Annotated in this window: 92 protein-coding genes, 1 other RNA gene and 3 pseudogenes (2 of these 96 running past the window's edge); 48 read left to right on the plus strand and 48 right to left on the minus strand. The window is 60.0% G+C overall.

What is annotated here, in order from left to right:
- The 5 genes in view from B723_RS30710 to B723_RS30730 are tightly spaced (at most 44 nt apart) and all read left to right on the plus strand, a layout consistent with a single transcriptional unit that may run on beyond the window.
- A protein-coding gene (locus B723_RS30710; RefSeq protein WP_031319099.1) for an EAL domain-containing protein crosses the window boundary here: on the plus strand, positions 1-1,376 show its 3' portion. The gene continues 889 nt to the left of window position 1, outside the view; only the last 1,376 of its 2,265 coding nucleotides appear in the window; its start codon lies off the left edge, out of view; its stop codon occupies positions 1,374-1,376.
- A complete protein-coding gene (locus tag B723_RS30715) occupies positions 1,373-3,247 on the plus strand; it encodes a putative bifunctional diguanylate cyclase/phosphodiesterase (RefSeq protein ID WP_017340598.1) in 1,875 nt (624 codons plus the stop codon). Before B723_RS30710 ends, B723_RS30715 begins: the two co-directional genes overlap by 4 nt.
- Before the next feature lie 44 nt (positions 3,248-3,291).
- Complete coding sequence (locus tag B723_RS30720) at positions 3,292-4,251, plus strand: cytochrome-c peroxidase (RefSeq protein ID WP_017340599.1); 960 nt, start codon at positions 3,292-3,294, stop codon at positions 4,249-4,251.
- Complete coding sequence (locus tag B723_RS30725; RefSeq protein WP_017340600.1) at positions 4,248-6,059, plus strand: DAHL domain-containing protein; 1,812 nt, start codon at positions 4,248-4,250, stop codon at positions 6,057-6,059. Before B723_RS30720 ends, B723_RS30725 begins: the two co-directional genes overlap by 4 nt.
- A complete protein-coding gene (locus tag B723_RS30730) occupies positions 6,056-7,462 on the plus strand; it encodes an ATP-binding protein (protein WP_017340601.1) in 1,407 nt (468 codons plus the stop codon). Before B723_RS30725 ends, B723_RS30730 begins: the two co-directional genes overlap by 4 nt.
- Before the next feature lie 175 nt (positions 7,463-7,637).
- Here B723_RS30730 and B723_RS30735 read toward each other — a convergent pair whose 3' ends face one another.
- Positions 7,638-8,963, minus strand: a complete 1,326-nt coding sequence (locus tag B723_RS30735) for an APC family permease (RefSeq protein ID WP_008032234.1) — start codon at positions 8,961-8,963, stop codon at positions 7,638-7,640.
- Between the two features lie 118 nt (positions 8,964-9,081).
- Positions 9,082-9,903, minus strand: a complete 822-nt coding sequence (locus tag B723_RS30740; protein WP_017340602.1) for a carbon-nitrogen hydrolase family protein — start codon at positions 9,901-9,903, stop codon at positions 9,082-9,084.
- A gap of 126 nt (positions 9,904-10,029) precedes the next feature.
- Between B723_RS30740 and B723_RS30745 the strand changes: the two genes are divergently transcribed.
- Positions 10,030-10,830 (plus strand): helix-turn-helix transcriptional regulator, encoded by an 801-nt coding sequence (locus B723_RS30745; protein WP_017340603.1) that lies wholly within the window; start codon positions 10,030-10,032, stop codon positions 10,828-10,830.
- A 210-nt stretch (positions 10,831-11,040) separates the two neighbouring features.
- The gene (locus B723_RS30750; protein ID WP_017340604.1) at positions 11,041-12,660 is read left to right on the plus strand and encodes an FMN-binding glutamate synthase family protein; all 1,620 of its coding nucleotides are present in this window, start codon (positions 11,041-11,043) and stop codon (positions 12,658-12,660) included.
- A 15-nt stretch (positions 12,661-12,675) separates the two neighbouring features.
- Here B723_RS30750 and B723_RS30755 read toward each other — a convergent pair whose 3' ends face one another.
- A complete protein-coding gene (locus B723_RS30755; protein ID WP_017340605.1) occupies positions 12,676-14,184 on the minus strand; it encodes a glucosyltransferase domain-containing protein in 1,509 nt (502 codons plus the stop codon).
- Between the two features lies 1 nt (position 14,185).
- Positions 14,186-15,127, minus strand: a complete 942-nt coding sequence (locus B723_RS30760) for a glycosyltransferase family 2 protein (RefSeq protein WP_017340606.1) — start codon at positions 15,125-15,127, stop codon at positions 14,186-14,188.
- A 261-nt stretch (positions 15,128-15,388) separates the two neighbouring features.
- On the opposite strand from B723_RS30760, the gene B723_RS30765 reads away from it, so the two are divergent.
- Complete coding sequence (locus B723_RS30765; RefSeq protein ID WP_017340607.1) at positions 15,389-16,519, plus strand: OpgC family protein; 1,131 nt, start codon at positions 15,389-15,391, stop codon at positions 16,517-16,519.
- A gap of 91 nt (positions 16,520-16,610) precedes the next feature.
- Here B723_RS30765 and B723_RS30770 read toward each other — a convergent pair whose 3' ends face one another.
- On the minus strand, positions 16,611-18,032 hold the full coding sequence (locus B723_RS30770; RefSeq protein ID WP_017340608.1) for an amino acid permease: 1,422 nt from the start codon (positions 18,030-18,032) through the stop codon (positions 16,611-16,613).
- Between the two features lie 634 nt (positions 18,033-18,666).
- Between B723_RS30770 and B723_RS30775 the strand changes: the two genes are divergently transcribed.
- From B723_RS30775 to B723_RS30785, 3 genes are all read left to right on the plus strand, one after another.
- The gene (locus tag B723_RS30775) at positions 18,667-19,125 is read left to right on the plus strand and encodes an REP-associated tyrosine transposase (protein WP_017340609.1); all 459 of its coding nucleotides are present in this window, start codon (positions 18,667-18,669) and stop codon (positions 19,123-19,125) included.
- Positions 19,126-19,397: 272 nt separating this feature from the next.
- Complete coding sequence (locus tag B723_RS30780) at positions 19,398-22,514, plus strand: transglycosylase domain-containing protein (RefSeq protein WP_017340610.1); 3,117 nt, start codon at positions 19,398-19,400, stop codon at positions 22,512-22,514.
- Between the two features lie 154 nt (positions 22,515-22,668).
- Positions 22,669-27,744 carry an NEL-type E3 ubiquitin ligase domain-containing protein gene (locus tag B723_RS30785; RefSeq protein WP_031319100.1) on the plus strand — a complete coding sequence of 1,692 codons (5,076 nt, stop codon included), beginning with the start codon at positions 22,669-22,671 and terminating at the stop codon, positions 27,742-27,744.
- A 45-nt stretch (positions 27,745-27,789) separates the two neighbouring features.
- Here the strand turns inward: B723_RS30785 and B723_RS30790 are convergent, their stop codons facing one another.
- The 6 genes from B723_RS30790 to B723_RS30815 form a co-directional block, all read right to left on the minus strand.
- Positions 27,790-29,037, minus strand: coding sequence for a hypothetical protein (locus B723_RS30790; protein WP_031319101.1), 1,248 nt, complete (start codon positions 29,035-29,037; stop codon positions 27,790-27,792).
- Positions 29,038-29,103: 66 nt separating this feature from the next.
- Positions 29,104-29,604, minus strand: coding sequence for a CS1 type fimbrial major subunit (locus B723_RS30795; RefSeq protein ID WP_031319102.1), 501 nt, complete (start codon positions 29,602-29,604; stop codon positions 29,104-29,106).
- 5 nt (positions 29,605-29,609) lie between these two features.
- Entirely contained in the window at positions 29,610-30,350 is a 741-nt protein-coding gene (locus tag B723_RS30800) for a p pilus assembly chaperone (protein WP_017340614.1), read from the minus strand.
- A 43-nt stretch (positions 30,351-30,393) separates the two neighbouring features.
- Positions 30,394-31,665, minus strand: coding sequence for a hypothetical protein (locus tag B723_RS33530; RefSeq protein ID WP_193393038.1), 1,272 nt, complete (start codon positions 31,663-31,665; stop codon positions 30,394-30,396).
- Positions 31,666-31,700: 35 nt separating this feature from the next.
- Complete coding sequence (locus tag B723_RS30810) at positions 31,701-34,223, minus strand: TcfC E-set like domain-containing protein (RefSeq protein ID WP_017340616.1); 2,523 nt, start codon at positions 34,221-34,223, stop codon at positions 31,701-31,703.
- Positions 34,224-34,326: 103 nt separating this feature from the next.
- Positions 34,327-34,818: a CS1 type fimbrial major subunit gene (locus B723_RS30815; RefSeq protein WP_017340617.1), complete on the minus strand. Its 492-nt coding sequence runs from the start codon at positions 34,816-34,818 to the stop codon at positions 34,327-34,329.
- Positions 34,819-35,324: 506 nt separating this feature from the next.
- Here B723_RS30815 and B723_RS30820 point away from each other — a divergent pair.
- Both B723_RS30820 and B723_RS30825 read left to right on the plus strand, forming a co-directional pair.
- Positions 35,325-35,900 (plus strand): PadR family transcriptional regulator, encoded by a 576-nt coding sequence (locus B723_RS30820; RefSeq protein WP_017340618.1) that lies wholly within the window; start codon positions 35,325-35,327, stop codon positions 35,898-35,900.
- Positions 35,897-36,682, plus strand: a complete 786-nt coding sequence (locus B723_RS30825) for a siderophore-interacting protein (protein ID WP_017340619.1) — start codon at positions 35,897-35,899, stop codon at positions 36,680-36,682. The genes B723_RS30820 and B723_RS30825 overlap by 4 nt, the downstream gene beginning before the upstream one ends.
- 35 nt (positions 36,683-36,717) lie before the next feature.
- On the opposite strand, the gene B723_RS30830 is transcribed toward B723_RS30825, so the two are convergent.
- Both B723_RS30830 and B723_RS30835 read right to left on the minus strand, forming a co-directional pair.
- Complete coding sequence (locus B723_RS30830; protein WP_031319104.1) at positions 36,718-37,353, minus strand: Pr6Pr family membrane protein; 636 nt, start codon at positions 37,351-37,353, stop codon at positions 36,718-36,720.
- Between the two features lie 2 nt (positions 37,354-37,355).
- Positions 37,356-37,586 carry a VF530 family DNA-binding protein gene (locus B723_RS30835; protein ID WP_017340621.1) on the minus strand — a complete coding sequence of 77 codons (231 nt, stop codon included), beginning with the start codon at positions 37,584-37,586 and terminating at the stop codon, positions 37,356-37,358.
- A 285-nt stretch (positions 37,587-37,871) separates the two neighbouring features.
- On the opposite strand from B723_RS30835, the gene B723_RS30840 reads away from it, so the two are divergent.
- Positions 37,872-39,254, plus strand: coding sequence for a carbohydrate porin (locus B723_RS30840; RefSeq protein ID WP_017340622.1), 1,383 nt, complete (start codon positions 37,872-37,874; stop codon positions 39,252-39,254).
- 112 nt (positions 39,255-39,366) lie between these two features.
- Positions 39,367-41,775, plus strand: a complete 2,409-nt coding sequence (locus B723_RS30845) for a glucose/quinate/shikimate family membrane-bound PQQ-dependent dehydrogenase (protein ID WP_017340623.1) — start codon at positions 39,367-39,369, stop codon at positions 41,773-41,775.
- A gap of 145 nt (positions 41,776-41,920) precedes the next feature.
- Here the strand turns inward: B723_RS30845 and B723_RS30850 are convergent, their stop codons facing one another.
- A complete protein-coding gene (locus tag B723_RS30850; protein ID WP_031319105.1) occupies positions 41,921-42,232 on the minus strand; it encodes a YqfO family protein in 312 nt (103 codons plus the stop codon).
- Positions 42,233-42,237: 5 nt separating this feature from the next.
- Positions 42,238-46,134, minus strand: a complete 3,897-nt coding sequence (purL, locus tag B723_RS30855; protein WP_017340625.1) for a phosphoribosylformylglycinamidine synthase — start codon at positions 46,132-46,134, stop codon at positions 42,238-42,240.
- Between the two features lie 274 nt (positions 46,135-46,408).
- On the opposite strand from purL, the gene mltF reads away from it, so the two are divergent.
- The gene (gene mltF / locus B723_RS30860) at positions 46,409-47,869 is read left to right on the plus strand and encodes a membrane-bound lytic murein transglycosylase MltF (protein ID WP_017340626.1); all 1,461 of its coding nucleotides are present in this window, start codon (positions 46,409-46,411) and stop codon (positions 47,867-47,869) included.
- Positions 47,870-47,954: 85 nt separating this feature from the next.
- On the opposite strand, the gene pdxJ is transcribed toward mltF, so the two are convergent.
- The 8 genes from pdxJ to lptF form a co-directional block, all read right to left on the minus strand.
- Positions 47,955-48,701, minus strand: coding sequence for a pyridoxine 5'-phosphate synthase (gene pdxJ, locus B723_RS30865; protein ID WP_008151581.1), 747 nt, complete (start codon positions 48,699-48,701; stop codon positions 47,955-47,957).
- A gap of 49 nt (positions 48,702-48,750) precedes the next feature.
- A complete protein-coding gene (recO, locus tag B723_RS30870) occupies positions 48,751-49,434 on the minus strand; it encodes a DNA repair protein RecO (protein ID WP_031319106.1) in 684 nt (227 codons plus the stop codon).
- Between the two features lie 162 nt (positions 49,435-49,596).
- A complete protein-coding gene (era, locus tag B723_RS30880; protein WP_017340628.1) occupies positions 49,597-50,499 on the minus strand; it encodes a GTPase Era in 903 nt (300 codons plus the stop codon).
- The gene (gene rnc / locus B723_RS30885; RefSeq protein ID WP_017340629.1) at positions 50,492-51,181 is read right to left on the minus strand and encodes a ribonuclease III; all 690 of its coding nucleotides are present in this window, start codon (positions 51,179-51,181) and stop codon (positions 50,492-50,494) included. The genes era and rnc overlap by 8 nt, the downstream gene beginning before the upstream one ends.
- 184 nt (positions 51,182-51,365) lie before the next feature.
- Positions 51,366-52,220 carry a signal peptidase I gene (gene lepB / locus B723_RS30890; protein ID WP_017340630.1) on the minus strand — a complete coding sequence of 285 codons (855 nt, stop codon included), beginning with the start codon at positions 52,218-52,220 and terminating at the stop codon, positions 51,366-51,368.
- Between the two features lie 5 nt (positions 52,221-52,225).
- Positions 52,226-54,025, minus strand: a complete 1,800-nt coding sequence (gene lepA, locus B723_RS30895; RefSeq protein WP_017340631.1) for a translation elongation factor 4 — start codon at positions 54,023-54,025, stop codon at positions 52,226-52,228.
- A 171-nt stretch (positions 54,026-54,196) separates the two neighbouring features.
- On the minus strand, positions 54,197-55,258 hold the full coding sequence (lptG, locus tag B723_RS30900) for an LPS export ABC transporter permease LptG (RefSeq protein ID WP_017340632.1): 1,062 nt from the start codon (positions 55,256-55,258) through the stop codon (positions 54,197-54,199).
- Positions 55,251-56,369: an LPS export ABC transporter permease LptF gene (gene lptF, locus B723_RS30905; protein WP_017340633.1), complete on the minus strand. Its 1,119-nt coding sequence runs from the start codon at positions 56,367-56,369 to the stop codon at positions 55,251-55,253. Before lptF ends, lptG begins: the two co-directional genes overlap by 8 nt.
- Before the next feature lie 303 nt (positions 56,370-56,672).
- On the opposite strand from lptF, the gene B723_RS30910 reads away from it, so the two are divergent.
- From B723_RS30910 to B723_RS30920, 3 genes are read left to right on the plus strand one after another with little or no spacing between them, the layout of a single operon-like run.
- Entirely contained in the window at positions 56,673-58,163 is a 1,491-nt protein-coding gene (locus tag B723_RS30910) for a leucyl aminopeptidase (protein ID WP_017340634.1), read from the plus strand.
- A 60-nt stretch (positions 58,164-58,223) separates the two neighbouring features.
- A complete protein-coding gene (locus B723_RS30915; RefSeq protein ID WP_017340635.1) occupies positions 58,224-58,652 on the plus strand; it encodes a DNA polymerase III subunit chi in 429 nt (142 codons plus the stop codon).
- An 8-nt stretch (positions 58,653-58,660) separates the two neighbouring features.
- Positions 58,661-59,050, plus strand: coding sequence for a hypothetical protein (locus B723_RS30920; RefSeq protein ID WP_017340636.1), 390 nt, complete (start codon positions 58,661-58,663; stop codon positions 59,048-59,050).
- A gap of 92 nt (positions 59,051-59,142) precedes the next feature.
- Here the strand turns inward: B723_RS30920 and B723_RS33880 are convergent.
- Positions 59,143-59,295: pseudogene (locus B723_RS33880) on the minus strand (transposase); the annotation flags it as partial.
- Positions 59,296-59,514: 219 nt separating this feature from the next.
- On the opposite strand from B723_RS33880, the gene ssrA reads away from it, so the two are divergent.
- From ssrA to rlmF, 3 genes are all read left to right on the plus strand, one after another.
- Positions 59,515-59,920: a transfer-messenger RNA gene (gene ssrA, locus B723_RS32690) on the plus strand.
- A gap of 482 nt (positions 59,921-60,402) precedes the next feature.
- Entirely contained in the window at positions 60,403-63,249 is a 2,847-nt protein-coding gene (locus tag B723_RS30930) for a valine--tRNA ligase (RefSeq protein ID WP_017340638.1), read from the plus strand.
- 264 nt (positions 63,250-63,513) lie between these two features.
- Positions 63,514-64,536 (plus strand): 23S rRNA (adenine(1618)-N(6))-methyltransferase RlmF, encoded by a 1,023-nt coding sequence (gene rlmF, locus B723_RS30935; protein ID WP_017340639.1) that lies wholly within the window; start codon positions 63,514-63,516, stop codon positions 64,534-64,536.
- Positions 64,537-64,636: 100 nt separating this feature from the next.
- On the opposite strand, the gene B723_RS30940 is transcribed toward rlmF, so the two are convergent.
- Positions 64,637-64,918, minus strand: a complete 282-nt coding sequence (locus B723_RS30940) for an HU family DNA-binding protein (protein WP_007905514.1) — start codon at positions 64,916-64,918, stop codon at positions 64,637-64,639.
- Positions 64,919-65,324: 406 nt separating this feature from the next.
- Here B723_RS30940 and yejK point away from each other — a divergent pair, with 406 nt between their 5' ends.
- Both yejK and B723_RS30950 read left to right on the plus strand, forming a co-directional pair.
- Positions 65,325-66,329: a nucleoid-associated protein YejK gene (yejK, locus tag B723_RS30945; protein WP_017340640.1), complete on the plus strand. Its 1,005-nt coding sequence runs from the start codon at positions 65,325-65,327 to the stop codon at positions 66,327-66,329.
- Positions 66,329-66,679 carry a glutaredoxin family protein gene (locus tag B723_RS30950; RefSeq protein ID WP_017340641.1) on the plus strand — a complete coding sequence of 117 codons (351 nt, stop codon included), beginning with the start codon at positions 66,329-66,331 and terminating at the stop codon, positions 66,677-66,679. Before yejK ends, B723_RS30950 begins: the two co-directional genes overlap by 1 nt.
- Before the next feature lie 134 nt (positions 66,680-66,813).
- Here B723_RS30950 and B723_RS30955 read toward each other — a convergent pair whose 3' ends face one another.
- The 4 genes from B723_RS30955 to B723_RS30970 all read right to left on the minus strand — a co-directional run bounded on the left by B723_RS30955 (position 66,814) and on the right by B723_RS30970 (position 69,414).
- Positions 66,814-67,749, minus strand: coding sequence for a glutathione S-transferase family protein (locus tag B723_RS30955; protein ID WP_031319108.1), 936 nt, complete (start codon positions 67,747-67,749; stop codon positions 66,814-66,816).
- An 88-nt stretch (positions 67,750-67,837) separates the two neighbouring features.
- The gene (locus tag B723_RS30960) at positions 67,838-68,155 is read right to left on the minus strand and encodes a GIY-YIG nuclease family protein (RefSeq protein WP_017340643.1); all 318 of its coding nucleotides are present in this window, start codon (positions 68,153-68,155) and stop codon (positions 67,838-67,840) included.
- Between the two features lie 40 nt (positions 68,156-68,195).
- Complete coding sequence (locus tag B723_RS30965; protein ID WP_017340644.1) at positions 68,196-68,666, minus strand: nuclear transport factor 2 family protein; 471 nt, start codon at positions 68,664-68,666, stop codon at positions 68,196-68,198.
- A 115-nt stretch (positions 68,667-68,781) separates the two neighbouring features.
- On the minus strand, positions 68,782-69,414 hold the full coding sequence (locus B723_RS30970; RefSeq protein WP_017340645.1) for a response regulator transcription factor: 633 nt from the start codon (positions 69,412-69,414) through the stop codon (positions 68,782-68,784).
- A 352-nt stretch (positions 69,415-69,766) separates the two neighbouring features.
- Between B723_RS30970 and B723_RS30975 the strand changes: the two genes are divergently transcribed.
- The 8 genes from B723_RS30975 (at position 69,767) to B723_RS31010 (ending at position 77,739) form a co-directional block, all read left to right on the plus strand.
- The gene (locus B723_RS30975; protein ID WP_017340646.1) at positions 69,767-70,396 is read left to right on the plus strand and encodes a DUF1120 domain-containing protein; all 630 of its coding nucleotides are present in this window, start codon (positions 69,767-69,769) and stop codon (positions 70,394-70,396) included.
- Positions 70,397-70,462: 66 nt separating this feature from the next.
- Positions 70,463-71,083 (plus strand): DUF1120 domain-containing protein, encoded by a 621-nt coding sequence (locus B723_RS30980; RefSeq protein ID WP_031319109.1) that lies wholly within the window; start codon positions 70,463-70,465, stop codon positions 71,081-71,083.
- A 50-nt stretch (positions 71,084-71,133) separates the two neighbouring features.
- Positions 71,134-71,850, plus strand: a complete 717-nt coding sequence (locus B723_RS30985; RefSeq protein ID WP_017340648.1) for a fimbria/pilus chaperone family protein — start codon at positions 71,134-71,136, stop codon at positions 71,848-71,850.
- Positions 71,851-71,961: 111 nt separating this feature from the next.
- Positions 71,962-74,427 carry a fimbria/pilus outer membrane usher protein gene (locus B723_RS30990; RefSeq protein WP_031319110.1) on the plus strand — a complete coding sequence of 822 codons (2,466 nt, stop codon included), beginning with the start codon at positions 71,962-71,964 and terminating at the stop codon, positions 74,425-74,427.
- A gap of 10 nt (positions 74,428-74,437) precedes the next feature.
- Positions 74,438-75,580 carry a DUF1120 domain-containing protein gene (locus B723_RS30995; RefSeq protein WP_017340650.1) on the plus strand — a complete coding sequence of 381 codons (1,143 nt, stop codon included), beginning with the start codon at positions 74,438-74,440 and terminating at the stop codon, positions 75,578-75,580.
- An 82-nt stretch (positions 75,581-75,662) separates the two neighbouring features.
- Positions 75,663-76,283: a DUF1120 domain-containing protein gene (locus B723_RS31000; RefSeq protein ID WP_017340651.1), complete on the plus strand. Its 621-nt coding sequence runs from the start codon at positions 75,663-75,665 to the stop codon at positions 76,281-76,283.
- A gap of 74 nt (positions 76,284-76,357) precedes the next feature.
- Complete coding sequence (locus B723_RS31005; protein ID WP_017340652.1) at positions 76,358-76,981, plus strand: DUF1120 domain-containing protein; 624 nt, start codon at positions 76,358-76,360, stop codon at positions 76,979-76,981.
- A 107-nt stretch (positions 76,982-77,088) separates the two neighbouring features.
- On the plus strand, positions 77,089-77,739 hold the full coding sequence (locus B723_RS31010; protein WP_017340653.1) for a DUF1120 domain-containing protein: 651 nt from the start codon (positions 77,089-77,091) through the stop codon (positions 77,737-77,739).
- On the opposite strand, the gene B723_RS31015 is transcribed toward B723_RS31010, so the two are convergent.
- The 6 genes from B723_RS31015 to B723_RS31040 form a co-directional block, all read right to left on the minus strand.
- Positions 77,740-79,047, minus strand: a complete 1,308-nt coding sequence (locus B723_RS31015) for a CynX/NimT family MFS transporter (RefSeq protein WP_017340654.1) — start codon at positions 79,045-79,047, stop codon at positions 77,740-77,742.
- Entirely contained in the window at positions 79,037-79,696 is a 660-nt protein-coding gene (locus B723_RS31020) for a FadR/GntR family transcriptional regulator (protein WP_017340655.1), read from the minus strand. Before B723_RS31020 ends, B723_RS31015 begins: the two co-directional genes overlap by 11 nt.
- Positions 79,697-79,975: 279 nt before the next feature.
- Positions 79,976-80,740: an amino acid ABC transporter ATP-binding protein gene (locus B723_RS31025; RefSeq protein ID WP_017340656.1), complete on the minus strand. Its 765-nt coding sequence runs from the start codon at positions 80,738-80,740 to the stop codon at positions 79,976-79,978.
- 29 nt (positions 80,741-80,769) lie between these two features.
- The gene (locus tag B723_RS31030) at positions 80,770-81,867 is read right to left on the minus strand and encodes an amino acid ABC transporter permease (protein WP_017340657.1); all 1,098 of its coding nucleotides are present in this window, start codon (positions 81,865-81,867) and stop codon (positions 80,770-80,772) included.
- Between the two features lie 10 nt (positions 81,868-81,877).
- Complete coding sequence (locus B723_RS31035) at positions 81,878-83,059, minus strand: amino acid ABC transporter permease (RefSeq protein WP_017340658.1); 1,182 nt, start codon at positions 83,057-83,059, stop codon at positions 81,878-81,880.
- A 65-nt stretch (positions 83,060-83,124) separates the two neighbouring features.
- Positions 83,125-84,156, minus strand: coding sequence for an amino acid ABC transporter substrate-binding protein (locus tag B723_RS31040; RefSeq protein ID WP_017340659.1), 1,032 nt, complete (start codon positions 84,154-84,156; stop codon positions 83,125-83,127).
- 467 nt (positions 84,157-84,623) lie between these two features.
- Here B723_RS31040 and B723_RS31045 point away from each other — a divergent pair, with 467 nt between their 5' ends.
- The 5 genes from B723_RS31045 to B723_RS31065 all read left to right on the plus strand — a co-directional run bounded on the left by B723_RS31045 (position 84,624) and on the right by B723_RS31065 (position 89,881).
- Positions 84,624-85,280 carry an alpha/beta hydrolase gene (locus B723_RS31045; RefSeq protein WP_017340660.1) on the plus strand — a complete coding sequence of 219 codons (657 nt, stop codon included), beginning with the start codon at positions 84,624-84,626 and terminating at the stop codon, positions 85,278-85,280.
- A 98-nt stretch (positions 85,281-85,378) separates the two neighbouring features.
- Complete coding sequence (gene rhlB, locus B723_RS31050; RefSeq protein WP_017340661.1) at positions 85,379-86,866, plus strand: ATP-dependent RNA helicase RhlB; 1,488 nt, start codon at positions 85,379-85,381, stop codon at positions 86,864-86,866.
- Between the two features lie 127 nt (positions 86,867-86,993).
- Complete coding sequence (locus tag B723_RS31055; RefSeq protein WP_017340662.1) at positions 86,994-87,941, plus strand: ornithine cyclodeaminase family protein; 948 nt, start codon at positions 86,994-86,996, stop codon at positions 87,939-87,941.
- A gap of 95 nt (positions 87,942-88,036) precedes the next feature.
- On the plus strand, positions 88,037-89,164 hold the full coding sequence (locus B723_RS31060) for an NAD(P)/FAD-dependent oxidoreductase (RefSeq protein ID WP_017340663.1): 1,128 nt from the start codon (positions 88,037-88,039) through the stop codon (positions 89,162-89,164).
- Between the two features lie 90 nt (positions 89,165-89,254).
- On the plus strand, positions 89,255-89,881 hold the full coding sequence (locus tag B723_RS31065) for a helix-turn-helix transcriptional regulator (RefSeq protein WP_017340664.1): 627 nt from the start codon (positions 89,255-89,257) through the stop codon (positions 89,879-89,881).
- A 120-nt stretch (positions 89,882-90,001) separates the two neighbouring features.
- Here the strand turns inward: B723_RS31065 and hmpA are convergent, their stop codons facing one another.
- Positions 90,002-91,183 (minus strand): NO-inducible flavohemoprotein, encoded by a 1,182-nt coding sequence (gene hmpA, locus B723_RS31070; protein WP_017340665.1) that lies wholly within the window; start codon positions 91,181-91,183, stop codon positions 90,002-90,004.
- A 156-nt stretch (positions 91,184-91,339) separates the two neighbouring features.
- Between hmpA and norR the strand changes: the two genes are divergently transcribed.
- From norR to B723_RS31095, 5 genes are all read left to right on the plus strand, one after another.
- Positions 91,340-92,890: a nitric oxide reductase transcriptional regulator NorR gene (gene norR / locus B723_RS31075; protein WP_017340666.1), complete on the plus strand. Its 1,551-nt coding sequence runs from the start codon at positions 91,340-91,342 to the stop codon at positions 92,888-92,890.
- Positions 92,891-93,055: 165 nt separating this feature from the next.
- Positions 93,056-93,958, plus strand: coding sequence for a chemotaxis protein CheV (locus B723_RS31080; protein WP_017340667.1), 903 nt, complete (start codon positions 93,056-93,058; stop codon positions 93,956-93,958).
- 26 nt (positions 93,959-93,984) lie between these two features.
- A complete protein-coding gene (locus tag B723_RS31085; protein ID WP_017340668.1) occupies positions 93,985-94,443 on the plus strand; it encodes a GNAT family N-acetyltransferase in 459 nt (152 codons plus the stop codon).
- A gap of 52 nt (positions 94,444-94,495) precedes the next feature.
- Entirely contained in the window at positions 94,496-94,822 is a 327-nt protein-coding gene (locus B723_RS31090; RefSeq protein WP_017340669.1) for a hypothetical protein, read from the plus strand.
- Positions 94,823-94,905: 83 nt separating this feature from the next.
- Positions 94,906-95,655: a YkgJ family cysteine cluster protein gene (locus B723_RS31095; protein WP_017340670.1), complete on the plus strand. Its 750-nt coding sequence runs from the start codon at positions 94,906-94,908 to the stop codon at positions 95,653-95,655.
- On the opposite strand, the gene B723_RS31100 is transcribed toward B723_RS31095, so the two are convergent.
- The 4 genes and pseudogenes from B723_RS31100 to B723_RS31110 form a co-directional block, all read right to left on the minus strand.
- Entirely contained in the window at positions 95,652-96,698 is a 1,047-nt protein-coding gene (locus B723_RS31100; RefSeq protein WP_414880582.1) for a methyl-accepting chemotaxis protein, read from the minus strand. The two genes, B723_RS31095 and B723_RS31100, sit on opposite strands and share 4 nt — an antisense overlap.
- 255 nt (positions 96,699-96,953) lie before the next feature.
- A pseudogene (locus B723_RS34260) lies at positions 96,954-97,235 on the minus strand (PAS domain-containing protein); the annotation flags it as partial.
- 152 nt (positions 97,236-97,387) lie between these two features.
- Positions 97,388-97,645 (minus strand): hypothetical protein, encoded by a 258-nt coding sequence (locus B723_RS31105; protein ID WP_008026610.1) that lies wholly within the window; start codon positions 97,643-97,645, stop codon positions 97,388-97,390.
- Between the two features lie 320 nt (positions 97,646-97,965).
- A pseudogene (locus tag B723_RS31110) lies at positions 97,966-98,443 on the minus strand (transcriptional regulator); the annotation flags it as partial.
- Positions 98,444-98,635: 192 nt separating this feature from the next.
- On the opposite strand from B723_RS31110, the gene B723_RS31115 reads away from it, so the two are divergent.
- The 6 genes from B723_RS31115 (at position 98,636) to B723_RS31140 (ending at position 107,226) form a co-directional block, all read left to right on the plus strand.
- Positions 98,636-99,796, plus strand: a complete 1,161-nt coding sequence (locus B723_RS31115) for an efflux RND transporter periplasmic adaptor subunit (RefSeq protein ID WP_017340674.1) — start codon at positions 98,636-98,638, stop codon at positions 99,794-99,796.
- Positions 99,793-102,900, plus strand: coding sequence for a multidrug efflux RND transporter permease subunit (locus B723_RS31120; protein WP_017340675.1), 3,108 nt, complete (start codon positions 99,793-99,795; stop codon positions 102,898-102,900). Before B723_RS31115 ends, B723_RS31120 begins: the two co-directional genes overlap by 4 nt.
- Before the next feature lie 9 nt (positions 102,901-102,909).
- Positions 102,910-103,587: a heavy metal response regulator transcription factor gene (locus B723_RS31125; protein ID WP_007916978.1), complete on the plus strand. Its 678-nt coding sequence runs from the start codon at positions 102,910-102,912 to the stop codon at positions 103,585-103,587.
- Positions 103,577-104,941, plus strand: a complete 1,365-nt coding sequence (locus B723_RS31130) for a heavy metal sensor histidine kinase (RefSeq protein ID WP_017340676.1) — start codon at positions 103,577-103,579, stop codon at positions 104,939-104,941. Before B723_RS31125 ends, B723_RS31130 begins: the two co-directional genes overlap by 11 nt.
- Positions 104,942-105,216: 275 nt before the next feature.
- A complete protein-coding gene (locus B723_RS31135) occupies positions 105,217-105,441 on the plus strand; it encodes a hypothetical protein (protein ID WP_017340677.1) in 225 nt (74 codons plus the stop codon).
- 282 nt (positions 105,442-105,723) lie between these two features.
- Entirely contained in the window at positions 105,724-107,226 is a 1,503-nt protein-coding gene (locus B723_RS31140; RefSeq protein WP_031319111.1) for a sensor domain-containing diguanylate cyclase, read from the plus strand.
- Between the two features lie 113 nt (positions 107,227-107,339).
- Here the strand turns inward: B723_RS31140 and lpxC are convergent, their stop codons facing one another.
- The 8 genes from lpxC to ftsW all read right to left on the minus strand — a co-directional run.
- A complete protein-coding gene (lpxC, locus tag B723_RS31145; RefSeq protein WP_017340679.1) occupies positions 107,340-108,251 on the minus strand; it encodes a UDP-3-O-acyl-N-acetylglucosamine deacetylase in 912 nt (303 codons plus the stop codon).
- Positions 108,252-108,363: 112 nt separating this feature from the next.
- Complete coding sequence (gene ftsZ, locus B723_RS31150) at positions 108,364-109,557, minus strand: cell division protein FtsZ (RefSeq protein ID WP_017340680.1); 1,194 nt, start codon at positions 109,555-109,557, stop codon at positions 108,364-108,366.
- A 69-nt stretch (positions 109,558-109,626) separates the two neighbouring features.
- Positions 109,627-110,886, minus strand: coding sequence for a cell division protein FtsA (ftsA, locus tag B723_RS31155; protein WP_017340681.1), 1,260 nt, complete (start codon positions 110,884-110,886; stop codon positions 109,627-109,629).
- Positions 110,887-110,901: 15 nt separating this feature from the next.
- The gene (locus B723_RS31160; RefSeq protein WP_017340682.1) at positions 110,902-111,771 is read right to left on the minus strand and encodes a cell division protein FtsQ/DivIB; all 870 of its coding nucleotides are present in this window, start codon (positions 111,769-111,771) and stop codon (positions 110,902-110,904) included.
- A 4-nt stretch (positions 111,772-111,775) separates the two neighbouring features.
- Positions 111,776-112,732 (minus strand): D-alanine--D-alanine ligase, encoded by a 957-nt coding sequence (locus tag B723_RS31165; protein ID WP_017340683.1) that lies wholly within the window; start codon positions 112,730-112,732, stop codon positions 111,776-111,778.
- Positions 112,729-114,189, minus strand: a complete 1,461-nt coding sequence (murC, locus tag B723_RS31170; protein WP_017340684.1) for a UDP-N-acetylmuramate--L-alanine ligase — start codon at positions 114,187-114,189, stop codon at positions 112,729-112,731. The genes B723_RS31165 and murC overlap by 4 nt, the downstream gene beginning before the upstream one ends.
- Positions 114,182-115,252, minus strand: a complete 1,071-nt coding sequence (murG, locus tag B723_RS31175; protein WP_017340685.1) for an undecaprenyldiphospho-muramoylpentapeptide beta-N-acetylglucosaminyltransferase — start codon at positions 115,250-115,252, stop codon at positions 114,182-114,184. The genes murC and murG overlap by 8 nt, the downstream gene beginning before the upstream one ends.
- A protein-coding gene (gene ftsW, locus B723_RS31180) for a putative lipid II flippase FtsW (protein ID WP_017340686.1) crosses the window boundary here: on the minus strand, positions 115,242-115,343 show its end. Its footprint extends 1,116 nt past the window's final position; only the last 102 of its 1,218 coding nucleotides appear in the window; its start codon lies beyond the right edge, outside the window; the stop codon is at positions 115,242-115,244. Before ftsW ends, murG begins: the two co-directional genes overlap by 11 nt.

A 115,343-nucleotide genomic window follows, 5' to 3' on the forward strand; every position in this document is an offset into this window, starting at 1 on the left:
AAGGCATCATCATCGACGTCACAGAACGCAAGGTGGCCGAAGAGAAAATCTTCCTGCTGGCGCGCACCGACGGACTGACCGGGCTGGCCAACCGCGCCACGCTGATCGAGCGGCTGCACCAGGCCTTCGCCGCCGCACGTCGCGGCGCGACGCCATTCGCCATGTTTTACCTGGACCTGGACCACTTCAAACGCATCAACGACACCCTCGGGCACCCGGTGGGTGACTTGTTGCTGCAAGAAGTGGCCCGGCGCATCAAGGCCTGCGTGCGGGAAAACGATGTGGTCGCCCGCCTCGGCGGCGACGAGTTCGCGATCCTGCAGCTGGACGTCAGCGACCCGACCCATTCCGCCGCCCTCGCCACCAAGGTCCGGGATGCACTGGTGCTGCCCTACTCCCTGGCCAGCAACGATATACGGGTATCGGTCAGTATTGGCATCAGCAGTTACAGCCCGACCATCACCAGTGCCGACGGCATGTTGACCCAGGCCGACATGGCGCTCTATCGCTCCAAGGAAAAGGGCCGCAACCAGTACCACTTCCATTCAGAGGAGATCAATCAGGAAGTGGTCGAACGCATGACCATCGCCAGCGAGTTAAGAGAGGCCATCGAACACAATGAACTTGAACTGTGTTACTGGCCGGAAGTCGACCTGACCAGCGGCAAGATCCTCGGAATGGAAGCGCAGGTCACCTGGAACCACCGCGAGCGCGGTTTGCTGGAAGCCACTGCGTTCCTGCCCGCCGCCGAAAAGACCGGCACGATCATCGCCCTCGGTCATTGGGTGCTGGATCGAGCCTGCCGGCAAATGCGCCAGTGGCGGGATGAAGGTGTCGCGCCACCGGTGATTGCGATCAAGCTGTCCCTGGCCCAGCTCAAGAGCGGCCCCGAGCTCATCTATGACGTGCTGCGCACCACCGCACGCTGGGAGCTCTGCGCCGCGGACCTGCGGTTCGATGTCACCGAAGCGACGCTGGCCCAGACCAAATGGACCCACAACGACGTGTTGCCACGCTTGCGTGACCTGGGCGTGAAGATCGCCATCGACGACTTCGGCACCGAGTATTCTTCGTTCGATTACCTCAAGACCTATCAGGTCAATCACCTGAAACTCGCCCAAGCCTTCATCGACACAGCCGCTCGCGATCCGTCCAGTGCCAACACGTTGCGCGCCATCATCAACTTCGCTCGGGATGTCGGGATCGGCATCATTGCCGAAGGCGTCGAGACCCAGGAACAGCGCAGTTCGTTGATGGCCACCGGGTCACCGATGAACGCCCAGGGTTTTTTCTTCAGCAAGGCCGTCAGCAGCCAACAGGCTGCCGAGTTGCTGAAAGCCGGGAGAATCATGCCGTCCACGGAGGACAAAGGATGAAAACCCCTTTCGTGCGGACCAACCGGCGCATCCTGATCGTCGACGACACGCCCTCGATTCATGATGATTTCCGCAAGATCCTCGGCGCCGAAACGGAAGGTGAACTGAGCCTGGCCGGCACTGAAGCAGCACTGTTCGGCACGCTGCCGATGGAACGGCTGACGTTCCAGCTCGACTCGGCCTATCAGGGGCAAGAAGCCCTGGAGCTGGTAAAACGCGCATTGGCCGAAGGTCACCCTTACGCCCTGGTGTTCACCGACATGCGCATGCCTCCGGGCTGGGACGGGCTGGAGACCATTGAACAACTGTGGAAGGCCGATCCACACCTGCAAGTCGCCTTGTGCACGGCGTATTCGGATTACACCTGGGAAGCCATGGCCGAACGGCTGGAGTTTGGCGACCAGATGCTGGTGCTGAAAAAGCCCTTCGACAGCCTGGAAATCCGCCAGATGGCCAGCGCCCTGACCTGGAAATGGCAGATGGCTCAGGACGCGGCGATGAAGGTGCTGAGCCTGGAGCAAACCATCGAAGCGCGGGTTCACGAATTGCTCAAGGTGTCTCATTTGTTGCAGTACGACGTGTTGACCGAGTTGCCCAACAGCACGTTGCTGGGTGACCGGCTGAACCAGTCGCTGGCGTTGTCCCGACGCCATGACAAGCAACTGGCGGTGATGTTTCTGGGGCTTGATCGCTTCAAGCGCATCAACAATGCCCTCGGCCATCCGGCCGGTGACGAAATGTTGAAACAGGTCAGCCGCAACCTGGTGGCCACCGTGCGCGAGTCAGATTCGGTGTTTCGCTATGGCTCCGACGAATTCGTGGCGATCCTCGCCGATATCCGCCATCCCCAGCAGACAAAGGGCATCGCCGAAAAACTCTTGAACGCCATTCGCGCCCCCCTGCACATCGCCGGGCATGACCTGAGCGTGACCGCGAGCCTGGGCATCAGTATTTATCCCGATGACGGTTTCGACGCCATCGAGCTGATCAAGAAAGCCGAAACCGCGATGCGCAACATCAAGGAAAGCGGTCCGAACGATTTCAGTTTTTTCATTGATGAAATGAACAAGCGGGCCCGGGATCAGCAAAGCATCGAAACCGGTATTCGCCTGGCGCTGGAGCGCAATGAGTTTGTCCTGCATTACCAACCCAAACTGGATCTGGGCAGCGGCATGGTAGTCGGCGCCGAGGCCTTGATCCGTTGGCAAAGACCCGGGCACGGCCTGGTCTATCCGTCGGATTTCATCGCGGTGGCCGAAGACAGCGGCCTGATCGTCCCGCTGAGCAAATGGGTGCTTGCCGAGGCCTGCCGACAAGCCTGCGCCTGGCAAGCGCGCGGGCTGCCAAATCTCTGCATGTCGGTGAACATGTCAGCCATCGATTTCCGTCAGCGGGACTTTGTCGATGGCATCGAACAGATCCTCGAACAGACAGGCCTGGAGCCGTCCTTGCTGGAGCTGGAGATCACCGAAGGCGTGTTGATGCAAAACATCGAGACCACCGTCAATTCCCTGAACCGACTCAAGGCGCTGGGTGTGCGTCTGGCCATCGATGACTTCGGCACCGGCTATTCCAGCCTGAGTTACTTGCAGCGTTTTCCAATCGATGTACTGAAAATCGACCAGTCGTTCATTCGCGGCTTGAGCAACGACAGCAACGACGCTGCCCTGGTCAGCGCCATCATCAGTCTTGGGCGCAGCCTCAAACTGACCATCATCGCCGAAGGCGTGGAAACCCTCGAACAATTGAATTTCCTCAGGGCCCATCATTGCGAGGAAGGCCAGGGTTACTACTTCAGCAAAGCCGTGGAAGCGGACAGCTTCGTGCAGTATCTGTGTTCCGTGAAACCTGCTCCATTTACCGCCACGTGAACGATGCGTAACGACACATGGGCTATTAGCCAAGGAATCATCAGATGTCGCCATCCATTCACCACCAGCTCCTGGTGCCGCTGCTCGGATTCTGTCTGAGCGCGGTCGCGGCACCGCTGGATGAACCGCTTAAACCACTGCCTCCGGTGCCACAACAAAACCCGCTGCGGGTCGAACTCGGTCGCCAGTTGTTCAATGAACCGCGCCTCTCAGTCAACAACACGCTGTCCTGCGCCAGTTGTCATCATCTGGACAAAGGGGGTGCCGATTCCGTACCGTTTTCCATCGGCTTCAACGGTGTGCCGGTGACGATCAACACCCCCAGCGTGTTCAACGCCACCCTGAATTTCAGGCAGTTCTGGAACGGCCGCGCCAACTCCCTGGAATCCCAGATCCATGAAGTGGTGAAGAGCCCCAGCGAAATGGGCAGCAACTGGGAGCACGTGGTGCAAGTGCTGTCCGCCGACCCTGCGTACCACAGCGCATTTGGCAATGCCTACCCGGACGGCGTGACCATGAACAATGTGCAAAACGCCCTGGCCGCCTATGAACGTACGCTGCTCAGTAGCAACTCGCGGTTTGATCAATACCTGCTGGGCGACACCGACATCCTCACGACCGAGGAAAAATACGGTTACCAGCGTTTCAAGGACTACGGCTGCATCGCCTGCCATCAAGGCGTGAACATCGGCGGCAACATGTTCCAGAAGTTCGGCGTCATGGGCGATTACTTCAAGGTTCGCGGCAACCCGACCGACACCGACCAGGGTCGCTATCTGGTGACCGGGGAAGAAGAGGACCGCAATGTGTTCAAGGTACCGAGCCTGCGCAATGTGGCAGTAACCGCACCGTACTTTCACGACAGTTCGGCCAAGACCCTCGAAGAGGCCGTGGACGTGATGTTCAAGTTCCAGCTCGGGCGCATTCCTTCCGCCGAGGACAAAACCCTGATCATCAAATTCCTCAAGACCCTGACCGGTGAATGGGGAGGCAAACCCTTATGAAAATGTCACGCCGTCGCAGTCTTGCCCTGCTGGGGGCCGTCGCTTTGTTGCTGGCCTCGACGCTGCTGTTCCTGTACATCAAATCGAATTCGAACCAGACATCGACCTACGCCGAATCCCGTGACCTGATCGGTCGCATCAAGCAGTTGAACGCGCAATGGGAAACCGAGATCCTCAAGGCCCGGATCACCATCAACCACAATTACGATCCGCTGGTCACGCCGCTGATCGAGATGACGCAGCTGTGGGAGCGGTTCGATACCCTGGAATCGAACCACGGCCGCAACGATTCGCCGATCTGGCGTGCCAGCCATGAAACGTACCTGACCGCCGTCCAGGAAAAGACCCGGCTGGTGGAGCAGTTCAAGTCCCACAACGCTGTGCTGCGCAACTCACTGGCGTTCCTGCCCACCGCCGAGGACGATATTCAGGAGCAGTTGGCCCGGCTGGTCGATGGCGACAAACTGCAACTGCAGAACATCGCCACCGACACTTACGATCTGCTGCTCAGCAGTCTGGAGTTCGCCCAGGTCACCTCCGACGACAGGGCCGCGGACATTTTGGTCGGTCTGAACAAGCTCGGGGTGAACAAGTTGCGCCTGCCCGAACAGTTTCACAGCCCGATCGATATTTTAAGCAACCACATTTCACTGATTCTGCGCGAACAGCCGGTGGTCAACCGTTTGCTGGAAAACATCGAAGCGATTCCCGTCGCCGAGCGTCTGGACGACATCACCAGCCTGTTGAACACTGACCAGCAACAGGCCGATGCGGTCGAGCAGCGCTACCACTTTTACATGTTGGTGTTTTCAGTGCTGCTGGTCCTGTTGCTGGTGTACCTGGCGATTCACCTGATGCGCAGTTTCACCACCATCAATCGCGTCAACAAGGCCCTGAAAACCGCCAATGACGAACTGGAACTGCGCGTGGAAGAACGCACCCGCGAGCTCAAGGATACCCAGAGCGAACTGCTCGACACCGCACGCCAGGCCGGCATGGCCGAGATCGCCACCAATGTGTTGCACAACGTCGGCAACGTGCTCAACAGCGTCAACATTTCGGCCGATCTGGTCAGCCGCAAACTGCGCGCCAGCAAGGCCCAGGGGTTGGGCAAGGCCATGCAGCTGATCAACGAACACCCGGATGACCTCGGTGCCTTCCTGACCCGGGACGAGAAAGGCAAATTGCTTCCCGGTTACCTCAATCAACTGGTGGAGGCCATCGCGCTCGAACAACAGAGCATGACCGACGAACTCGCGCAGTTGAGCAAAAGCGTCGACCACATCAAGGACATCGTCGCCACCCAGCAATCCTACGCGGGCGCCAACAATCTGATGGAGCCGCTGCACATCAGCGAATTGCTCGAGGACGCCCTGCGCATGAACGCCGGTGCGCTGACCCGGCATCACGTCAAGGTGGTCAAGGAGTACGGCGAGGTGCCGCAGGTCATGGGCGACAAACACCGCTTGCTGCTGATCCTGATCAACCTGATCAGCAACGCCAAATACGCCATGTCCGACCTCAGCAACCGCCCGCGGCAAATGACCCTCGGGGTCAAAATCGTCGACGACGCGACACTGCAAGTCAGCGTCAAGGATGACGGTGAAGGCATTGCCCCGGAAAACATGACGCGCATCTTTGCCCACGGTTTTACCACGCGCAAGGAAGGTCATGGCTTCGGCTTGCACAGCTGTGCCCTGGCCGCCATCGAAATGAACGGCCACCTGACCGCCTACAGCGACGGGCCGGGCAAGGGCGCGCAGTTCACCCTGCAGATCCCGCTGAAAACCGTCACGGAGGAAGCATGAGCGAACAGTCGAACCGGCGCATTCTGCTGATCGACGACACACCGTCCATTCATGAGGATTTCCGCAAGATCCTGACGCCGACGCCGGTGCCGACTGTCGAGCTGGACGCGATGGAAGCGGCGCTGTTTGGCAGTGAACTGAAATCCACCCGCGCCCTGTTCGAACTGGATTCGGCGTATGGCGGGCAAGAGGGCCTGGGCAAACTCAAGGATGCCTTGCAGGTAAAGCATCCCTATGCGCTGGCCTTCGTCGACATGCGCATGCCGGAGGGCTGGGACGGCGCGAAGACGATTGAGCATTTGTGGCAGGAAGACCCGCGCCTGCAAGTGGTGGTGTGCACCGCATATTCCGACTATTCGTGGGACGACCTGCTGGACCGGTTGCAGGCCCATGACCGGCTGCTGATTCTGAAAAAACCGTTCGACAACATTGAAGTCCAGCAGATGGCCAACACCCTGCTGACCAAATGGGACATGACCGAACGGGCCTTGGTGCAGATGAGCCACCTGGAGCATCTGGTGGATCAACGCACGGCCCAGTTCAAACAGGCCAGCGAGGCGTTGCAGCGGGAAATCGACGAGCGCAAACAGCTTGAGTCACAACTGGTGCAATCGGAGAAACTCGCTTCACTGGGGCAACTGGCGGCCGGTGTCGCCCATGAAATCAACAACCCCATCGGTTTCATTTCCTCCAACCTCGGCGCCCTCGATGGCTATTTCAAACAGCTGCAGGAAATGCTCGACGCCTACCGTGATGCGGAAAAGGCGATGGGTTCCAGCGAACTGGTCGAGCGTTTGCAACAGCTTCGTGACCGGGTGGAACTGGAATTCCTGCGCGACGACATACCGTTGCTGATCAAGGAATCCAAGGACGGTATCAACCGCGTCGGGCAGATCGTCAGGGACTTGAAGGACTTCTCGCGGGTGGATTCCAACCAGGAATGGCAGTGGGCGAATCTGCAAAACGGCATCGAATCGACGCTGAACATCGTGGCCAATGAACTGAAGTACAAGGCCGATGTGGTGAAGGACTATCAGGCCCTTCCCGATATCGAATGCCTGCCTTCGCAGATCAACCAAGTGATCATGAACCTGATCGTCAACGCGTCGCAGGCCATCGGCGCGGAACGCGGCACCCTCACCCTGCGCACCGGGTCTGAAGGGGAAACCGTATGGATCGAAGTCGCCGACACCGGCACCGGCATCCCGCCGGAAAGCCTGCAGAAAATCTTCGACCCGTTCTTCACCACCAAACCGGTCGGCCAGGGGACAGGGCTGGGGTTGTCCCTGTCCTATGGCATCGTGAAGAAACACCGGGGGAATATCCTGGTGCGCAGTGAAGTCGGCGTTGGCAGCACTTTCCGCGTCGAATTGCCGATCCACCAATCAAAACCGGCGGCCTGAACACACCCCCACATGTGGGAGCGCCCCCTTGTGGCGAGGGAGCTTGCTCCCGCTGGGTCGCGAAGCGGCCCCAAAAGCATTGCGACTGCTACGCCCGGACGCGGATCGGCCGGCGGGAGCAAGCTCCCTCACCACAAAAGGCTCGCTCCCACAGGGTTCTTCATCAATCCGGTGGTCAGGTGGCTTCCTGAAAATCCATCTCCGGTGGCTGACGACGGAATCCGCCCGTCAGCACCGCCAGGTACACCACGCCAATCGCCAGCCAGCTCAGCCCCAGATAGATCGCCAGGTGATCGAGGCTGACCATCAGCCACAAATCCGCCGCCAGGCCTATGAACGGGAAGATCAGGAACAGCACCAATTCACGCAGGCCTTTCTTCTCGCCGCCGATCCAGTAGTGAAAGATCACCGACAGGTTCACCAGACTGAACGCCAGGAACGCGCCGAAGTTGATGAAGGAAGTCGAGGTGGTGACGTCCAGTTTCAGCGCCAGCAACGCTACCACTGCGCACAGCAGGATGCTGTTGATCGGCGTCCCGAAACGTTCATGCAACGTACCGAAGAAGGATTTCGGCAGCACGCCGTCCCGGCCCATGGCATAGAGCAGACGCGAACCGCTGGCCTGAGCCGACAGCCCCGAGGCAAATTGACCGACGATCAGACCGATCAGGAAGATCGACACAAACAGGTCGCCACCGATGTTGCGGGCAATTTCATAGGCCGCCGAATCGACGCTGTCGAACTGGAACGACGGGTGCGCAATCTGCACGAAGTACGACACGCCGACGAAGATCAGCCCGCCGATCAGGGTAATCAGCATGATCGCCCGCGGGATGGTACGGCGCGGGTCGCGGGTTTCTTCGGTGAGGGTGCTGACCGCGTCGAAACCGAGGAACGAGTAACAGGCGATAGCGGCACCGCTCATGATCAGTGGCATCTGCATGTCACCGTTGAAGAACGGTTTGACCGACCACAACGGCGTGCTCGCATCGCCGCCGACGTAATGCACGCACAGCGCAACGAAGGCGATCAGCACCAGAAACTGCACCAGCATCAGCAAGGCGTTGATACCGTTGGCCAGTTTCAGGCCGACGATGTTGATCGCGCTGGTGATGCCGATGAACGCCAGCACCCAGATCCATTGCGGCACCGCCGGGAACGCGGAGTTGAGGTACGCCGCGCCGATCAGCCAGATCGCCATCGGCAGGAACAGGTAATCGAGCAGCACCGCCCACCCGGCGATGAAACCGAGTTTCGGGCTGATCGCCTTGCGCACATAACTGTACGCCGAGCCCGCCACGGGAAATGCCGAAGCCATTCGGCCGTAACTCATGGCGGTGAAGAACATCGCCACCAGCGCCGCGAGGTACGCGGCCGGCACCATGCCAGCGGTGGATTGAGCAAGGATGCCGAACGTGCCGAGCACAATGATCGGCGTCATGTAGGCGATGCCAAACAGCACCACCGACCCTAACGAGAGGGTGCGTTGCAAACGAGCCATGAGCGACTACTCCGGATTTTATTGGATTTATGGCAGAGCCGAGTTCGGCGCAAATTACGGGTGTTGCGTTTGTTGTTTTGAAGTTTTTCAGATGAATTGTGGGGCGCCGCAAAGATCTTCAGCTCCGAGGAATCAACAGCTCCCGAAGTCCAGAAGCATGTTCAACCCTCTCCCCCGGCAACTTCAGCCGCTGATCATCCAGGTACCGATAATCCTGTCGCGCCGCTTCCAGCTGACTGAAGTCCAGCTCCACCGCAAACTGCCCTTCATCGCGTCCGGCCTCGAACAACAGCGTGCCCAGCGGATTCACCAGCGCACTGCCACCGGCGAACAGCAACCCGCCATCGCCCTCTTCCACCCGGTTGACCATCAGCGCAAATGCCTGGTTTTCCTGGGCGCGGGCCATGATGGCGGTACGGTGAGTCGGGCCGTACGGGTCCATGTTGCCGTTGGTGACGATCAGCAGTTCGGCGCCCAGTTGCGCCAGGGCGCGGGCGGTTTCCGGGAACTCGATGTCGTAGCAAATCAGCAGGCCGACCCGCACGCCATTCCACAGGCACGTGGCGTAGCGGTCGCCCGGCTCGTACACACCGCGGTCCGACGCCCACAGGTGCGTCTTGCGATATGTCAGCGCGATGCCTTCAGGGGTGATCAGCAACGTGGTGTTGAAGAAGCGACCGTTGTCGTTCTCGGCCGTACCGATCACCACGGCGATGTTGCGCTCGCGGGCAGCGGCGACGATCGCGCTGACGGTGGGGCCGGTCAGGGGTTCGGCGACCGCCGCGACGGTCTCGGCGGACGGGAAGCCCATCAGATGGCTTTCCGGAAACATGATCAACTGTGTGTCGCTCGCGCAGGCAGCAATGGCCGCCAGCGCGCGTTCGAGGTTGTAAGCCGTGTCGTTGTCACGGCCCGCCAGTTGGGCGAGTTCGACCTTCATGGGTAGTCCTTGTTCTGGTGGCCGGGCGGCAGAAAGATTGCCCGGTCGTTGTCTGTGCGCCAGTATGCGCAGCAAGCAACCGGCCAGGGAATCACGCGGCCGGGGTAACCCGATAGGGGTAGACCCATGACACTCTCGTTAGACGACATCGCCTGGCACCGTTCGGTCGGGCAACTGATCGACGCCCTCGACAAGCCCAATTTCTGGACGCAGCTGGTGCGCCTGCTGGATCAGTACGTGCCTTTCGACAGCTGGGTGGCGCTGCTTTTCAGCGCCGACCAGCACCCGCAAGTGTTCGCCGAATGCCCGGGCGAGGACGGCAGCCCGGATCAGTTGTTCCAGGATTACCTGCGCGGCTTGTACCTGCTCGACCCGTTCTACATCGCCTGCCGCGAGCAGTCGCGCACCGGGCTCTATCGCCTCTCGGAAGTGGCGCCGGAGCACTTCGAGCTGACCGAGTATTACCAGCGCTACTTTCGTCTGAATGTGGTGGCCGACGAAATCCAGTTCAATTGCCAGCTCGAGGGTGACCGTACGCTGTGCCTGTCGTTGGGCAGCAAGCAGCGTTTCAGCAGTCAACAGATTGCCTTGCTGTCGTTGATTCAACCGTGGGTGCTCGGCCTGTTGCGCCAGCGCCTGCCTTACGAAATCAACGAAGTCGTGGCCCTCGCGCCGGCGCCGGTCCAGGGTGACTGGCGCGTTCAACTGGAAGCTTCGGTGCAGCAACTCAAAGGTGCACAACTGACCGCGCGCGAGCTGGATGTCGGACGCTTGATGCTCAGCGGTTGCTCCAGTAAAGAAATCGCCCGTAAGCTGGAAATCTCTGTTGAAACCGTGAAAGTCCATAAGAAACACATGTACAGCAAACTGGGGATCAAATCCCAGTCCGAGCTGTTTTCGATTTTTCTCCAGGCCCAAAATGCCTGACAACCGCTGCGGCGCCGCAAACGCCTGTGGCGAGGGAGCTTGCTCCCGCTGGGCCGCGAAGCGGTCCCGATACAGGCACCGCGTGCAGCCAGACAGAACCCGTCAGCAGGTTTTGCGGTTGCTGCGCAGCCGAGCGGGAGCAAGCTCCCTCGCCACAGAACTTGAACAGCATTGCCAAACAATGACCGAGTCCGAACCCAAGGAAACCGTATGAGCCTGTCACTCCTGAGCCGCTACGCCTTCTTTGCCGCTTGTGTGATCTTCACCCTCGCCAGCCTGCCGTTCCTGGCGCACGACTGGCTCTGGCCGATCACCGCCGTCACCGGCGTGCTCAGCCTCGTGGGCCTGTTCGATCTGCTGCAAAGCCCCCACGCCGTGCGTCGCAATTACCCGATCCTCGGCAACATCCGCTATCTGGTGGAGGGCATCCGTCCGGAAATCCGCCAATACCTGCTCGAGTCCGACAGCGACGCCCTGCCCTTCTCCCGGGCCCAGCGTTCGCTGGTCTATTCGCGCGCCAAGAACGAAAGCGCCGACAAACCCTTCGGCACGTTGATCGACGTGTACCAATCGGGTTTCGAATTCATCGGCCACTCCATGCGCCCGGCACCGTTGAGTGACCCGAGCAGTTTCCGCACCCTCGTCGGTGGCCCGCAGTGCACCCAGCCGTACTCGGCATCGGTGTTCAACATCTCGGCCATGAGTTTCGGCTCCCTCAGCGCCAACGCCATTCGCGCCTTGAACCAGGGCGCCAAGCTCGGCAACTTCGCCCACGACACCGGCGAAGGCAGCATCAGCGCCTATCACCGGGAAAACGGCGGCGACCTGACCTGGGAGCTGGGCAGCGGCTACTTCGGTTGCCGCACCGCAGACGGGCGCTTCGATCCGGAACGCTTCGCCGCACAAGCGCAGACGCCGCAGGTGCGGATGATCGAAATCAAGATGTCCCAGGGCGCCAAACCGGGCCACGGCGGGATTCTGCCCAAGCACAAAGTCACCAAGGAAATCGCCGAGACCCGCGGCATCCAGATGGGTGAAGACTGCATCTCGCCGTCGCGGCACAGTGCATTCTCCACGCCAATCGAACTGATGCACTTCATCCAGCAATTGCGTGAACTGTCCGGCGGCAAACCGGTGGGCTTCAAGTTCTGCCTCGGCCATCCGTGGGAATTCATGGGCATCGCCAAGGCCATGCTGGAAACCGGCATCCTCCCGGACTTCATCGTCGTCGATGGCAAGGAAGGCGGCACCGGTGCGGCGCCTGTGGAATTCACCGACCACATCGGCGTGCCGATGCGCGAGGGCCTGCTGTTCGTGCACAACACGCTGGTGGGCCTGAACCTGCGGGACAAAATCAAACTCGGCGCCAGCGGCAAGATCGTCAGTGCCTTCGACATTGCCAGCGTGCTGGCCATCGGCGCCGACTGGGCCAACTCGGCGCGCGGCTTCATGTTCGCCATCGGTTGCATCCAGTCGCAGTCGTGCCACACCAACAAATGCCCGACCGGCGTCGCCACCCAGGACACCTTGCGCCAGCGCGCCCTCGTCGTCCCGGACAAGGCCCAGCGCGTGTTCAACTTCCACCGCAACACCCTCAAGGCACTGGCGGAAATGCTCGCCGCCGCCGGCCTCGAACATCCGTCGCAGTTGTCGGCCAAGCACCTGGTGCGGCGCATGTCGGCGACCGAGATCAAGCTGTTCTCGCAGCTGCATGTGTTTTTGAAACCGGGGGAATTGCTCACCGGCGAGGTCAACGGCGAGTTTTATTCGCGGATGTGGCAGATGGCGCGGGCGGACAGTTTTGAACCGAATGAAATGGCAGCAGCTTGAGTCCAACGGGGCGCTTCACCAGCGAAGCGTCTTGATCGGGGCAGGTTCTTTCATGACGATGAAACCGTAATCACCGATCAGATAAATCCGGTAGTACTGGCGCTCCAGCAACGGTGGATGGCCCTGATAACCCACGCGCGTCGCATTGCGGCGCTCCTTCTCCGCGACCACATTGGTAATGCCCACTTTTGGCAGGTTCTCGGCCAGCATGAAAAAGTCGATGTTCAGCAAATAGCGCAACACCGGCATCTGTTTGAACGAACCCGCAGCCCCCCGCAACCAGTGATCGGAGTACGTCACCGACATGTAAATCCGCTTGGCCTCGCGCAATTGTCGATGAGTCGCTATGTCGCGCTCCAGGCTGAACAGCGCACTGGTCGTGAAGGCTTTCTGCACCGTCAGCACCCGGCCGTACGCGAACGACAACGACAACATCGCCAGCAATGGCACCATCAGCAACAGCGGCAGCCGTTCGTGGATCTGCGCCAGCGCCAGGTGGCTCAAGTAGAACAACAGCACCAGCAGCACGGCGAAGCCCATCAAGGTCCGGGCGCCCTCGTTGAAGTCGCGAAAAAACAGCGCGACGCCCGACACCAACAGCGTCACGACCGGCAAGGTCAGCAAACACAACAGGCCGATCAGGCTTTTCTTCACTCCGCTGTCCTGACGCGCACGCACCTTCAGCCCCACCTGGACAGCACCGGCAATGGCGCAGAGCAACAGTGCGGCGAACACCCAGGCGAATCCGCCATGAAACAGGAGCACGACTTTTTCCAGCACTCTGCCGATGTTGACGTGCAGTTGCAGCAGCGGCGCGGCGGCCCAGTTCAACAACAACGCGCGATCCTGACTCATGAACGCCACGGCACTGCCGCAATACATCAGCCAGCCCATGGTCACCTGCGCCACTTTCCAGCCAACCAATTCGCACAGTTGCGGCCAGGCCAATCGGTTATTTGCGCCCCTGAGCAACTCCAGGCAACACAAGCCCAGAAACACATTCAGGCTGATCTGATACAGCCCCAGCGCCAGCGCAATCAGCAACGCTGGCACCAGCCATTGCCAACTGCGCGAGGGGTGACGAAAAGTGATCGCATAGATCATCGCCACCAGGCTCAAGGCCATGGCGGGACCGTCATATTGATAGGACAGGTTCTGCAGAAAAAACGGGTTGTACCAAAGTGGCAGCGGCACCAGGCAACAGGCAATCGTTGGCTGTGGAAAGTAATGAAACGTCAGCCGGGTCAATGCCGTGGCCATGCCCAGCGTGGCAATCAACAGTGGCAATGGAAAGATGTTTGGCGCGGCGTTGCCGAACGTCAGCAGGTTATAGAACAGCTGGGTAAACAAGCGTCCCTGTTCCGCCCACGCCATGCCGGCCGACAGCGAACGCCAGTTGTCATCGATGTACGGGTAGTCTGCGAGGATCAGAGGCACGACATACAGCAACGTCGCCAGCAGAAAAAACAGCCAGACCTGGCGTGGCCCCAGTTCTTTACCGAGAAAATCGCTGAACCGGCCCATGCTAGAGCCCGAGCCGGTCTTTGCCGCCGACGATGTCTCGCACCACATAGCGCGGTCGATGCTTGGCTTCGATGTAGATCCGCCCGACGTACTCGCCAAGGATGCCGATACCGATCAATTGCACACCGCCGAGAAACAGAATGGCGGTCATCAACGACGGGTAACCCGGGACGCTGTTGCCGAAGAAAACCTTGTCCAGGACCATGTACACCGCGTAAAGCACCGCGAAGATCGAAATGCCGCCGCCGATGTACGTCCATAAACGCAATGGCACGGTGCTGAACGAGGTCACGCCTTCGAGCGCCAGGTTCCAGAGTTTCCAGCCATTGAACTTGCTGGCACCGGCCACCCGCCCGGCTCGCTCGTATTCGACCACCGCCGTGGTGAATCCGGCCCACGACAGCACACCCTTCATGAACAACTGGTGCTCGGGCAGTGCGCGGATCACGTCGACCACCTTGCGATCCATCAACCGGAAATCGCCAACGTTTTCCTCTATCCGGGTGTACGAAATACGGTTCAGCACATGGTAGAACAGCGATGCCGTGAGGCGTTTCAGGTAACCATCGGTGGCACGATTGCGGCGCTTTGCGAGCACCACGTCCGCGCCCTTCTGCCACTCGTCTATCAGCAGGGGAATGACACTGATCGGGTCTTGCAGATCGACGTCCATCGGGATCACCGCGTCGCCGGTCGCATATTCCAGACCGGCGAACAGTGCTGGCTCCTTGCCGAAGTTGCGCGAAAAGTTGATCAGCAGCACCAGATCATCGACCCGCGCCAGCGCTTTGGCCTGCTCTGCCGTGCCATCGGAACTGCCGTCGTTGATGAACACGATCTCGACCTCGTTGCCGCCAAGCCTCAACTCGTGGCGCACCGCCTGATAGAACAGGCCGATCGCCTGCTCTTCGTTGAACACCGGAACGATCAGCGAAACCTTCACGTTTCACGCTCCTGAACAATGCCGTGTAACCGTTCGACAGAGTCCGTTCGCCGTCGTTCTTGTGCGCCGTCGCCCCGCCAGACCGGTGGGCGGATTCGTACATCCAGCTTAGGTCAAGGCGGGCATTTGAGACATTCAGTAATATCGGGATTTTGCAATTGCCCACGAATCGCGCCACCCTGCGCGCCGCCGATGTGCGGCGCGCAACCTTTTGCGGCGCTGGCCACTCCTTATTCAACACCCGTTCACGAGCCCGCTGTCATGACGTTTGAACGCGATCATCGAATCGACTTTTTTCGAGGCCTGGCGCTGATCTTCATCTTCTGGGATCACGTGCCCCACAACCCCCTCGGTCAAATCACCCCGCGTAACTTCGGTTTCAGCGATGCCGCCGAAATTTTCGTGTTTCTGGCCGGTTATGCGGCGGCCCTGGCCTACGGCAAAATCCTTCAGCGCGATGGTTACCTGATCGCCTGCGTGAAGATCCTGCGCCGCGCCTGGGTGCTCTACGTGGTGCATATTTTCCTGCTGGCGATGCTGATGGGCATCGTGTTCTTCGCCAACAGCCATGTGGAAACCCGGGATCTGGTGGAAGAAATGGGCATGCACCATTTCATCACCAACCCGCAGCAAGCCCTGGTGGATGAACTGCTGCTGCGCTTCAAACCCAACCTCATGGACCCGCTGCCGTTGTACATCGTGCTGCTGGCCGGTTTGCCGCTGGTGTTGCCGATGCTGGTGCGCAAGGCCTGGGCGGTGGTGGCGGTGTCGTTGACGGTGTACCTGCTGGCGCCGTGGTTCGGCTGGAACCTGGCCGCCATCAAGGACGGCGTGTGGTACTTCAACCCGGTCGTCTGGCAACTGTTGTTTGTACTCGGCGGTGCCGCTGCGACTCACGGGCAGCGGCCACGGTTACCCGAGACTCGTGCGCTGCGGCGTCAGCCATTGTTTATCAGTGCGTTGATGTACGTGGTCATCACCGGCGTGATTACCGTCTCGTGGCGATGGCCGGAAATTCATGACGCGGTCATGCCGGGCTGGCTGAGCAACCTGATATACCCGATCAGCAAGACCGACCTGTCGCCGGTACGGCTGCTGCACTTCCTGGCGCTGGCGTACGTCACTGCGAAATTGTTGCCGGATACCGGCTGGACCCAAAACTGGCTGGCGCAGCAAAGTTGTCGCATGGGGCGTTACTCGCTGGAAATTTTCTGCCTCGGCGTGTTGTTGGCGCCACTGGCCGATATGGTCAACGCCATGACCGACGATGCCTTTGCCATGCAGATATTCACTGCGCTGGTGGGGCTCGGGTTAATGGCTCTGCTGGGAGCATGGCTTGATTTCAACAAACGATTGACCGCACCGGCACAGGTCGCCGCCGCCCGATACTGACTGTGTAAATCCCCTCGCCACAGGAGATCTCATCAGCCAATAAAAAGCCCCGGTCAATTGACCGGGGCTTTTTCATTTCAAGCGTAACGATTTACGAAGCCGAAGGCACCGCACCTTGCGATACGTTGGTCGGTTGCAGCTTGAACACGTAGAACAACACTGTCAGCAACACCAGGAACGCCGGCCCCACATACAGCGCAACGCGGGTGTCCGGGAAGTAAGCCATCAGGCCGACCACCAACACCAGGAACGCCAGCGCCAGGTACGAGCTGACCGGGTACAGCCACATTTTGTATTTCAGGCCGGCCCGTTCGCTGGCGCTCAGGCCTTTACGGAATTTGAGCTGGGCCAGCAGGATCATCACCCAGGTCCAGATGGCGCCGAAGGTGGCAATCGCCGTCACCCAGACGAAAACCTTCTCAGGCACCAGGTAGTTGAGCAGTACGCCCAGCAGCAAGGCGAAAATCGACAGCAGCAGTGCACGACGCGGCACGCCGTTGTTCGAAGTCGTGGCGAAACCGGCCGGGGCCTGGCCGTTCTGCGCCAGGCTGTAGAGCATGCGCCCGGTGCTGAAAATGCCACCGTTGCAGGACGACAGCGCCGCGGTGATCACCACAAAGTTGATGATGCCGGCGGCGGTCTTGATGCCCAGACGCTCGAACGTCATCACGAACGGACTGCCCTGGGTGCCGATTTCATTCCACGGGTAGATCGACAGGATCACGAACAACGCGCCGACGTAGAACAGCAGGATCCGCCAGAACACCGAGCCGATGGCATTGGGAATGGTCTTCTGCGGGTTCTTCGCTTCACCGGCGGTCAGGCCGATCATCTCGACGCCGAGGTAGGCGAACATCACCATTTGCAGGGACATCAACACGCCTTGCACGCCGTTGGGCATGAAGCCGCCATGGGCCCAGAGGTTGGAAACCCCCAGCGCCACGCCGTCGTTACCGAAACCGAACGCGATCACACCGATGCCGCCAACCACCATCGCAATAATGGTGACGATCTTGATCAGGGCGAACCAGAACTCGAATTCACCGAAGGCTTTCACTGCGATCAGGTTGATCGAGCCCATGCTGACCAGCGCCGCCAGCGCCCAGATCCAGCGCGGCACCTCGGGGAACCAGACGCCCATGTACACCGCCACCGCGGTGATTTCCGCGACGCAGGTCACCAGCCACAGGAACCAGTAGTTCCATCCGGTCAGGAAGCCCGCCAGGGGACCGAGATAATCCTGAGCATAACGGCTGAACGAGCCGGCGACCGGGTTGTGCACCGCCATTTCGCCGAGGGCACGCATGATCACCAGGATCACCAGACCGCCGATGATGTAGGACAGCATGATAGCCGGGCCGGCCATTTCAATGGCCTTGGCCGAACCGAGAAACAGACCGACGCCGATACAGGCACCGAGCGCCATCAAGCGAATATGCCGTTCGCCGAGTTCGCGTTTAAGCGGGCCGCCTTGAGCGGTCTCGCCGTGGGGCAGGTGATTGCCGACTGGCATAGGGGTACAACCTCGTCTTGTTATTGGATATGACCACCGAGTGTCGAAGCACTGACCGATAAGCCAGTGCTTGCCTGAAACCGGCCCTGCTTCGTGGGCAGAACCGTCCTGTAGGACAAAACCTCCAGGATCAGCGGGGCATGCAGTATAAAAAGCTGACGGCAGAGATTTTCACTCTATAAATCACAAAATTCAGGCGTACATCTCGATAAAAATGCGATTTCAGGAGATGGATTGTCTGGATTTGTAGGATTTTTCGCCATTTGAAACACCGCCGAGTATTGCACGGTATTGGTGCAGCGTCATGCCCCTGCCTACGTAGTATTTACGTCAAGAAGGCTCTAGTTAGCGTGTTTCAGCTTCCACGATCTTCTGTGGCCATTTCGATCCTGTGGCGAGGGAGCTTGCTCCCGCTCGACTGCGCAGCAGACGCAATTCAGCACATAAGTTTTACCTGACAGAGCACGATTACATTGATCAGGTCTGCTTCGCAGCCCAGCGGGAGCAAGCTCCCTCGCCACAGGAATTGTGCTGCTAATTGGACTTTCGGAAAATTCACTCAAAGTTTGAGGCGTCGTGTAGGTCGAGGTGTGGCTAGCGTGAATGGAAATCACTATTTCCAGGAAGCAAAGGAATGCACCCACGACCCAACTCGCACTTGCTACGCCATGGACGCGTTTCAGAAAAAGGCCGGGCCTATCTCATAACGGCAGTTGTGCATAAGCGTTGCCAGATTTTCGCCAACTGGCGATTGGGTCGCTTGCTGGTTGCGGAACTCAGACGCGCCCACGAACAGGAATGGGTCAACTCGATAGCCTGGGTGGTCATGCCGGACCACTTCCATTGGCTGGTGCAACTTGAGCAGTGCACCTTGGCGCACCTCATGCAAGCGACCAAATCACGCAGCACACTTACAATCAACCAAGCGCTGCGCCGCGAAGGCGCATTCTGGCAAACCGGCTTTCACGACCGGGCAATCCGTGATGGCGAAGAGCTCCTGCCCTATGCTCGTTACATTGTTGCCAACCCATTGCGTGCGGGACTGGTCGGGAAAATCGGCGATTACCCCCTCTGGGATGCTTGTTGGCTCTAATCAACTGACTCCACACGTCCCTGTGGCGAGGGAGCTTGCTCCCGTCGGGCTGCGAAGCAGACCCGAACCCTGAACATGCGGGTTGTCTGAATGATTCGGTCTACAGGTTTTTCGACGGCTCCGCCCGAGCGCGAACCGGCGGGTGGGCCGGCGGGAGCAAGCTCCCTCGCCACAATACTGACATTTGGTTCTCCACAATTTTTTCACCATCGCCAACCACCGTCTAAGCTTCAAACAAGTCCGATCAATCTGCGTGAATGGATCAGTCGACTATGGGTGCTTTGTGGCAAACCGATTCGAGTAAAACTGTGGTTCCGACTGAACGTTTGGATGAAGCGCCTTTACCTGAAAAACCTCGCCGTAGTCGCACGAAACACGGCTGGGGCGCCTTCTGGTTGTTGCTGTTGATTATCGCGATTGTCGTGGGTCTGGCTGCCGCCAAGGAAATGCGCACCTCGAAGCTTCAATCCCGGGAAGCCAGCAAATTTGCAGCGACCCTCAAATATGATTTGCAACCCGGTCCCAGCGACGCCATTCGCTACCCCGGCACCGGGCCGTTCGATCTGCGATTGGGCTACAGCTCGCTGGGTGAATTCCTGCCGCGATTGCTCAAGCGTGATTACGTCATCTCGGCCCAGACCCGATTTTCCCAGGCGCTGATGGACTACAGCGACAACGGTCTTTTCGTGCCCTACCCGGAGAAGATCCAGGCCGGGTTGTTGATCACCGATTGCCGGGCGGCACCGTTGTATCAGTACAAATATCCGCAACAACTCTATTCGAGCTTTGATGCAATCCCACCCGTGGTCGTCAACAGTTTGCTGTTCATCGAAAACCGCTTTCTGCTCGACCCTCGTCAACCCCGGGCCAACCCCGCCGTGGATTGGCCACGGTTCGGCATGGCCGCGTGGTCGCAGGTTGCCAAGTTGCTGCACATGCCCGGCCAGTCAGCGGGCGGCAGTACCCTGGCGACGCAACTCGAAAAATACCGTCATTCACCGGATGGCTTGACGGTGTCGGGCGGGGAAAAAATCCGCCAGATGATTTCCGCCACCGTGCGCGCCTATCAGGCCGGCCCGGAAACCCTTGAGGCTCGCAAGAACATCGTGCGCGATTACCTTAATAGCGTGCCGCTGTCGGCCGTGCCGGGGCACGGCGAAGTCCATGGCATGGCCGAAGGTCTGCGTGTCTGGTACGGCGCCGACTTCAACAAGGCCAACGAGGCGCTGGCCAGTACTGCCACGGACCCGCAGAGCCTGGCCGCCAAAGGCCTGGCCTTGCGTGAGATGCTGTCGTTGATGATCGCCCAGCGCCGCCCTTCCCACTACCTGACCAAGGGCCGTGACGAACTGGCCGACCTCACCGACAGTCACATTCGTCTGTTGGCACAGAACAATGTCATCGATGCGCCGTTTGCGGCGGCCGCACTGGCCAGCAAAGTGACCTACCGCGACTGGCAGACCCAGCCGACCATTCAACCGATCGAAACCAACAAAGGCATCAGCGTGGCGCGCAGTCGACTGGGCGGCTTGCTCAATCGGCCGCTGTACGACCTTGATCGCCTCGATCTGTCGGCCACCACCACCCTGCAAGGTGACCTGCAAACCCAGGCCACCGAATACCTCAAGCATTTGGCCGACCCCGCCTTTGCCGCGCAAATCGGCCTGATGGGCGAACGCCTGCTCACGCCCACCAGCACCACGCAAGTGCGCTATAGCTTCACGCTGTTCGAACTGACCCCGGACGGCTCGCGGGTGCGGGTGCAGACCGACAGCACCGATCAGCCATTCGACATCAACGAGGGCAGCAAGCTGGAGTTAGGCTCCACCGCGAAAATGCGCGTGCTGACCACTTATCTGCAAATCATCGCCGAGCTGCACGACAAGTACGCCGAAATGACCGTACCGGAATTGAAGAAAGTCGACGTCCCGGATCAGGATCGCCTGAGCCGCTGGGCTGTCGATTACCTGATTGAGAACAAGGACCGAAACCTGCCGGCCATGCTCGGCGCCGCGCTGGACCGCAAATACTCCGCCAGCCCCGGCGAAGCTTTTTTCACCGGTGGCGGGCTGCACACCTTCGTCAACTTCCGCAAGGAAGACAACGGCCGCCTGCCGACCCTGCGCGATGCCCTGCGCGAATCGATCAACCTGCCGTTCATTCGGCTGATGCGCGATCTGGTGCGCTACACCACCTACTCCGGCCCGAACAACAGCGCTGCACTGCTCGGCGACGACCGCGATCCCCGGCGTCAGGAATACCTGGCCGAGTTCGCCGACCGCGAGGGCACTTCGTTCCTGCTCAAGTTCTGGAAAAAGTACAAGAACAAGGACACCCAGGCACGGCTCGAAACGTTCCTCGACAGCATGCGCCCGACGCCGATCCGTATAGCCGCCGTGCATCGTTATCTGCTGCCGCAGGCCAGCCAGGAAAGCTTCAACACCTTTGTGCGCGCGCACCTCACAGGCGTCAAGCTCACCGAAAAACTCACGGATGAACGCCTTCAACGGCTCTATGAAAATTACAGTCCCGGCCGCTACGACTTGCCGGATCAGGGCTTCATCGCCAAGGTTCACCCGTTGGACTTGTGGCTGATGGGCTATCTGCTGAACAACCCGGATGCCAAGTGGAGCCAGATCGTCAAGGCCAGTCAGTTCGAGCGTCAGGAAGTCTACAGCTGGCTGTTCAAGAGTCGTCACAAGGGCGCCCGCGACAGCCGTATCCGCACCATGCTGGAAATCGAGGCGTTTCTCGACATTCACGCGCGCTGGCAGAAAGTCGGCTATCCGTTCGATCACCTGGTGCCCTCGCTGGCCACCGCCATCGGCAGTTCCGGCGACCGTCCGGCGGCGCTGGCGGAGCTGATCGGCACCATTCTCAATGACGGCGTGCGCATGCCGACGTTGCGCATCGACAGCCTGCATTTCGCCGCGAATACGCCCTATGAAACCAAGCTGATCAACGATCCGGATGTGGGCAAACGGGTGATGCCCTCCGAAGTCGCCACGGCCATGCGCGAGGCCTTGTCACAAGTGGTCGATGCCGGTACGGCGAAACGCGTTTCCGGCAGCTTCATCACACCCGATGGCAAACCGTTGGGAATGGGTGGCAAAACCGGAACCGGGGACAACCGCATCGAAGCCATTGGCTCCGGTGGGCGAATCCTGAGTTCGAAGTCGATCAACCGTACCGCCACCTTTGTGTTCTTTATCGGTGAAAGCCACTTCGGCACGATGACCGCGTTTGTGCCCGGGCGCACGGCCGAAGCCTTCAAGTTCACCTCGGCGCTACCTGTGCAGGTGCTCAAGGGCATGGCACCGATTCTCACGCCGTATCTGCAACCCGGCACGCATACCCAATGCCTGCCGGTGGAGGTGGCGCGACGCTGATAAACAATGGCGGTAATTAATTATTTTCGGCATTGATAATTCCAATGTCTTTTCACAGAGGAACGCGGATCAAGCAGCGGTAATTCAAACTTTTACTTTGAGCCTCGGGCGTTAGGCTGGTCACTCCACTTAATGCTCAAGGTTTATGAAAAGCATGACTGACTTACACGGACGTATATCAGCGCTACCGACCCCCGGGGACGACGACAACAAAGGCCGCCACTACGCGTTCATCAAGCGCCGTATCCACCCCGCTTTCAAGGGTGCTTCGCTGCGACGGATTCGGGAGCTGAGCCTCTCTCGAGCGACTTCGGGGCATTGGGTACAGACCACCAGGGATTTCGATCACACGCCGTTACAGGAAGCCAACCTTGAACTCTGGTCCGCTCAAGACACAGTCGACCAGGTCATGGAGAAGGTGCAAGGCGTTTACGAGTTCGCCGAACCGTTGCTGACCGACGCGTTACTGAAACAGTTCGGTGTCGACGTCGATGTAAAGACAACCTGCTTGTACCTTTATCTACCCAAACAGCTTCCCTGGTATGCCAGCAACATCAACGGCGTGGTGACCCGAACCGTTTCCTTGCTGGACGCGGCACTGCATAACTTCTCGAGCAAGGAAACCTGCGAGGTCGACTCGAATTACATCAGCCAGCCTGATGCGCTCGGGCACTTCGACATCCTGCCGATCAAACGCAAAATGCCCATTGCCCGGTTCCAGAGCCTCTGTCGCGAACTGGATATCGGGGCGCGTTACACGAAGTACCTCGAAGAACAGTTGCTGCCCAGTGACGGCCTCGCGCAGGTTGTTTTGAAACGCAAGATCGTCGAGAGCGAAAAAGCCGCGTTCAAAGCGGCCGCTGAACTGGCCGTTCTGACAGGCGAGATCGATGCCGAGGCCCGCGACCTGGTCCTGAAGATGCTCGATGGCCAGCGCAACCTGACCCGCAAAGGCCGGGTGATGCACTTCGCCGAATTGTCCATTCTCGACAGCCTGCTGACCGGAATCGTGTTGATCGCACCGAGGCCGGAACAACGCATCCGTGACGTGACACCGGTGATTGTTTACGTCCCGCAGGACCCTGAGCACCCGTTGAAAGAGTACCCCTCGACCGTCGCGTTCATGAATGAACTGACGCGTCAGTTGCGCGACAACGACATCGCATCGTCCACCGGCATGACCTACCAGCAATACTTCAGCCGGTTCGTCGATCAATCAGATCGAGGGCATTTTTTCGGTGGGCTGCAACAACGTCTGTTCGAGGTGAAATGGCATCAGAAAGAGCCGCTGGACCAGGGGCCGAGTTGGCGGGAAGTGCCGGTTGACAACCCTAATCTGCATGTCAAAGCCGCACCGATTCCCGGCGAACTCTGGGAGTACCTCTTCCAGCAAAAACTCAACAAAGTCCTTAATGACGCCCGGCACATTGCGGTGTCCACCGCCGATGCCGATTCCAATGCCCGATGGGCCTGGTGGGATAACTTCAAGAAAATAGTCTCGGACATCTTCAACATCGCCCTGATGGTCGTCACGCCGTTCGTTCCCGGGCTGGGTGAAATGATGATGGCCTACTCCGTGTATCAGATGACCAGCGACGTCGTCGAAGGCATTGTCGACATGACCTTCGGGATGTGGACCGAAGCCGGCGAACATATTGCCGGTGTGGTCTCGGACGTTCTTTCGCTGGTGGCGTTTGCCGCCGGCGCGAAGATCGGAAACCTTGTACGCCTGAAACTGTCACCGCTGATCGAAGGCATGAAACCGGTCACCCTGCCCAACGGCGAACCCCGGCTGTGGCATCCCGACCTCAAGCCTTATGAGCGGGCCGATATGAAGTTGCCGGCTGACGCCAGCCCTGACGCGCTGGGACTGCATGCCCACGAAGGCCAGGACATTCTGCCACTGGATAACAAGCACTACGCCGTGCAAAAGGACCCGCAAACCGGCAACTACCGTGTCAAACACCCACATCGCGACAATGCCTATTTACCCGAGATAAGACACAACGGCCGCGGTGCCTGGACTCATGAAGCCGAGAACCCGCGAGCATGGGATCGACCGACATTGATGCGTCGCCTCGGCCACTCGGTGGATGGCTTCAACGACCTGCAACTGGACAACGCTCGCATCGCCAGCGGCACTGACGACGCTGCGCTGCGCCGGATGTACGTCGACAACACCGCCCCGCCACCGCTACTGGACGACAGCCTCACACGCCTGAACATCCAGCAACAGACCCGACATGCCATTGAACGGATTCGCACCGGCCAGCCCCTGGATCCTGCCTCCTGGTGGTTTGAACCCCTGGCGACTTACCTGGACGGCTGGCCGGCGGATAAAGCCCTGAAGGTTTACGAAGACGTCGACATGAGCGGCCGGTACCGCCAGTACGGCAATGCCGAGGCGAGCGAGGCGCAGACGCTGTCCACCAGCCAGTCGCAGCTCATGAGCGAGCAGTTTGCGCCCAGACTTGTCGAGTTCCTCAGCGAGGAAGAGCTGCAAGCGGTGCTCGGCCGGTCAACCGTCAAAAGCGAACGGGTGCAAGCATTGCGTGATCGTCTGGCGGACGAAGCCAGTCGACTGAACGCTGACATCGTCAATCAGCTTTACCAAGGTGCCCAACCGTCCGACGATCCGCAGATCCGGCTCGTTCGCCAGGCATTTCCCGAGCTGCCAACCCGTGCGGCACAGACGCTGCTGAACAGTGCCGACGCTGCCGACCTCATGCGCCTGAGCGAGGAGCAACGTCTGCCGTTGGGCCTGAAAAGCCGAGCGCGTGAAGCGGCCTTCGAAGCCCGGACCAACCATGCGTACGAAGGCTTTCATGACGGCGCGCAGTGGGTAGCGGAAACCGAACGCCTGGTGCTGAACGCATTGAGGATTCATACCGACACGTTCGCGCAATTGCGCATCGAGGTTCGCGAAGGCAACGATGCCGGCCCCTTGCGCAGCAGCGTGGGTGCACACGATTCGGCGACGGTCCGGGTGCTGGTCAAGGATGATGTGAACCAGTTCGAGGTCTGGGACGCCGCCAACCACAAACTGCACGAAGCCACGGATTTTTACGAAGCGGTCCTCAACGCGTTGCCGAAAGACAAACAGGCGCAGTTGGGTTATCGGCCGGGCCAGGGTGCCTTTCTCAAGCAATGGGTGATGGCCAAGACCGAGACACCGGCGCAGCGCCGCACTGCCCTCGCCGCACCGCCGATCCGCCCGACGGCGGACCACGAAGCCATGATGCTGTTGCGCGGCCCCGGTTTCTCCACGACAGCCGCCACACTCACCGAACGGGTGCAGGATATATACCCCCACTTCAACGAACGCGAGGTCAATACCTTCGTCCGCTCCCTGGGATCGCAGGAACAGGGGCATCAGACACTGACCCGACTGGACCGCGAACTGGATGACCTGCGGGTGCTGTTCAATCGCTGGCGCTACCAGCAGCCGGACAGTTGGGGCCCGGATCAACGCGGATTCATGAACAGCGGCGGGTTGCACATCGTTGAACGGTTCATCGATTGTTTCAAACGCAAGTCCACGGTCTTTGGTGAGCGCAGTCTCACAGCCGACGGCGGTTATGCGCTGGACCTGTCCACGGAGTTCGAGGTGCTCGACCTCGAACGCTGGTGGAAGGATCTGCCGGAGATCAAACACTACCTCGATCAGATCAGCACCTTGAATCTGGACCGCACGACCTTTTCTGAAACCGCCTCCGGCCTGTTGAACGACTTCCCTCATCTGCGGCAACTGAGCGCCCGCAGTTGCGGGTTGACGCGACTGCCCGAAACCATTGGCAAGATGCACCACCTGCAAACCTTGCGGCTGATGAACAACGACATCACGTTGACCCCGTCCGCCGTCGAGCAACTGCGCAACCTGACACGCCTGGAAACCCTCAGGCTCGATGACAACAGGCAACTGGGCAGGCTCCCGGACGTCGGGCGCATGCCCAAACTGAGAATCCTGAGCTTGAGCAACACCGGGGCCACCACCTGGCCCGATGGCCTGTTCGGCCCCTTCAACAAGCGTCGACCCCGTGGCTTTTTTCTGGATTTGCAGGAGAACCCGATCAGCGTCATTCCGACGGTTGTACCCGGCTCCGAGGATGCCTTCCTCCTGGCGCGGACCCGCTTGTACGAAAAGCAACTCTCGGACAAAAACCTGGTCATTTTCAAAGCGTATCGACGGTCAGTCGGCATCGCACCCAAACAGGTCTACGCCGACGCTGCACGAGACACGATGAACCTGTGGCCGATGAAAGACGACTCGGTCTGGTGGAGTGCCGAGGTCTCAGGGCTGGGGACTTTTCGGGAGGAAGCCTGGCACGATCTGATGACCGAGCCTGGCTCTGAAGATTTCTTTGCCTTGATCCAGAAGCAGACCCGCTCGGCCGATTACCGGGCCGGCGGCGAATTGCGCCAACAGCTCAGCAGCCGGGTATGGCGCATGATCGAAGCCATCGATCTGGACACCGGGTTGCGCAAGGATCTGTTCGAAATGGCCAGGGCGCCCACCACCTGCGCCGATGCCGGGGCCCAGGTGTTCAACCACATGGGCATCAAGGTGCTCGCCTCCGAAGCCTATGCCCTGTCGACGTCCAACGCCGTCCTTGAAAGCAAACTGGTGAACCTGGCAAAGGGCGCCGCTCGCCTTGCGCGCGTGGATGACATTGCCCGTGCCGATTTCGGCAGCCGGCCCGGCAATCCCGATGAAGTGGAGGTGTACCTCGCCTACGAAACCGGCCTGGCCCAGCGCCTCGGTTTACCCTGGCAATCGGAGTCGATGCTGTATCGCCGTGTAGCCGGCGTGAGCGCCGAAACCCTCGACACGGCCTTCGAGACGGTGATGTCGATGGAAGCGGGCGATGGCTTGGTCAACGACATGCTGGAACAGCCGTTCTGGCAGAAATACCTGCGTGACACCTACCCGAACGAGTTCCGGCGCAACACCCGGCTGTACGAAGCCAGGAGCGACTTGCTGGAAGAGTTGCGCGAAGTCCAACACGCCTGGGCCAACGCCAAAGGCCAGCAGATTGCGCAACGACGCGCACTCAAACAACGCCTGCTGGACCTCGCTCGCCGACTGGATATTGATGAGAGCGTGGTACTGACTGATCAAGACATGACCGATGAGGTCTACGGCGGATTGCTTCACGACATGGGCTACGAAGAAAAAGAGCTGAGCAGAAAGCTGACCCGTGCAGCGCTGCAAAAAGACGCACGGCAGTAATCGGCAAAACCCTGATGCATCGAGTGATGCATCAGGGTTCAACCCTTAACCCACTTCCGAATCCCAGACGACCGTGACAAGGCCGGAATAGGATCGGGCGGTACCGGGCTTGATCATTTCCTCGACCTCGTCCCGGGCAATCTCGAAGTGCAATGTTCCCGGCCTGCGATCGACATAAAAGTGTGGCAGGAACAGCTCGGTTCCAATGCCGTCGCGCCGCAACGGTCGGCGGTTGACCGGTTGCGCGGTGGCATCCACCAGGCCATTGGGCAGGGTCACGCTGACGTCGAGCGGTACGAAATGACCGGAAACCGGGTCGCGCACCGAACAGCGGTTACCGTCCATGGTGTACTGGCAGTCGAGGTTCATCTTGAAGCGACTCGACGAAGACACATTGAACGTCTGATCCCGGAACAGCCGTGTCGGCTTGCGCCCCTGCGTCAGCCACGCTTGCCAGCCGCCCTGCGGAACCAGTTCAACGCGATTGCCACCGGGTGGAATTTCCACCTTGAGCGTGTGCTGCACTTCCAGAGTGAAATTCAGCTTCAGTGTCGAATCGCTTGGCAGCATGACGTCACCCATGTCGAAATCACCATTCGGTCCAACGCTGTAGGTCAGGCTTCCCGAATAACGGCCCGAAGACATACCCAACGGGTTGGGTGTGAACAGTTCATAGGCGAAATCCAGATAGTTGTAACGCAACCAGGGCACGTTGAACCTGGCCTGCTTATCGCAGCTGGCCTCTGCTGGTGTTTTCCAGAAAAAGGCATAGCGATTCGGCCCGTAAAACGCTACGCCACTATAAAGACAGGGAGCGGGCGCATACACCCAATCAGCGCCCCACAGTTGAGCGTGGGCTAGTTGATAGTCGCTCCCTCCACCGACAAGACTGATAACGTCCTCCGTCACATACTGGGAGCCCAGACCTGCAATTCGAACCTTGACCGTCTCGGGTTCACCCGTCGCTTCATGCACTACGGACAACTCGCGCCACTGTGCAGGGACTTTGAACGTGGCACCCTGGCGCGGCGACGGGTGATTCGCCTGGATCGCCGCATTGGAGTTGAACTGAATCGGCACGCGCAGGCTGAACATGTCGTTGTCACGGCACTCGCCAGGGTAACTCGCGCAATAACCACTGGAAGGTGTGTCATTCCTGAATTTATTCTGCTGAGGGTTTGCAGAATCCGGTCTGAACGATGCCAGGATCGAGACTTCTTCCGACCAGGCTGAAGAACAGGTGAGCAACGATAAAATCCCGATCCCGACACAGCAAAGTACCTGCCGCCCCATGCCATGTGAATGATTCATGTTTTTTCCTCTGAAACGAGTCAGGTCAACAGCCAATCCTGCATGGCATCACGCACCCGGCAGCACTGCGTTGAAAATCAAATTGACGCTGCCGAAATAGCTGCCCGGTTTATAAATCCCATCCACAGGCGGCATCGGCACGATCTCCAGCAACACACGTTTACCCGGCGCGGCATCGCTCATCGACACCACCTCGCTACTGTTCAGTTCATTCAGCACATGGCCGTTGAACAGCACGCGCAAACCAATGTCATGGGCATCCGTCCCGTTGGACAGATAGGGCCTGCCCTCAAGGCGGGCTTCGATGGAACCGGACTCATTCTTGACATCGAAATACTTGCGCAAGCTGCCCAACGTCGAGGTCGCCAGATTCCATGGCAATTTCTGTTCGCGATGAATCCAGCCAGGGTCAGCGGGGATGACGTAGAACGCCTGGCTCGGGATCGTCACGAACACGTCGAATTGATGCACCTCGCGAGCGGCAAACGCCGAACTGCTTGCCCACAGAACCAGCGCTGGCATCAGCAATACCATCAGTTTTCTGAACATGATCATCAGCCTTTCACGTCGATTTTCTTGCTGCTCTCGCCTTCAACCAGGGTGAAGCGATACTCGCGACCGGCCTGTTTCTCGAACTCGAAACTGCGGCCCGCCAGAATGTGATGCTTGGTAGTCGGCTGGCAGTCCTGTTCTTTCTTGACCGCGCAGTCCTTGAATTCGTCGATCACCACCACGGTGTTGCCGTTGTTGCGGATACGGTAACGGCTCGCGTCGTTCTCGATCACGCTGGCGTAACGCGTATCCTTGGGACGGACGAAAAACACCGCGCCATACCCGGCCAGCACCGTGACGCCGGCGGAGAGGGTTTTCTTGTATTCCTCGCGTTCTTCACCCGAGACCGCGAATTCGTCTTCCTTCTCGGGCACCACCGGCACGAAACGCACGCGGAAGTATCGCTCGCGATCACGCTCGCCCATGTACAGCAGTCGCGTGCCCTGCATGCCACCGGCGGGCACGATCAGCCGCGCCGGGCTGGCCATCAAGCCGTCCCGGGCGCTGCCGTCGGCACTGGATTCGAGCGGCACTTCCTGCGACTTGCCGTCGGCGTCATAAAGGATTTCCAGGATGTTGACCTTGACGAACGCGGTGCTGTCGCCGCCGTTGAACACGCGTTTCAAGAACGTACTTTTGTCGCCATCCAGATAGTCGTAAACCGTGCCGATATTGATGCTCGGCCCAGCGTGTGCGATTTGTGCAACCAGTAAAAAACCAAACAGTGCCAACAGGGATTTCATTGTTCTGAACCTCGTCAAATGAACTACAGCAAAGTGCGACCCGCTAAACTTCCGAATCCCAGACAACCGTCACAGTCCCGGAATACTGTCGCTGATGACCCGGTTGCAGCATCTGCTCCACTTCGCGGGAAGGAATCTCGAAGTGCAGCGTTCCGGGTCTGCGCTCCACGTAAAACGCCGGCTGGAACAGTTCGGTACCGCTGCCATCCATCAGCAAGGGCCGCCGTTCGACGGCTCTGCCGCTTGCATCGCTCAAGCCACGGGGCAGGCTGACGCTGACGTTCAGCGGCACGAAATTGCCGGATACCGGCTCGCGCAACGAGCAAGTCCTGCTGTCTTGGGTGTGCTCACATTCGAGTTTCATCTTGAAGCGCGAACTGGCCGAGATGTTGAAGGTCTGGTCACGGAACAGCCGCGTGGGTCTGCGGCCCTGTTGCAGCCAGGCCTGCCAGCCGCCTTGTGGCACCAGTTCGACGCGATTGCCACCCGGCGGGACTTCGACTTTGAGGGTGTGCTCGACGGTGAGGGTGAAGTCGAGCTGGATGATGTTGTCCGAGGGCACAACGATGTCACCCAGATCGAAGTCGCCGCCCGGGCCGATCGTGTACACCTGGGTCCCGGTGTACACCCCGGTGGACATTTTCAGCGGGTCAGGGGTGCGCAGCTCGTAGGTGAAATCCAGATAGCTGAAATTGAAACCGGGAATAAGAAACTTCGCCTGTTTCGCACACACCGTTTCCTGAGGCGTCAGCCAGAAGAACTGATAACCGGTAAATCCGTATTGATTATTTGGGCCAATCGCCACGCATGGACTGGGCGCCGTTTGCCAACTGGTGCCACCCCACAGCACGCTGTGAGCCATATTGGTGTTTGTTTCGCCGGTAAGCTGTCTTACATCATTACTGAGGTTGTGAACACCGCCCAGCCCGGCTATACGGATTTCCACCTCGGCGAGCTCGCCGGTGTCACGATTAAGGACCGTCAACGAACGCCACGCGGCGGGCGTCTTGATCATCGCGCCCTGTCGCACATCCTGGTGATTGGGCAGGATGGGACCACCGAACGGAACATTCCCCACGTGGGAGCGCAGGCTGAAAATATTGTGAGTCTTGCAGATGGCGGGATAGTTGCGACAGAAGCCCTGATTAGGCGTGGTATTCCTGAACTCATTCTTCTGCGGATTGCTCGGGTCAGGGTTGAAGGTGGCTGTAATCGGCATAACCCTGGCCTCGATCTGCGGAGCCGAAACGATCAGGCAGGCGCCAAGGAGCAAGGCGCTGGTGCTCGTACGCCCGAGGGCAGTCAATGATTTCAGCACATTAAAAACTCCAGAAAATTGAGCAGCGTCCATCAACCCGCCCTCTGCACGGTATCGGCGACGTCCGCCAGGGTGTCCGGCGTGCAACGCAGGTCGCCGATCATCAGCACGTTGTTTTCCGCGCGACCATTGCTCGGGTCGAGGCGGAACTGGCACAGCAACTGGTTGCCGTGGCGCACTTCCAGGGTCGGGGAACCAGCGTTCATTTCCATGGAGAAGAAGCCGTCCACTTCACTCACCCCACGGCTGGCGTGGTTGATGATGTGGTGGCCCTTGAGCGGCTTGCCCTGAGGGTCGATCAGACGACCGAGCACGGTGAGAGTTTTCATCACGCGAATCTGGCGATAGTCCACGCCGCCCTTGTTCAGGTGGTAGCTGGAGCGCGCCGGCTGGATGGTTGCAGCCGGAACGTGATTGCCCTCGAAATCGAAACTGACCGAGCTGCTTTTGTAAGCCGTGATCGGTACGAAATTGCGCCCCGGCTTGAGTATCGCGCTGCCGCCGCTCAAGTCGTCGGCACGCAGGGCGATGTCATCGATGTCCGATTCGACATCGATGATCATGCCCGCACCGTTGCGGTGGTACTGGCTGGTCATGACCATTTTTTGCCCGCCGACGGCGACGGTGCTGTCGAGGTTCAGGCCACCGGTGAAGTCGTTGTTGTAAGAGGAACGCTGGATAAATCCGTCGGCGTTGGCCAGGTCCGATTGCATCGTCGCCATCGCGTTCATGCCGATGCCATAGGTGTCGGTGATGGCCGTGGCGGAAACGCTTTGCAGCAGGTGATCCTGCAAGTCTTTGCGGTAGGTGACCGAAGCATTGTTATCGCGCCCGCCGTCGCGATCGGTACGAGTGCCGATGCTGCCGGAGATCTGTTCGCCCGGACCGCCCAGGGCAATGTTGAGGCTCAGGTCGACGCCGCGATTACGGTCATTCCCCGAGCTGAAGCTGCCCGGTCTGTCGAACAGCGACAAGCGCCAGTTGGCGTCGCTGCCGAACAATCGGCCGCGCTGGCTCCAGCCCAGATCCACGCCAACGCCTTCGGTGTTGCCCTCGCTGTGGGACACCCGGGCATTGACCGAACTTTTACTGGTGAGCCGATGGTTCACCGACAGCGAAGAGTTACTGGTCTGGCCGATAAATACGTTGCGTTGCCGCACTCGCGTGCCGTCCGGCAGCGTGTCGTAGAGCCGGGTGGTGTCGAGCCAGCTGCGATTGTGGCTGGCGACGATACTGCCGCTGCCGTAGGAATACAGACCCTGCACGTCGAGGCCGGTGCCGTAGTCCTCGGTCTTGTAGACGTTGGCATAGACACTCGCGTTGTTGACGATCGCCCAGTCGACCGACGTGCCGTATTGCAGGGTGTCTTTCACCTGTCGGCCCGACAGGCCGAGGATCACCCGCGGGTGCAGCAGGAAGTTGAATGCGGCGCCGGCCGTCATCTCGCCGTCAGCCTGATCATCCCAGTTGCTGAGCATTTTCGATTCACGCCCGGCGAACAGGTTGTAGCGCCAGCGCTCGTCATGATTGCGCCAGTTGTTGGGTTTATAGACCAGTTCCTGCGTGCTGGAGGTGATCTGGCCATCTTCGATCAGACGCACTTCCACTTCATAAATGCCACCGGGCAGTGGCCGCGTATCGAGGGTCTGCAAACCGGCCGGTATCGCCTGAGTATTGATCAGCAAACCGTCGCGATAGATTTCCACCGAACCCTGCCGATTGGCCGTGACGTAGATCGGGTAGACCGCCGGTTTCGGGTTGTTGATGGCCAGGCTGTCGGAGCTGCCGTACATGACGCCCAGCGCGGTGTCGGGGCTGGCGCCAAAGGAGCGCGGCTGACGGGTCAGGCCTTCCGAGTTGGGCGTGAATAAACCCAGGCGCAGAAAATTGCCTTCCAGTTCGCGCTGGGTGTAGAGCTCGTGCACGGCGTGATAAAGCTGATTGTCCACACCGCCCAGTCGCGACAGTTGCAGGTTCACCGCTTGAGTCCAGTTACCGAGACTGCTGCTGGCTTCCAGACCGTAACGACCACCGAGGTCCTGGTTCTGGCCACCGTTGAGGTTCAGCTGATTGCGCACGATCAACCCGGTGCTGCCGCCTTCGGGCTGGTTGTAGTAACGCTGGACCTGATCGTCGCGTTCGGCGTTTTCCGTGAGAATCGACACCAGCGAGTTTTCCAGGCTGTAGTACACGGCCAATAGCTGCTCGGGGCATTTCGCCTTGCAGTCGCCCAGCGCCACGCCTTGTTTCAGGTAATTGGTCCAGGTCTCGCGTTCACTGGCTTTGATCGTGCTGTCGCTGACATCGGTGAAGTCAACGAGGGTGATGCGGTCGTCGCGGGTTAACACGACCATCGCCTCACCGAGAAATTGTTGGTCACGTTCCACGCGCACCGCCAGCGGCACATCAAAGAAGTGTTCTTCAAACTCGCTTGGCAGCCCCTTGGCCTGCGCCAACAAACTTCTCGGTGTATTGCCGTTTTCCATGGGTGCGGCCAAGGCCGATGCGCAAAAAAAAAGGGCAAGCGCCGTCGCGATGGGAGTCATCGGGAACATGAACAAAATACTCAATGGATAAATTCGTTAAAGCCGATCGACAGACAAAAACTTGCCTGCCGACCGGTCAGGCTACCAAGCAGGACGAGCCTTGGTTCAAGACTTAAATGCGGGGGACAGCATCGAAAATCACAGTAGGACTAACGGTGTACAGGCCGTTCTGGTCGGCAGCCGGTTTGGCGGCGGATATACGCAGTTCCGCGCGCATGCCGCCATTGGATTCGGCGTCACCTACCACCTCCTGAGTGGTACCGGTCAATACTTTTCCATTGAAGGTGTAAGTCAGGGGAATGTTTTTCGCCGTATTACCGTTGAACAAGGGTTGCGGGCCGCCTTCGACGTAAGCGTTCACCGAACCTTCGGTGTGTTTGATATCGTACATGCCAACCACGTCTGTCAGGGTTCCGTCAAGGACGCGGTATTGCATTCTCTCGTCTTTACCAAAGTCCGGGTTTACAGGCTGGGCATAAAAGATCGAGCTCGGGATTTCCGCGGTAATGTTGATCGAGGAGCGCGATTCTTCCGCAGCGAACGCCATCGAAGAACTCAGGGCCAGGAGGGTCATCGGAACGGCGATTGCAAACTTCTTGAACATTGTTGAGTACCTGTCTTTTTCAAAGTGATTGATCCGTGGAAAGCGTGAGCGATGCAAATAGCGGACTTAGATAGTGGCAATTTGGCTCAACTTTCAACGCAGAGAATGATCGACCAATTTTCGTAGAAAGTAAGTACGAAACTTCCGAAGAACATGTAGTCACAACAGCCCATAGCAAGAAAGAAAAAACCTGAAATTCAATAATTAATCCGTTAACCCGACAGAAACATACTACAAACAGTTTTAATAAAAAAAGCATACAGACAAATAGAAACAAATGTTCTGTGAGAAAAATACTACTCAGGCGTAACTATTAAAAATTCCCGCTGTTAGTTGCGCACAATTAGATCAACCACTCTAAAACAGCAAGCCACAAAACGGCGTTTTCCCACCCCTGTACTGAAGTCCGCCCTACGTCCTTCGGCGACGACCGTTGGTCCTGTTCGCTTGCCTTGCCATTACGATATATCTTAAGTTGTATCTAAACACGCCAGAGACAAGGAAAAATGAGAGACCATCATTCCCCCCACCGCGAACACGGTGACGGCCGCGACGGCTTCGAGAAACGCCCCGGTCGCGAGCGTGGCGGCCGAGGCCCCCGGGTGTTTGCCCCCGGCGATCTGAAATTGCTGCTGCTCGCGCTCATCGCCGAACGGCCCTGCCACGGCTATGACTTGATCCGTCAGATCGAAGGTATGTTCGACGGTGCCTACAGCCCCAGCCCCGGCGTGATCTACCCGACCCTGACCTTCCTGGAAGAAAGCGAAATGATCCAGGGCGACGCCGAAGGCGGGAAAAAACGCTACAGCGTGACCGAGACCGGACGTCTGTCTTTAAGTGAGCAAGCGGTTGCACTGGACGGGGTGCGCATGCGCATCGATGTCAGCAAGCGCTCGTTACGCGGCCATGACCGTCCGGCCGAAATTCACGAAGCGGTGCATAACCTGCGTCATGCGTTACAACTGCACCACGGTCGCTGGAGTCCCGAAGAAATCCTGCGGGTCGCCGCTTTGCTCAACGACACCGCCAAAGCCATCGTTGATGGTCCCTTGGTTCAATCCCCTGCGGAGAAAGCTGAATGACTGAAGTGATCGAGCACACCATTCACCGCGTCATGCATGAAATCAAACGCCGCCGCCTGCAAGTCTTGCGCGTGGTTGACCTGACCCCGCGCATGCGCCGGATTACCCTGGGCGGCCCTGAACTGGCCGGCTTCATCAGCCTGGGCACAGACGACCACGTCAAACTGCTGTTCCCGCAGAACGCGGCAGAACAAGCGGCGCTGGAAACCCTGGTTCTCGGTGCGGGCAAAGACAACGGGCCGATGCCGGCGATGCGCGACTACACCCCGCGGCGCTATGACCTGGACACGCTGGAACTGGACATCGACTTCGTCCTGCACGGCGACGGCCCTGCCTCGACCTGGGCCGAGCAGGCCAGGCCGGGGCAATTCCTGCACATCGGTGGACCACGGGGATCGATGATCGTACCGGACATGTTCGACAGCTATTTGCTGATCGGCGATGAGACGGCAATTCCCGCGATTGCGCGGCGTCTGGAGGGTTTGGCGGCCAATCGGCGAGCGCTGGTGATCATTGAGGTGGAGAACGGCGCGGAACAGCAAAAGCTCGAAAGCCCGGCGCAGGTCAATGTGATCTGGGTGTTGCGCGACGGTGGCAGGAACAATCTGCTGACCACGGTGAAGGAATTGCAGATACCCGCCGGCCATCTGTACACGTGGGTGGCCACAGAGAGCAAAGTGTCACGGCAGATTCGTCGGGTATTGCTGGACGAGCACGGGCTGAACGATCAATTCCTCAAAGCCGTCGGCTATTGGCGGCTGGACGACAGCGACGAGGAGTAACAACGCAGGTCAGGGTTGATCAGACGTCAGTGTGATCAGCCTCGACGGCGATCCAACGCGATCACCACCAAGGCAATCAGCACAAACCCCGCCAACAATCCCCCGGCATTCACAAACACCTGTGGATAACCCAGCGTATCCACATCAATGAACGGGTATGGATAAGTCGCCAGCAGATGCCCGCGCAGCAGTGCATACGCGAAATACACCAACGGGTAAATCACCCACAGCGCGATGTGCCGCAGACGCAAGGTGCCTTTGGGCACGCACAACCACCACCAGGCCAGAAACAGCAACGGCATGACATCGTGCAGCAGCTCATCGGCCAGCCATTGCCAGCCTTCGGGATGCCACAGATGGCGCAACAGGACGTTGTAGGCCAGGCCGACCACGGCGATGCTCACGGCAATCCCGCTGCTCACCCACGGTTGCAAAAACCAGCGCCGTGCAGCGGATTCGCGGGACGTCAGTGCGCAGGTCAGCACAGTGGCCACCAACGTATTGGTGAGCACAGTGAAATAGCTGAAAAAGCTCAGCAGCCCACCCAGCAAACTGGCGCCCAGGGCCCAGCGCGAATAGAAAATCAGGTACAGCTGAATGCTCAATCCTGCCCAGCCGAGCAGCACCGCCACCGCCACAAAACGACGCCTCGCGGCAGACTGGCTGACCATGTTCAGAGCGGTCGCTTGGTGCGCATCAACTTCACATACAACCGCTCGACTTTTTCCCGCGCCCACGGGGTCTTGCGCAGGAACGTCAGGCTCGACTTGATGCTCGGATCACTCTTGAAGCAGCGGATATCGATGCGCTCGGCCAGCCCCGTCCATTCGTAATGTTCCACCAGAGTGTTCAGGATCTGCTCCAGCGTCACGCCGTGCAGCGGGTTGTTGTTCTGTTCGGTCATGCCGGGCCTTCGAGCGATGAATGAAATGCAAGGCGCGCACCTTATCCGAGGGGATGGTCCGGTGGAAGGGCTGTGCGTGCTATCTGTTAAATGTAGGTGAACTGCGACAGATCGCCCCGCGACACTGTTACCAAATCCGAAAGAATTCATGTCGGTAAAAGCGCTTTCTCTATTTGTAACAGAACATTATCCTTGCGCCCCGACAAGCTGAAACGATTCTTCCATTCGCTTCAATCCTGCTGTTCCCCGTTCACTCCCTAGAAAAAGACCAAGAATTTCTTCTCTATGCCTTATTTTCAATCTTCGCGAGACAGCGCTGTCTGCCTTGCTGTTGCCAGCCGAAAAGCCTTGAACCTGGTCGGCGGATTCACCGCAATGGGTCTCGCCACCTGCGCTCAGGCTGCACCGGCCTTTGATAGCGAATCGCCTTGGATGCTCGGCGACTGGAACGGCACGCGCACCGAGCTTTCGGAAAAAGGCTACGACTTCAAAGTCGATTACACCGGCGAAATGGGCAGCAATCTGCACGGCGGCTACGACCACGATCGCACCGCACGCTACAGCGATCAGTTCGGCCTCGGCGCACACCTCGATCTGCAAAAGATCCTGGGCTGGGACGACGCTGAATTTCAGCTGACCATCACCGAGCGCAACGGCAACAACATCAGCAACGACCGCATCAACGATCCACGGGTCGGTGGTTTCACTTCCGCTCAGGAAGTCTGGGGCCGCGGGCAAACCTGGCGCCTGACGCAGATGTGGTATCAGCAGAAATTCTTCGACCGCAAGCTCGACATCAAGGTCGGCCGTTTCGGCGAAGGCGAAGACTTCAACAGCTTCCCCTGCGACTTCCAGAACCTGGCGTTCTGCGGCTCTCAGGTCGGCAACTGGGTCGGCGGCATCTGGTACAACTGGCCGGTCAGCCAATGGGCGATGCGGGTCAAATATCACCTGACGCCAGAGCTGTACGCGCAAGTCGGCGCGTATGAGCAGAACCCGTCGAACCTGGATCGCGACAATGGTTTCAAGCTCAGCGGCAGCGGCACCCAGGGCGCGATCCTGCCGGTGGAACTGGTCTGGACACCCAAGCTCAACGGCCTGCCGGGGGAATACCGCGCCGGTTATTACTACAGCAACGCCAACGCCACCGACGCCTACAAGGACCGCAATGGCCAGCCCGCCGCCCTGAGTGGCGAGGCCTACCGCAGCGCGTCCAGCAAGCACGGCGTGTGGCTCGGTGTGCAGCAGCAACTGACCAGCCGTGCCAGCGACCACTCCCGTGGCCTGAGCGTGTTCGCCAACGGCACGATGCACGACAAGAAGACCAACGCCATCGACAACTATGTGCAGGCGGGCGTCGTCTACAAAGGCTTGTTCGATGCACGGACCAAGGATGACATCGGTTTCGCGATGGCCCGGGTTCATGTCAATCCGGCGTACCGCAAGAACGCCGAGGCGAGCAATCAGGCCCGTGCAGTCTACGACTTCGACGACCCGTCCTTCCTGCCACCGCAAGACACCGAATACAGCGCCGAACTCTATTACGGCGTGCACGTCACGAACTGGCTGACCGTGCGCCCGAACCTGCAATACATCCGCCACCCCGGTGGCGTGGACAAGGTCGATGACGCGCTGATTGGCGGGATCAAGGTCCAGTCGTCGTTCTAACCCACAGGGACTTGCATCAACGAACCCAATTGATATGAACCATGCCCGCGCCGGATCGTCATCTACAGTGAACTTGCGCGGGACTACTTGAAACGTCACGGAGAACCACACTATGAGCACTGATGGTGCTTTGAGTCGAAGCCGTCTATTGCCGACCCTGCTCGGCATTCTGCTTCTGCTAATGGGCCTGGCCATGCTGGCCGGGGGGATCAAGCTGAGCATGCTCGGCGGCTCGCTGTATTACCTGCTGGCCGGTATCGGCCTGGCACTGACCGGCGTGCTGCTGATTCTGGCCCGCCGCGCCGCCCTCGGGCTTTACGCACTGGTGCTGTTCGCCAGCACCGTATGGGCCTTGTGGGAAGTCGGCCTGGACTGGTGGCAACTGGTGCCGCGCCTGGCGATGTTGTTCGCGCTGGGTATTGTCATGCTGCTGCCGTGGTTCCGTCGTCCGCTGCTGCGCGAAGGCGAAGCGAAGACGGGCACTGGCGCGCTCAGCATCGCCGTGGTGCTCGCCGGTGTTGCCGCACTGGCCAGCCAGTTCACCAACCCCGGTGAAATCAAGGGCCAACTGGACCGCGACAGCGTCCCGGGCATGACCAACACCGCGCCAGCCATGCCGGATGGCGACTGGAACTCCTACGGCCGCAGTGCCCACGGTGATCGTTACTCGCCTCTGACACAGATCACTCCGCAGAACGTGAACAAGCTCGTTCCGGCCTGGACCTACCGCACCGGCGACCTGCCGGGGCCGAACGATCCGGGTGAAACCACCGCCGAAAACACCCCGCTGAAAGTCAACGGCATGCTCTACGTGTGCACACCGCACAGCCAGGTGATCGCGCTGGACCCGGACACCGGCAAGGAAATCTGGCGTTTCGATCCGAAGCTTTCCACGCAGAACGCGGCGAACTTCAAGGGTTGGGCGCACATGACCTGCCGTGGCGTGTCGTATCACGATGACGCCGTCTACGCTTCCGAGCAGAGCCCGACCGGCAGCGCCAGCGCTCCCGTCGCCAGCGTCTGCCCGCGCCGGATCTTCCTGCCGACCGCCGACACCCGTCTGATCGCCCTGAACGCCGACACCGGCAAGATGTGCGAAGACTTCGGCAACAAAGGCCAGGTCGACCTGAGCGCCAACATCGGCGGCTTCAATGCCGGCGGTTACTACTCCACCTCGCCTCCAGCCGTCACCAAAGACCTGGTGGTGATTGGCGGCCACGTCACCGATAACGTTTCCACCGACGAGCCGAGCGGCGTGATCCGCGCGTTCGACGTGCACACCGGCAAACTGGTGTGGAACTGGGACAGCGGCAACCCGGACGACACCACGCCGATTGCCGAAGGCAAGGTCTACACCCGCAACTCGCCGAACATGTGGTCCATGTTCGCCGTCGACGAAAAACTCGGCATGCTTTATCTGCCGATGGGTAACCAGACTCCGGACCAGTTCGGTGGTGCGCGCACCCCTGAATCGGAATTGCACGCCGCCGGCCTCACCGCCCTCGACATCGCAACCGGCCAGGTACGCTGGCACATGCAGTTCACCCACCATGACCTGTGGGACATGGACGTCGGTGGTCAGCCAACCCTGATGGACCTGAAAACCGCTGACGGCGTGAAGCCGGCGGTCCTCGCGTCCACCAAGCAAGGCAGCATCTACGTGCTGGATCGCAGCACTGGCCAACCGATCGTGCCGATCAACGAAGTGCCGGTGCCTCAGGGCGCTGTCGAAGGTGATCACACGTCCCCGACCCAACCGAAATCCGACCTCAACCTGATGCCGCCGCCGCTGCAAGAGCGCGACATGTGGGGCGTCACCCCGTTCGACCAACTGATCTGCCGGATCGACTTCAAATCCATGCGCTACGACGGCCCGTTCACCCCGCCGTCGCTGCAGGGTTCGATCGTTTACCCAGGCAACTTCGGTGTGTTTGACTGGGGCGGTTTCTCGGTCGACCCGGTGCGTCAGATCGCTTTCGTGAACCCGAGCTACATGGCGTTCAAATCGAAAATGATCCCGGCCGCCGAAATCGCGGCCCAAGGCCCGCGCAAAAGCGAAACCGAAGGCGTGCAGCCGAACAAAGGCGCGCCGTACGGCGTGGTCCTCGAAGCACTGCTGTCGCCAATGGGCTTGCCGTGCCAGGCGCCGGCGTGGGGCTATGTGGCGGCGATCGATCTGACCACCGCCAAAGTCCTGTGGAAGCACAAGAACGGCACCGTGCGTGACAGCTCGCCGGTTCCGATCCCGCTGAGCATGGGCGTGCCTAGTCTGGGTGGCACCATCACCACGGGTGGTGGCGTTGGTTTCCTGAGCGGCACCCTCGACCAGTATCTGCGTGCCTACGACGTGAAAAATGGCAAACAGTTGTGGGAAGGTCGCCTGCCTGCAGGCGCGCAAACCACGCCAATGACCTACACCGGCAAGGACGGCAAGCAATACGTGCTGGTCGTCGCGGGCGGTCACGGTTCGCTGGGCACCAAGCAAGGTGACTATGTGATTGCGTACAAACTGTCCGAGTAAGTTTTAGCGGCGGTAAAAGGAAAGGCGACTCCTGTGAAGGGGTCGCCTTTTTTGTGGGTGAATGTACGCAATCCTTTGTAGGTTTTTAAATAGTGGGCAACAAAAAACCCGCCTTGGCGGGTTTTTCATTACAGCGGCCAGGGGATCAAAAATCCTCCAACCGCCACACTTCGTAAGCCGGTGTCTCGTAGGGATGGCTCTGTTTCAAAGCCGCCACCACCGCCCGGATCAACTCATCCGCCACCACCAGCTCAACTTTCCATTCCTCAACCTGTTCGACCTGCCCCGCTTCGCCAATGAACGGCTGGCTGCCATCCAATGGGCGAAACTGACCCTGGCCCAACACTTGCCACGCGCAGTGATCGTAAGCCCCGATCCGTCCGCCACCGGCAGCGAATACGGAGCTTTTGACCCTTTCGACATGACTGTCGGGAACAAAAAAGCTGAGCTTGTACACGGCGCTTAGTTCACCCACACGCGAGCGTTACGGAACATGCGCATCCATGGCGCGTCTTCGTTCCAGTCTTCCGAACGCCACGAGTTCTGCACGGCGCGGAACACTCGCTCCGGGTGCGGCATCATGATCGTTACGCGACCGTCGCGGCTGGTCAAACCGGTGATCCCGCGCGGCGAACCGTTCGGGTTGGCCGGGTAGTTTTCGGTGACCTTGCCATGGTTGTCGACGAAACGCATCGCCACGCAACCGGACAGATCGGCTTCCAGCAACGCCTCTTCGCTTTCGAACTCGGCATGACCTTCACCGTGTGCAATGGCGATCGGCATGCGCGAACCGGCCATGCCCTGCAGGAAGATCGAATTCGACTCCTGGACCTGAACCATCGCCACGCGGGCTTCGAACTGCTCGGAACGGTTACGCACAAAGTGCGGCCAGAACTCGCTGCCCGGAATCAGCTCGTGCAGGTTGGACATCATCTGGCAACCGTTGCACACGCCGAGGGTGAAGCTGTCGTTGCGTTCGAAGAAGCCCTGAAATGCATCGCGAGCACGGCTGTTGAACAGCGCGGACTTGGCCCAGCCTTCGCCGGCACCCAGTACGTCGCCGTAGGAGAAACCACCGCAAGCCACCAGACCTTTGAACTCGTTCAGGTCGACACGGCCGGCGAGAATGTCGCTCATGTGCACGTCGATCGCGTTGAAACCGGCGCGGTCGAACGCGGCGGCCATTTCCACCTGACCGTTGACGCCCTGCTCACGCAGCACGGCAACCTGTGGGCGGATGCCTTTCTTGATGTAAGGCGCGGCGACGTCCTGGTTGACGTCGTAGCTCAGCTTGACACTCAGGCCCGGGTTGTCTTCTTCCAGCAGCACGTCGAACTCTTGTTCGGCGCAGTCGGCGTTATCGCGCAGACGCTGGATCTGGTAGCTGGTCTCGGCCCACTGACGTTGCAGCAGACGACGCTGACCTTCGAACACGGTGTCACCGTTGAAGGTGATGTTGATCTCGCCGTTGTTTATCGGCTGACCGATCACCGACACGCACTCGCCCAGGCCGGCAGCGCTGAACTGCGCGAGGATGTCCGGGGTGGCGTCCTGGCGAACCTGAATCACGGCGCCCAGTTCTTCGTTGAACAGGATCGCGGCGATGTCGGCGGAAGTTTCTGCCAGACCGTCGAGGTTCAGGCTCAGGCCGCAGTGGCCGGCAAAGGCCATTTCCACAACGCTGGTCAGCAAACCACCGTCGGAACGGTCGTGGTACGCCAGCAGGTGACCGTCGGCGTTGAGGCCCTGGATCACCGCGAAGAAGGCTTTCAGGTCTTCGGCATCATCGACGTCCGGCGCTTGCGAGCCAAGCTTGCCGTGAACCTGGGCCAGGATCGAGGCGCCCATGCGGTTCTGGCCACGGCCCAGATCGATCAGGATCAGGTCGGTGGTGCCCTTGTCCATGCGCAGTTCCGGGGTCAGGGTCTGACGGATGTCAGCCACTGGCGCGAAACCGGTCACGATCAGGGACATCGGCGAAGTCACGGTCTTGTCGACCCCTTCGTCGTTCCAGCGGGTGGCCATGGACATGGAGTCCTTGCCCACCGGAATGGTAATGCCCAGGTCAGGGCACAGTTCCATACCGACCGCTTTCACGGTGTCGTACAGGCGCGCGTCTTCACCCGGGTGACCGGCTGCGGACATCCAGTTCGCCGACAACTTGATGTCGGAAATCTTGTTGATGCGCGAAGCAGCGATGTTGGTCAGGGTTTCGCCGATGGCCATGCGGCCCGACGCCGGAGCGTCCAGCAGTGCCAGCGGAGTACGCTCGCCCATGGCCATCGCTTCACCGGTGTAGACGTCGAAGCTGGTGGCGGTGACGGCAACGTCGGCCACCGGAACCTGCCACGGGCCGACCATCTGGTCACGGGCCACGAGGCCGGTGATGGTGCGGTCGCCGATGGTGATCAGGAAGCTTTTGCTCGCCACGGCCGGGTGATGCAGAACGCGTTCGACGCAGTCTGCAATTTCCAGCGTGGCTGGATCGAAATCGTCACCCAGTTCGTTTTCACGCACGGCCGAACGGTGCATGCGCGGAGCTTTGCCCAGCAGCACTTCCAGCGGCATGTCCACCGGGCTGTTGCCGAAGTGGCTGTCGGTGACCGTCAGTTGCGGCTCTGCGGTGGCTTCGCCGACCACGGCGAACGGGCAACGCTCGCGTTCGCAGATTGCCTGGAAGCGTTCGAAGTCCGCCGGGCCAACTGCCAGAACGTAACGTTCCTGGGATTCGTTACTCCAGATTTCGTGCGGGGCCATGCCCGGCTCGTCGTTTGGAATGTTGCGCAGTTCGAAGCGACCGCCACGGTTGCCGTCGTTCACCAGTTCCGGGAACGCGTTGGACAGACCGCCCGCACCGACGTCGTGGATGAAGCTGATCGGGTTCTTGTCACCCAACTGCCAGCAACGGTCGATGACTTCCTGGCAGCGACGTTCCATCTCAGGGTTTTCGCGCTGTACGGACGCGAAGTCCAGGTCAGCCGAGCTGGTGCCGGTGGCCATGGAGGAAGCCGCGCCGCCGCCCAGGCCGATCAACATCGCCGGGCCGCCGAGCACGATCAGCTTGGAGCCGACGGTGATTTCGCCTTTCTGTACGTGTTCGGCACGGATGTTACCCATGCCGCCGGCCAGCATGATCGGCTTGTGGTAGCCCCGAACTTCGTCGCCACGCGGGGTGGTGATCGACTGTTCGAAGGTACGGAAATAACCGGTCAGGGCCGGACGGCCGAATTCGTTGTTGAACGCGGCGCCACCCAGTGGGCCTTCGATCATGATGTCCAGCGCGGTGACGATGCGCTCGGGTTTGCCGTACGGCACTTCCCACGGCTGTTCGAAGCCAGGGATCTGCAGGTTCGAAACGGTGAAGCCGGTCAGGCCAGCCTTTGGCTTGGCGCCGCGACCGGTAGCGCCTTCGTCGCGAATCTCGCCACCGGAACCGGTCGACGCGCCCGGGAACGGGGCAATCGCGGTCGGGTGGTTGTGGGTTTCGACTTTCATCAGGATGTGCACCGGTTCCTGCACCGCGCCGTACTGGCGGGTTTCAGGGTCCGGGAAGAAACGGCCGGCAACGTTACCGACGATCACCGAAGCGTTGTCCTTGTAAGCGGACAGAACGCCTTCGCTGTGCATCTGGTAAGTGTTCTTGATCATGCCGAACAGGCTTTTTTCCTGGCTCTGACCGTCGATGTCCCAACTGGCGTTGAAGATCTTGTGACGGCAGTGCTCGGAGTTCGCCTGGGCGAACATCATCAGTTCGATGTCGTGCGGGTTGCGCTTCAAACCAACGAAGGCGTTGACCAGGTAGTCGATCTCGTCTTCGGCCAGGGCCAGGCCCAGCTCGGTGTTGGCTTTTTCCAGCGCGGCGCGGCCGCCGCCCAACACGTCGATCGCGGTCAGGGGCTTCGGCTCGGCGTGGCTGAACAGACCGGCAGCCTGTTCCAGGTTGCCGAGGACGATCTGGGTCATGCGGTCGTGCAGCGCATCAGAGATCAGCTGCGCGTCGGCGTCGCTGAACTGGCCGGCCACGTAGAACGCGATGCCGCGCTCCAGGCGCTGGATCTTGCTCAGGCCACAGTTGCGAGCGATGTCGCTGGCTTTACTGGACCACGGCGAGATAGTGCCGAACCGCGGCAACACCAGGAACAGGCGACCGGTCGGTTCCTGGACCGGAACGCTTGGACCGTACTTCAGAAGGCGCGCGAGCACCTGCTGTTCGTCGCCGGTCAGGACGCCGGTAACTTCGGCGAAGTGAGCGAATTCAGCATACAAGCCGCTGACAGCCGAAACCTTCTGGCTCAGTTGCTCAAGGAGTTTGCTGTGGCGAAAGGCAGAAAGGGCAGGAGCGCCGCGCAGGATCAACATCTTCGGGACAGCCTCGGGAAGGGGTGTGCTTTGAGGCCGTGCATTCTAGCCTAAACCGCCCGCGACATCACCCGAAACGGTACGCACGGCCGTACCCGAACGTCGGGCCGGGTATTCGGGCCTGCAACAGCGGTCCGTCAGGTGTTATTTTTTGTGTCACAAATTGCGGTTCAAGCCCATTCCTGCGGGCTCCAGAGCGGTTTTTCACTCTCTAGCAGACAAGGCCTTCGCTGTCGAGATATGGCGCTCGTGGTCCTTTGCGTATACTGCGCAGATGTTTTCCCCAACGGCTTTGCGTCCGCGGTACGCCAAATGGCTGATCGCAACCGGACTCTTCCTGGTGCTCAGTGGCTGTGTTGATAAACCCAACACGCTGGAGCGCGTAAAGGAGGATGGTGTGCTGCGGGTGGTTACCCGAAACAGCCCCGCCACCTACTTTCAGGATCGCAACGGTGAAACCGGCTTCGAATACGAGCTGGTGAAGCGCTTCGCCGACGATCTGGGGGTCGAACTCAAGATCGAAACCGCCGACAACCTCGACGACCTGTTCAACCAGGTGGGCAAGCCCAACGGCCCGGTCATCGCGGCGGCCGGCCTGGTCAGCAGCGAATCGCGCAAGAAGCAGGTGCGGTTTTCCCATCCCTACCTGGAAGTCACCCCGCAGGTCATCTATCGCAACGGCCAGTCGCGGCCGACCGATCCAAAGGATCTGGTCGGCAAGAAGATCATGGTGCTCAAGGGCAGCACCCACGCCGGGCAACTGGCGGAGCTGAAACAGAAATTTCCCGGCATTGAATACGAAGAGTCCGACGCGGTTGAAGTCGTCGACCTGCTACGCATGGTGGATGAAGGCCAGATCGATCTGACCCTGGTCGACTCCAACGAAGTGGCGATGAACCAGGTCTACTTCACCAACATTCGAGTCGCGTTTGACCTCGGTGACGCCAGCAATCAGAGCTGGGCCGTGGCGGCCGGCGACGACAACAGCCTGCTCAACGAGATCAACGACTACCTCGACAAGGTGAAGAAGAACGGCACCCTGCAACGCCTGAAAGACCGCTACTACGGGCACGTCGATGTGTTGGGCTACATGGGCGCCACCACCTTCGCCCAGCACTTGCAGCAACGGCTGCCCAAGTACGAGCAGCACTTCAAAACCTACGCCAAGAAAGAAAAAGTCGACTGGCGCCTGCTGGCGGCGGTCGGTTATCAGGAATCGCTGTGGCAGGCTGCCGTCACCTCGAAGACCGGCGTCCGCGGCCTGATGATGCTGACCCAGAACACCGCGCAAGCCATGGGCGTGTCCAATCGCCTCGATCCGAAACAGAGCATCATGGGCGGCGCCAAGTACCTGGCTTATATGAAGGACCAGCTGGACGAATCGATCCAGGAACCGGACCGCACCTGGTTTGCACTGGCGGCCTACAACGTCGGCAGCGGTCACCTGGATGACGCGCGCAAACTGGCGGCCAAGGAAGGTCTGAATCCGGACAAGTGGCTGGACGTGAAGAAAATCCTGCCGCGCCTGTCCGAAAAGAAGTGGTACAGCAAAACCCGTTACGGCTACGCCCGGGGCGGCGAGCCGGTGCATTTTGTGGCGAACATCCGTCGCTACTACGACATCCTGACGTGGGTGACGCAACCGCAGCTGGAAGGCAATCAGGTCGCCGAAGGCAACCTGCATGTGCCGGGGGTCGACAAGAGCAAGCCGAATCAGGAAACCCCGCAGCTTTAAAAAAGAAAAAGATCGCAGCCTTCGCTAGCGCCTACAGGGTATGTGTACACCTGCAGGCGCTAGCGAAGGCTGCGATCTTTTGATCTTAGCCTTTCAAGGCCGCAGCCAGAATCAGCGCCTTCATTTCCGACACCGCCGACTTGAACCCGACAAACAACGCATGCGCCACCAGCGCATGGCCGATGTTCAGTTCATTGATACCCTTGATCGCCGCGACGGCTTCGACGTTGTGATAGTGCAAACCGTGGCCGGCATTGACGATCAGCCCCTGGGCCAGGCCAAACGCAACGCCATCCGCCACGCGCTTGAGCTCTTCAGCCACATCCGTCGGTGTCTCGGCGTCCGCGTAACGACCGGTGTGCAGCTCGATGGCCGGCGCACCAACACGGCGGGACGCTTCGATCTGCCGCTCGTCTGCATCGATGAACAGCGACACTTCGCAACCGATCTTCGCCAGGCGATCCACCGCGGCCTTGATCCGTGCTTCCTGCCCCGCCACGTCCAGACCGCCTTCGGTGGTCAGTTCCTGACGCGTTTCCGGAACCAGGCAAATGTGCGCCGGGCGGATGCGTTCGGCGAACGCCATCATTTCTTCGGTGACGCCCATTTCAAAGTTCATGCGGGTCTGCAATACATCCTTGAGCAGCAGTACGTCACGTTCCTGGATGTGCCGACGGTCTTCACGCAGGTGCACGGTGATGCCGTCAGCGCCCGCCTCTTCCGCGTCCAGTGCAGCCTTGACCGGATCGGGATAGCGAGTGCCCCGGGCCTGACGCAGGGTGGCAACGTGGTCGATGTTCACGCCAAGAAGAATGCGATTGCTGGTGGTCACGGAAGCGCTCCAGAAGTAGAGAAAGTTCGGTGCACAGCATACGGGGTGATCAGGGCTTGCGAAACAACTCGCGACTGACCAGGGGACGACCGCCCAAGTGAACGGCCAATGCCTGACGCATCAAACGCTTGGCGGCGGACAATGCGCCGGGGGCTGACCAGTCGGCATCGGCCATGGCCAGCAGCTCGGTGCCGTTGAACAGACCGGGTTGCAGCAAGTAAACCCGCTCCAGACCAGCATCGACCTGCAGGCGATAGAGGCCGTCCGGTGCGACGGGTGCGTCATGGATGTCAGTCGTCAGGGCGAAGCCGTAACCGAGATCGTCGAGCAGGCGCCATTCGAAGGAACGCAACAACGGCTCCAGCGGACGACCTTCAGCCAGCGCAAGCAACGTCGCGGCGTAGTGATCGAATACAGCGGGATGGGGGTCTTCGGAGGGCAACAGACGAATCAACAGCTCATTGAGGTAAAGACCGCTGAACAGCGCTTCGCCGTTGAGCCAGGTGGAAACGCCAGCACTTTCCATGCGCCCGACATTCTTCAATTCCCCGCGACCGCGGAACTCGACCTCCAACGGCACGAATGGCCGCGCCAGCGTCCCGGCCTTGCCCCGCGCACTGCGCAACACCGCCCGCAGCCGACCTTGCGGCGTGAGGAAATCCACCAATGCGCTGTTTTCACGGTAGGCACGGGAGTGGAGGACGTAGGCGGGTTGGCCGATGGGTTGGGACATGGAAATCGCAGATCTCAATGAAGGAGCGCAGCTTTACAAACAGCCCAAAACCATTGTGGGAGCGAGCCTGCTCGCGATAGCGGTCTGTCAGTCAACATTGATGTTGAATACCAGGCCCTCATCGCGAGCAGGCTCGCTCCCACGGTGGATCTTTATGCAGGACTACAGGTCGCCGTAACCCAGCGAACGCAGCGCGCGCTCGTCATCGGACCAGCCACCTTTCACTTTCACCCAGAGGTTGAGCATGATCTTGGAGTCGAACAGCAGCTCCATGTCCTTGCGCGCCTCGGTGCCGATGCGCTTGATGCGCTCGCCCTTGTCGCCGATGATGATTTTCTTCTGGCCATCACGCTCGACGAGGATCAAGGCATGAATGTGCAGGGTTTTGCCCTGCTGCTTGAACTCTTCGATTTCCACGGTGATCTGGTATGGCAGCTCAGCGCCCATCTGGCGCATGATTTTCTCGCGCACCAGTTCAGCGGCGAGGAAACGGCTGCTGCGGTCGGTGATCTGGTCTTCCGGGAAGAAGTGATCGTTTTCCGGCAGGTGCTCGGCGATCACCCGCTCCAGCGTTTCGAGGTTGTGCCCGTGCTGCGCCGAGATCGGCATGATCTGCGCGTTCGGCAGCTGTTCCTGCAACCAGGTCAGGTGGGGCATCAGCTCGGATTTGTCTTCGATGCGGTCGGTCTTGTTCAGCGCCACGATCAACGGGCCGGTCACGTACTGGACGCGCTCGAGAACCATCTGGTCTTCGTCGGTCCATTTGGTGCGATCCACCACGAAGATCACCACGTCGACGTCTTTCAACGCTGCCGAAGCGGTCTTGTTCATGTAGCGGTTCAAGGCCTTTTCGCCGCCCTTGTGCATGCCCGGGGTGTCGACGTAGATCGCCTGCACGGCGCCTTCGGTCTTGATGCCCAGCATGTTGTGGCGGGTGGTTTGCGGCTTGCGCGAGGTGATCGCGAGCTTCTGGCCGAGGATGTGGTTCAGCAGCGTGGACTTGCCCACGTTGGGACGGCCGACGATGGCAACATAGCCACAGCGTGTTGCGGTTGAATCAGTCATTGCCATTCTCCACACCCAGGGCAATCAGTGCTGCGGCGGCCGCTACCTGTTCGGCAATACGACGACTCACACCCTGACCTCGGCTTTTTTCATTCAGTAAGGTGATTTCGCATTCGACGAAGAACGTCCGGCAATGCGGCTCACCCTGGATATCCACCACTTCGTAACGCGGCAGCTCACAACCACGCGATTGCAGGAATTCCTGCAAGCGGGTTTTTGGATCTTTGTTGGTGTCGACCAGCGTCAGGCCTTCGAACTCTCCGGCCAGCCAGGCCAGCACGCGCTCGCGCGCCACGTCCATGCCCGCGTCGAGGTAGATCGCACCGATCAACGCTTCCAGGGCATCGGCCAGAATCGACTCGCGACGGAAACCACCGCTTTTCAACTCGCCGGAACCCAGACGCAAGTACTCGCCCAGATCGAAACCGCGGGCCAGTACCGCCAGAGTCTCACCTTTCACCAGGCGTGCGCGCAATCGCGACAACTGGCCTTCGCGGGCCAGGGGGAAGCGATCGAACAATGCCTCGCCAGCGACGAAGTTGAGGATGGCGTCACCGAGGAATTCCAGGCGTTCGTTGTTGCGCCCGGCAAAGCTGCGGTGAGTCAGGGCCAGGACCATCAGTTCCTGATCCTTGAAGGTGTAGCCGAGCTGACGCTCTAGACGGCTTAAGGAGACGCTCACGGTTTATCCACGCTGAGTTCGTGGCTGGATTCCACCGCCATCGCCGTGGTGCGGCGCAGGCTTGGGACAATTAACGCTGTGTTCAAAAATTACATCCTGAATATCATTGTTTTCATGCCTCTGGCGCCGATTGTGGCGGTTCCAGAAATGCATTCGGCGCTGTGTTCAACAGCGCCGTGTGTGATTACTTGATCAGGCCAACCCGCGAGAAATTCGGCAGGTGACTGAGTTTGGGTTCCGGCCAGCTCATCCAGACTGCGAAAGCCTTGCCGACGATATTCTTGTCGGGAACCATGCCCAGCAGATCCTTGGGAATGTTCGGATCATCCCAGTAGCGACTGTCGTTCGAGTTGTCGCGGTTGTCGCCCATCATGAAGTAGTGCCCGGCAGGCACGGTCCAGGTATGGTCCGGCGATGCGCGATAGCGGCTCATTTCCTTGCGGATCAGGTGCTCGGCGACGCCGAGTTTTTCCTTGTAGAGCTCGGCACTGCCCAGCGTGCCCGGCTCGGAGCCGACGAGCTGCTCGGCGATCGACTCACCGTTGACGAACAGACGCTTGTCAGCGGTGTAGCGAATCTGGTCACCCGGCAGGCCGACTACACGCTTGATGTAGTTGACGTTCGGATCGCTCGGGTAGCGGAACACCATCACGTCGCCGCGCTGCGGATCACCCACTTCAATGACTTTCTTGTCGATCACTGGCAGGCGGATGCCGTAGGAAAACTTGTTCACCAGAATGAAGTCGCCGACGTCCAGGGTCGGTTTCATCGAGCCGGAAGGAATCTGGAACGGCTCCACCAGGAACGAACGCAGCACCAGCACGATGAACAACACCGGGAAGAACGACTTGCCGTATTCGACCAGCAACGGCTCTTTGTTCAGTTTTTCGACCACCACCCCATCAGGCTGGCTGACGCTGCCCTGATAGGAGGCAATGGCCGCACGCCGACGCGGCGCCAGGAAAACCAGATCGAGCAACGCCAACAGGCCGCAGACGAACACGGCGATGACCAGCAACAGCGGGAAATTTAGTGACATAGGACCTAACTATCCAACCTGAGCACTGCAAGGAAGGCTTCTTGTGGAATTTCCACGTTGCCGACTTGCTTCATGCGTTTCTTACCGGCCTTTTGCTTTTCCAGCAGTTTCTTCTTACGGCTGACGTCACCACCGTAGCATTTGGCCAATACGTTCTTTCTGAGTGCCTTGACGGTTGTCCGCGCCACAATCTGACCGCCAATGGCGGCCTGGATTGCCACGTCGAACATCTGCCGTGGAATCAGTTCTTTCATCTTCTCGGTCAACTGGCGACCTTTGTAGTTCGCATTATCGCGGTGCACGATCAGCGCCAGGGCGTCGACCTTGTCACCGTTGATCAGCACATCCAGTTTCACCAGACTAGCCGATTGATAACGATCGAAATGGTAATCCAGCGAAGCATAGCCGCGGCTGGTGGACTTGAGACGGTCGAAGAAGTCCAGGACCACTTCGTTCATCGGCAAATCGTAGGTCACCTGGACCTGCGAACCGAGGAACAGCATGTCGTGCTGCACGCCACGCTTCTCGATGCACAGGGTAATGACGTTGCCCAGGTGCTCTTGCGGCACAAGAATATTGGCCCGCACGATCGGCTCACGCATGTCTTCGATCGAGGACAGGTCAGGAAGCTTCGACGGGTTATCGACGTAAATCGTTTCACCGGTTTTCAGCAACAGCTCGAAAATCACCGTCGGTGCCGTGGTGATCAGGTCCAGGTCGTACTCGCGCTCCAGGCGCTCCTGGATGATTTCCATGTGCAGCATGCCGAGGAACCCACAACGGAAGCCGAAGCCCAGGGCGTCGGAGCTTTCCGGGGTGTACTGCAGGGACGAATCGTTGAGCGTGAGCTTTTGCAGGGCTTCGCGGAAGTCTTCGAAGTCGTCGGAGCTGACCGGGAACAGACCGGCGTAGACCTGCGGCTGAATGCGCTTGAAGCCGGGCAGCACGTCAACGTCCGGCGTGGAGCTCAAGGTCAGGGTGTCACCGACCGGGGCACCGTGGATGTCCTTGATGCTGGCAATGATGAAGCCTACTTCACCAGCCTTCAGGTCAGCGGTAGGGGTATGTTTCGGGTTGAACACGCCGACGCTGTCCACCAGGTGGATCTTGCCGGTGGATTTGACCAGGATCTTGTCGCCCTTCTTCACACGACCGTGACGCACACGTACCAGGGAAACAACGCCCAGGTAGTTGTCGAACCAGGAATCGATGATCAACGCTTGCAGCGGATCTTCGATGTTGCCGGTCGGCGCAGGAATGGTGTGAACCAGACGCTCGAGCACTTCATCGACGCCCAGGCCGGTCTTGGCCGAGCACTCGACGGCGTCGGTAGCATCGATGCCGATGATTTTTTCGATTTCTTCCTTGACGCGCTCCGGATCGGCCTGTGGCAGGTCGATCTTGTTCAGGACCGGCATGACTTCCAGGCCCTGCTCGATCGCCGTGTAGCAGTTGGCTACCGATTGCGCTTCAACGCCCTGACCGGCATCGACTACCAGCAATGCACCTTCACAGGCCGCCAGCGACCGGCTGACTTCGTAGGTGAAGTCAACGTGGCCCGGGGTGTCAATGAAGTTCAACTGGTACTTGATACCATCGCGAGCGGTGTAATAGAGGGTGACGCTGTGGGCCTTGATGGTGATCCCGCGTTCACGTTCCAGGTCCATGGAGTCCAGCACCTGGGCTTCCATTTCGCGCTCGGCAAGGCCGCCGCACATCTGGATGAAGCGATCGGCCAGCGTCGACTTGCCATGGTCAATGTGGGCGATGATGGAGAAATTGCGGATATGACTCAAATCACTCACGGATCAACACTCAAAAAGGCTGCAGGCATAGCCCGCCGAAAAATAGCCGGGAATTGTACCTGATCCACGGCGCAAGCGTCACGTTCGCAGGTCAGACGGCACCTACAAAAAACGCCCCGGTCTTGCGACAGGGGCGTTTTTATCGGCGTCGAGGACGGGAAATACCCGTTATCAACCGGCCCGGCGTAACAACCAGACCCCGGCCAGGGCGCACACACCCGCCGGCACCAGCACCGCAAACAGCGGCGAGAAACCGAACACCAGGCTCGAAGGCCCGAGCAGATCCTGGACGATGCGGAAGGTAAAGCCCACCAGTACGCCAGTGAAGACCCGCTGACCGAGGGTCACCGAGCGCAGAGGACCGAAGATGAAGGAAATCGCCATCAGTACCAGCGCGGCAGTGACCAGCGGTTGCAACACCTTGACCCAAAATGCCAGCCAGTACCGGCCATTGTTCAGGCCCTGATCCGCCAGGTAGTGGATGTATCCCCACAGACCGGTGATCGACAGCGAATCCGGCGACATCACCACGGTACTCAGCAACTGCGGGCTCAACGCCACGTTCCAGCGCTCGACCGGAGTCGTCACCACTTCAGTGCTCTTGTCATGGAACAGCGTGGTGGTGACATCGCTCAACTGCCAGTGATCCTTGTCGAACTCCGCACGCTTGGCGAAGCTCGAGGACAGCATATGGCGCTGATCGTCGAAGCGATAACGGGTCACGCCATACAGCAGACCGTTGGGCTGCACCGAGTTGACGTGGATGAACTCGTCGCCCTGACGGTGCCACAGGCCATGCTTGGCGCTTTGTGCATCGCCACTGCCCTGAGCCAGCGAGCGGTTGGCCTGCGCCGTGCTTTCGGTCGCCGGCGCGATGTACTCGCCGATCAACAGACCGACCAGCATCAGCACCAGCATCGGCTTCATCACCGCCCAGACGATCCGCCCGACCGACACGCCCGCAGCGCGCATGATGGTCAGTTCGCTGTGGCTGGCCAGACTGCCGAGGCCGATCAGGCAGCCGATCAGTGCCGCCATCGGCAACATGTCGTACAGACGGCGCGGTGCCGTCAGCAGGACGTAGCTCAACACATCGACCAGGGTGTAGGTGTCGCTCGCGTCACCCATCTCGTCGATGAAGGCAAACAGTGTCGCCAGGCCGAGAATGATCCCCAGTACCGCCAGGATCGCGACGAAGACGCTGCTGCCGATGTAGCGATCGAGCTTAACCACGGGCCACCTCCAGCGCGCTGCGGCGACTTGCCCGCTTCAACTGCAAGGGTTCCCAATAGAGCAGCCCCAGGCCGATGGCCAGGAAAATCCCATGAACCCACCACAGGCCCAGCGCAGGCGGGATCTTGCCCTTTTCGAGGGCGCCGCGAGCGGCAATCAGGATGCTCAGATAAGCCATATAAAGAAGAATCGCCGGCAACAGCTTGAGGAAACGGCCCTGGCGCGGATTGACCCGCGACAGCGGCACCGCCATCAAGGTCACGATGAAGACCAGCAACGGCAACGACAGTCGCCATTGCAGTTCGGTGCGAGAACGCAGGTCGTCACTGCCGAACAAGGAACTGGTGGGCATTGCATCACGGTCGGTGACTTCGCTGCTCACGTCCGGTTTAGGCAGCAATACGCCGTATTCGTCGTACTTGATTGCACGGTAGTCGGCCTGCCCCGGGTTACCGTCGTAGCGATAGCCATTGTCGAGAATCAGGTAGCGGTTACCGTCGGGACGGATTTCCTGACGACCCTTCTCGGCCACCAGCACGGAAATCCCGCGATCCTTCTTGTCCGACGAGATGTTCTTTTGCGAAATGAACACGCCGCCGAGGTGGATGCGGTCATCCGACAGCGTTTCGGTGTAGGTCACCCGGGTTCCGTCGCGCAGCGCCTGGAAGCGACCCGGCTCAAGGGTATCGAACTCGGTCAGGGCGTCCTGTTTGTTCAGCAGCAACTGGAACTGATTGGCCCCTTGTGGCGCCAGGCTCAGGCTCAGCCAGGCCACAACCAGCGCAACCAGCGTGGCCGGAAACAGCGTCATGGTGAACAGACGTTGCTGGCTCATGCCCGTGGCCGACAGCACCGTCATTTCGCTTTCGAGGTACAGGCGACCGTAGGCCAGCAGAATCCCGAGGAACAGGCCCAGAGGCAGGATCAGCTGCAGAAAGCCTGGCAGACGAAAGCCCATGATCAGGAACAGCGAGCCCGGATCCAGAAGGCCGGCAGCCGCCTGGGCGAGGTATTTGATGAAGCGTCCGCTCATGATGATGACCAGCAGCACGGCGCTGACGGCGCTCAAGGTCAACAGGACTTCGCGGGACAGATAACGGAAGACAATCAAACCAGACACTCCAGGGTTGTCAGGCTAAGGCGGCCAAACAAGCAAACGTATCAGGCAGCCCGCAGGGCAGAGCCGCCGAAAAAAGTTGGCGCATTATCCTGTGATTGGGTGCGCCTGTCACTGCGCACGCTCAAGCAGGCGGCTAAAGCGTAGAAGATCGTACAACCGAGGGTTGTCAGGCTCGGGGCCCGAGGTTCAAACTGCGGCCTTTGTCGCAAGCCGTGACTTGCGTCTTTCTATCTATAAGCAGGCTCGAGCGCAGGTCGTCGAGCACTGGTTGACCCATCACTCAGGGACCCCGACATGGAACTGGTTGTAAAAAGCGTTAACCCGGAAACGTTGAAAACCTCCACCCTGGTAGTCGCCGTCGGCGAAGGCCGCAAGCTCGGGGCCGTTGCCAAGCAACTTGACGAACTGAGCGGCGGCGCGATCAGCGCTGTGCTCAAGCGCGGCGATCTGGCCGGCAAAGTCGGCCAGAGCCTGCTGCTGCACAGCCTGCCGAACCTCAAAGCCGAACGCGTGCTGCTCGTGGGCGTGGGCAAGGACGAAGAACTGGGCGACCGTCCGTTCCGCAAAATCATCGCCGGCGTCCTCAACACCCTCAAAGGCCTGGGCGGCAGCGATGCCGTGCTGGCGCTGGACGAAGTCGTGATCAAGGGTCGCGACAGCTATGGCAAGACCCGCCTGCTGGCGGAAACCCTGGTGGACGGCGAATATTCCTTCGAGCAGTTCAAGAGCCAGAAAGCCGAACCGCGCGCCCTGAAGAAAATCACCCTGGTGACCATCAAGGCCGCCCAGGCTGAAGTGCAACGCGCCGTGGCCCACGCCACCGCCATCGCCAACGGCATGGCATTCACCCGAGACCTGGGCAACCTGCCGCCGAACATCTGCCACCCGACGTTCCTCGGCGAACAAGCCAAGAACCTCGGTAAAGAATTCAAAACCCTGAAAGTCGAAGTCCTTGATGAGAAGAAGATCAAGGAACTGGGCATGGGCTCGTTCTACGCCGTCGGCCAGGGCAGCGCCCAGCCGCCGCGCCTGATCGTCATGCAATACAACGGCGGCAAGAAATCCGAGAAGCCATACGCACTGGTCGGCAAAGGCATCACCTTCGACACCGGCGGCATCAGCCTGAAGCCGGGCGCCGGCATGGATGAAATGAAGTACGACATGGGCGGCGCCGCCAGCGTCTTCGGCACCCTGCGTGCCGTGCTCGAGCTGAAGCTGCCGATCAACCTGGTGTGCATCCTGGCCTGCGCCGAGAACATGCCGAGCGGCAACGCTTCGCGTCCGGGCGACATCGTCACCACCATGAGCGGCCAGACCGTGGAAATCCTCAACACCGACGCCGAAGGCCGTCTGGTGCTGTGCGACGCCCTGACCTACTCCGAGCGCTTCAAGCCACAAGCCGTGATCGACATCGCGACCCTGACCGGCGCTTGCGTCGTGGCGCTGGGTTCCCACACCTCGGGCCTGCTGGGCAACAACGACGAACTGATCGGCCAGCTGCTGAGCGCCGGCAAGGCTGCCGACGACCGTGCCTGGCAACTGCCGCTGTTCGATGAGTATCAAGAGCAGCTGGACAGTCCGTTCGCCGACATCGCCAACATCGGCGGCCCGAAAGCCGGCACCATCACCGCCGCCTGCTTCCTGTCGCGCTTCACCAAGAACCTGAACTGGGCGCACCTGGACATCGCCGGCACGGCCTGGACCAGCGGCGGCAAGGACAAGGGCGCCACTGGCCGTCCGGTTCCCCTGCTGACCCAATACCTGCTGGACCGCGCCAAAGCCTGAAACCGATGACCTTGGGCGGCGTTACTCTCGAGTGACGCCGCTCCAGGCTCAGGAACCGCAATGACCAAAGTCGACTTCTATATCCTGCCCAGTGCCGATCCTTCGGCGCGACTGGATTTCGCCTGCAAGCTCACCGAAAAAGCCTGGCGCATGGGACATCGCATCTACCTGCATTGCAGCGATGTCGCCCAGCGCGACGATCTCGATGCGCGCCTGTGGGCCTTCAAGGGCGAAAGCTTCGTGCCCCACGGCCCCGCCGAAAGCGAGCCCGACGGTTTGATTGTGCTCGGACTTGGCGATGACTGCGGTCAGCATCAGGATTTGCTGGTCAACCTTGACCTGAAAGTCCCGGCTTTCGCCAAACAGTTCGCCCGCGTGGCGGAAGTGGTGGTCGAAGATCCGACGATTCGTGCCGCGGCGCGGGAGAGTTTCCGTTTCTACCGCGAACAGGGCTATCCTCTGCAAGATCACCGTTTACAGCGACTCTGAGCATTCCGATGGACACTCCAAAACCGCTGCAAAAGTCCGCGCACCTGCTGGACGACCTCGAGTCGATCCGCCAGTTGCTCGGCGATGACAACCTGCAACCACCTCTGCTGACCGACACGGTCGAGGACGGAGACCAGGAACAGATTCCGATGTTGTTCGACACGGTCAGCGCGTCTCAGCCGACCGTAGAACCGACTCCACCCGCCGCTGCCACCTCGCCGGCAGCCGCCCCCGGCAAGAACCCCGACGACCTGCTGCACCTGGACAGCGAACTGCGCGCCGCCGCGCAATTGATCATGCAAGACGTGATCGACGACTTCGCCCCGCACATCGAAACCGAAATCAAACGCCGCCTCAGCGCGCGTCTGGAACGGTTGTTGAGCCAATACAACGACTGAGCCACCTGCGGGAGATTCTATATTTGCCCCCCAAATATAGAATCTGGCTCCCGGCATTGGCACTCCTGATCGCGCACGATTGGGGGGATCCACAAAATTCCGCTTGCCAGTTCGCCTTTTTCCAATAGGCGACTGAAGTTGAGTACTGTCGCTTCATCGAAAATCCCGATCCAGATGCAAACCCGAGAACGGACGCAAATCGTGGTTTCGTAAAGCGCATCTTCCACTGCCGGATCGCTGCAGCCCGAATAAAGGCGGACACTCCACCAATTCTGGACGTTTCTTTCAGCATTTCCCCTTTGGAAAATAACGTTCCATACAACAATTCGAATTAGTAGCTTAGTTCCCCCGTCAATTACCGCATCCGCCAACTAAATACTGTCAAAAACCGCTCAACAGCCAACAAATAAATCTGTTGATTATTCAACTAAGCCTTCTTATATTTGCCCTGCCTTAGCGCACTTGGGGTCGATCAGGATTCGACGTCGGTAACAAAACTCTAGGGGCATGCCGAGTGGGTAACAGCACTCGTAAATCCACTGTTGCATACTTAATAGTTGCCAAACTTGCCAACTACGGTGCTCCTGCAGTGAACGATTCCTTCTTCAAGGAAAAGCTCTACGCTTAAGCACTTCTGGCTGCCTCGGCGCCAGCAATCACAAGGGGATTTCTGTAAACCCGACCTGATTGTCATACAGAACAGAATCGCCGCGTAGTGTGCTGTGGACGTAACGGCTAAATATTACACAGCTCGCCCTTAGCACCCTGCCCCTCGGGCGGCGACGGGTTAACTCAATTGAACGGGCTAAGCATGTAGAACCGACAGCGGAGTACTGGCGGACGGGGGTTCAAATCCCCCCGACTCCACCAAATGAAGTCAACACTTCACCCGTTTGCTGACAAATGTCATTGGCAGCGAAAAAGGTCATCTGGAGAGGTGACCGCCAGGTCGTCAGAAGTGATGACCGATTTAAAGCCATCCCTAGGGGTGGCTTTTTTTTTGGTTTTTTTACCGTACTCAAGAGGCAACAAAAATAAGTAAGCCAATTTGATTGATGCTCTTTTCACAAGCAAACACATTAACCAAAAGACATACTTATGCTCTATACAATCAACTACTTTTCTGGAGGGATGGCCTACCGTCTCGATCAAGCCTGATGGCGAACGCCAGGGTCCCCTCTGAAACCCGGAGCTATCTGCCTCCTTTCCAGTGGTTGACGCCAAAAGGACGTTCCGACAAATCCCGTCGCCCAAATCACCCTGCGCCTGTCTGCCCCCGCTCGCCCTGTGCCCCATGCCCCGCTATACTCGTCGGCTTTTCCTGAATTAATGCCAATAGGGTCCCGCCGCGCATGGATAAGACCTACCAGCCGCACGCCATTGAAACTTCCTGGTACAACACCTGGGAGTCAGAGAATTACTTCGCCCCGCAAGGCGCGGGCGAGTCCTACACCATCATGATCCCGCCGCCGAACGTCACCGGCAGCCTGCACATGGGCCACGGCTTCAACAACGCGATCATGGACGCCCTGATCCGTTTCCGCCGCATGCAGGGTCGTAATACCCTGTGGCAGCCGGGTACCGACCACGCCGGTATCGCCACGCAAATGCTGGTGGAACGCCAACTCGAAGCCCAAGGCCAGAATCGTCACGACCTGGGCCGTGAGAAATTCCTCGAGAAAGTCTGGGAATGGAAGGATCAGTCCGGCGGCAACATCAGCCGTCAGATCCGCCGCCTCGGCTCGTCCGTGGATTGGGGTCGCGAGCGCTTCACCATGGACGACGGCCTCTCGGAAGCCGTTAAAGAAGCCTTCGTACGTCTGCACGAAGACGGCCTGATCTATCGCGGCAAGCGCCTGGTCAACTGGGACACCAAGTTGCACACGGCGATTTCCGACCTCGAAGTGGAAAACCACGACGAGAAAGGTTTCCTGTGGAACCTGAAGTACCCGCTGGCCGACGGCGTGAAGACCGCTGAAGGCAATGACTACCTGATCGTCGCGACCACTCGCCCGGAAACCATGCTCGGCGACGCCGCCGTGGCCGTTAACCCGAACGATGAACGCTACAAAGCCTTGATCGGCAAATTTGTCGAGCTGCCGCTGGTCGGCCGCCGCATCCCGATCATCGCCGACGATTACTGCGATCCGGAATTCGGCACCGGCTGCGTGAAAATCACCCCGGCCCACGATTTCAACGACTATGAAGTCGGCAAGCGCCACAACCTGCCGCTGCTGAACATCTTCGACAAGAACGCCGCCGTACTGCCGGCCTGTCAGGTGTTCAACCTCGACGGCACGCTGAACGAAAGCATCGACGGCAAGATCCCGGCCGAATACGTCGGCCTCGACCGCTTCGAAGCGCGCAAGCAAATCGTTGCGGCGTTCGATGCGGCCGGCCTGCTGGTCAGCGTCAACGATCACGCGCTGAAAGTGCCGAAAGGCGACCGTTCCGGCACCATCATCGAGCCGTGGCTGACCGACCAGTGGTACGTGTCCACCAAGCCGTTGGCCGAGCCTGCGATTGCCGCCGTTGAAGACGGCCGTATCCAGTTCGTGCCCAAGCAATACGAAAACATGTACTTCTCGTGGATGCGCGACATCCAGGACTGGTGCATCAGCCGCCAGCTGTGGTGGGGCCACCGGATTCCGGCCTGGTACGACGAGTCGGGCAAGGTCTACGTCGGTCGCGATGAAGCCGAGGTGCGGGCCAAGAACAACCTCGGACCGGACGTTGCGCTGCAACAGGACAACGACGTTCTCGACACCTGGTTCAGTTCGGGCCTGTGGACGTTCTCCACGCTCGGCTGGCCTGAGCAGACCGAATTCCTTAAGAAATTCCACTCCACCGACGTGCTGGTGACCGGTTTCGACATCATTTTCTTCTGGGTTGCCCGGATGATCATGCTCACCATGCATTTGGTGAAAAACGAAGACGGCACACCGCAGGTTCCGTTCAAGACCGTTTATGTGCACGGTCTGGTGCGAGATGGCCAGGGCCAGAAGATGTCCAAGTCCAAGGGTAACGTCCTTGACCCGCTGGACATCATCGACGGTATCGAGCTGGAAGATCTGGTGCAGAAACGCACCTCCGGCATGATGCAGCCGAAACTGGCGAAGAAGATCGAGAAGCAGACCCGCGAGGAGTTCGCCGACGGCATCGCCAGCTACGGCACCGACGCCCTGCGTTTCACCTTCTGCTCGCTGGCGTCCACCGGTCGCGACATCAAGTTCGACATGGGCCGCGTCGAAGGCTATCGCAACTTCTGCAACAAGATCTGGAACGCTGCGCGCTACGTGCTCGACAAGGGCGAAGACTGCGGCCAGAACGGCGAAGCCTACGAGCTGTCGCTGGCGGATCGCTGGATCATCTCGCAGCTGCAACGCACCGAAGCCGAAGTGACCCGTCAACTCGACCAGTTCCGCTTCGACCTCGCGGCACAAGCCTTGTACGAGTTCATCTGGAACCAGTATTGCGACTGGTACCTGGAACTGTCCAAGCCTGTGCTGTGGGACGAAAACGCGCCGGTTGAACGTCAGCGCGGCACACGTCGCACGCTGGTTCGAGTGCTGGAAGTTGCCCTGCGTCTGGCGCACCCATTCATGCCGTTCATCACCGAAGAGATCTGGCAGCGCATCGCGCCGCTGGCCGGTATCGAAGGCAAGACGATCATGCTGCAGCCTTGGCCAGTGGCCAATGAAGAGCGCATCGATCCGGCGGCCGAGAACGATATCGAATGGCTCAAGGAACTGATGCTCGGCACGCGCAACATCCGTGGCGAAATGAACATCGGGCCAGGCAAGCCGCTGAACCTGTTCCTGAAAAACGTCAGCGCCGAAGATCAGCGCCGCCTCACCGAAAACGAAGCCCTGTTGAAAAAACTGGCGCGCCTCGAATCGATCACCGTGTTGGCTGCCGGCGAAGAAGCACCGCTGTCCGCCACCGCGCTGGTGGGTGAGATGGAAGTGCTGGTGCCGATGGCCGGCCTGATCGACAAGGACGCCGAACTGGCACGTCTGGACAAGGAAATCCTGCGTCTGCAGGGCGAAGTCCAGCGCGTGGGCGGCAAGCTGTCCAACGCCGGTTTCGTCGACAAGGCCCCGGCCGAAGTCATCGAGAAGGAACGCGCCAAGCTGGCTGAAGCCGAACAGGCTTTGGGCAAGCTGGCCGAGCAGCACGCGCGGATTGCCAGTTTGTAACGGCAGATCGCAATGGAGAGGGAGGCCCGAGTGGCCTCCCTTTTTTGTGCCTGCTCCGTTATTCCAAGCATCGAAAATCCCCTGTGGGAGCAGCCTGCTCGCAAAAGCGGTTTGTCATTCAACATTGATGCTGGCTGACACGGCCTCTTCGCGAGCAGGCTTGCTCCCAGAGGGGTATGGCGCTGTTATTCACAATTGCGTTCACAACAGCTGGATGTGGGACAATACCCGCCACTTTTAGCCATACCCGAATCGACCACGCCCATGACTGCCCCCCGCACACCCCGCCCTGCGCGCAAGAAGCCTGACTCCGCCACCCCGGCCAAAACCGTGGAACCGCGTGAAAAGGCCAGCCTGCACCCGCGCAATCGCCATCAAGGTCGTTACGACTTCCCGGCGCTGATCAAAACCACGCCGGAACTGGCGAAGTTCGTGATCATCAATCCGTATGGCAAGGAAAGCATCGACTTCGCCAGCCCGGACGCGGTGCGGGTGTTCAACCGGGCGCTGCTCAAGTCGTTCTATGGCATTGCTCACTGGGACATTCCGGCGGATTACCTCTGCCCGCCGGTGCCGGGCCGTGCCGATTACGTGCATTTCCTGGCCGACCTGCTGGCCAGCGTCAACGACGGCGAAATCCCGCGTGGCGCGCCGGTCAAGGTGCTCGATATCGGCATGGGCGCCAACTGCGTCTACCCGTTGATCGGCTACAGCGACTACCGCTGGCACTTCCTCGGCTCGGAAATCGACCCGACGGCCGTGGCTGCCGCCAAAGCCATCGTCCAGTCCAACGGGCTGAACAAGGCCATCCAGTTACGCCAGCAGACTAACCCCAAGCACATTCTGCTGGGCTTGCTCGAACCCGGCGAACGTTTCGACCTGACCATGTGCAACCCGCCGTTCCACGCCTCGATGGACGAAGCGACCAAAGGCAGCGAGCGCAAATGGCGTGCACTGGGCCGCGCCGACCCGAAACGCAAACTGCCGGTGTTGAACTTCGGCGGGCAATCGGCGGAATTGTGGTGTGAAGGCGGCGAAGCGCGTTTTGTGACGCAACTGATCGCCGAGAGCGCGCATTTCCAGCACAAAGTGCTGTGGTTCAGCACCCTGGTCTCGAAAGCCTCGAACCTTCCGGCGATTCAGACGGCGCTTAAAAAGGCCGGCGTGCTGGAAAGCCAGGTCGTGGAAATGTCCCAGGGCCAGAAGCAAAGCCGCTTCGTTGCCTGGACCTTCCAGACCAAATCCGAACAGCAGGTGTGGCGCGAGCGCTGGGCAAAGAAAAGCTGACTGAATATTCCAGCCTTGGGATCTGCGGTGTTTGAAGAATTCAAGGTACAAAAAAGCCGTGCCCGGATCACTCCGGAGCACGGCTTTTTTTTACTGCGTCTTACTTGTTAACAGCGTCGGTCAGGCCTTTGGCCACAACCAGCTTGATAACTTTCTTGGCAGCGATTTCGATGGCAGCGCCAGTCGAAGGGTTGCGGCCGGTACGGGCAGGACGCTCAGTCACTTTCAGTTTGCCGATACCTGGCAGAGTGATTTCGCCGCCGTTTTCCAGCTGATCGGCAACGATTTGGCCCAGTTGGTCCAGAGCGTTACGCGCGGTGGTTTTTGGCGCGTCGATAGCTTCAGCGATGTCGGCGATCAGTTGGTCTTTAGTAAGAGCCATGTAGTGTTCCTTCCCTATCAAATTCATATGGATTGCAGAGTGCAGTGTCAGCCATCGAGCCCGATCTTCTGGATCTGGCACCCTCGGCCAATAACCACGGGATCGGGGTTATAGATACCGAAATCAGGGTTTGGTTCGACCTGACAAATGCTGAATGCACGCTTAACGCAGTGACTTCGCGTAAGACGGGGCAAAACTAGCACAGAGACGGGGAAATATCCGCCTCTAGCTACCCATTTGGTCAGCTTTATTGCTCTAAAACAGGAAAAAAACGCACAAGGCCCGCCAGACGACTGCGAATTGTCGTTCGCACCGCGCCAAAACCAGTGGTTGCGGTACACTTGGCACTTTTTCGGGAGCCTGCCCTGCTCTCTCCAACCAGCCGCTTCAAACAGCCGAGAAGCCCATGCCGATCCGTCATTGCATCGTCCACCTGATCGACAAAAAACCCGACGGCACGCCCGCAGTTCTCCACGCTCGTGATTCGGAACTGGCCGAGTCCAGCGCCATCGAGAACATGCTTGCCGACCTCAACGAGAGCTACAACGCCAAGCAAGGCAAGGCCTGGGGTTTTTTCCATGCCGAGTCCGGGGCGCATCCGTTCAGCGGCTGGCTGAAGGAATACCTCGACGGTGGCAAGGATTTCACGGCGTTCAGCCGTGTGGCGGTGGAACACCTGCAAAAGCTGATGGAAGAATCGAACCTCTCTGTGGGCGGCCACGTGCTGTTTGCGCATTACCAGCAGGGCATGACCGATTACCTGGCGATCGCGCTGCTGCACCACAGTGAAGGCGTTGCAGTGACCGATCAGCTGGACGTGACACCGTCCCGCCACCTCGACCTGGGGCAATTGCACCTGGCGGCGCGGATCAACATCTCCGAGTGGCAGAACAACAAGCAGTCCAAGCAGTACATTTCGTTCATCAAAGGCAAGAACGGGAAAAAGGTTTCGGAGTACTTCCGCGACTTCATCGGCTGTCAGGAAGGGGTCGACGGCCCGGGCGAAACCCGCACTCTGCTCAAGGCCTTCAGCGATTTCGTCGAAAGCGAAGACCTGCCGGAAGAGTCCGCCCGCGAGAAAACCAAGACCCTGGTGGACTACGCCAGCAGCCAGGCCAAAATGGGCGAGCCCATGGGCCTCGAAGAGCTGTCGGAGCTGATCGACGAAGAACGCCCGAAGGCTTTCTACGATCACATTCGCAACAAGGACTACGGCCTGTCGCCCGAGATTCCGGCGGATAAACGCACCCTGAACCAGTTCCGCCGCTTCACCGGCCGCGCCGAAGGCTTGTCGATCAGCTTCGAAGCGCACCTGCTGGGCTCGAAGATCGAATACGACGAAGAAGCCGGCACGCTGATCATCAAAGGCCTGCCCACCCAGTTGACTGACCAGCTCAAGCGACGCAACTGATGCTCGGCAGCGTACTGAAGAAATTCCTGCTGATCCTGCTGGTGGTCGTGGTCTATCAGAACTGGGGCAAGATCGAGCGGGTGTTTAACCCCTCGCAGGTGGTATCGGAGCAAACACAGGCAAAGGCCAGTGTCGTGCTCTACGCCACCGAGTGGTGTGGTTACTGCAAACTGACCCGGCGCTTTCTTGACCAGAAAGGTATTCCATACAGGGAGTTCGACATCGAGAAAGATGCCGAGGCGCGCAAGGCTTATGAAGCGCTGGGTGGCGGTGGGATTCCGATCATCGATGTGAACGGGACGTTGATTCGCGGGTATGACCCGGATGCAATCCTGGCAGCCCTCAAATAACCCGACTGCCCTCACCAAATTCCCTGTGGCGAGGGAGCTTGCTCCCGCTGGAGTGCGCAGCGCTCACAAAATAGTTGGGCCTGCTGCGCACTCAAGCGGGAGCAAGCGCCCTCGCCACAGGTGTGTGTGGTTTATCAGCTTTTTTCGATGCTGAACCCAAACCGCGGAAAGTGCACATGCACCACGCCGCCACGTTCGTCTTCACGACGCAGAATCAATTCTTCCCTGCCCGCAAACAACAACTCCCCGGCCACCGGATCAACGCCATAATCGGTCGCGGCGATGACCACCTGCTGACCCGCCTCAAAACCATTCGGTTCATCAAACTGCTCATCCGGCAACGCGGCCGGTGTCGCATTGCGCGCCACGTCCAGCGCCTCTTCGGACGTCATTTCGCTGGACGCGCCATGACCGAAGCCCATCACCCGTCCCAACCACGCGGAAACCGCCGGATAAGCATCGACCAACGGCGCAGTCACCGGCGTAGCCTTGAGGAACCACAGACAATGAGCCAGGGCAAAATCGGCAATCGATGGCTCGCCTAACAGGAAATCACCCTGCTCGCGCTGAAGCTGTTGCTCCAGGCGCCCCATGATCGTCGGCCATTGATGCCGGGCTTGCTCAGCGGACAACCGGGTAGCGCTGCCACCGCTAAACAGACCGGCGCGATCGGCGATGAACGCCTTGATCGCTTCCGGTGGCATATTGCCGAAGCGCACGGCAATCGATTCCGGTTGAAACACCAGGCTGACCGCATGCTGGAACACCACCGAATCGGCCCAGGCGGCGAAGGTCGCCGCGATCATTTCCTGACCTTCCGGGAAGAACGCCGGCAGGGCTTTTTCCTGCTCTAGACGACGGGCGATCAGCGCGGTGTCGCAATAAATATCAGCGCCAATCTGCAACACCGGGGTCTTGCGATAGCCGCCAGTCAGGGCCGTCAGATCAGGCTTCGGCATCACCGGCGAAATGTTCACCGAGCGCCAGGACAACCCCTTGAAGCCCAGCAGCAAGCGGGCCTTTTCGGCGAAAAGGGACGTCGGGTAATGATGAAGAATCAACTCTGACATGCTCGGCTCCGCCGCACGGAAAATGAAGCCGCAGCTTAACGCGCATTCAGCGAGCATCCCACCCATCCGCCTGATGGGAACTTATCACTCAGATTGATAAGCCGGCAGCAAACGTCGCCACCAGGCATTCCTTGGCGCTTTTCTTGAGTTTTTTGATCAGCCGCTCCTGGCGCAGCGCTTCGCTTTTATCGCGACAGACTTCGGTATAGACCAACGCCACGGCCGGACTGGAAAGGAAAAATCGCGCGCCTTTGCCGCTCTGGTGAGTGGCAAAGCGGCGGACGGGATCGTCGCTGATCCCGCAATAGAGCGAACCATTCTCCGCACGAACGAGGTAGACAAACCAGGGTTTGCTGACGGGCAGCGGTTCGGCGGCAAGAACGGAAGATTCGCTCGGGTTGTTCACGTGACGATCAAGGCTTGAAAGGAAACAAGCCGCGATCTTATCAGCGACTGGCCTGAAATGCCTTCAGCCCCTTCAACGCCTGAGCGCGAACGGCGTTTCTCACCAAAGGCGTCCAGCCCAGCAGCAGGCCCTTGAACCCCAGCGCCTGACGCGACCAGGTCCACAGATCGAAACTGTCGTGATGCTCGCAGATCTTGCCGTCGCGAAACACAAAGCGTGCCTGAATGTCGTTGACCACGGTGTTGCCGGTCTGGCTGAACAGGTACGTCGCCACCCAATGTGCACCGCCGGTGCGTTCATCGCTGCGCACGTTGTCGAAGGTCAGGGAAAAATCCTTGGCCCGGGTGGTGAGCATGCGCCACATGTCGCCCGCGTCGCGCCCGCGCAATTGGCCGAACGCCGGGTCACTGAACACCACGTCATCGGTGTAGCAGGCGCTCATGGCTTCGGCATCGAGGCGCTGGAAGGCCTCATAGAACCGGGTGATCAAGGCGTTGTGGGCATCACTCATGGACAGGCTCCCTGGTTTGAAAAACGAGTTTCGTAGAATGGCCTGCACGATAGTCAACTAATGACCGGAACACTACCGGCATTCGTGGCGCAAATACCCTCTGGTGTGCCCAAGCCTAATGCACCATGCCACTCTCACGGGCATAGGCAAACAGGTCCACATCCGTAGAAATACCCAGACGCTGCATGGCCATGCTTTTCTGTTTGCTGATGGTGGAAACGCTGCGTTTGAAGTAGCCGGCGATTTCACTGACGGTCATGCCGCTGGCGAGCATTCTGACCACTTCGTGCTCTTTTGCGGAAAGCACGGCGGAACTCGACTGAGCCAGAGCGTCCGCCTGAAGCAGCGCCGTGCGCAATGACTCGCTGATATAACGGCGCCCTTCACCCACCGATTTGATCGCCAGAGGCAAATCCTTTGCCGACGCGCCTTTGTCGATGATCGCCACCACGCCTTGTGCGAACGCCGCTCTCAGCGTGGTGACGTTGGCAAACATCGTGACCAGAATGATCGGCGTTGTCGGGTAGCCACGTCGCAAGCGGCTCAGCATCTGCAGCCCGTCGGCCTGCAGGTTGCCCGGCATGCAAAAGTCGGTGATCAACAGATCACAAGGCGTCGTGCACAGCAGACTCGACAAACTGTCGGGCCCCTCCGCCTCCCCGACCACCACACATGTCCGGTTCAGATCGACGAGCATCCGCAAGCCGATACGAACGACCGGATGGTCGTCAGCAATGATTACGCGCATTGTCGGATTTATCCTGTTTGGTGACTGGAATGCGCGAAAAATAGCGCCGTCCGGGTCCTACCACAACGCCCTTTTCCGAGCGAAAAGCCACCTCACCCAATGTAACCGGGGGCCTGTTCTTTCTCCTATGAAACAAAAAGAACCGCCCTACATTTGCAAGCTACATCGGCGACACAGAAGGACTACAGACAACGCTACGCAGCAGGGCGATTTTTAACCTGCAGCACTCTTTCATACACCGGCCCCTCCGTTTTCGTATTAGTTGCATTCCGCCTGGCGACCTCGACCGATAGATTGCGCCCTGTCCGTATCGGGCAACTCCCAATCATCGCTCATCAAGGAAGAGCCATACATGAACACGCGTTTATCCCTTCTGACCGCTGCCTTGCTGCTGACCGTTTCCTCATCCGCCTTTGCTGCCTCCAGCACGGACCTGACCGTGAAAGGTCTGATCACTCCGAATGCATGCACGCCAGTACTGGCCGGGGGCGGCATCGCCGATCACGGCAAGTTTTCCGTACAAGACCTCAATCCCGACAAACACACTTACTTGCCTGAAATAATCATGCAAATGACAGTGAACTGCGATGCGGCTACGCCGTTTGCCATAAACCCGATTGATAACCGTGCAGGCACAAGCACTGCGGGCAATTACTTTGGCCTGGGGCTGATCAATACCCACGAAAAGCTGGGCCACTTTCGCGTTGTTCCGCGCAATGTGATGGCGGACGGCACCCACGCTCAAGCCATTCTCTCCACTGATGGTGGCGAGACCTGGCTTAAGGAAGGGTCTGCGGCATTCTGGGGGGCCAACAACATCTGGAGTGTCGGTGCTCCGGGTGCCGTCATTGCTCCCATCGCGATGAAGGAGTTGAACCTTGATCTCCATGTGCGTACCGGCATCGCCCCCGCCAACAGCCTGACCCTGACCGACGAAGTCACACTCGACGGCTCCGCAACCCTCCAGATCAAGTACCTGTAACCCTCCGCCACCAACGGGTAACGCCCGGCACACAGCGTTGCCCGCTCACTCAAAGGACGACCCATCATGGAAAGATGCTCCCTCGCTCTATTGGTGCCGCTGTTGATCGCCTGCGCCCCCGTGGCCTTCGCCGCCAGCAGCACCGACCTGAGTGTCACCGGCCTGATCACCCCGAGCGCCTGCACACCCAGCCTGTCCGGCGGAGGCATCGTCAACCACGGCAAAGTCACGGTGAAAGACCTGAGACCGGACCAGCCCACAGCCCTGGACAACGGCACGCTGTACCTGGAGGTGAATTGCGATGGCGCCACGCCGTTTACCCTGACGACGATCGACAACCGCGAAGGCACTTCCGCCATCCACCCCAATAGTCACGGGCTGGGGGCCATCAACGACGACCAGAACCTGGGTAGCGTTGCACTGGGCCTGTTCGATACGGTGGCCGATGGGGTCGCGGTAAAACCCATCATTTCCCTCAACAACGGTGCCACCTGGCGAGTGTCCTCCTACCTGGGGCATGCCGGCCGGACCGGGTTCGCGGCGCTTAGCGACCTGAGCACCCCGATTGCCATCAAGGATTTACGCGCACGGCTTACGGCGTTCACCACCATCGTTCGCGCGAACGACCTGACGCTGACCGACGAAATCCCCATCGACGGGCACGTCACTGTGCAACTGAATTACTGATCGGCCGGTGTTTCCGGCTCCATTTTTTCGAACATTCAACGAGACACGTCATGACGATGTTTTCCAAAGTCACCCGTCATCTGTTCCATTCCGGCCTCGGCGCATTTGCGCTGCTGCTGACCGCACACGCTCAGGCCGACGGCATGGTGCCGAACACCTCGGTGGTTATCGTCAACGAGGCTGACGGCGAAGCGTCCGTGTCCGTGACCAACACCGATGCCAACCTGGCGTTGATGCACGTCACCCTCGAAGACATTGCCGAAGACAGCGAATCGCTGGTGTTCGTGACGCCACCGCTGGCGCGCGTCGAAGCGGGCAAAACTCAATTGGTGCGGTTCATTCTGCAATCGGAAAAACCTTTGCTGACCCAGCGTTTGAAACGGGTGATCTTCGAAGGCATACCCCAGGGCAAAGCACCCGCCGAGGCGGGTCAGGCGCGGGTCGGCGTGACGGTGCGGCAGAATTTGCCGGTGATCCTGCACCCCAAAGGCCTGGCGCCCAATCGCACGCCATGGACCGACCTGCAATGGTCGCTGAAGGACGGTCAACTGACCGTGCGCAATGACACGCCGTATGTGGTCCGTCTGGGCCAGGAAGTGCAATTGTTGCCGGCGGCGAGCAATGCGATGTTGCCGAAAACCTACGTGCTTCCCGGTGAGCACATCAGCATCAAGGTGCCCGAAGGCGCCGCCACACAAGTGCGTTTTCAACCGGCGACGGTTTATGGCTTCGCGGTGCCGCATTACGAGGCGCCGATCCAGTCCTGACAGCGCCATGAAGAAACCGTAAGCGCCAATGTTTTCAAGGCGACGGCTCAATGGCCGTTGCCCCTGGCGTACCTGTAATCCCGGTACGCCGCAATAACCCAAGTGAACCCGATGACCACAGTATCCATTTACCGTGACGGCGAAGCCGTGCCCGTTATTCGGGGCCGCGCTCGCTCTCATCCATGGCGGCGGACCCTATTGGCGTTGCTGCTGAGCAATGCGCTGATGATGCTCGAAGCCTACGGTGAGGTGTCGCTGCCGGCGTCGTTCGACAAAGACACGTTGCTGCAGCGCGGCATCGATCCGGCGCTGGCGACGTTACTGATGCAGGCGCCGCAGTTCACGGCCGGCCGCCACCCGGTCACGCTCACCGTCAATGGCCAGCGCCATGGCCGGGTCGACGTCACGTTCGATCGCGAAGGTGCGTTGTGTTTCGATCGCACGCTGCTCGATGCGGCGAACCTTACGCTGCCTGCGCTTACGCTGGACGATAGCCAGTGCCACGATTTCCTGGGTAGCGCGCCGCAGACCGTCATCGAACCGGACCCTGCCAACCTTGCCCTGTCGTTGATCGTGCCCACCGACGCGATACGCCCCACTGCCCGGGATTTTTCCGGCTATCAAACCGGTGGTGTCGCCGGCTTGATCAATTACGACGTCACCGGTTTGCACAGCCGTTCTGGCGACAGCACCAACCGCTATGCCTCGGCCAACACCGAACTCGGCTTCAATGCCGGTGACTGGATCGTGCGCAGCCGTCAGGTACAGACCTGGCAGGACGACCTGTCCACAACGACTCATATTGCGGCGTACGCCCAGCGTACTTTCGCCAGCCAGGAAGCGGTGCTGCAGGCGGGTCAGATCAACCTCTACAACCCGGTGCTCGCCGGTGCGCAGATCACCGGTGTGCAAGTGCTGAATGAACAAGCACTGCAAGTCGAAGGGCAAAGCGCGGTCATTGAAGGGATCGCCAACAGTCAGGCCCAGGTCGAGGTCCGCCAGAACGGTTCGCTGATCCATTCCACAGTGGTGCCGGCCGGCCCGTTCGCGCTTACCAACGTGCGGCGGCTCAACACGCGCTCCGACGTGGAAGTCACGATCAAAGAGGACGATGGCAGCGAGCGCAGTTTTACCGTGCCGGCCGCAATGTTGGGGATCGGCCTGCCCGCGCCCGGTTATTCGCTGGGCGTCGGTCAGGTGCGCAGTGTCGGTGACGCGCAGGAGGGTGACCCCTGGGTCATCAGCGGCGGCTGGAGCGGTGCGCTCACCCCGCAAGTGTTGCTCAGCGCGGGCCTGACCGGCGCCGCCGACTATCGCGCGGCGGGCGCCAGCGTCGGCCTGCTGCCCTCGCCCGTCACCCAGGTGCAAGCCACGCTGACCGGCGCGGACGCCGCTGGCAAACAAACCAGTCAGGGACTTCAGGCGGACCTGAGCGTGTCGCATCGCTTGAACGATCAGTGGGCGCTCAATGCCGGCAGTTCTTACCGGACCCTGGGCTACCGAGAGCTGGAAGAGGCGGTGTTCGCCAACACCTCCGACAACAGCAAATCCCGTTACCGCGATCAGCAAAGCGCAGCCCTTTCGTGGTCGCATCCATGGCTCGGCGCCTTCAGCAGCGGCTTCAGCCGGTCCAGTTCGTTCGACGGCCAAAGCAACAGCCGCGCCCTCGCCTCCTGGGGCACCAGCATCGCTGGGGTATCCGTCTCTGCAACCGCCGAATGGCAGGTCAGCGGTTCGAACCGCAACGATGACAGCGTCTACTTGAACCTCAGCATTCCCCTGGGCGAGAACCGCCGGGCGCGCACCTGGGTGCGCAGTTCCGCCGGCGAATACCGCAGCGGCGTCGGCTTGAGTGAGCGGGTCAACGATCAACTGGGTTACCGGGTTGGCGTCGAACACGACACGCGCAACAAACAGGTGCAATCCACGGCCGGCGTTTCGCTGCTGCCGCGCTACACCCAGCTCGACCTCAATTACACCCGCGCCGATGCGGAACGCTCCAGCTATCAGGCCAGCGCTCGCGGCGGCGCGGTATTGCACGGCGGTGGCGTGACGCTATCGCCGTACCCGGTGAGCGACACCTTTGCGCTGCTGTCGGTGGGCGACATGGGTTCGATCAAAGTGTCGACGCCCAGCGGTCCGGTGTGGACCGACTGGCAAGGTCAGGCGGTGATCCCGCAAGTGACGGCTTACGGCAACAGCCCGGTGGAAGTCGACACCAAAACCCTGCCGCGCAACGCCGACATTCATAACGGGCTGGCGGTGATTTCGGCCGGTCGCGGCGCCGTCGACAACGTTGAATTCGGCATCACGCTGACCCGTCGTGCCTTGCTCAAGGCCACCACCGCCAACGGCGCCCCCCTGCCGCGCGGTGCCGCGGTGAACACCGAGGATGGCGAGTTCGTGACCCTGGTGCAGGACGGCGGCCTGGTGTTTTTGCCCAACGCTCTCGACCGCCGCGCACTGTGGATCAGCGCGCCGGGGCTGGAGCGTTGCGAACTGCGCTTTGAACTGCCCACCGACGCCGACGCCAATGCGTACTACGAAACCGCCCCCGCCAAGTGCCGAGCCCTCTGAGGATGATTTCATGAACCTGTCGCGCTATCTGCTGCTGACCCTCGCGCCCCTGGCACTGAGCGGATTCACGCCACTGACCTCGGCGTCCACCGACGACTGCCAGTTCAACCTGAGCCAGCCGGTGCTTGATTACGGACTGATGAACCGGGCGATACGGCCCGATGCCGCACTGGAGCGCAACCTCGGTGAACGCCGGCTCAGCCTGACCTTGAACTGCGCGCAGCCCATCGACATGAGCCTGTTCTACCGGGCGATGGCCGCGACCGCCGAACGCTTTCACTTTGCCGAACGCGGCAGCTATCAGATGCGTATTCACGACGCCGTGCTCGACGGTCAATCGGTCGATATCGGGTTGATTGCCGGGGTCGGTCAGCTGCCGACAGAAACGGCGTCGAGCCTAATCTGGCGACCGAAGCACGGGGTTGCCCCGGTGCAGACCGGCGTGCCGGTGCAGGGGCGCAGTTTCTCGGCGCAGCTTGAGCTGACGGCCTGGGTTCAAGAGCAAGGCATGCAAGTGCGTGACGCGGTGACCTGGGAGGCCTTCGGGGTGTTCGATGCCGTCGCCGCCGGACGCACCCGCGAGGTGACCTTGCGCGCCCGCTTCGCTCCGGCGGCCTGCGAGCCGGTGCTGTCCAACGGCGGCTTGGTCGACTTCGGCACCCTGTCGAACAAAGACCTGCACGCCGACAAAGACACACGCCTGCCGCCCAAGTCGTTGACGTTGATGGTCGGCTGCGACGCGCCGGCGTCCTTCGCCTTGATCATGCATGACAACCGCTCGGGGTCGGCAACGCTCGACAGCGAGACCGACTACGGCCTGGGCAAGGACAGCCGCGGCAACAGGATTGGCCGTTTTTCACTGCGCGTGGACCCGGCCAACGCCAATGCCGACGGCTTCGCCCGCCTCTATCGAACCGACTCCAGCACCGCCGGCATGGCCTGGAGCACCGGCAGCGCCAGCCCGGCCGCCATCGGCAAAAGCCGCTACATGGCGTTCACCGACAACACCGGCAGCGGCGCCGGCCCGGTGCTGATCCAGAACCTCAGCACCACGGTGACCGTCGACGCCGTCATCGCCCCCACCAACAGCCTCGACCTGAGCAGCGCCATCGATCTCGATGGCGCGGGAACGATCGAGATTATTTACCTGTAACACCCAACCCGATCCTGCTGGATCCGGGACGCACCTGAGCGTCTCGGGGCAGTCAGGGCACAACCTGAGAAGTGAGTAAACAATGATTAAAAAGTACTTTGCAGCACTCTCCGCCACGGCGCTGATTGGCGTTGCGCCTTATGCGCTGGCGGCTTCGAGCACTGATTTGACTGTCACAGGCCTGATCACGCCGAACGCTTGTACACCTTCGCTTTCCAACGGGGGAATGGTCGATGTCGGCAAGGTGCAGGTAAAAGATCTTAGTCCAACACGGTACACAACAGTCGGCAGTCAGCCGATGCAATTGACGGTTGCGTGTGATGCGCCAACTCCATTTGCAATAAACGCTATAGATAACAAAGCCGGGACATCAGCGTCCGACTTGTATTTCGGATTGGGCCTGACCAGCAATAATGAAAAAATAGGTTACTTCACGCCATTGATCCAAAGCGCTCTTGCGGACGGACAGCCTGCACACTCGATCAGATCAATTGATAACGGTGCGAGTTGGACGCGCATCTATCAGATTATTAAGAATAGCCTCACATCGACAAGCGTTGTCGGCACTCTCATTCCGATCGCCGTAAAGGATCTCACTGTGGAATTGATGGTTCAAACCGTCATTGCCCGCGCCGACAGCCTCACCTTAACCGACGATGTTGCTTTCGACGGTTCAGCCACATTTGAAATGAAGTACCTGTAAGCCGTGCTCCTTGCCCGAGGTCACGCTTCGGGCAAGGACTGATTCCGCTCCCCCCACACAGCGAAACCTGTCCCATGAAAAAGATTCCACACGCGCTGACGATGGCGTTCATCGCCCTGACGTCGCCACTCACCTTCGCCGCCTCGTCGACAGACCTGACAGTCACAGGCCTCATCACCCCGAACGCGTGCACCCCGACACTGGCCGACGGTGGCAACATCGACATCGGCAAAGTCCCTGCAAAGAACCTCAATCCAATCGCAAACACGGAAGTAGGCAACCACTACATGGCGTTCAACGTGAACTGCGATGCACCGGTCCTGTTCGCCGTGAAGTCCATCGACAATAAACCCGATACGAACATATCTTCCCCCCTTTTTTTTGGCGTGGGACTGACCCCCGCGGATGAAAAGCTTGGCTACTTCTGGCCATTGGTCGCCAACCTGCAAGCGGACGGTCTGAATGCGGCCGCCATTCGATCGACGGATGGCGGAGAAAGCTGGACCCGCGCCACCACCATCAATTCGAATGAGCTTCTGGCAACAAGCATTATCGGCACCACCACACCCATTGCAGTAAAGGATCTCTCAATGCTTCTGTGGATCAATACCTACATCGCTCGCGCCGACAGCCTGACCCTGAACGAGGAAGTGCCCATCGACGGCTCCATGACGCTTGAAATCAAGTACCTCCCCTGAGTCAACGCGCTGAGTCGCTCGAATGCCGGTTTCGGTCAAAAAGACCGGTTCAGCGCCGATGGGTGCCTGACACAGGCTGAACAAAATCAACGAAATGGATTTTCACAATGCAGCATTACTTCGGCGTACTTGCGACAACCCTGCTCATCAGCGCCACGCAACACACCTGGGCCGCGTCCACCGTTGACTTGACCGTCAAAGGCACCATCACCCCGCTCGCCTGCACCCCGATGCTCTCCAACAACGGCCTCGTCGACTACGGAAAAATCTCCCGGCAAGACCTCAGCGTCGACAAGCGCACACGACTGCGCGACCAGATGCTCGACCTCAACATTCAGTGCAATGCGCCCGCGCGTTTTGCCCTGCTGATGCGCGACAACCGCGACGGCTCGGCCCTCGTCAACAGCGAGATTTACTACGGCCTGAACCTCGACCACAGCAACAATAAAATCGGCTTGTATTCGCTGAACTTCGATCCGGCCAGCACGGTGGTGGACGACCTGACGCAGGTCTATCGAACCGACTCGACCACAGGCGGCAAAGCCTGGAGTTCGTCGAACACCCAGGCCATTCCGATTGGCGCGCGAAGCTATCTCGGATTCACCGACATTGCCGGGAGCAGCGCCGGCCCGATTGCCATTCGCAATCTGACCAGCCGGGTGACGGTTGAAACGGTCATCGCGCCCACCTCCGAACTGGACCTGAGCACCGAGGTGCAGCTCGACGGCTCGGCGACCCTGGACGTTGTTTACCTGTAGTCAGACCTTTTCGCTGACCACCTGCACGTACAACGAACGCCCGGCACCGAGGCCGGCAAGGATGGCGCCAAGGCCGATTACGCCGAAGATCCAGCCTATGGCGTTCCAGCCGCCGGTCCAGTCATGCACGATGCCGACCGCGAACGGCCCCATGGACGCCAGGGTGTAACCGAAGCCCTGGGCCATGCTCGACAGGTTCGCCGCCACGTGCGAGTCCCGCGAACGCAACACGATCAGGGTCAGCGCCAGGCTGAACGTGCCGCCCTGCCCCAGACCGAGCAGAATCGCCCAGCCCCACAGGCCTTCGATCGGCGCGTAGAGGCAACCGAACAGACCGCCGAGGGTCAGCGCCATGACGATCACGATCGCCAGGCGCTGATCCTTGCCGCGCGTGGCCAGCCACGGTGCCGCCAGTGAACTGGCCAGTTGAATGATCACCGAACCCGACAGCACCAGGCCGGCCTGGGTCGGCGTCAGGCCGCGACCGATCAGGATCGATGGCAACCAGCCGAACACGATGTAGGCAAGGGACGATTGCAGGCCCATGTACAAGGTCACCTGCCAGGCCAACGGGTCACGCAACAGACCACGCACCCGGTAGGCCACGTTGTGCGCGCCGTGTTTGTGCCCGACTTGCGGCAACCAGAACATCGCCGCGACCAGCGCCGGAATCACCCAGAAGCCGAGGCCCAGCGCCCAGCTTTTGTCGAAGTGCTCGCTCAATGGAACGGTTGCGCCGGCTGCCATTGCCGCGCCCAGGCACAACGCCATGGTGTAGACGCCGGTCATGGTTCCAGCGTGTTTGGCGAAGTCGCGCTTGACGATGCCCGGCAACAGAACGCCGATCACACCGATGCTCGCACCGGCCAGCACGCTGCCGGCAAACAGGCCGATTTCGCCGAATGAACTGCGCAGGATGATCCCACCCGCCAGTGTCAGAAGAATGCCCAACACCACGCGTTCAGCGCCGAAACGCCGCGCCAGGATCGGCGCCAGTGGCGCAAACAAGCCAAGGCAAAGGACCGGCAAGGTCGTCAGCAAACCGGCCTGCGCCGCCGACAGGCCGAGGCTTTTCGACACCTCGCTGAGCATCGGCGCCATGCTCGACAGCGCCGGGCGCAGGTTCAGCGCGACCAGAATCAGGCCCAGTAACAACAGCCACGGACGCCGCAGGATCGGATGACTCTGCTGGACCGCTTCATCATCGGCCTCGGCATCGATCAGCAGCTCTTCGAGCTCCGCCGTGCGTTTGGCTTCGTTGATGTGGCTGTTGCGGCTGGACATGGCGTTCTCGGTTTCAAGGTTCATTGATCAACTGCCTCGACAGGGCTTTGGCGCGTTCCGGGTCGCGTTGCTCGACGGCATCGAGCAGGTCGACATGCAGGTCGAACACTTCCTGACGGCGCGGCGTGATGCTCAAGGTCTGGCGCAATTGCGCGCCGACGACGCTGGAGAAGTAGCGATACAACTCGCTGAGGGTCGGGTTGTGCGCGGCGTCCACCAGGCGACGGTGGAACACCAGGTCGCAAGCGATGTAGCTGTCGAGATCGCCGTGATAATGATCGCCGCTGACGCTGAGCGCCTTGCGTAATTCGATGAGGTCTTCGTCGGTCCTGCGCAGGGCGGCAAGGCCGATGGCCTCGACTTCAAGGATGTGCCGTGTTTCCCGCGCCTGTTCGAGAGAGCAGCGTGACAACGCTTTCAGGGTGTCCAGCGGATCGATCACCGCCCGCAGATAACTGCCGTCACCCTGGCGGATTTCGATCAACCCGGAAAACGCCAACACACGCATGGCCTCGCGCACGGTGTTGCGGCTGATGCCCAGCTCTGCAGACAGCTCGGGTTCGGTGGGCAGACGCTGGCCGACGGTCCAGACACCTTCGGTGATGCGCAGACGCAATTGGTCCAAGGCCTGATCGACCAGGGATCGCTTAATTAATGGAGACATTTCTGACATTGGATTCGCCCTTTCATCCAATCATAGGATGAATTTTCTGACATGTTAGTCAGCTTGGCCCGACAGGACAACTGCGAAGTCGGGGCAAACACAAAAACTGTGGCGAGGGAGCTTGCTCCCGCTCGAGTGCGAAGCACTCAAAATAGTCAATTACTGGCCAACCCCTGGGGGTCGCTGCGCAGCCCAACGGGAGCAAGCTCCCTCGCCACAGGAATGGTGAAATTTCAGGCAAAAAAAACCCGGAACAGAGTCCGGGTTTATTTCACTGCCTGGCTTCGATCAATGCAGGATCTGGCTCAGGAACAGCTTGGTGCGATCGTTCTGCGGGTTGTCGAAGAAGTCGTTCGGCGCAGCCTGTTCGACGATCTCGCCCTTGTCCATGAAGATCACGCGGTTGGCCACGGTGCGGGCGAAGCCCATTTCGTGGGTCACGCAGAGCATGGTCATGCCGTCTTCGGCCAGGCCGATCATGGTGTCGAGAACTTCCTTCACCATCTCCGGGTCGAGCGCTGAAGTCGGTTCGTCGAACAGCATGATTTTCGGTTTCATGCACAGGGCACGGGCAATCGCCACACGCTGCTGCTGACCGCCGGACAGTTGCCCAGGGAATTTATGCGCCTGCTCCGGAATGCGTACGCGCTCCAGGTAATGCATGGCGATTTCTTCGGCCTTGCGCTTGGGCATCTTGCGCACCCACATCGGCGCCAGCGTGCAGTTCTGCAGGATGGTCAGGTGCGGGAACAGGTTGAAGTGCTGGAACACCATGCCGACTTCGCGGCGGACCGTTTCGATCTGCTTGAGGTCGTTGGTCAGTTCCACGCCATCGACCACGATCCGGCCCTGCTGGTGTTCTTCCAGACGGTTGAGGCAACGGATGGTGGTGGATTTGCCGGAACCCGACGGGCCGCACAGGACGATACGCTCGCCCTGCTTGACGTTCAGGTTGATGTCTTTCAACACGTGGAACTGGCCGTACCACTTGTTCACGCCCTGCATCTGAATAATGCCTTCAGGGCTTGCAGGCTGTTTGATCGCTTCACTCATGACAAAACTTCCTAAATTAGGTACGGCTTTTAGCGCTTGTGGCCTGTGTCCAGCTTACGTTCCAAATGCATGGAATAGCGGGACATACCAAAACAGAAAATCCAGAACACCAGGGCCGCGAATACATAGCCTTCAGTGGCCATGCCCAGCCATTTCGGGTCGGCAGCGGCTTGTTTGACGCTGTTGAGCAAGTCGAACAGGCCGATGATGATCACCAGGCTCGTGTCCTTGAACAGCGCAATGAAGGTGTTGACGATGCCCGGGATCACCATCTTCAGGGCTTGCGGCAGAATCACCAGACCCATGCTGCGCCAGTAACCGAGGCCCATCGCCGCAGCCGCTTCGTACTGACCTTTTGGAATCGCTTGCAGACCGCCCCGCACCACTTCGGCGACGTAGGCCGACTGGAACAGGATCACGCCGATCAGCGCCCGCAGCAGTTTGTCGAAGTTCATGCCTTCAGGCAGGAACAACGGCAGCATCACCGAGGACATGAACAGCACCGTGATCAACGGCACACCGCGCCAGAATTCGATGAAGGTCACGCAGACCACTCGAATCGCCGGCATGTTCGAACGACGGCCCAGGGCCAGGACGATACCCAGCGGCAGGGCGCCGGCAATGCCGACGGTGGCGATCACCAGCGTCAGCATCAGGCCGCCCCACTGGCTGGTCGCCACGGTGGTCAGGCCGAACAATCCGCCATGCAGCAGGAAGTAGGCAATGATCGGGTACAGCACCAGGAAGCTCAGCCCGTACACCGCTTTACGCGGGAAGCGCGAGATGAACAACGGTGCCACGCCGATCACCGCCAGCCACACGGTCAGGTCTACGCGCCAGCGCAGGTCCATCGGGTAGTAGCCGTACATGAACTGGCCGAATCGCTGCTGGATGAACACCCAGCAGGCGCCTTCCTTGGTGCAGTCGGCGCGGGTCGTGCCGACCCAGTTGGCGTCGATGATCGCCCATTCCAGAATCGGTGGAACCACCAGGTAAATCAGGTAGAACGCGAACAGGGTCAGCAGGGTGTTGAGCCAGCTGGAGAACATGTTCGCGCGCATCCACGCCATCGGCCCGAAGACTTTGCTTGGTGGCGGCATGTCAGGTTTGAAAATATGAGTACTCATGCGCTTTTCCTTACCGCTCGATCAGCGCAATGCGCTTGTTGTACCAGTTCATCAGCAGGGAAATGCTGATACTGATCGCCAGGTACACGCTCATGGTGATGGCAATGACTTCGATCGCCTGCCCGGTCTGGTTCAGCACCGTACCGGCAAACAACGAGACCATTTCCGGATAACCGATACCGGCCGCCAGCGAGGAGTTCTTCGCCAGGTTCAGGTACTGGCTGGTCAGCGGTGGAATGATCACGCGCAGGGCTTGCGGGATGATCACCTTGCGCAGGGTCGGACCGTTGCGCAGGCCCAGCGAGTGTGCCGCTTCGGTCTGGCCGTGGCTGACCGACTTGATGCCCGAACGCACGATCTCGGCGATGAACGCCGCGGTGTACACGGTCAGGGCCAGGGTCAGCGCCAGCAGTTCCGGGATCAGCACCCAGCCACCGACGAAGTTGAAACCTTGCAGCTTGGGCATTTCCCAGTGCAGTGGGGCACCGAAGATCAACGCGCACAACGCCGGGATCACCAGGAACAACGCCAGGCCGGTCCAGAACTTGTGGAACGGAACGCCGGTGGCTTCGAAACGCTTGTTGGCCCAGCGGCACATCAGCACGATGGCGACGATGGCCACGACGACGCTGACCGCAAACGGCCAGAAACCGTCCGCCGTCAATGCGGCCGGCATGTTCAGGCCGCGGCTGCTGACGAAGAAGGTGTCACCGAAGTTATGACTGTTGCGTGGCCCTGGCATGGTCAGGAACACCGCGAAGTACCAGAACAGGATTTGCAGCAGCGGGGGAATGTTGCGGAAGACTTCCACATAAACAGTCGCCAGCTTGGCGATGATCCAGTTCTTCGACAGCCGTGACACGCCGACGATGAACCCGAGGATCGTCGCCAGGATCACGCCGATGAAGGTCACCAGCAGCGTGTTGAGCAGGCCGATGACAAACACCCGGGCATAGCTGTCCGATTCGGTGTAGTCGATCAGGGTTTGAGCGATGCCGAAACCGGCACTGCGCTCCAGAAAGCTGAAACCGGAGGTAATGCCCCGGTGTTGAAGGTTGGTCTGCGTGTTGTCGAACAGATACCAGCCCATCGAGACCACCGCCACAATGGTGATGATCTGAAATAGCCACGCACGCACTTTGGGATCGCTGAGGCTGAGCCTCTGCTTTGGTGCGCCGATTGAATTTTGCATGAAGTGCCCCGGATGTAATGGAACAGAACATCACCCGGCGGTTGGCCCACCGGGTGATAGAACCATCAGCGCACTGGTGGTGCGTATTGAATGCCGCCGTTGTTCCACAGAGCGTTCAGCCCGCGGTCAATTTCCAGAGGAGTGCTCTTGCCGAGGTTCTTCTCGAACACTTCGCCATAGTTACCCACTTGCTTGACGATCTGGACGACCCAGTCTTTCTTCACTTTCAGGTCTTTGCCGTATTCACCGTCGGTACCCAGCAGACGTGCAACGTCCGGGTTCTTGGTGCCCTTGGCTTCGGCTTCAACGTTTTTCGAGGTCACGCCTGCTTCTTCAGCGTTGAGCATGGCGTAGCCAACCCAGCGCACGATAGCCAGCCACTCGTCATCGCCGTTACGCACGACCGGGCCCAGCGGTTCCTTGGAAATGGTTTCCGGCAGAACCACGTAGTCCTTCGGCGAAGCCAGCTTGCTGCGCTGGGCAAACAGTTGGGACTTGTCGGAAGTCAGTACGTCGCAACGACCCGATTCCAGCGACTTGGCGCTTTCATCGGAGGTGTCGAAAGTGATCGGGGTGTATTTCAGACCGTTGCCACGGAAGTAGTCGGAAACGTTCAGCTCGGTGGTGGTACCGGCCTGGATGCAGATGGTCGCGCCGTCCAGTTCCTTGGCGCTCTTGACGCCGAGTTTGTTGTTAACCAGGAAGCCGATGCCGTCGTAGTAAGTGATGAAGCCTGGGAATTTCAGACCCATGCCCGAGTCACGGGAGCTGGTCATGGTGGTGTTGCGCGACAGGATGTCGATTTCGCCGGACTGCAGCGCGGTGAAGCGCTCCTTGGCGTTCAACTGACTGAACTTGACCTTGGTCGCGTCGCCAAAGACGGCAGCGGCAACAGCACGGCAGTAGTCAGCATCGATACCAACGATCTTGCCAGTGGAATCCGGAACCGAAAAACCAGGCAGGCCATCACTGACGCCGCACTGTACGAAACCTTTCTTCTGCACTGCATCCAGGGTTGCACCCGCCTGAGCGAACCCGCTGACACCGAGTACTGCGGCTGCAGTCACGATGGCCAGGGTGGATTTCAACATCTTCATTCAAACCTCCAGTTTTGCTCTTGTTGTGTCGGAGCTTGAGTCCAGTCGCACCCTTATGAGGCGTAGTCGACCCGTGTTGGCTTTTTTTAGGGTCAACCGACGTAGGACCTGCGCTATGAGTCTAGTAGGAGAAAATCCAAATCATGGATCACTCACTTCTCACCAATCGGCCGAACGGGCTGTAGCCCTTTCACGTTCGCGAAGCCCGTAGCGGCCACTGGCGAACATCCATCACCGGATTTTTTGCTATCCCACCACGAACAATGGCCTGATAGTGTTACCGACAGGCGTGGGATTTTCGTACAGGCTTTCCTATAGCAAAGCCCGTACCAGACCGGGCGCTAAAGCGATTCAGCGACAGGTCAATAGCAAAACTTGCACCCTTGCGACATCTTCGTAACTGATCAACCCGATACGCACTCACATCACGCACTCAATGAGAGCGCACGCACACATTTGGAGCAGCCATGACCGAGCCCCTTATCCTTGAACCCGTCAAGCCCGCAGACGCCTGCGTTATCTGGCTGCACGGCCTGGGCGCCGACCGTTACGACTTCCTGCCGGTGGCCGAAGCGTTACAGGAAACCTTGCTGACCACTCGCTTCATTCTCCCTCAGGCACCGACCTGCGCCGTGACTATCAACGGTGGCTACGAGATGCCGAGCTGGTACGACATATTGGCCATGAGTCCTGCACGCGCGATCAACCGCGAGCAGCTTGAAGAGTCGTCGGACAGGATCATTAAATTGATCGACGTGCAGCGAGCCGCTGGAATAGACGCCTCGCGGATATTCCTGGCAGGCTTTTCCCAGGGCGGCGCCGTGGTGTTCCATACCGCATTCCTGAAATGGCAGGGGCCGTTGGGTGGCGTACTTGCCCTCTCTACTTATGCACCGACTTTCAGTGATGAACTGGAGCTTTGCGCCAGCCAGCAGCGCATTCCGGTGCTGTCCCTGCACGGTCAGTACGATGATGTGGTGCAGAACTCGATGGGACGGACCGCCTACGAGTATTTAAAGCAGCGTGGTGTCACCGTGACATGGCAGGAATACCCAATGGGTCACGAAGTGTTACCCGAGGAGATTCGCGACATCGGCGTCTGGCTCGGCGAGCGCTTGCGTTAACGGCTCAGCTGAAAAACAGCCCATTGATCCATCCCCCTACGCCGCGCCCGATTCTTGCATTACACTGGCCGCCGTATATTCCTTAATCAATTGATGAGATGACCGTGCTCAAAGCACTCAAGAAAATGTTCGGTAAAAGCGAGACTGAGCAGCTCGCGCCAGTCTCCAGCGCTCCGTCTCACACCCCCAGCCACCGCACCGACGGTAATCAGCCTGGCCGGACCGCACCCGTATCGGCACCGAAACACGCGCCGACGCCTGCACCAGCCACCCCCGCTGTCGAAGCCATTGCCGCTGAAGCCCCGTCCGGCGAAGCCGCGAAACCTGCCAGGCCGCGTCGCGAGCCCAAGCCAAAAGCACCGGTCATCCCCTGGAAACTTGAAGATTTCGTCGTAGAACCCCAGGAAGGCAAAACCCGTTTCCACGATTTCAAGCTTGCCCCGGAACTGATGCACGCCATCCAGGATCTCGGCTTTCCGTATTGCACGCCGATTCAGGCCCAGGTGCTGGGCTTCACTCTCGCGGGCAAAGACGCCATCGGTCGCGCCCAGACCGGCACGGGTAAAACCGCTGCATTCCTGATTTCGATCATTACCCAGTTGCTGCAAACCCCACCGCCGAAAGAGCGCTACATGGGCGAGCCTCGGGCGCTGATTATCGCGCCGACCCGTGAACTGGTTGTGCAGATCGCCAAGGACGCCGCCGACCTGACCAAGTACACCGGCCTCAACGTCATGACGTTTGTCGGCGGCATGGACTTCGACAAGCAGCTCAAGCACCTCGAAGCGCGTCATTGCGACATCCTCGTCGCGACGCCGGGCCGCCTGCTCGACTTCAACCAGCGCGGCGACGTGCACCTGGACATGGTCGAAGTCATGGTCCTGGACGAAGCCGACCGCATGCTCGACATGGGTTTCATCCCGCAAGTGCGTCAGATCATTCGCCAGACGCCGCCAAAGAACGAGCGCCAGACGCTGTTGTTCTCCGCGACGTTCACCGAAGACGTGATGAACCTCGCCAAGCAATGGACCACCGACCCGTCGATCGTCGAGATCGAGTCGCAGAACGTGGCCAGCGAAAACGTCGAACAGCACATCTACGCGGTGGCCGGTGCCGACAAATACAAACTGCTCTACAACCTGGTCAACGACAACGGTTGGGAGCGGGTGATGGTCTTCGCCAACCGCAAGGATGAAGTGCGGCGCATCGAAGAACGCCTGGTACGCGACGGCGTCAATGCCGCGCAATTGTCCGGCGACGTGCCGCAACACAAGCGCATCAAGACGCTTGAAGGCTTTCGCGAAGGCAAGATCCGCGTGTTGGTGGCCACCGATGTCGCCGGTCGCGGCATTCACATCGACGGCATCAGCCACGTGATCAACTTCACCCTGCCGGAAGTCCCGGACGACTACGTGCACCGTATCGGCCGTACCGGTCGTGCCGGCGCCGACGGTGTGTCCATCAGTTTTGCCGGGGAAGATGATTCCTACCAGCTACCGTCCATCGAAGCGCTGCTGGGTCGCAAGATCAGCTGTGAAACGCCACCGACGCATCTGTTGCGGGCGGTTGAGCGCAAGCGCCCGTAACGCGGGCCTTGCTGAAAGAGGCGCAGCCGGAAACGGACTGCGCTTTTTTTTCGCCCCGGATATTGCTCGTGATAACTAAAAGTCCATAATGGACAAATTAGTTTACTTCCAGCTCCCGGAGCCGACCATGTCCAGCACGCCTTTTGTGATCACCCAACCCCAGGCCCGTGAATTGTTGGCACAGGTCGACGTGCCGCAGATCCTGCGCAAACTGTTCCGCGACCTGGCCACCGGGCAAGCGGTGCAACCGGCGCAGCAACTGGTGGAATTCCCCAAGGGTGCCGGCGACTTCATCAACTACCTGGGCGTGCTGGCCGAAGACGGGGTCTACGGGGTCAAGACGTCGCCCTACATCGTGCGCGAACAAGGCCCGCTGGTGACCGCATGGACCTTGCTGATGTCGATGCAGACCGGCCAGCCGCTGTTGCTCTGCGATGCGGGCGAACTGACCACTGCGCGTACCGCCGCAACCACCGCCGTCGCTGTCGACGCCCTTGCCCCGTTGAACGCCCAACGCCTGGCGATCATCGGCAGTGGCAAGGTTGCCCTGGCGCACCTGCATTACGTCAAAGGTTTGCGCGACTGGCAAAGCATCCACCTTTTCTCGCCAAACCTGAGCGACCTCAGCCCTGAAGCCCTGTCCGAGATCAAAAGCCTCGATCCACGCCTGAAGCTCGTCGACAGTCGCGAAGCGGCCGTTGAGGACGCCGACGTCATCATGCTGTGCACCTCGTCTGCTGGTCCGGTGATCGAGCCGTCCAGCCTGAGCAAACCAGCGCTGATCACCTCCATCAGCACCAACGCTCCACGCGCCCACGAAGTGCCGCCGCAGAGCCTCAACGACATGCAGGTGTTCTGCGACTATCGTCTGACCACTCCGGGCTCGGCGGGCGAAATGCTGATTGCCGGTGAGCAACATGGCTGGGACACGAACGCGATTGTCGGCGACCTGCCGGACTTGATCAGCGAAAAAGTCCAGCGCCCCCGCTACGACCGCCACGTATTCTTCCGCTCCATCGGCCTGGGCCTGGAAGACATCGCGCTGGCCAATGCCATTTACCGCCTACATTCCTGACACCACAAACCCCTGTAGGAGCTGACGAGTGAAACGAGTCAGCTCCTACAGGGGATTTCTACAATTTTGGCATTTGCGCTCGACAGGAGACGTACATGAGCCAGGCAGATTTCATCATCATCGGCGGCGGGATTGCCGGCGCTTCCACCGGTTTCTGGCTGTCGCAGCACGCCCGGGTGATTGTGCTCGAACGCGAATCCCATCCGGCCTATCACTCCACCGGACGCTCGGCTGCGCTGTTCACCGCCGCTTATGGAACACCGCAGGTCCGGGCACTGACCCAGGCCAGCCGCGATTTTTTCGACGCCCCACCCGCCGGCTTCTGCGAACACCCGCTGCTGACCCCGCGTGGCGAGATGACCGTGGACTTCACCGGCGACCCGGCCGAATTGAACAATCAATACCTCAGCGCCAAGGCCACGGTGCCCGAGATGCAACTGCTCAGCGCCGACGAAGCCTGTGCACGCCTGCCGATCCTGCGCCGGGAAAAAGTCCACGGTGCGATCTACGACCCGACCGCCAGCGACATCGACACCGATGCCCTGCACCAGGGTTACCTGCGCGGCATCCGGCGCAATAAAGGTGAAGTGCATACCGACACGGAAGTCCTGAGCCTGACCCGCGACGGCGAAGACGTGTGGCAGGTCCGGACCAACGGCCAGACCTTCAGCGCCCCGGTCATCATCAACGCCGCCGGCGCCTGGGCCGACAAGATCGGCGAACTGGCCGGCGCCAGGCCGCTGGGTCTGCAACCGAAGCGCCGTGCGGCCTTCATCTTCGCCGGACCAGAAGGCGTGGACATCCACCATTGGCCGATGCTGGTCAGCCTCGACGAGTCGTTCTACATGAAGCCCGACGCCGGCATGTTCCTCGGCTCACCGGCCAACGCCGACCCGGTGGAACCGCACGACGTGCAGCCCGAAGAACTGGACATCGCCATGGGCATCTACCAGATCGAAGAAGCCACCACCCTGACCATCCGCCGTCCGACCCGCACCTGGGCCGGCTTGCGCAGCTTCGTGGCCGACGGCGACTTGCTGTCCGGTTTCGATCTGCAGGTACCCGGCTTGTTCTGGGTGGCCGCGCAAGGCGGTTATGGCATCCAGACCTCGCCCGCCATGGGCCAGGCCAGCGCCGCACTGGTGCGCGGCGTGCCCTTGCCCGAGCAACTCACGCGCTTCGGCCTGGATGCCGGGATGCTCTCCCCCGCTCGCCTGGGCTGATCCGCGTCCTCAGGTGACGTGTCGACACGATTGCGGCAAACTTCCAGCGCCCTTTTTGCAGGGCGCTGACGCTGCCTGGAGCTCCACTGTATGAACGCACCTTTAAAAGACCCGGCCCTGGACAACTTCCGAGCGATTGCCGATGCCATCGCCACGTTGTTCTTTCCCCACGCCGAGGTGGTGCTGCACGATCTGCGCACACAGAAAGTCGATTACATCGCCAATAACCTGTCGAAGCGGGAAGTCGGTGACGACTCCGCGCTGGAAGACATGCTCAGCGATGACATCAGCGAACGGAACATCGGCCCGTACGAAAAACTGAATTGGGATGGTCAGAAGATTCGTAGCCTGAGCAGCGTGCTGCGCGACAGCAACGGTCATCCACTGGCCGTGCTGTGCATCAATCTGAATATTTCGCTGTTCGAAAATGCCAAGGCCGCGCTGGACCTGTTCCTGTCACCGAGCAAGTTGATCCCGCAACCGGACTCACTGTTTCGCGATGACTGGCAGGAGAGGATCAACACCTTCCTCCACGGCTGGCTGCGCGAGCGTCAGCTGAGCCTGAACCTGCTGACCCGCGACCATAAACGCGAACTGGTGCTGGCCCTGCACGCCGAAGGCGCCTTCAAGGGCAAAAGCGCCTCCAACTATGTGGCAAACGTGCTGAACATGGGACGGGCGACGGTGTACAAACACCTGAAGGAATTGAAAGGCTGACAAGCAATTGTGGCGAGGGAGCTTGCTCCCGCTGGGTCGCGAAGCGGCCCCAAAAGATGGGCCTGCTACGCAGTCCAGGGGGAGCAAGCTCCCTCGCCACAGGTTCAGCCGCTTTAGCGGTTATTCCAGCGCCGAAGCCGGGCCGAAGAACTCATAACGGCTTTGCTTCTCAGGCACGCCCAAGGCTTTCAGGTGACGCTTCACCGCCGCCATGAAGCCTTTAGGTCCCAGGAAGTAAGCGTCCAGATCGCGCTGCTGCGGCAGCCACTCGCCCAGTTGTTCCTGGCTCAACAACCCGACCTTGTGTGCCGCCGGGCTGACGCCGTCATCTTCGTCGTAGCAATAGAAGCGCTTGAGTTGCGGGTGACGCTCGGCCAATCCATCAATCCAGTCGCGGAAAGCGTGGACGCTGCCGTTGCGTGCGCAGTGGATAAAGTGCACCGGCCGCTGGGTTTTCAGCGCCGCTTCGAGCATGGCCAGGGTCGGGGTGATGCCGACGCCGCCGCTGATCAGCACCAACGGTTTGTCGCTGTCGGTCAGGGTGAATTCGCCCGATGGCGGAAACAACTGAATGCTGGCGCCTACATGCAATTGATCGTGCAGATGGTTCGAGGCGCGGCCACCGTGTTCACGCTTGACGCTGATGCGGTACTGGCCTTTGTTCGCCAGGGCTGACAGCGAATAGTTACGACGAATCTCTTCTCCATCGAGGATCAGTTTCATGCCGATGTACTGGCCGGGTTCTGCGGCGAGGATCGGACCTTTGTCCGCCGGCTCAAAGTAGAACGAGGTGATTTCCGCGCTTTCCTCGACCTTGGCCGCGACGATGAATGCCCGCGCACCGCGCCAGCCGCCCGGCGCCTGCTCTTTCTGGTCGTAGATGCTGGTTTCAGCGCCGATCAGGATTTCGGCCAGTTGACCGTAAGCGGCGCCCCAGGCACTCATCACTTCCGGCGTGGCGATCTCGTCACCCAGCACCTCGGAAATCGCACGCAACAGGCAAGTGCCGACAATCGGGTAGTGTTCCGGGAGAATTTGCAGGGCCACGTGCTTGTTGATGATCTTGGCCACCAGGTCGCCCAACTGGTCGAGCTGATCGATGTGGCGCGCATACATCAATACGCCGTTGGCCAGGGCGCGGGGCTGATCACCGCTGGCCTGGTGAGCCTGGTTGAACAGCGGGCGGACTTCCGGGTATTCGGAGAGCATCATGCGGTAGAAATGCGTGATCAATGCTTCGCCACCGCTTTCCAGCAACGGCACAGTGGATTTGACGATTGCACGGTCTTGAACGCTAAGCATAAGGTGACTCCTGAGCTACTGGGCTTTCTAATTGACTGCCCTCTCTATATCAGTTTTCGTGCCAGCTATTTAGTCGTTAAAAATCAACTACTTAAAAACATTCTAGTCATAACGACACAGCCTGACTTATAGTCATCTCGACTACATGGAGTCACTATGACTGCAAAATCCCTGCTCACTACGTTGCTTCCCCTGGTCTCGGACCTCTCCCGCGAACTCCCCGAGGGCGAGCGTTATCGGCGTCTACTCGAAGCCATGCGCGCCCTGCTGCCCTGCGATGCCGCCGCACTGCTGCGCCTCGATGGTGAATGGCTGGTGCCGCTGGCCGTCGACGGCTTGAGCACCGACACCCTCGGCCGGCGCTTCAAAGTCAGCGAACACCCGCGCTTCGAAGCCCTGCTCAGCAGCCCCGGTCCGACCCGTTTTGCCGCCGATAGCGACATGCCCGACCCTTACGACGGCTTGGTCGATGGCCTCCACGAGCATCTGGAAGTCCACGACTGCATGGGCTGCCCGCTGTTTATCGACGAGCGCCCGTGGGGCTTGCTGACCCTCGACGCCCTCGACCCGGAACGTTTCGAACCGATCGAGCTGGACGCCCTGCAAGCCTTCGCCAGTCTCGCCGCCGCCACAGTCAACGCCGCCGAGCGCATCCAACGGCTGGCCAATCGTGTCGAGGACGAACATCAGCGTGCCGAGGTTTACCGTCAGGCCAGCGGTCAGCAGAACCGTGAAATGATCGGTCAGAGCAAGGCCCACAAACGGCTGGTGGAAGAAATCAGCCTGGTGGGCGGCAGCGATCTGACCGTGCTGATCACAGGAGAAACCGGGGTCGGCAAGGAGCTGGTGGCCCAGGCGATTCATGCCGCCTCGCCCCGGGCCGACAAGCCGATCATCAGCCTCAACTGCGCCGCGCTGCCAGACACGCTGGTGGAAAGCGAACTGTTCGGCCATGTGCGTGGCGCCTTTACCGGGGCAACCAGCGACCGCCGTGGCAAGTTCGAACTGGCCAATGGTGGCACGCTGTTTCTCGATGAAGTCGGCGAGCTCTCGCTGACTGTGCAGGCCAAGTTGCTGCGGGTGCTGCAAAGCGGTCAGTTGCAGCGGCTGGGTTCAGACAAGGAACATCAGGTCGACGTGCGACTCATCGCCGCGACCAACCGCGACCTCGCCGAAGAAGTGCGCAGTGGCCGTTACCGTGCCGATTTCTATCACCGTTTGAGCGTTTACCCGCTGCTGGTGCCAGCCCTGCGGGATCGCGGGCGGGATGTGCTGCTGCTCAGCGGCTTCTTCCTGGAGCAGAACCGCTCGCGCATGGGCCTCAACAGCTTGCGCCTGAACAGCGACGCCCAGGCCGCGTTGCTCGCGTATGACTGGCCGGGTAATGTGCGGGAGCTGGAGCACTTGATTGGTCGCAGCGCGCTGAAAGCCTTGGGGCACTGCAAGGAGCGGCCGAAGATTCTTAGCTTGAGTGCGGCGGATCTGGAGTTGCCCAGCGGCAGCGTTGAGGTCGCGTCAGAGCAACCGGCTACGACTCCGGCGGCATTGGTGTCGGGGGACCTGCGTGAGGCGACTGAAAATTATCAGCGGCAATTGATCAGCGCTTGCCTGGATCGGCACCACAATAACTGGGCGAGCGCGGCGCGTGAGCTGGGCCTTGATCGGGCGAATCTTGGGCGGATGGCGAAGCGCCTGGGCATGAAGTAGCGAGTTTTTCCTGGCGAGGGAGCTTGCTCCCTCGCCACAGGGTTCACCGTTTGGCCGCCGAAATGCATTTGGCCTAAAGCCTGCCCCCAACAAGTCGATAACCCGGCATCAATAGCTTTTGGCGACTTTCCATTCGCCCATCACCTTTTTCCTCAGAAGGTTTTTATGTCCACCACCAAAGCCCGCGCAGACTCACTTTCGCTTCTGCTGTTTACCTTGCGCAGTGGCAAGCTGATGGCGATCAACCTGCTCAAAGTCAGTGAAATCATTCCCTGCCCGCCGCTGACCAAGCTGCCGGAGTCGCACCCCCACGTCAAAGGCATCGCCACCCTGCGCGGCGCGTCGTTGTCGGTGATCGACCTCAGCCGCGCCATTGGCGAGCGGCCGCTGGAAGACCCGAACGGCGGCTGCCTGATCGTCACTGACGTCAGCCGCTCCAAGCAGGGCCTGCACGTTCAGGCCGTGAGCAAGATCGTCCATTGCCTGACCACCGACATCCGTCCGCCGCCCTTCGGCTCCGGCGGTGTGCGCTCGTACATCACCGGTGTGACGTCGGTCGACGGTACGCTGGTGCAAGTGCTGGACATCGAAAAAGTCATCCACGGCATCGCCCCGGCACAGATCGAAATGGCCCCGACCGAACTGAGCATGGAAGACGCCGAGGTGTTGGGCAACGCGCGCATCCTGGTGGTCGACGACAGCCAGGTCGCCTTGCAGCAGTCGGTGCACACCCTGCGCAACCTCGGCCTGCAATGCCACACCGCGCGCAGCGCCAAGGAAGCCATCGACTGCCTGCTGGACCTGCAAGGCACGGCCCAGCAAATCAACCTGATCGTCTCGGACATCGAAATGTCGGAGATGGACGGCTACGCCTTCACCCGCACCTTGCGCGAAACCCCGGACTTCTCGCACCTGTATGTGCTGCTGCACACCTCCCTGGACAGCGCGATGAACAGTGAAAAGGCACGTCTGGCCGGCGCCAATGCGGTGTTGACCAAGTTCTCCTCGCCGGAGCTGACCAAGTGCCTGATCGAAGCGGCCAAGGCGGTCGCCGAACAGGGTCATTGAGTTTGAACGACGCCTTTTGTTTTCTGATGCGGCGCAACCTGGTGGAGGTGGTGCCCGCCATCACCTGGCCTCCGGGAATCGTCCTGCACGATTACCGCCCCGAACTGGCTGAAGCCGTTCATCGCCTGATGGAACTGGGCTACCTGGAAGGTGGCGGTCGCGTGCCGGCGCTGGATACCTGGCAACAGCGATTCGAGACCGATCCCGAGTACGATCCTTCACTGTGTTTCATCGCCCTGGATGCCGACGGTATCGTTGGCGTCTGCCAGTGCTGGACCAGCGCCTACATCAAGAATCTGGTGGTGCATCCACGCGCTCAGGGCCGGGGGCTGGGTCGGGCATTGCTGTTGAATGCTTTCAACGTGTTTCAGCAGCGTCATGAAGGGTTTGTGGATTTGAAGGTGCTGGAAGACAACGTTCGGGCTCAGCGGTTGTATGAAAGTTGCGGGATGTATGTGGTCCGCCGGGAGCCGGTTCCAGCCTGACACATCGCCATCAGGCATACTCTGCCCACACACGCCCAAGGATGCCTGATCAATGAAAGCCACCACCCTCGCCTTTCTCTGTCTCACCGCCCTCGCCACTCAAGCACATGCTTCCACCCCTGAAGCCTGGGCCGCCTTCGACAAAGCGATGCTCGCCAGTTGCATCAAGGCCAGCGGCCTGACAGACGCCTTCCCCGTCGGCAAAGCCGCACAGTTCGATGACCGTGTCGACTACACCGCCATGCTCCTGCAAGGCCGCTACCCGCAAAAACACATGAAAGGCCAGCAAGGCACCGAGCTGTGCCTCTACAACAAGAAAAGCAAAACCGCCTACGTGACCGAATGGGACTCCATCCGCCTGCCGGCCAAATCCAAGTGAATGGCGCATAACTTGCTTCGAAGCAGACCTTCGCGGTGGCATTCTGTCGCCGTTTCGGGCCCAGACAGGCGACTGATCCTTCGATGAATACGACGTTTTCCTGCGTAGGTTGTGGCAAGTGCTGCAATGACCACCACGTTCCCCTGACCCTGACAGAAGCCCGGATGTGGGCGGCCGACGGCGGTCAGGTGATCGTGCTGGTGGAAGGTTTCCTGGGCAATGGCCTGGGCCTGCCGGCGCAGCAACGCGAACATGCCGAACGCCGTTCGGCGGTGGTGCAAAGCGGCGCGTCCGAAGCGTTCGTGGCCATCACCTTTGCGGCTTACAACATTGGTCCCTGCCGGAATCTTGACGAAGACAACCTCTGCCGCATCTACGAACGCCGGCCGCTGGTGTGCCGTATCTATCCGATGGAAATCAATCCGCACATTCCCCTCAACACGTCGATCAAGGAATGCCCGCCCGAATCGTGGGAGCAAGGACCGGATCTGATCGTCGGCGGGGAACTCGTCGATCAGGAACTCGCAGGACTTATCCAGCGCTCGCGTCAGGCGGATCGCGATGACATCCGCACCAAGGATGCGATTTGCGCGTTGCTGGGAATTCGGACTACAGCGCTCAAGGGCGATGGATTCACCGCGTACCTGCCGGACATGAGCGCATTCGCCACGGTTATCGACCAAGTCGCGCAACAACCGCTGACGGACGCGAGCAGTGACTGGCAGTTCCACGTGTCCGGCGACGACATCGCCGGGCAAGTGTTGGCGGCCGGCGCAGAAGTGACCACCGAAACACCGCGCAACTACGCGTTCATTTCGTTGCGCGCGGCTTAACGGCGTTCTCGCCAGAACTCCTGCGCCAACTGCCGCAAATCCCCTGCCAGCCCCGCCACGTCTTCGGAGTTGGCCTGGCTTTGCCGGCCCTCGCTCACCGTGACTTCACAGGCGGAGCGAATGCGGCTGATGTTGCGGTTGATGTCTTCACTGACCGTGCTCTGCTCTTCCACCGCCGAGGCGATTTGCAGACTCATTTCGGTGATCTGATTGACCCGCCGACTGATCGCGTCCAGTGCGTCGGCGGCGCGCCGGGCCTGTTCGACGCTGCTTTCCACCTGTTCACTGCTTTGCTGCATCACCACCACCGCATCCCGCGTGCCGTTTTGCAGGGTGCTGATCATGCGCTGAATCTCGTTGGTCGATTGCTGGGTGCGCTGGGCCAGGCCCCGCACTTCGTCGGCCACCACCGCAAAACCGCGCCCGGCATCCCCGGCGCGCGCGGCCTCGATGGCCGCGTTGAGGGCCAGCAGATTGGTTTGCTCGGCGATGCTGCGGATCACCTCCAGCACTCCGGTGATTTCGCTGCTGTGTCCTTCCAGCTGATGAATCACATCGGTTGCGTGCGCCAGTTCCTCGGCCAGACGCAAGACGGCGTGGCGACTCTCACTCACCAGTTGATGACCTTCGCGGGTTTCGCTGCCGGCCAGATCGGCCGCCTGCGAGGCTTGCTGCGCATGGCTGGCAACCTGAGCCACGCTGGCGGACATCTGATGAATCGCCGCCGCCACCTGATCGGTTTCAGCCTGTTGATCCAGCGTGCTGCTGTGACTGCTTTGCAAGTGATCGACCAGTTCCGCCGCATGCCCGGCCAGTCGCTGCGACGCATCACCGATGCGCCCCACCACCGCGCCGATCTGCGCTTCGAGCATTTGGAAGGCAAACTCGATCTGGCCGAACTGATCCCGGCGGCCGGTGTAAATGCCCTGGCTCAACGGGTTGTCGGCAATCTGTCGGGCGCGCTCGGCAAGCGCTGTCAGCGGGCGCAACATCCGTCCGGTTCCAACCGCCGCCAACCCGCTGCCCACGACAAACGCCAGCATCCCGAACACGGCTGATGACGGGTTAAGCCACACCTCGATGCCCACTACACAGGCCAGCGTCACACTGAACAATGCCACCACTTTGAGTCCCGGTGCGAACACAGGCAGGCGTTGCAACAGCGGCACCCGACCGTCGCGAAGGTTTGCGTAGGCTTTTTCCGCTGCTTCGATCTGCCGCACCGAGGGCCGGGTCCGGACCGACTGATACTCCACGGCCTGACCGTTCTGCGTCACCGGCGTGGCGTAGGCGCTCACCCAATAGTGATCGCCATTCTTGCAGCGATTCTTCACCAGCCCCATCCACGAACGGCCACTTTTGAGGGTCTGCCACATATGCGCGAAAGCCGCCGCCGGCATGTCCGGGTGACGCAGCAGGTTGTGCGTCGAGCCCTGCAACTCCTCACGGCTGTAGCCGCTGATCCTGATGAAGTCGTCGTTGGCGTAGGTAATCGCGCTGGTCAGATCAGTGGTCGAGAGGATGTTCGCATCAGCCGCAACGTCGACATTACGGCCGGTCACCGGGAGGTTGATCTTCATGGAAAGCGCGCTCGTTGGATGGAAAGAGTCGGCAGGGCTGCTGACTCTAAGCGCACTGATTCCACAAACGTTGATCTGGCTCAGGATATGAGCACTTAGCCATCATCGCGATTGAAAACCGCGGCGGATGACCAATGGCGGAGGGTGGAAACTCAGCGCTTGCCCATCGAACGACGGGTGCCGGGAGGCGCTGCGCCGGGGGTCTTGGTGTGGCCGTTCTTGGCGCCGTTCTTGTACCACGGCTGGCTGGCGGTTTTCGCGGCGGCCAGTTCACCCGGCTTGAACGGGAACTTGAACGCCGGGATCGCGGCTTTGGTTTCGCTGTCTGCGCTGGAGTCGACGCTGTCTGGCAGGTCTGCCTGGTCGTCGCTCAAGGCGTCGGCAACCGGCGGTTGTGTCGGGGAAGTCATGAAAGCTCCGGGTGATGCAATAGAGTCGGGCCCGGTCAGCGAGCCGCGAAAGGCAGCAGTATACCTGTGTCGGGGACGGCAGGCTTTATGCCGCGAGTGAGTCTGTCGGGTTTTATGCTGGCTGGGCTGACATCATCGCAGGTAGCGCGGCTATCAGAGTCCGGTAAGCCGCTGTATCACACAGCTCAACAATTGCGATGCGCTATCCAACAACTGAGTCAACAACGCTTCATCCTCATCCTCATCCACGTAACCTTCGGACTTCGCCAAATTGCGCCGTTCATGGCACAAGGCGAACAATCGAACCTGCACTTTGTTCACCTCGGCGATTGCTCTTCCATAGGTATGAGCCGCTCCATCACGTCACTGTAGTGCAGCCCCTCGCCGATCAAGATCAGATCAGATCAGATCAGATCAATGTCACTGGATGCGTTTGCCTGATCCTTGGCAATGGAACCGTACACAAATGCCCAAATGACCTGTTCGGCAAAGGGCTGCAGTGCCTGGCGCAGAGGCTCGGCGATGCCGAAAGTCTTACGAGTGATACCCAATAGTTCGGCATAAATCGGGCAATCGGAGGTTGGCTTGATAATGGGTTTGGTTGCCCTGCCGGGTCATGGCCAATACGCCCGAGCGTTGTAACCGATCCAGCTCACGCATGAGACTGCCTTTCCCTACCTGAGCCCAGCGAGCAATTTCGTTGGCGTAGAAACGTTGGTCAGGTCTGCCAAACAACAAGCCCGGCACTTTTTGCTGCGTGCCCGTAAACAAAGCTTCGCTGAGAGAAAGGTTCTTCACAGTGACGACCATAGAGTCCCAAAAAGGGAACGACAGGTCCCTTTTCGGGACCTATCAAGGCGAAAGAGCCACAAACCCCAAACTGACAGCGCCGTCAGTTAGCCGTCACCTTCCTGACCGGCGAACAGGTTTATAAAGGGAGGTATAACCCTGACCAGACTCCGTCCCCCCCAGCCCCGGCGCCCCACTCGCATGCGAATTCAGAAAAAACCCGCCTTGATCGCCGCTCTTCTGATTGTCCTGGCAGCGTTGGGCGTGTGGTATGCCACCAAACCCGTGACAGCCAAACTCGCTGCGCCCACGGCGATCCCGGTTAGGGTGGTGAACGTCGCCGAAAAAGACGTCCCTCGCTACGTCAGCGGCATCGGCTCGGTGTTGTCTTTGCACAGCGTGGTAGTGCGCCCGCAGATCGACGGCATCCTCACTAAAATCCTGGTCAAGGAAGGTCAGTTGGTGAAGAAGGGGGACCTGCTGGCCACCATCGACGACCGCTCGATCCGCGCCAGCCTCGACCAGGCCCGCGCACAACTCGGCGAAAGCCAGGCGCAGTTGCAAGTGGCGCTGGTGAACCTCAAACGCTACAAACTGCTTAGCGTCGACGATGGCGTCTCAAAGCAGACCTACGACCAGCAACAAGCGCTGGTCAATCAGCTCAAGGCCACCGCCCAAGGCAATCAGGCTTCGATTGATGCCGCGCAGGTGCAGCTTTCCTACACGCAGATTCGCTCCCCGGTCAGCGGTCGAGTCGGTATTCGCACGGTGGATGAAGGCAACTTCCTGCGCATGACCGACACCCAGGGCTTGTTCACGGTGACCCAGATCGACCCGATCGCCGTGGAGTTTTCCCTGCCGCAGCAAATGCTGCCGACTCTGCAAGGCCTGATCAACGATCCGGAGCACGCTCAAGTGAAGGCCTACATCGGTGCCGACACCGACGGCGAAACCGGCAACCTGCTGGGCGAGGGTCACCTGACCCTGATCGACAACCAGATCAGCGCCAACACCGGGACCATCCGCGCCAAGGCCGAATTCAACAACCCCGGGCAGAAACTCTGGCCGGGCCTGCTGGTGACGGTAAAGATTCAGACAGCATTGGATAAAGATGCCCTGGTGGTGCCGCCCACCGTCGTACAACGCGGGCTCGATCAACACTTCGTGTACCGGGTCAAGGGTGACAAGGTTGAAACCGTCCAGGTACAGATGGTCTATCAAGGCAGCGGCCAGGACATCATCAAAGGTGTGAAACCGGGCGACGTGCTGGTCAGCGACGGCCAATCGCGGCTCAAACCCGGCTCGACCGTGCAGGTCCTGACCGAGCCACCGCAAGTGGTCCAGTCGGAGTCGAGGCCATGAAGGGCCACGGCTCGGTTTCGGCGTGGTGCATCGATCATCCGGTGGCGACGATCCTGCTGACGTTTGCCCTGGTGTTGCTGGGTGTCATCGCCTTCCCACGCCTGCCGATTGCACCGCTGCCGGAAGCCGAATTCCCGACCATCCAGGTCGCCGCGCAACTCCCCGGCGCCAGCCCGGAAACCATGGCGTCGTCGGTGGCCACGCCGCTTGAAGTGCAATTCAGCGCCATCCCCGGCGTGACCCAGATGACCTCGAGCAGCGCCCTCGGCTCGACCAACCTGACCCTGCAGTTCACCCTCGATAAAAGCATCGACACCGCCGCCCAGGAAGTTCAGGCCGCCATCAATACCGCCGCCGGCAAACTGCCCAAGGACATGCCGAACCTGCCGACGTGGCGCAAGGTCAACCCGGCCGATAGCCCGGTGCTGATTCTCAGCATCAACTCAACCTTGATGCCCGGCACCGAACTCAGCGATCTGGTGGAAACCCTGCTGTCCCGTCAGATCAGTCAGATCGACGGCGTAGGACAGATCAACATCACCGGTCAGCAACGTCCGGCGATTCGCGTGCAGGCCTCGGCGGACAAACTCGCGGCCATCGGCCTGACCCTGGCGGACATTCGCCTGGCGATCCAGAACACCAGCCTCAACCTGGCCAAAGGTGCTTTGTACGGTGAGTCGAGCATTTCCACGCTGTCCACCAACGACCAGTTGTTCCATCCCGAGGAATACAGCCAGCTCATCGTTTCCTACAAGGACGGTGCCCCGGTTCACCTCAAGGATGTTGCCACTGTCGTCAACGGTTCGGAAAATGCCTACGTGCAAGCCTGGGCCGGCGACAAGCCCGGGGTGAACCTGGTGATTTCCCGGCAGCCGGGCGCCAACATCGTTGAAACCGTGGACCGCATCCAGGCCGCCCTGCCCGGCCTCGAAGCGATGTTGCCGGCCTCGGTGCAAGTCAAGGTGCTGGTCGACCGAACCCAGACCATCCGCGCCTCGTTGCATGAAGTGGAGATCACCCTGCTGATCGCGATCATGCTGGTGGTGGCGGTGATGGCGCTGTTCCTGCGCCAATGGTCGGCGACGCTGATCGTGTCGGCGGTACTGGGTGTTTCGCTGGTCGCCAGTTTCGCCCTGATGTACATCATGGGTTTCAGCCTGAACAACCTGACGCTGGTAGCGATCGTGGTGGCCGTGGGGTTCGTGGTCGACGATGCGATTGTGGTGGTGGAAAACATTCACCGACACCTGGAGGCCGGCGATGGCATGCGCGAAGCGGCGATCAAGGGCGCCGGCGAAATTGGCTTCACCGTGGTCTCGATCAGTTTTTCGCTGGTGGCGGCGTTCATTCCGTTGCTGTTCATGGGCGGCGTGGTCGGGCGACTGTTCAAGGAATTCGCCCTGACGGCCACGTCTACGATCATGATTTCAGTGGTGGTGTCGCTGACCCTGGCGCCGACGCTTGCGGCGCTGTTCATGCGCGCCCCGGTGCATCACGCCCACAGCAAACCCACGTTCGGCGAACGGTTGCTGGCGTGGTACGAAAAAGGCCTGCGCCGCGCCCTCGCCCATCAGAAATTGATGATCGGTGTGTTCGGGTTGTCTCTCGGTCTGGCCATTGCCGGCTACATCTTCATTCCGAAAGGTTTCTTCCCGGTCCAGGACACTGGTTTTGTCCTCGGCACTACCGAAGCGGCCGCCGACATTTCCTACCCTGACATGGTGAAAAAACACCTGGCTATGGCGGAAATCGTCGCGGCCGATCCGGCGGTCGCGGCGTTTTCCCACTCGGTTGGCGTTTCGGGCAGCAACCAGACCATCGCCAACGGCCGCTTCTGGATTTCCCTGAAAAAACGCGGTGACCGCGACGTCTCGGCCAGCCAGTTCATCGACCGGATTCGCCCGCAACTGATGAAAGTGCCCGGCATCGTGCTCTATCTGCGCGCTGGCCAGGACATCAACCTGAGCTCCGGCCCGAGCCGCGCGCAGTACCAATACGTGCTCAAGAGCAACGACGGCGCGACCCTCAGCACCTGGACCCAGCGCCTGACGGAAAAACTGCGCACCAACCCGGCATTCCGCGACATTTCCAACGACCTGCAACTGGGCGGCAGCATCACGCACATCAGCATCGACCGCAGCGCCGCCTCGCGTTTCGGCCTGACCGCCAGTGATGTCGACGAAGCGCTGTACGACGCGTTCGGTCAGCGGCAGATCAACGAATTCCAGACCCAGATCAACCAGTACAACGTGATTCTGGAGCTGGACACCCAGCAACGCGGCAAGGCCGAAAGCCTCAACTATTTCTACTTGCGCTCGCCCCTGAGCGGGGAAATGGTGCCGCTGTCGGCGCTGGCGAAATTCGATGCACCGACCGTGGGTCCGTTGTCCATCGCCCATGACGGCATGTTCCCGGCCGCCAACCTGTCGTTCAACCTGGCGCCCGGGGTGGCGTTGGGCGATGCGGTGATCATGCTCAATCAGGCCAAGGCTGAAATCGGCATGCCGGCGGCCATGAGCGGCAACTTCCAGGGCGCGGCCCAGGCGTTCCAGAGTTCACTGGCAAGCCAGCCATGGCTGATTCTGGCGGCGCTGGTGGCGGTGTACATCATTCTTGGCGTGCTCTATGAGAGCTTCGTGCATCCGCTGACTATCATCTCGACGCTGCCCTCGGCGGGGCTCGGGGCGGTGATCATGCTGTGGATTTGCGGCCAGGACTTTTCGATCATGGCGCTGATCGGGCTGGTGCTGCTGATCGGCATCGTGAAGAAAAACGGCATCCTGATGATCGACTTCGCCCTCGAAGCCCAGCGTAAAGGTGGCCTGCCACCGGAAGAAGCGATCTACCAGGCCTGTATCACCCGATTCCGGCCAATCATCATGACCACCCTCGCCGCTCTGCTCGGCGCGCTACCGCTGATGCTCGGCTATGGCACCGGCGCCGAACTGCGCCAGCCATTGGGGATCGCGGTGGTCGGCGGCTTGCTGGTGAGCCAGGCGCTGACGCTGTTTACCACTCCAGTCATATACTTGTGGCTTGAGCGGCTATTCCATCGGCCCAAACCAGCGCCAGCAACGATGCCGGCGTTGGCGACCACAGACTGAGGCGGGGTCATGCGCGTTCTGATTATCGAAGACGAGGAAAAAACCGCGGACTATCTGCACCGCGGCCTGACGGAACAAGGTTACACCGTGGACCTGGCGCGGGACGGCGTCGAAGGCCTGCACCTGGCGCTGGAAAGCGACTACGCGGTGATCGTCCTCGACGTCATGCTGCCGGGCCTCGACGGCTTCGGCGTGCTACGCGCGTTGCGTGCGCGCAAGCAAACCCCGGTGATCATGCTCACCGCCCGCGAGCGTGTCGAAGACCGGATCAAAGGCCTGCGCGATGGCGCCGACGATTACCTCGGCAAACCGTTTTCCTTCCTTGAACTGGTGGCACGCCTGCAAGCCCTGACCCGTCGCAGCGGCGGCCATGAACCGGTGCAAGTGAGCATCGCCGACCTGTGGATCGATCTGATCAGCCGCAAGGCGACCCGCGCCGGTACGCGACTGGACCTGACCGCCAAGGAGTTCTCGCTGCTCAGCGTGCTGGCCCGCCGACAAGGGGAAATCCTCTCGAAAACGGCGATTGCGGAAATGGTCTGGGACATCAATTTCGACAGCGACGCCAACGTCGTCGAAGTCGCGATCAAACGCCTGCGCGCCAAGCTCGACGGGCCGTTCGACGAAAAACTGCTGCACACGATCCGCGGCATGGGTTATGTGCTGGAGAGCCGTGGTGTCCAGTAATTCGATTGCGCTGCGTCTGAGCGGGATGTTTACGCTGGTAGCGCTTCTGGTGTTTCTGTTGATCGGCTGGGCGCTTTATCAACAGGTCGACAAGGGCCTGGGCCTGCTGCCCGAAGCCGAGCTGGACGCGCGTTACAGCGTGCTCGAATCCACCGTCGGCCGTTACGGTACGCCGGAGCATTGGGTGAAGATCAACAACAAGCTCAAGCTGTTGGGTGAAGAAGACAAACGCATCAGTTTCTGGATCATCAGCGGCGATCCGCACTACGAATACGGCAACCTGACGCCGCAGATCCGCGCCTTCGCCGATGGGCCGCTGGGCATGCGGGATCTGCAGTTGCCGGATCAGCCTTATCCGCTGAAAGTGCTGGTCAGCCAGTTTCCGGCCAAGGATCAACGACCGCCATTGCGCTTCATGATCGGCATCGACACAGAGACGTTTTTCCAGACCCAGCATCATCTGCTGGTTGCCCTGATCAGCCTCGCGATTGTCGGTGTGCTGTTGGCCTCGGCACTCGGTTATTGGGTGGCACGGATCGGTCTGAAACCGTTGATCAAGCTGTCCCAGGAAGCCCAGCGACTGGCGCCGCCGTTGCGTTCCGGGCGCTTGCGCCTGTCGTCGCTGCCACCGGAACTGAATCAGTTCGTCAACTCGTTCAACTCCACGCTGGAGCGGGTCGAACAGGCCTACTCGCGGCTTGAGTCGTTCAATGCCGATGTCGCCCACGAATTGCGCTCGCCGCTGACCAACCTGATCGGCCAGACCCAAGTGGCGCTGACGCGTGGGCGCTCGGCCGAACACTACTTCGAAGTGCTGCAATCGAACCTCGAAGAGCTGGAGCGGCTGCGCTCGATCATCAACGACATGCTGTTCCTCGCCAGTGCCGATCAGGGCAGCAAGGCGACCAAACTGACGTCCACCTCACTGGCCGATGAAGTGGCGACGACGCTGGAGTATCTGGATTTCATTCTTGAAGATGCGCAGGTCCAGGTGCAGGTCAGTGGCGATGCGCAGGTGCGGATCGAGATTGCGCATCTGCGGCGGGCGCTGATCAATTTGCTCAGCAACGCAGTGCAACACACCGAGCCCGGCCAGGTGATTCAGGTGCGGATCGAGGTCGAGGAGCATCAGGTCAGCATCGGCGTCGCCAACCCCGGCTCGCCGATTGCCAGCGAGCATTTGCCGCGGTTGTTCGAGCGCTTTTATCGGGTCGATGCGTCGCGCAGCAACAGTGGCAACAACCACGGTCTGGGGCTGGCAATCGTCAAGGCGATTGCGCTGATGCATGGTGGCGATGTGTTTGTGCACAGTGACCACGGCATGAATACCTTCGGCATCCATTTGCCGGTCTGAATCACCTTGCTCCCTGTGGCGAGCGAGCTTGCTCGCGCTGGGCTGCGAAGCAGCCCCAATCGGTCACTTGGTTTTTCTGACAAACCGAGGCGCCTGGGTGCGACTGCTGCGCAGCCCAGCGCGAGCAAGCTCCCTCGCCACAAAAGCCGTCGCCCAAGCAGGCACTGTTGCCTTAATCGCAACAGTCCTTTCATGAATCCGCTCTTTTTCCCCTCTCCAAAGCGCCTTATCTTTGCCGCACCAAACAGCACTTGCCAAGCAAGAAGGTTTTAAAGATGTCCAACACCATGGGTATTGCCAGCGCGTTCGTTTTGTCCTCTTTGTTCCTCTCCCCGTTCGCCATCGCTGAAGAGTCGCAGACCTTCGTCGCGCACAATGCAGCACGCGCTGCGGCGTTCGAAGCGTATCAGAACGAAATGACGGCCAAGGCTCCGGACGCTGCGCGAACCCCTCAATCCTCTTCTTCTCAGGCCCAGCCACAGGTCGAGAAAGATAGCTGAACGCAAACTATCGCTCTATTTTTTCTCGACACTTTCATCGGCTCTTCCCGTTGAACAGTTGTCTTCAAAGCCGCTGCTGTCAGCGGCTTTTTTTTGTTGCCGCTTCATTGATCATTACATCCATTGCAACGATGCGGATCAGTGTTCAGCCAGTCGACATCAGGACACCGATGAATACCTGCTGATCGTCGACTACCCGCTCAATGTCTTCTAAGCTTGGGTAAGTAAAGGCCAGCGCGTTTTGCTGGTCTTTTTTTTGCTCCTCAAGCAGACATCTTCCCCATGCCCGCGAGCCGCCCCAGACACGTTTCAGGCAAGACCGGTCGCCCCGAGCTCATGGTGATCCTCGGCAGCACCCTGACCGTTATCGCGATCATCAGCATCGTCACTTTCCTGTTGATCCGAGAACACGCCAACGCGCAACAGGCCGCCACTCGCAGCGCCACCACGATTGCGCAACTGATCGACGCCGACGTGCTGCGCACGGTCGAACTCTACGACCTGACCCTGCAAGGCCTGATTGCCGCTTCGCAGCGCGACGACTTGAAACAGGTTTCGGCGCAGATCCGCCATCTGGTGCTGTTCGACCGCTCTACCACGGCGCGCTTCAAGGGCGACATTCTGCTGCTGGACAAGCAGGGCGAGGTGATTGCGGACTCCTCGCTGATCGAGCCCAAGCCCGGCAACTTTGCCGATCGCGATTATTTCCTCGCACATGCTTTCAACCGCGACACCGGCATGTTCATCAGCCGACCGTTCCAATCCCGCTGCGATTGCGAGGACAGCGACGAATGGCGAATCAGCTTCAGCCGCCGCATCTCATCGGCTACGGGTGAGTTCCTCGGGGTTGCCGTCGCTTCGATGCGCCTGGGTTACTTCGATCAGTTGTTCAACAGCCTGAACATCGGCGCCGGCAGCGCGCTGTCCATCATCAACGACGACGGTATATTGCTGGCGCAGAAGCCTCATCTGGTCAATGACTCGATCGGCAAAAACTTCGCCAATCGCCCCAATGTCCAGCGCATCCTGCGCGAACGCAACGGCAGCTTTGACAGCGTGTCGAGCGTCGACCGTGAGCAACGCCTGTATACCTTTTCCAGGGTCGGCAACCTGCCATTGACGGTGATCGTCGCGCTCTCGGGGAACGACGTGTTTGCCGCCTGGAAGCGCACGGCGATTGTGATCAGCGGTGCGACCGGCGTGTTGTGCATCGGCCTGCTTTGGCTGACCTGGCTGCTGTGCCGGGAGCTGCGACTGCGCCACCACGCCGAGCAGGAACTGGCACAGCTGGCCGCCACTGATGACCTGACCGGCGTAGCCAACCGCCGAACGCTGGACCAGACACTGCGTCATGAGTGGTTTCGCGCCCAACGGTCGGGTAAACCGCTGTCGGTGTTGATGATCGACGCCGACCACTTCAAGGCCTTCAACGATCAACATGGCCATCAGGCGGGCGACGATGCGCTACGCGCACTGGCCAAAGTGATCGCCGAGAACGTACGGCGACCGGCGGATCTGGTCGCCCGGTACGGAGGGGAAGAGTTTTCGGTCATCCTGGCGGAAACGGACAGTGCGGGCGCACAGCAGATTGCCGAACACATCCGCGTTGCCGTGGAGCAACTGCCGTTTGTGGCGGGTATTGAATCGCCGATTACTGTCAGTATTGGCATCAGCACCTGGACCACGACCACCGACACCAGCCTCGAGCAGTTGCTGTTTGCGGCGGACAAGGCGCTGTATCAGGCGAAGGAAAGCGGGAGGAATCGAGTGGTGGCTACGCAGTGAGATCGTCAGTGTGGCGGCCCGCGATGGGGCCAGAACGAACACCGCATCACTTTCCGGCAGACATAAAAAAAGGCCACCCGAAGGCAGCCTTTAAAAACTAGAGAGGTTTTTACTTACACCGCCGCAACCGGACGCATGTAAGAGATCGGTGCAGTGCTGGCGTCTTCGAAAGTCACGACTTCCCAAGCATCTGTCTGCTCAATCAACTTGCGCAGCAGCTGGTTGTTCAATGCATGTCCGGACTTGAAGCCCTTGAACTCACCAATCAGGCTATTGCCCAGCAGGTAGAGGTCACCAATTGCATCGAGGATCTTGTGCTTCACGAATTCGTCTTCATAGCGAAGGCCGTCTTCGTTCAGTACACCATCCGCGTCGACCACAATAGCGTTTTCAACGCTGCCGCCGAGTGCGAGGTTGTGCTTGCGCAGGTACTCGATGTCACTCATGAAACCAAAGGTACGGGCGCGGCTGACTTCTTTTACGAACGAAGTGCTGGAAAAATCCACGCTTGCACTTTGTGTGCGGTTACGGAAAACCGGGTGATCGAAATCGATCTCGAAACTCACCTTGAAGCCTTCGAAAGGGACGAAAGTGGCGCGCTTGTCGCCATCTTCCACTGTCACTTCCCGCAGGATCCGGATGAACTTCTTCGGTGCGTCCTGTTCTTCCAGGCCGGCCGATTGAATCAGGAATACGAAAGGTCCAGCGCTGCCATCCATGATCGGGACTTCGGACGCGGAGAGCTCGACGTAGGCGTTATCGATGCCCAGGCCAGCCATGGCCGAGAGCAAGTGCTCCACCGTATCCACTTTGGTGTCACCACTGACCAGCGTGGTCGACATCGTGGTTTCACCAACGTTTTCCGCGCGGGCAGGAATCTGCACCACAGGGTCGAGATCGGCACGACAAAACACAATGCCGGTGTCGATAGGTGCGGGCTTGAGGGTCAGGTATACCTTCTCCCCGGAGTGCAGGCCTACACCTGTGGCACGGATAATATTTTTCAGTGTGCGTTGTTTAATCATGGCTTGGGCCGCTTCAGCGCAAATTGCGAACTGGTATCAACAAAGGCTGGCGATAATAGCAGACCAGACCTTTGCTGAACACCAATCACCTTCATAGCCCTGATACATTCCATTAATCGGCCTGACGACGCAGGAAAGCCGGGATGTCCAGGTAGTCCAGATCATCTTGCGGATTCATCTTCGCAGCAGTCGCAGCACCGGCCTGAGCCTGGTTGCGCATGACGGTCGGACGGTCCAGGTCACGGTAGTTTACCGCTGGCGCTTCCTGACGAGCGGGAGCCGATTGTTGCGGCTGAGACGCCATGGAGGTGTGAACGGTGTTGTCGATGACCTTCACAGGCTTCTCGATTTTCGCGCCCAGACCGGTGGCAACTACAGTCACGTGCAACTCGTCGCGCATGTCCGGATCGATAACGGTACCGACCTTGACCATGGCGTGCTCGGAAGCGAAGGCTTCGATGATGCTACCCACGTCGGAGTACTCACCCAGGGACAGGTCAGGACCGGCGGTGATGTTCACCAGGATGCCGCGTGCACCTTGCAGGTTCACGTCTTCGAGCAACGGGTTGCGAATGGCCGCTTCGGTGGCCTCGCGTGCACGGTTCGGACCGCTGGCGCAGCCAGTGCCCATCATCGCCATGCCCATTTCGCTCATCACGGTACGCACGTCGGCAAAGTCGACGTTGATCATGCCCGGACGCTTGATGATGTCGGAGATACCGCGAACGGCACCGGCCAGTACATCGTCAGCCTTGGCGAAAGCCGACAGCAGGCTGGCGTCCTTACCAAGGATGGTCAGCAGCTTCTCGTTGGGAATGGTGATCAACGAGTCGACGCTTTCGGACAGCAGACGAATACCTTCGTCGGCGATCTGCATGCGCTTGCGACCTTCGAACGGGAATGGACGGGTCACCACCGCAACGGTGAGGATCCCCATTTCCTTGGCCACTTCAGCAATGATCGGCGCAGCACCGGTACCGGTACCGCCGCCCATGCCGGTGGTGATGAACACCATGTTGGTGCCCTGCAGGACTTCGGCAATGCGCTCACGGTCTTCGAGAGCGGCCTGACGACCTACTTCAGGATTGGCGCCAGCGCCGAGACCTTTGGTCACGCCGGTGCCCAGTTGCAGGATGGTCCGCGCGCCAATGCTCTTGAGCGCCTGGGCATCAGTGTTGGCGCAGATGAATTCAACGCCTTCAATGTTGCTCTTGACCATGTGATTGACAGCGTTGCCGCCGCCTCCGCCAACACCGATAACCTTAATGACCGGGCTTGCGGGGATGTTGTCTACGAGTTCGAACATTTTCCCTCTCCTTTGATTCTCTAGTTTTTTCGCCTACTGCCTGTATCTACAACGGTGCTGCGGTAATTCTTAGAAGTTGCCTTGCACCCAGCTCTTGATGCGATCGATCAAGGCGGCTTTCGGCTCTTCATTGCTGTAGCTGTCGCGGCTGCTGATGCCCGAGAACGAAATCCCGTCGGACTGCTTTTGCAGGCCGTACATCAACAGGCCAACGCCGGTGGAATAAATCGGGTTGCGCACCACGTCGTCCAGACCCTTGACGCCATGGGGCACGCCCAGGCGGACCGGCATGTGGAAGATTTCTTCGGCCAGTTCGACCGCGCCTTCCATCTTCGACGTACCACCGGTCAGCACGATGCCGGCCGGGATCAGGTCTTCGTAGCCGCTGCGACGCAGTTCGGCCTGGATCAGCGTGAACAGCTCGTCGTAACGCGGCTCGACCACTTCGGCCAGGGCCTGGCGCGACAACTCGCGCGGTGGACGGTCGCCGACGCTTGGCACCTTGATGGTTTCACCGGCGCCGGCCAGTTTGGCCAGGGCGCAGGCGTAGCGAATCTTGATTTCTTCGGCGTACTGGGTCGGGGTGCGCAACGCCATGGCGATGTCGTTCGTCACCTGATCGCCCGCAATCGGGATCACCGCGGTGTGACGGATCGCGCCTTCGGTGAAGATCGCGATGTCGGTGGTGCCGCCGCCGATGTCCACCAGGCACACGCCCAGCTCTTTCTCGTCGTCGGTCAATACCGAGTAGGCCGAGGCCAGCTGCTCGAGAATGATGTCGTCGATTTCCAGACCGCAGCGACGCACGCATTTCTCGATGTTCTGTGCCGCGTTGACGGCGCAGGTGACCACGTGGACCTTGGCTTCCAGACGTACGCCGGACATGCCCAGGGGCTCACGAACGCCTTCCTGGTTATCGATCACGTAATCCTGCGGCAGGGTGTGCAGCACGCGCTGGTCAGCCGGGATCGCCACGGCCTGGGCCGCGTCGAGGACGCGTTCAAGGTCGGCGGAGCTGACTTCGCGATCACGAATCGCGACGATGCCGTGGGAGTTCAGGCTGCGGATGTGATTGCCCGCCACACCGACGAACGCCGAGTGGATCCGGCAACCGGCCATCAGCTGCGCTTCTTCGATCGCGCGCTGAATCGACTGGACGGTGGACTCGATGTTCACCACCACGCCTTTCTTCAGGCCGCGGGACGGATGAGTGCCGATCCCGACGATTTCCAGCGTGCCGTCGTCCGAGACCTCGCCTACCAGCGCCACCACCTTGGAGGTGCCGATATCGAGACCGACGATCATTTTGCCGCTTTGCACGTTTGCCATGGGTCCTGCCTCTTCTTAATTCTTCGCGACAGCGGGTTGGGCTGTCGTGGGCGCTACAGGTTCCCGCCAGCCAACAGCGAGGCCGTTGGCGTAGCGCAGATCGATGCGCGCAATGTTCGTAATCTGTTCTTTAAGCGTCTTGTCGTAGATGGCAATGAAACGGCGCATCTTTTCCACCTGGTTGCCGCGGCCCAGCAGCAGTTCGATCCCCGGGCCTGCACTGCCGGCGCCGGTGGTCAGGAACCAGCTGCCCCGCTCACGCAACTCCAGGCGTGCAATCGAGAAACCCAACGGCCTGAGCATCTGGCTCAGCACCTGGTATTGCTGCATCACTTGCTGCTGAGCCCGTTGTGGGCCGAACAGCTGTGGCAAATGTTCGTAGTTCGCCAGTTCACGCGGGGTGAACGCCTGACCCTGGTTGTTCAACAGCGATTCGTCGCCCCAGCGGGCCACCGGCAGTTGTTCTTCCAGGCGGATCACCACTTGATCCGGCCATACCCGACGCACTTCGGCGTGGGCAATCCAGGGCATCTGTTCCAGCTCGGTGCGCATGCTCGCCAGGTCGATGGTGAAGAAGCTCGACGCCACGTAAGGGGCGATCCGCTGCTGCACCGCTTGCTGGCTGATGTAGCTCAGGTCGCCCTGCACCGCGACCTTGGAGATCGGCCGGTCGGCGTACGGCAGCAACCGCTGTGCGCCTTCGTAAGTACCGAACCCCACCGCCACTAACATCACCGGCCAGAACAAGGCTTTGAGAAAACCAAAATTGGCTTTCGGCAGGCGCGCGGACATCGGCTCTTTGGCCACCATTCGGCTGGCACCCCGCGGCACCGGCTTGCGGCCGGGTGCTGGTGGGGGCTGATGTCTCAACTGTGCGCCTTGCATGGTCTTACCCTCGCGCCTCGATGCTGGCTGCCAGAATCGCCAGAACCAGCTGCTGGAAATCCAGACCGGCAGCACGGGCCGCCATCGGCACCAGACTGTGATCGGTCATGCCCGGTGCGGTATTGACTTCGAGGAACCAGAACTGCCCGTCGGCGTCCTGCATCACGTCTGCCCTGCCCCAACCGGCGATACCCAGCGCCTCACAGGCTTTCGCCGTGAGGTCCATCAATTCTTTTTCCTTGGTGCTGTCCAGGCCACATGGAATCCGGTACTGGGTATCGGAAGCCACGTACTTGGCGTCGTAGTCGTAGAAGCTGTGCGTCGTGCCCAGGGCAATGGGTGGCAACACCTGGTCACGCAGGGTGGCGATGGTGAACTCCGGACCTTGAATCCATTGCTCGACCAACACTTGCGAATCGTAGGTACTGGCCGCTTTCCACGCGTCGATCAACTCGGACGCGGAGGTCACTTTGGCCATCCCGATACTTGAACCTTCATGGGCCGGTTTGACGATCAAAGGGAAGCCCAGTTCCGTCGCCGCCGAAATACAATCGGCCTCGGAACTCAATACCGCGTGGCGTGGCGTCGGAATGCCGAGGCTGTGCCAGACCTGTTTGGTGCGCAGCTTGTCCATGGCCAATGCCGAAGCCAGAATGCCGCTGCCGGTGTACGGAATGCCCAGGCACTCCAGCAGGCCTTGCATGCTGCCGTCTTCACCGCCACGACCGTGGAGAATGATGAAGGCGCGGTCGATTTTTTCGTTGAGCAAACGCTGCAACAGGTCATCGCCCACGTCGAGACCGAACGCGTCCACGCCGGCGCTTTGCAGCGCGTCGAGAACCGCGTTACCCGACTTCAGGGATACCTCTCGCTCGGCACTCTTGCCGCCGAACAGCACGGCGACGCGGCCGAAATCTTTCGGCGCGATCGTGGAGACGAGGTTGGCGTAAGCAGCAGTCATTTCAACTTCCCCACGCTTGGCGCGGCAACGGCGCCAGCGAACAACGGACTGTTCAACAGTTTCGGTGCAAGACCGCCAATATCACCGGCGCCCTGGCACAGCAGGATGTCGCCGGCACGCAGCAGCGGCTTGACCACCGGCGCGAGGTCGACACCGCGCTCGATGTAGATCGGGTCGAGCTGGCCGCGCTGACGGATGCTGTTGCACAGTTTGCGGCTGTCGGCGCCCGGGATCGGCTCTTCACCGGCCGGATACACTTCCATCAGCAACAGGACGTTGGCGTCGGCCAGTACATTGACGAAATCGTCGTAGAGGTCGCGGGTGCGGCTGTAACGGTGCGGCTGGTAAACCATCACCAGGCGGCGCTCCGGCCAGCCACCGCGCACGGCCTTGATCACAGCGGCCACTTCAGTCGGGTGGTGCCCGTAGTCGTCGACCAGCATCACGCTGCCGTCTTCGACTGGCAGTTCGCCGTAGACCTGGAAGCGTCGGCCAACACCCTGGAAGCCGGACAGGCCCTGGACGATGGCTTCATCGCTGACGCCTTCGTCAGTGGCGATGCAGATGGTGGCCAGTGCATTCAGCACGTTGTGGTTGCCCGGCATGTTCACCGAGACATCCAGCGGCTCGCGGTCAGGACGCAGCACGGTGAAGAAAGTCTGCATGCCCTGCTGACGCACATTGATTGCGCGCACGTCGCAGTCATCGCCGAAGCCGTAAGTGACGGCCGGACGTTTGACCTGCGGCAGAATTTCACGCACCACCGGGTCGTCCAGGCACACCACCGCCAGACCGTAGAACGGCAGGTTGTGCAGGAACTCGACGAAGGTTTTCTTCAGTTTGTTGAAGTCACCGTCGTAGGTCGCCATGTGGTCGGCGTCGATGTTGGTGACCACGGCCACCAGCGGCTGCAAGTGCAGGAAACTGGCGTCGCTTTCGTCGGCTTCGGCGATCAGGTAGCGGCTGGTGCCGAGCTGGGCGTTGGTGCCCGCGGCATTCAGGCGACCACCGATGACGAAGGTCGGGTCCAGGCCACCGGCGGCGAACACCGAAGCGATCAGGCTGGTGGTGGTGGTTTTGCCGTGCGTACCGGCAACGGCGATGCCGTGGCGATAGCGCATCAACTCGGCCAGCATCTCGGCGCGTGGCACCACCGGGATGCGGCGTTCCAGCGCGGTGGCGACTTCCGGGTTGGAGGTGTTCACGGCACTCGACACCACCAGCACATCGGCGGCGGAAGCGTTTTCAGCGCGGTGGCCAATGAAAATCTGCGCGCCAAAGGATTCCAGGCGTTCGGTCACCGGCGAAGCTTTCAGGTCCGAACCGGACACGTCATAGCCCAGGTTCAGCAACACTTCGGCGATCCCGCACATGCCCACGCCGCCGATACCGACGAAGTGGATGCGACGGATGCGGCGCATTTCCGGTTGCGGCATGGCTTTCTGATTCTCAACCATGGGCCACCTCCAGGCAGGTATCGACCACGTTACGGGTCGCATCGGGTTTGGCCAGGCGGCGTGCCGCAGTGGCCATGTCGGTGAGTCGTTGTGGTTGCATCAGGACCTCTGTCAGGCGTGCGGCAAGATCCGCAGCGCCAGTCGTTCTTTGCGGCATCAGGAAGGCAGCGCCTTCACGGGCCAAATAATCGGCGTTGCGGGTCTGGTGATCGTCGATCGCGTGGGGCAAGGGCACCAGCATCGAGGGCAGACCGGCGGCGGCCAGTTCACTGATGGTCAGCGCGCCTGCTCGGCACACCACCAGGTCGGCCCAGCCATAGGCGTGGGCCATGTCTTTGATGAAAGGCTGCACTTGCGCCTCGACGCCAGCCGCGCGATAGCGCTCTGCAGTCACTTCATCGTGGTTTTTGCCGGCCTGATGAAACACTTCCGGGCGCAGGTCAGGGGCGACGAGCGACAGGGCTTCAGGCAGCAACTTGTTCAACGGTTCTGCGCCCAGGCTTCCGCCCAGGATCAGCAAACGCGCCTTGCGACCGGCCAGGGCGGGTCGCGGTGTGTCGAGGAACAGCTCGGTGCGCACCGGATTACCGGTGGTCCGTCGGCTGTCCGACAGGGTAAAGGTGTCGGGGAACGCTTCACAGACTCGGGCGGCCAACGGCACCAGCAACCGATTGGCGGTACCTGCCACGGCGTTCTGTTCGTGAACGATCACCGGCACACCAGCCAGTTTGGCTGCAACACCGCCAGGACCGGTCACATAACCACCAAAGCCGACCACGCACACCGGGCGCAGCTGGCGAATGATCGCCCGCGCCTGCCAGACGGACTTGAGCAACATCAACGGTGCCTTGAGCAGGGACAATTTGCCCTTGCCGCGCAGACCGCTGGCATTGATCCGATGCAGCTCGATACCGGCCAGCGGCACCAGATCGTTCTCGATGCCACGCGGCGTCCCGAGCCAATGCACGGTGTAGCCGCGGGCCTGGAATTCGCGAGCGCAGGCCAGCGCCGGGAACACGTGGCCACCGGTGCCGCCCGCCATGATCAGAACGTTAGCGCCCATGGGTCGACTCCTCGGCGAAGTCGCTCTCATGAAACTCCATCTCTTCGCTGCCCAGATGGGTTCGACTTTCCCACTCGATGCGCAGCAACAA

Source organism: Pseudomonas fluorescens NCIMB 11764 (assembly GCF_000293885.2).
Lineage (GTDB): Bacteria > Pseudomonadota > Gammaproteobacteria > Pseudomonadales > Pseudomonadaceae > Aquipseudomonas > Aquipseudomonas fluorescens_B.

Excerpts from the sequence above, each read along its gene's own strand:
- B723_RS30830 (WP_031319104.1), bottom strand. The coding sequence starts at position 37,353 with ATGGTCAGCCAGTCTGCCGCGAGGCGTCGTTTTGTGGCGGTGGCGGTG.
- B723_RS31125 (WP_007916978.1), top strand. The coding sequence starts at position 102,910 with ATGCGCGTTCTGATTATCGAAGACGAGGAAAAAACCGCGGACTATCTG.
- B723_RS31020 (WP_017340655.1), bottom strand. The coding sequence starts at position 79,696 with ATGTCAGAAATGTCTCCATTAATTAAGCGATCCCTGGTCGATCAGGCC.
- B723_RS31000 (WP_017340651.1), top strand. The coding sequence starts at position 75,663 with ATGATTAAAAAGTACTTTGCAGCACTCTCCGCCACGGCGCTGATTGGC.
- hmpA (WP_017340665.1), bottom strand. The coding sequence starts at position 91,183 with ATGCTTAGCGTTCAAGACCGTGCAATCGTCAAATCCACTGTGCCGTTG.
- B723_RS30930 (WP_017340638.1), top strand. The coding sequence starts at position 60,403 with ATGGATAAGACCTACCAGCCGCACGCCATTGAAACTTCCTGGTACAAC.
- B723_RS30740 (WP_017340602.1), bottom strand. The coding sequence starts at position 9,903 with ATGAAGGTCGAACTCGCCCAACTGGCGGGCCGTGACAACGACACGGCT.
- B723_RS31055 (WP_017340662.1), top strand. The coding sequence starts at position 86,994 with ATGTCCAGCACGCCTTTTGTGATCACCCAACCCCAGGCCCGTGAATTG.
- recO (WP_031319106.1), bottom strand. The coding sequence starts at position 49,434 with ATGTCCCAACCCATCGGCCAACCCGCCTACGTCCTCCACTCCCGTGCC.
- yejK (WP_017340640.1), top strand. The coding sequence starts at position 65,325 with ATGCCGATCCGTCATTGCATCGTCCACCTGATCGACAAAAAACCCGAC.
- B723_RS30970 (WP_017340645.1), bottom strand. The coding sequence starts at position 69,414 with ATGCGCGTAATCATTGCTGACGACCATCCGGTCGTTCGTATCGGCTTG.
- B723_RS31095 (WP_017340670.1), top strand. The coding sequence starts at position 94,906 with ATGAATACGACGTTTTCCTGCGTAGGTTGTGGCAAGTGCTGCAATGAC.
- B723_RS30750 (WP_017340604.1), top strand. The coding sequence starts at position 11,041 with ATGAGCCTGTCACTCCTGAGCCGCTACGCCTTCTTTGCCGCTTGTGTG.
- B723_RS30715 (WP_017340598.1), top strand. The coding sequence starts at position 1,373 with ATGAAAACCCCTTTCGTGCGGACCAACCGGCGCATCCTGATCGTCGAC.
- B723_RS30795 (WP_031319102.1), bottom strand. The coding sequence starts at position 29,604 with ATGTTCAGAAAACTGATGGTATTGCTGATGCCAGCGCTGGTTCTGTGG.
- B723_RS30835 (WP_017340621.1), bottom strand. The coding sequence starts at position 37,586 with ATGACCGAACAGAACAACAACCCGCTGCACGGCGTGACGCTGGAGCAG.
- era (WP_017340628.1), bottom strand. The coding sequence starts at position 50,499 with ATGACTGATTCAACCGCAACACGCTGTGGCTATGTTGCCATCGTCGGC.
- B723_RS30725 (WP_017340600.1), top strand. The coding sequence starts at position 4,248 with ATGAAAATGTCACGCCGTCGCAGTCTTGCCCTGCTGGGGGCCGTCGCT.
- B723_RS31115 (WP_017340674.1), top strand. The coding sequence starts at position 98,636 with ATGCGAATTCAGAAAAAACCCGCCTTGATCGCCGCTCTTCTGATTGTC.
- lepB (WP_017340630.1), bottom strand. The coding sequence starts at position 52,220 with ATGTCACTAAATTTCCCGCTGTTGCTGGTCATCGCCGTGTTCGTCTGC.
- B723_RS30990 (WP_031319110.1), top strand. The coding sequence starts at position 71,962 with ATGACCACAGTATCCATTTACCGTGACGGCGAAGCCGTGCCCGTTATT.
- B723_RS30840 (WP_017340622.1), top strand. The coding sequence starts at position 37,872 with ATGCCTTATTTTCAATCTTCGCGAGACAGCGCTGTCTGCCTTGCTGTT.
- B723_RS31035 (WP_017340658.1), bottom strand. The coding sequence starts at position 83,059 with ATGCAAAATTCAATCGGCGCACCAAAGCAGAGGCTCAGCCTCAGCGAT.
- B723_RS30825 (WP_017340619.1), top strand. The coding sequence starts at position 35,897 with ATGACTGAAGTGATCGAGCACACCATTCACCGCGTCATGCATGAAATC.
- lpxC (WP_017340679.1), bottom strand. The coding sequence starts at position 108,251 with ATGATTAAACAACGCACACTGAAAAATATTATCCGTGCCACAGGTGTA.
- B723_RS30800 (WP_017340614.1), bottom strand. The coding sequence starts at position 30,350 with ATGAAATCCCTGTTGGCACTGTTTGGTTTTTTACTGGTTGCACAAATC.
- B723_RS31085 (WP_017340668.1), top strand. The coding sequence starts at position 93,985 with ATGCGGCGCAACCTGGTGGAGGTGGTGCCCGCCATCACCTGGCCTCCG.
- B723_RS31120 (WP_017340675.1), top strand. The coding sequence starts at position 99,793 with ATGAAGGGCCACGGCTCGGTTTCGGCGTGGTGCATCGATCATCCGGTG.
- B723_RS30920 (WP_017340636.1), top strand. The coding sequence starts at position 58,661 with ATGGACACTCCAAAACCGCTGCAAAAGTCCGCGCACCTGCTGGACGAC.
- B723_RS31060 (WP_017340663.1), top strand. The coding sequence starts at position 88,037 with ATGAGCCAGGCAGATTTCATCATCATCGGCGGCGGGATTGCCGGCGCT.
- mltF (WP_017340626.1), top strand. The coding sequence starts at position 46,409 with ATGTTTTCCCCAACGGCTTTGCGTCCGCGGTACGCCAAATGGCTGATC.
- B723_RS30955 (WP_031319108.1), bottom strand. The coding sequence starts at position 67,749 with ATGTCAGAGTTGATTCTTCATCATTACCCGACGTCCCTTTTCGCCGAA.
- ftsA (WP_017340681.1), bottom strand. The coding sequence starts at position 110,886 with ATGGCAAACGTGCAAAGCGGCAAAATGATCGTCGGTCTCGATATCGGC.
- B723_RS31030 (WP_017340657.1), bottom strand. The coding sequence starts at position 81,867 with ATGAGTACTCATATTTTCAAACCTGACATGCCGCCACCAAGCAAAGTC.
- B723_RS30730 (WP_017340601.1), top strand. The coding sequence starts at position 6,056 with ATGAGCGAACAGTCGAACCGGCGCATTCTGCTGATCGACGACACACCG.
- B723_RS30820 (WP_017340618.1), top strand. The coding sequence starts at position 35,325 with ATGAGAGACCATCATTCCCCCCACCGCGAACACGGTGACGGCCGCGAC.
- murC (WP_017340684.1), bottom strand. The coding sequence starts at position 114,189 with ATGGTTGAGAATCAGAAAGCCATGCCGCAACCGGAAATGCGCCGCATC.
- B723_RS30815 (WP_017340617.1), bottom strand. The coding sequence starts at position 34,818 with ATGTTCAAGAAGTTTGCAATCGCCGTTCCGATGACCCTCCTGGCCCTG.
- B723_RS31140 (WP_031319111.1), top strand. The coding sequence starts at position 105,724 with ATGCCCGCGAGCCGCCCCAGACACGTTTCAGGCAAGACCGGTCGCCCC.
- B723_RS31105 (WP_008026610.1), bottom strand. The coding sequence starts at position 97,645 with ATGACTTCCCCGACACAACCGCCGGTTGCCGACGCCTTGAGCGACGAC.
- B723_RS30790 (WP_031319101.1), bottom strand. The coding sequence starts at position 29,037 with ATGGGGCGGCAGGTACTTTGCTGTGTCGGGATCGGGATTTTATCGTTG.
- B723_RS31040 (WP_017340659.1), bottom strand. The coding sequence starts at position 84,156 with ATGAAGATGTTGAAATCCACCCTGGCCATCGTGACTGCAGCCGCAGTA.
- B723_RS31010 (WP_017340653.1), top strand. The coding sequence starts at position 77,089 with ATGCAGCATTACTTCGGCGTACTTGCGACAACCCTGCTCATCAGCGCC.
- B723_RS30845 (WP_017340623.1), top strand. The coding sequence starts at position 39,367 with ATGAGCACTGATGGTGCTTTGAGTCGAAGCCGTCTATTGCCGACCCTG.
- ftsZ (WP_017340680.1), bottom strand. The coding sequence starts at position 109,557 with ATGTTCGAACTCGTAGACAACATCCCCGCAAGCCCGGTCATTAAGGTT.
- B723_RS31045 (WP_017340660.1), top strand. The coding sequence starts at position 84,624 with ATGACCGAGCCCCTTATCCTTGAACCCGTCAAGCCCGCAGACGCCTGC.
- B723_RS30735 (WP_008032234.1), bottom strand. The coding sequence starts at position 8,963 with ATGGCTCGTTTGCAACGCACCCTCTCGTTAGGGTCGGTGGTGCTGTTT.
- B723_RS30995 (WP_017340650.1), top strand. The coding sequence starts at position 74,438 with ATGAACCTGTCGCGCTATCTGCTGCTGACCCTCGCGCCCCTGGCACTG.
- rhlB (WP_017340661.1), top strand. The coding sequence starts at position 85,379 with ATGACCGTGCTCAAAGCACTCAAGAAAATGTTCGGTAAAAGCGAGACT.
- B723_RS30720 (WP_017340599.1), top strand. The coding sequence starts at position 3,292 with ATGTCGCCATCCATTCACCACCAGCTCCTGGTGCCGCTGCTCGGATTC.
- B723_RS31005 (WP_017340652.1), top strand. The coding sequence starts at position 76,358 with ATGAAAAAGATTCCACACGCGCTGACGATGGCGTTCATCGCCCTGACG.
- B723_RS31165 (WP_017340683.1), bottom strand. The coding sequence starts at position 112,732 with ATGACTGCTGCTTACGCCAACCTCGTCTCCACGATCGCGCCGAAAGAT.
- B723_RS31135 (WP_017340677.1), top strand. The coding sequence starts at position 105,217 with ATGTCCAACACCATGGGTATTGCCAGCGCGTTCGTTTTGTCCTCTTTG.
- B723_RS31100 (WP_414880582.1), bottom strand. The coding sequence starts at position 96,698 with ATGCTGGCGTTTGTCGTGGGCAGCGGGTTGGCGGCGGTTGGAACCGGA.
- B723_RS30785 (WP_031319100.1), top strand. The coding sequence starts at position 22,669 with ATGACTGACTTACACGGACGTATATCAGCGCTACCGACCCCCGGGGAC.
- B723_RS31065 (WP_017340664.1), top strand. The coding sequence starts at position 89,255 with ATGAACGCACCTTTAAAAGACCCGGCCCTGGACAACTTCCGAGCGATT.
- murG (WP_017340685.1), bottom strand. The coding sequence starts at position 115,252 with ATGGGCGCTAACGTTCTGATCATGGCGGGCGGCACCGGTGGCCACGTG.
- B723_RS30975 (WP_017340646.1), top strand. The coding sequence starts at position 69,767 with ATGAACACGCGTTTATCCCTTCTGACCGCTGCCTTGCTGCTGACCGTT.
- norR (WP_017340666.1), top strand. The coding sequence starts at position 91,340 with ATGACTGCAAAATCCCTGCTCACTACGTTGCTTCCCCTGGTCTCGGAC.
- B723_RS30915 (WP_017340635.1), top strand. The coding sequence starts at position 58,224 with ATGACCAAAGTCGACTTCTATATCCTGCCCAGTGCCGATCCTTCGGCG.
- B723_RS30770 (WP_017340608.1), bottom strand. The coding sequence starts at position 18,032 with ATGCCAGTCGGCAATCACCTGCCCCACGGCGAGACCGCTCAAGGCGGC.
- B723_RS30810 (WP_017340616.1), bottom strand. The coding sequence starts at position 34,223 with ATGTTCCCGATGACTCCCATCGCGACGGCGCTTGCCCTTTTTTTTTGC.
- B723_RS30745 (WP_017340603.1), top strand. The coding sequence starts at position 10,030 with ATGACACTCTCGTTAGACGACATCGCCTGGCACCGTTCGGTCGGGCAA.
- purL (WP_017340625.1), bottom strand. The coding sequence starts at position 46,134 with ATGTTGATCCTGCGCGGCGCTCCTGCCCTTTCTGCCTTTCGCCACAGC.
- B723_RS30985 (WP_017340648.1), top strand. The coding sequence starts at position 71,134 with ATGACGATGTTTTCCAAAGTCACCCGTCATCTGTTCCATTCCGGCCTC.
- B723_RS31080 (WP_017340667.1), top strand. The coding sequence starts at position 93,056 with ATGTCCACCACCAAAGCCCGCGCAGACTCACTTTCGCTTCTGCTGTTT.
- B723_RS30965 (WP_017340644.1), bottom strand. The coding sequence starts at position 68,666 with ATGAGTGATGCCCACAACGCCTTGATCACCCGGTTCTATGAGGCCTTC.
- B723_RS30755 (WP_017340605.1), bottom strand. The coding sequence starts at position 14,184 with ATGGGCCGGTTCAGCGATTTTCTCGGTAAAGAACTGGGGCCACGCCAG.
- B723_RS31090 (WP_017340669.1), top strand. The coding sequence starts at position 94,496 with ATGAAAGCCACCACCCTCGCCTTTCTCTGTCTCACCGCCCTCGCCACT.
- B723_RS30765 (WP_017340607.1), top strand. The coding sequence starts at position 15,389 with ATGACGTTTGAACGCGATCATCGAATCGACTTTTTTCGAGGCCTGGCG.
- B723_RS30910 (WP_017340634.1), top strand. The coding sequence starts at position 56,673 with ATGGAACTGGTTGTAAAAAGCGTTAACCCGGAAACGTTGAAAACCTCC.
- B723_RS30780 (WP_017340610.1), top strand. The coding sequence starts at position 19,398 with ATGGGTGCTTTGTGGCAAACCGATTCGAGTAAAACTGTGGTTCCGACT.
- B723_RS31025 (WP_017340656.1), bottom strand. The coding sequence starts at position 80,740 with ATGAGTGAAGCGATCAAACAGCCTGCAAGCCCTGAAGGCATTATTCAG.
- B723_RS30980 (WP_031319109.1), top strand. The coding sequence starts at position 70,463 with ATGGAAAGATGCTCCCTCGCTCTATTGGTGCCGCTGTTGATCGCCTGC.
- B723_RS30940 (WP_007905514.1), bottom strand. The coding sequence starts at position 64,918 with ATGGCTCTTACTAAAGACCAACTGATCGCCGACATCGCTGAAGCTATC.
- B723_RS31015 (WP_017340654.1), bottom strand. The coding sequence starts at position 79,047 with ATGAACCTTGAAACCGAGAACGCCATGTCCAGCCGCAACAGCCACATC.
- B723_RS30775 (WP_017340609.1), top strand. The coding sequence starts at position 18,667 with ATGCACCCACGACCCAACTCGCACTTGCTACGCCATGGACGCGTTTCA.
- rlmF (WP_017340639.1), top strand. The coding sequence starts at position 63,514 with ATGACTGCCCCCCGCACACCCCGCCCTGCGCGCAAGAAGCCTGACTCC.
- B723_RS31160 (WP_017340682.1), bottom strand. The coding sequence starts at position 111,771 with ATGCAAGGCGCACAGTTGAGACATCAGCCCCCACCAGCACCCGGCCGC.
- B723_RS30950 (WP_017340641.1), top strand. The coding sequence starts at position 66,329 with ATGCTCGGCAGCGTACTGAAGAAATTCCTGCTGATCCTGCTGGTGGTC.